General features: G+C 64.9%; 102 protein-coding genes, 4 tRNA genes and 1 pseudogene (1 of these 107 running past the window's edge). 71 read left to right on the top strand and 36 right to left on the bottom strand.

The window, feature by feature from the left end; all coding sequences use genetic code 11:
- The 19 genes and pseudogenes from NLI84_RS08330 to NLI84_RS08240 form a co-directional block, all read left to right on the top strand.
- Positions 1-641 carry the 3' portion of a GntR family transcriptional regulator gene (locus NLI84_RS08330; protein WP_255989537.1) on the top strand. It extends 91 nt beyond the left edge of the window, so 641 of the gene's 732 nt are visible here — the last part of the coding sequence; its start codon lies beyond the left edge, outside the window; the stop codon is at positions 639-641.
- A 283-nt stretch (positions 642-924) separates the two neighbouring features.
- Complete coding sequence (locus tag NLI84_RS08325; RefSeq protein WP_255989536.1) at positions 925-2655, top strand: fumarate reductase/succinate dehydrogenase flavoprotein subunit; 1731 nt, start codon at positions 925-927, stop codon at positions 2653-2655.
- Positions 2652-2900, top strand: coding sequence for a 4Fe-4S dicluster domain-containing protein (locus NLI84_RS08320; protein ID WP_148716087.1), 249 nt, complete (start codon positions 2652-2654; stop codon positions 2898-2900). Before NLI84_RS08325 ends, NLI84_RS08320 begins: the two co-directional genes overlap by 4 nt.
- A 196-nt stretch (positions 2901-3096) precedes the next feature.
- Positions 3097-4509 carry an ABC transporter substrate-binding protein gene (locus tag NLI84_RS08315; RefSeq protein ID WP_255989533.1) on the top strand — a complete coding sequence of 471 codons (1413 nt, stop codon included), beginning with the start codon at positions 3097-3099 and terminating at the stop codon, positions 4507-4509.
- 10 nt (positions 4510-4519) lie between these two features.
- The gene (locus NLI84_RS08310; RefSeq protein ID WP_255989532.1) at positions 4520-5305 is read left to right on the top strand and encodes an ABC transporter permease; all 786 of its coding nucleotides are present in this window, start codon (positions 4520-4522) and stop codon (positions 5303-5305) included.
- Positions 5302-6159: an ABC transporter ATP-binding protein gene (locus NLI84_RS08305; protein ID WP_255989531.1), complete on the top strand. Its 858-nt coding sequence runs from the start codon at positions 5302-5304 to the stop codon at positions 6157-6159. Before NLI84_RS08310 ends, NLI84_RS08305 begins: the two co-directional genes overlap by 4 nt.
- A gap of 11 nt (positions 6160-6170) precedes the next feature.
- The gene (locus NLI84_RS08300; RefSeq protein ID WP_255989530.1) at positions 6171-7139 is read left to right on the top strand and encodes a HEAT repeat domain-containing protein; all 969 of its coding nucleotides are present in this window, start codon (positions 6171-6173) and stop codon (positions 7137-7139) included.
- On the top strand, positions 7136-7432 hold the full coding sequence (locus tag NLI84_RS08295) for a gamma-butyrobetaine hydroxylase-like domain-containing protein (protein ID WP_255989529.1): 297 nt from the start codon (positions 7136-7138) through the stop codon (positions 7430-7432). The genes NLI84_RS08300 and NLI84_RS08295 overlap by 4 nt, the downstream gene beginning before the upstream one ends.
- A gap of 117 nt (positions 7433-7549) precedes the next feature.
- A complete protein-coding gene (gene tauA, locus NLI84_RS08290) occupies positions 7550-8536 on the top strand; it encodes a taurine ABC transporter substrate-binding protein (protein WP_255989527.1) in 987 nt (328 codons plus the stop codon).
- A 201-nt stretch (positions 8537-8737) separates the two neighbouring features.
- Entirely contained in the window at positions 8738-9526 is a 789-nt protein-coding gene (gene tauB, locus NLI84_RS08285) for a taurine ABC transporter ATP-binding subunit (RefSeq protein WP_255989526.1), read from the top strand.
- Positions 9523-10092: pseudogene (locus tag NLI84_RS19150) on the top strand (ABC transporter permease subunit); the annotation flags it as partial. The gene tauB and the pseudogene NLI84_RS19150, both read left to right, overlap by 4 nt.
- An 88-nt stretch (positions 10093-10180) precedes the next feature.
- Positions 10181-10366 (top strand): ABC transporter permease, encoded by a 186-nt coding sequence (locus NLI84_RS08275; protein WP_255989722.1) that lies wholly within the window; start codon positions 10181-10183, stop codon positions 10364-10366.
- Between the two features lie 18 nt (positions 10367-10384).
- On the top strand, positions 10385-11221 hold the full coding sequence (tauD, locus tag NLI84_RS08270; protein WP_255989525.1) for a taurine dioxygenase: 837 nt from the start codon (positions 10385-10387) through the stop codon (positions 11219-11221).
- Between the two features lie 18 nt (positions 11222-11239).
- Positions 11240-12802: an ABC transporter substrate-binding protein gene (locus NLI84_RS08265; RefSeq protein ID WP_255989524.1), complete on the top strand. Its 1563-nt coding sequence runs from the start codon at positions 11240-11242 to the stop codon at positions 12800-12802.
- 173 nt (positions 12803-12975) lie between these two features.
- Complete coding sequence (locus NLI84_RS08260; protein ID WP_255989523.1) at positions 12976-13290, top strand: chorismate mutase; 315 nt, start codon at positions 12976-12978, stop codon at positions 13288-13290.
- On the top strand, positions 13287-14261 hold the full coding sequence (locus NLI84_RS08255) for an ABC transporter permease (RefSeq protein WP_255989522.1): 975 nt from the start codon (positions 13287-13289) through the stop codon (positions 14259-14261). The genes NLI84_RS08260 and NLI84_RS08255 overlap by 4 nt, the downstream gene beginning before the upstream one ends.
- Positions 14258-15097, top strand: a complete 840-nt coding sequence (locus tag NLI84_RS08250) for an ABC transporter permease (RefSeq protein ID WP_255989520.1) — start codon at positions 14258-14260, stop codon at positions 15095-15097. Before NLI84_RS08255 ends, NLI84_RS08250 begins: the two co-directional genes overlap by 4 nt.
- A complete protein-coding gene (locus tag NLI84_RS08245; RefSeq protein WP_255989716.1) occupies positions 15097-16059 on the top strand; it encodes an ABC transporter ATP-binding protein in 963 nt (320 codons plus the stop codon). Before NLI84_RS08250 ends, NLI84_RS08245 begins: the two co-directional genes overlap by 1 nt.
- Entirely contained in the window at positions 16056-16820 is a 765-nt protein-coding gene (locus NLI84_RS08240) for an ATP-binding cassette domain-containing protein (protein ID WP_255989515.1), read from the top strand. Before NLI84_RS08245 ends, NLI84_RS08240 begins: the two co-directional genes overlap by 4 nt.
- 72 nt (positions 16821-16892) lie before the next feature.
- Here the strand turns inward: NLI84_RS08240 and NLI84_RS08235 are convergent, their stop codons facing one another.
- Positions 16893-18119 (bottom strand): SfnB family sulfur acquisition oxidoreductase, encoded by a 1227-nt coding sequence (locus NLI84_RS08235; protein ID WP_255989514.1) that lies wholly within the window; start codon positions 18117-18119, stop codon positions 16893-16895.
- A 174-nt stretch (positions 18120-18293) separates the two neighbouring features.
- The gene (locus tag NLI84_RS08230; RefSeq protein WP_255989512.1) at positions 18294-18446 is read right to left on the bottom strand and encodes a hypothetical protein; all 153 of its coding nucleotides are present in this window, start codon (positions 18444-18446) and stop codon (positions 18294-18296) included.
- 53 nt (positions 18447-18499) lie between these two features.
- Here NLI84_RS08230 and msuE point away from each other — a divergent pair, with 53 nt between their 5' ends.
- From msuE to NLI84_RS08190, 8 genes are all read left to right on the top strand, one after another.
- Positions 18500-19069: an FMN reductase gene (gene msuE / locus NLI84_RS08225; protein WP_255989510.1), complete on the top strand. Its 570-nt coding sequence runs from the start codon at positions 18500-18502 to the stop codon at positions 19067-19069.
- A gap of 31 nt (positions 19070-19100) precedes the next feature.
- Positions 19101-20189, top strand: a complete 1089-nt coding sequence (sfnG, locus tag NLI84_RS08220; protein ID WP_255989509.1) for a dimethylsulfone monooxygenase SfnG — start codon at positions 19101-19103, stop codon at positions 20187-20189.
- Between the two features lie 5 nt (positions 20190-20194).
- A complete protein-coding gene (locus tag NLI84_RS08215) occupies positions 20195-21340 on the top strand; it encodes an AMP-binding protein (protein ID WP_255989507.1) in 1146 nt (381 codons plus the stop codon).
- Positions 21341-21353: 13 nt separating this feature from the next.
- A complete protein-coding gene (locus NLI84_RS08210; RefSeq protein WP_255989506.1) occupies positions 21354-22133 on the top strand; it encodes an ABC transporter ATP-binding protein in 780 nt (259 codons plus the stop codon).
- A 184-nt stretch (positions 22134-22317) separates the two neighbouring features.
- Positions 22318-23199 carry a branched-chain amino acid ABC transporter permease gene (locus tag NLI84_RS08205; protein WP_255989504.1) on the top strand — a complete coding sequence of 294 codons (882 nt, stop codon included), beginning with the start codon at positions 22318-22320 and terminating at the stop codon, positions 23197-23199.
- 30 nt (positions 23200-23229) lie between these two features.
- On the top strand, positions 23230-24297 hold the full coding sequence (locus tag NLI84_RS08200; protein ID WP_255989503.1) for a branched-chain amino acid ABC transporter permease: 1068 nt from the start codon (positions 23230-23232) through the stop codon (positions 24295-24297).
- A gap of 81 nt (positions 24298-24378) precedes the next feature.
- Positions 24379-25701: an ABC transporter substrate-binding protein gene (locus tag NLI84_RS08195; protein ID WP_255989501.1), complete on the top strand. Its 1323-nt coding sequence runs from the start codon at positions 24379-24381 to the stop codon at positions 25699-25701.
- A gap of 116 nt (positions 25702-25817) precedes the next feature.
- Positions 25818-26564, top strand: coding sequence for an ABC transporter ATP-binding protein (locus NLI84_RS08190; protein ID WP_255989500.1), 747 nt, complete (start codon positions 25818-25820; stop codon positions 26562-26564).
- Between the two features lie 34 nt (positions 26565-26598).
- On the opposite strand, the gene ribB is transcribed toward NLI84_RS08190, so the two are convergent.
- From ribB to ssuD, 3 genes are read right to left on the bottom strand one after another with little or no spacing between them, the layout of a single operon-like run.
- Positions 26599-27249: a 3,4-dihydroxy-2-butanone-4-phosphate synthase gene (gene ribB / locus NLI84_RS08185; RefSeq protein WP_255989499.1), complete on the bottom strand. Its 651-nt coding sequence runs from the start codon at positions 27247-27249 to the stop codon at positions 26599-26601.
- A gap of 14 nt (positions 27250-27263) precedes the next feature.
- Positions 27264-28457, bottom strand: a complete 1194-nt coding sequence (locus tag NLI84_RS08180) for an acyl-CoA dehydrogenase family protein (RefSeq protein WP_255989498.1) — start codon at positions 28455-28457, stop codon at positions 27264-27266.
- The gene (gene ssuD / locus NLI84_RS08175; protein ID WP_255989496.1) at positions 28457-29602 is read right to left on the bottom strand and encodes an FMNH2-dependent alkanesulfonate monooxygenase; all 1146 of its coding nucleotides are present in this window, start codon (positions 29600-29602) and stop codon (positions 28457-28459) included. Before ssuD ends, NLI84_RS08180 begins: the two co-directional genes overlap by 1 nt.
- A 384-nt stretch (positions 29603-29986) precedes the next feature.
- Between ssuD and NLI84_RS08170 the strand changes: the two genes are divergently transcribed.
- From NLI84_RS08170 to NLI84_RS08125, 10 genes are all read left to right on the top strand, one after another.
- Positions 29987-31195 (top strand): acyl-CoA dehydrogenase family protein, encoded by a 1209-nt coding sequence (locus NLI84_RS08170; protein ID WP_255989493.1) that lies wholly within the window; start codon positions 29987-29989, stop codon positions 31193-31195.
- On the top strand, positions 31192-32277 hold the full coding sequence (locus NLI84_RS08165) for a sigma-54 interaction domain-containing protein (protein WP_255989492.1): 1086 nt from the start codon (positions 31192-31194) through the stop codon (positions 32275-32277). Before NLI84_RS08170 ends, NLI84_RS08165 begins: the two co-directional genes overlap by 4 nt.
- A gap of 132 nt (positions 32278-32409) precedes the next feature.
- Positions 32410-32892 (top strand): rhodanese-like domain-containing protein, encoded by a 483-nt coding sequence (locus tag NLI84_RS08160; RefSeq protein WP_255989490.1) that lies wholly within the window; start codon positions 32410-32412, stop codon positions 32890-32892.
- Positions 32893-32912: 20 nt separating this feature from the next.
- Complete coding sequence (gene epsC, locus NLI84_RS08155; RefSeq protein WP_255989488.1) at positions 32913-33851, top strand: serine O-acetyltransferase EpsC; 939 nt, start codon at positions 32913-32915, stop codon at positions 33849-33851.
- Positions 33848-34075, top strand: coding sequence for a helix-turn-helix domain-containing protein (locus tag NLI84_RS08150; RefSeq protein ID WP_255989487.1), 228 nt, complete (start codon positions 33848-33850; stop codon positions 34073-34075). The genes epsC and NLI84_RS08150 overlap by 4 nt, the downstream gene beginning before the upstream one ends.
- 234 nt (positions 34076-34309) lie before the next feature.
- Positions 34310-35236 carry a family 2A encapsulin nanocompartment shell protein gene (locus tag NLI84_RS08145; protein ID WP_255989486.1) on the top strand — a complete coding sequence of 309 codons (927 nt, stop codon included), beginning with the start codon at positions 34310-34312 and terminating at the stop codon, positions 35234-35236.
- Positions 35211-36980 carry a family 2A encapsulin nanocompartment cargo protein cysteine desulfurase gene (locus tag NLI84_RS08140; protein ID WP_255989484.1) on the top strand — a complete coding sequence of 590 codons (1770 nt, stop codon included), beginning with the start codon at positions 35211-35213 and terminating at the stop codon, positions 36978-36980. Before NLI84_RS08145 ends, NLI84_RS08140 begins: the two co-directional genes overlap by 26 nt.
- Before the next feature lie 184 nt (positions 36981-37164).
- Entirely contained in the window at positions 37165-38103 is a 939-nt protein-coding gene (locus NLI84_RS08135; protein WP_255989483.1) for a TauD/TfdA dioxygenase family protein, read from the top strand.
- Positions 38103-38807, top strand: a complete 705-nt coding sequence (locus NLI84_RS08130) for an HAD family hydrolase (RefSeq protein ID WP_255989482.1) — start codon at positions 38103-38105, stop codon at positions 38805-38807. The genes NLI84_RS08135 and NLI84_RS08130 overlap by 1 nt, the downstream gene beginning before the upstream one ends.
- Positions 38800-39561, top strand: a complete 762-nt coding sequence (locus tag NLI84_RS08125; RefSeq protein ID WP_255989481.1) for an SDR family NAD(P)-dependent oxidoreductase — start codon at positions 38800-38802, stop codon at positions 39559-39561. Before NLI84_RS08130 ends, NLI84_RS08125 begins: the two co-directional genes overlap by 8 nt.
- Positions 39562-39904: 343 nt before the next feature.
- Here NLI84_RS08125 and NLI84_RS08120 read toward each other — a convergent pair whose 3' ends face one another.
- Entirely contained in the window at positions 39905-40324 is a 420-nt protein-coding gene (locus tag NLI84_RS08120) for a hypothetical protein (protein WP_255989479.1), read from the bottom strand.
- Between the two features lie 135 nt (positions 40325-40459).
- Positions 40460-42055, bottom strand: a complete 1596-nt coding sequence (locus tag NLI84_RS08115; protein ID WP_255989478.1) for a hypothetical protein — start codon at positions 42053-42055, stop codon at positions 40460-40462.
- Positions 42056-42560: 505 nt separating this feature from the next.
- On the opposite strand from NLI84_RS08115, the gene NLI84_RS08110 reads away from it, so the two are divergent.
- The gene (locus tag NLI84_RS08110) at positions 42561-43106 is read left to right on the top strand and encodes a GNAT family N-acetyltransferase (RefSeq protein WP_255989476.1); all 546 of its coding nucleotides are present in this window, start codon (positions 42561-42563) and stop codon (positions 43104-43106) included.
- Positions 43103-43393 carry a dihydrofolate reductase gene (locus NLI84_RS08105; RefSeq protein WP_255989475.1) on the top strand — a complete coding sequence of 97 codons (291 nt, stop codon included), beginning with the start codon at positions 43103-43105 and terminating at the stop codon, positions 43391-43393. Before NLI84_RS08110 ends, NLI84_RS08105 begins: the two co-directional genes overlap by 4 nt.
- A 7-nt stretch (positions 43394-43400) precedes the next feature.
- Here NLI84_RS08105 and NLI84_RS08100 read toward each other — a convergent pair whose 3' ends face one another.
- The 11 genes from NLI84_RS08100 to NLI84_RS08050 all read right to left on the bottom strand — a co-directional run bounded on the left by NLI84_RS08100 (position 43401) and on the right by NLI84_RS08050 (position 59011).
- Positions 43401-44312 (bottom strand): DMT family transporter, encoded by a 912-nt coding sequence (locus NLI84_RS08100; RefSeq protein ID WP_255989474.1) that lies wholly within the window; start codon positions 44310-44312, stop codon positions 43401-43403.
- A gap of 109 nt (positions 44313-44421) precedes the next feature.
- On the bottom strand, positions 44422-45861 hold the full coding sequence (locus NLI84_RS08095; RefSeq protein ID WP_255989473.1) for an efflux transporter outer membrane subunit: 1440 nt from the start codon (positions 45859-45861) through the stop codon (positions 44422-44424).
- Positions 45861-47135: an efflux RND transporter periplasmic adaptor subunit gene (locus NLI84_RS08090; RefSeq protein ID WP_255989472.1), complete on the bottom strand. Its 1275-nt coding sequence runs from the start codon at positions 47133-47135 to the stop codon at positions 45861-45863. Before NLI84_RS08090 ends, NLI84_RS08095 begins: the two co-directional genes overlap by 1 nt.
- The gene (locus NLI84_RS08085; protein ID WP_255989471.1) at positions 47132-50308 is read right to left on the bottom strand and encodes an efflux RND transporter permease subunit; all 3177 of its coding nucleotides are present in this window, start codon (positions 50306-50308) and stop codon (positions 47132-47134) included. The genes NLI84_RS08090 and NLI84_RS08085 overlap by 4 nt, the downstream gene beginning before the upstream one ends.
- 258 nt (positions 50309-50566) lie before the next feature.
- Positions 50567-50887 (bottom strand): 4Fe-4S dicluster domain-containing protein, encoded by a 321-nt coding sequence (locus NLI84_RS08080; protein ID WP_255989470.1) that lies wholly within the window; start codon positions 50885-50887, stop codon positions 50567-50569.
- A complete protein-coding gene (locus NLI84_RS08075) occupies positions 50884-52503 on the bottom strand; it encodes an FAD-dependent oxidoreductase (protein WP_255989469.1) in 1620 nt (539 codons plus the stop codon). Before NLI84_RS08075 ends, NLI84_RS08080 begins: the two co-directional genes overlap by 4 nt.
- 32 nt (positions 52504-52535) lie before the next feature.
- Positions 52536-53336, bottom strand: a complete 801-nt coding sequence (locus NLI84_RS08070; protein WP_255989468.1) for a class I SAM-dependent methyltransferase — start codon at positions 53334-53336, stop codon at positions 52536-52538.
- Between the two features lie 355 nt (positions 53337-53691).
- A complete protein-coding gene (locus NLI84_RS08065) occupies positions 53692-55887 on the bottom strand; it encodes a putative bifunctional diguanylate cyclase/phosphodiesterase (RefSeq protein WP_255989466.1) in 2196 nt (731 codons plus the stop codon).
- A 156-nt stretch (positions 55888-56043) separates the two neighbouring features.
- Positions 56044-57855, bottom strand: a complete 1812-nt coding sequence (locus NLI84_RS08060) for a M61 family metallopeptidase (protein WP_255989465.1) — start codon at positions 57853-57855, stop codon at positions 56044-56046.
- A gap of 110 nt (positions 57856-57965) precedes the next feature.
- Positions 57966-58364 (bottom strand): RNA-binding S4 domain-containing protein, encoded by a 399-nt coding sequence (locus NLI84_RS08055; RefSeq protein WP_255989463.1) that lies wholly within the window; start codon positions 58362-58364, stop codon positions 57966-57968.
- Complete coding sequence (locus tag NLI84_RS08050) at positions 58361-59011, bottom strand: TetR/AcrR family transcriptional regulator (RefSeq protein ID WP_255989462.1); 651 nt, start codon at positions 59009-59011, stop codon at positions 58361-58363. The genes NLI84_RS08055 and NLI84_RS08050 overlap by 4 nt, the downstream gene beginning before the upstream one ends.
- 89 nt (positions 59012-59100) lie before the next feature.
- Between NLI84_RS08050 and NLI84_RS08045 the strand changes: the two genes are divergently transcribed.
- Complete coding sequence (locus tag NLI84_RS08045; protein ID WP_255989461.1) at positions 59101-59562, top strand: DUF2269 family protein; 462 nt, start codon at positions 59101-59103, stop codon at positions 59560-59562.
- Between the two features lie 67 nt (positions 59563-59629).
- Here NLI84_RS08045 and NLI84_RS08040 read toward each other — a convergent pair whose 3' ends face one another.
- Together NLI84_RS08040 and typA are read right to left on the bottom strand one after the other, a co-directional pair.
- Entirely contained in the window at positions 59630-61345 is a 1716-nt protein-coding gene (locus NLI84_RS08040; protein ID WP_255989460.1) for a polysaccharide lyase, read from the bottom strand.
- A gap of 206 nt (positions 61346-61551) precedes the next feature.
- A complete protein-coding gene (gene typA, locus NLI84_RS08035; protein WP_255989459.1) occupies positions 61552-63366 on the bottom strand; it encodes a translational GTPase TypA in 1815 nt (604 codons plus the stop codon).
- A gap of 180 nt (positions 63367-63546) precedes the next feature.
- Between typA and putA the strand changes: the two genes are divergently transcribed.
- The 7 genes from putA to queF all read left to right on the top strand — a co-directional run bounded on the left by putA (position 63547) and on the right by queF (position 72658).
- Positions 63547-67053: a bifunctional proline dehydrogenase/L-glutamate gamma-semialdehyde dehydrogenase PutA gene (putA, locus tag NLI84_RS08030; protein WP_255989458.1), complete on the top strand. Its 3507-nt coding sequence runs from the start codon at positions 63547-63549 to the stop codon at positions 67051-67053.
- 305 nt (positions 67054-67358) lie between these two features.
- The gene (locus NLI84_RS08025; RefSeq protein WP_255989457.1) at positions 67359-68288 is read left to right on the top strand and encodes a branched-chain amino acid ABC transporter permease; all 930 of its coding nucleotides are present in this window, start codon (positions 67359-67361) and stop codon (positions 68286-68288) included.
- A 50-nt stretch (positions 68289-68338) separates the two neighbouring features.
- The gene (locus tag NLI84_RS08020; RefSeq protein ID WP_255989456.1) at positions 68339-69436 is read left to right on the top strand and encodes an ABC transporter permease subunit; all 1098 of its coding nucleotides are present in this window, start codon (positions 68339-68341) and stop codon (positions 69434-69436) included.
- Positions 69433-70200, top strand: a complete 768-nt coding sequence (locus NLI84_RS08015; RefSeq protein WP_255989455.1) for an ABC transporter ATP-binding protein — start codon at positions 69433-69435, stop codon at positions 70198-70200. The genes NLI84_RS08020 and NLI84_RS08015 overlap by 4 nt, the downstream gene beginning before the upstream one ends.
- On the top strand, positions 70197-70913 hold the full coding sequence (locus NLI84_RS08010) for an ABC transporter ATP-binding protein (RefSeq protein ID WP_255989454.1): 717 nt from the start codon (positions 70197-70199) through the stop codon (positions 70911-70913). The genes NLI84_RS08015 and NLI84_RS08010 overlap by 4 nt, the downstream gene beginning before the upstream one ends.
- A 79-nt stretch (positions 70914-70992) precedes the next feature.
- On the top strand, positions 70993-71748 hold the full coding sequence (locus NLI84_RS08005; protein WP_255989453.1) for a YdcF family protein: 756 nt from the start codon (positions 70993-70995) through the stop codon (positions 71746-71748).
- An 82-nt stretch (positions 71749-71830) separates the two neighbouring features.
- Positions 71831-72658 (top strand): NADPH-dependent 7-cyano-7-deazaguanine reductase QueF, encoded by an 828-nt coding sequence (gene queF, locus NLI84_RS08000; protein WP_255989451.1) that lies wholly within the window; start codon positions 71831-71833, stop codon positions 72656-72658.
- A 150-nt stretch (positions 72659-72808) separates the two neighbouring features.
- Here the strand turns inward: queF and apbC are convergent, their stop codons facing one another.
- The 4 genes from apbC to NLI84_RS07980 form a co-directional block, all read right to left on the bottom strand.
- Positions 72809-73897, bottom strand: coding sequence for an iron-sulfur cluster carrier protein ApbC (gene apbC, locus NLI84_RS07995; RefSeq protein ID WP_255989450.1), 1089 nt, complete (start codon positions 73895-73897; stop codon positions 72809-72811).
- A gap of 135 nt (positions 73898-74032) precedes the next feature.
- On the bottom strand, positions 74033-74320 hold the full coding sequence (locus NLI84_RS07990; protein WP_255989445.1) for a PsiF family protein: 288 nt from the start codon (positions 74318-74320) through the stop codon (positions 74033-74035).
- A 109-nt stretch (positions 74321-74429) separates the two neighbouring features.
- Positions 74430-74699, bottom strand: coding sequence for a translation initiation factor IF-1 (infA, locus tag NLI84_RS07985; protein WP_255989444.1), 270 nt, complete (start codon positions 74697-74699; stop codon positions 74430-74432).
- A 213-nt stretch (positions 74700-74912) separates the two neighbouring features.
- Positions 74913-77147 carry a patatin-like phospholipase family protein gene (locus tag NLI84_RS07980; protein ID WP_255989442.1) on the bottom strand — a complete coding sequence of 745 codons (2235 nt, stop codon included), beginning with the start codon at positions 77145-77147 and terminating at the stop codon, positions 74913-74915.
- A gap of 117 nt (positions 77148-77264) precedes the next feature.
- Here NLI84_RS07980 and NLI84_RS07975 point away from each other — a divergent pair, with 117 nt between their 5' ends.
- From NLI84_RS07975 to NLI84_RS07945, 7 genes are all read left to right on the top strand, one after another.
- Positions 77265-77942, top strand: a complete 678-nt coding sequence (locus NLI84_RS07975; protein WP_255989441.1) for a glycerophosphodiester phosphodiesterase — start codon at positions 77265-77267, stop codon at positions 77940-77942.
- Positions 77943-77955: 13 nt separating this feature from the next.
- Entirely contained in the window at positions 77956-79269 is a 1314-nt protein-coding gene (locus NLI84_RS07970; RefSeq protein ID WP_255989440.1) for an anaerobic C4-dicarboxylate transporter family protein, read from the top strand.
- A gap of 325 nt (positions 79270-79594) precedes the next feature.
- Complete coding sequence (locus NLI84_RS07965; RefSeq protein ID WP_255989439.1) at positions 79595-81493, top strand: monovalent cation:proton antiporter-2 (CPA2) family protein; 1899 nt, start codon at positions 79595-79597, stop codon at positions 81491-81493.
- A gap of 61 nt (positions 81494-81554) precedes the next feature.
- A complete protein-coding gene (locus NLI84_RS07960; protein WP_255989438.1) occupies positions 81555-81938 on the top strand; it encodes a DUF6394 family protein in 384 nt (127 codons plus the stop codon).
- A gap of 15 nt (positions 81939-81953) precedes the next feature.
- Positions 81954-83678 (top strand): potassium channel family protein, encoded by a 1725-nt coding sequence (locus tag NLI84_RS07955; protein ID WP_255989437.1) that lies wholly within the window; start codon positions 81954-81956, stop codon positions 83676-83678.
- A gap of 178 nt (positions 83679-83856) precedes the next feature.
- On the top strand, positions 83857-84177 hold the full coding sequence (locus tag NLI84_RS07950; protein WP_255989436.1) for a DUF2917 domain-containing protein: 321 nt from the start codon (positions 83857-83859) through the stop codon (positions 84175-84177).
- 122 nt (positions 84178-84299) lie between these two features.
- A complete protein-coding gene (locus tag NLI84_RS07945; RefSeq protein WP_255989435.1) occupies positions 84300-84578 on the top strand; it encodes a hypothetical protein in 279 nt (92 codons plus the stop codon).
- Between the two features lie 18 nt (positions 84579-84596).
- Here NLI84_RS07945 and NLI84_RS07940 read toward each other — a convergent pair whose 3' ends face one another.
- From NLI84_RS07940 to pyrG, 4 genes are all read right to left on the bottom strand, one after another.
- Positions 84597-86069 (bottom strand): aminotransferase-like domain-containing protein, encoded by a 1473-nt coding sequence (locus NLI84_RS07940; protein WP_255989433.1) that lies wholly within the window; start codon positions 86067-86069, stop codon positions 84597-84599.
- Between the two features lie 128 nt (positions 86070-86197).
- Entirely contained in the window at positions 86198-86530 is a 333-nt protein-coding gene (gene ftsB, locus NLI84_RS07935) for a cell division protein FtsB (RefSeq protein ID WP_255989431.1), read from the bottom strand.
- 94 nt (positions 86531-86624) lie between these two features.
- A complete protein-coding gene (gene eno, locus NLI84_RS07930; RefSeq protein WP_255989430.1) occupies positions 86625-87920 on the bottom strand; it encodes a phosphopyruvate hydratase in 1296 nt (431 codons plus the stop codon).
- A 189-nt stretch (positions 87921-88109) separates the two neighbouring features.
- Positions 88110-89762 carry a CTP synthase gene (pyrG, locus tag NLI84_RS07925; protein WP_255989429.1) on the bottom strand — a complete coding sequence of 551 codons (1653 nt, stop codon included), beginning with the start codon at positions 89760-89762 and terminating at the stop codon, positions 88110-88112.
- Positions 89763-90178: 416 nt separating this feature from the next.
- On the opposite strand from pyrG, the gene NLI84_RS07920 reads away from it, so the two are divergent.
- From NLI84_RS07920 to NLI84_RS07890, 7 genes are all read left to right on the top strand, one after another.
- Positions 90179-90913 (top strand): beta-ketoacyl-ACP reductase, encoded by a 735-nt coding sequence (locus NLI84_RS07920; protein ID WP_255989428.1) that lies wholly within the window; start codon positions 90179-90181, stop codon positions 90911-90913.
- A 197-nt stretch (positions 90914-91110) separates the two neighbouring features.
- On the top strand, positions 91111-91608 hold the full coding sequence (locus NLI84_RS07915) for a DUF3302 domain-containing protein (protein WP_255989427.1): 498 nt from the start codon (positions 91111-91113) through the stop codon (positions 91606-91608).
- Between the two features lies 1 nt (position 91609).
- A complete protein-coding gene (locus NLI84_RS07910; protein WP_255989425.1) occupies positions 91610-92788 on the top strand; it encodes an HlyD family secretion protein in 1179 nt (392 codons plus the stop codon).
- Between the two features lie 13 nt (positions 92789-92801).
- Entirely contained in the window at positions 92802-94184 is a 1383-nt protein-coding gene (locus NLI84_RS07905; RefSeq protein WP_255989423.1) for a TolC family protein, read from the top strand.
- Between the two features lie 268 nt (positions 94185-94452).
- Positions 94453-95613, top strand: coding sequence for an efflux RND transporter periplasmic adaptor subunit (locus NLI84_RS07900; RefSeq protein WP_255989421.1), 1161 nt, complete (start codon positions 94453-94455; stop codon positions 95611-95613).
- A 12-nt stretch (positions 95614-95625) separates the two neighbouring features.
- A complete protein-coding gene (locus NLI84_RS07895) occupies positions 95626-98763 on the top strand; it encodes an efflux RND transporter permease subunit (protein ID WP_255989419.1) in 3138 nt (1045 codons plus the stop codon).
- Positions 98756-100162, top strand: a complete 1407-nt coding sequence (locus NLI84_RS07890; protein ID WP_255989417.1) for an efflux transporter outer membrane subunit — start codon at positions 98756-98758, stop codon at positions 100160-100162. Before NLI84_RS07895 ends, NLI84_RS07890 begins: the two co-directional genes overlap by 8 nt.
- Before the next feature lie 92 nt (positions 100163-100254).
- Here the strand turns inward: NLI84_RS07890 and NLI84_RS07885 are convergent, their stop codons facing one another.
- Positions 100255-102351 (bottom strand): diguanylate cyclase, encoded by a 2097-nt coding sequence (locus tag NLI84_RS07885; protein ID WP_255989416.1) that lies wholly within the window; start codon positions 102349-102351, stop codon positions 100255-100257.
- 74 nt (positions 102352-102425) lie between these two features.
- Between NLI84_RS07885 and NLI84_RS07880 the strand changes: the two genes are divergently transcribed.
- The 4 genes from NLI84_RS07880 to NLI84_RS07865 are packed head-to-tail and all read left to right on the top strand — an operon-like array spanning position 102426 to position 104947.
- Positions 102426-102704: a hypothetical protein gene (locus NLI84_RS07880; protein ID WP_255989415.1), complete on the top strand. Its 279-nt coding sequence runs from the start codon at positions 102426-102428 to the stop codon at positions 102702-102704.
- A 31-nt stretch (positions 102705-102735) separates the two neighbouring features.
- Positions 102736-103122, top strand: coding sequence for an ABC transporter substrate-binding protein (locus tag NLI84_RS07875; protein WP_255989414.1), 387 nt, complete (start codon positions 102736-102738; stop codon positions 103120-103122).
- A gap of 8 nt (positions 103123-103130) precedes the next feature.
- Entirely contained in the window at positions 103131-104165 is a 1035-nt protein-coding gene (locus NLI84_RS07870) for a FecCD family ABC transporter permease (protein WP_373316916.1), read from the top strand.
- Positions 104162-104947 (top strand): heme ABC transporter ATP-binding protein, encoded by a 786-nt coding sequence (locus tag NLI84_RS07865; RefSeq protein ID WP_255989412.1) that lies wholly within the window; start codon positions 104162-104164, stop codon positions 104945-104947. Before NLI84_RS07870 ends, NLI84_RS07865 begins: the two co-directional genes overlap by 4 nt.
- Here NLI84_RS07865 and NLI84_RS07860 read toward each other — a convergent pair.
- From NLI84_RS07860 to NLI84_RS07850, 3 genes are read right to left on the bottom strand one after another with little or no spacing between them, the layout of a single operon-like run.
- Positions 104936-105367, bottom strand: a complete 432-nt coding sequence (locus NLI84_RS07860) for a protein YgfX (RefSeq protein ID WP_255989411.1) — start codon at positions 105365-105367, stop codon at positions 104936-104938. The genes NLI84_RS07865 and NLI84_RS07860 overlap by 12 nt on opposite strands.
- Before the next feature lie 6 nt (positions 105368-105373).
- Positions 105374-106093, bottom strand: coding sequence for an SIMPL domain-containing protein (locus NLI84_RS07855; RefSeq protein WP_255989410.1), 720 nt, complete (start codon positions 106091-106093; stop codon positions 105374-105376).
- Between the two features lie 27 nt (positions 106094-106120).
- A complete protein-coding gene (locus NLI84_RS07850) occupies positions 106121-106480 on the bottom strand; it encodes a hypothetical protein (protein WP_255989409.1) in 360 nt (119 codons plus the stop codon).
- A gap of 113 nt (positions 106481-106593) precedes the next feature.
- Here NLI84_RS07850 and NLI84_RS07845 point away from each other — a divergent pair, with 113 nt between their 5' ends.
- On the top strand, positions 106594-106941 hold the full coding sequence (locus NLI84_RS07845; RefSeq protein ID WP_255989408.1) for a hypothetical protein: 348 nt from the start codon (positions 106594-106596) through the stop codon (positions 106939-106941).
- A gap of 49 nt (positions 106942-106990) precedes the next feature.
- Here NLI84_RS07845 and NLI84_RS07840 read toward each other — a convergent pair whose 3' ends face one another.
- Both NLI84_RS07840 and rnr read right to left on the bottom strand, forming a co-directional pair.
- Positions 106991-107626 (bottom strand): glutathione S-transferase family protein, encoded by a 636-nt coding sequence (locus tag NLI84_RS07840; RefSeq protein WP_255989406.1) that lies wholly within the window; start codon positions 107624-107626, stop codon positions 106991-106993.
- Positions 107623-110667 (bottom strand): ribonuclease R, encoded by a 3045-nt coding sequence (rnr, locus tag NLI84_RS07835; RefSeq protein ID WP_255989404.1) that lies wholly within the window; start codon positions 110665-110667, stop codon positions 107623-107625. Before rnr ends, NLI84_RS07840 begins: the two co-directional genes overlap by 4 nt.
- Positions 110668-110744: 77 nt before the next feature.
- Between rnr and NLI84_RS07830 the strand changes: the two genes are divergently transcribed.
- The 5 genes from NLI84_RS07830 (at position 110745) to NLI84_RS07810 (ending at position 112980) form a co-directional block, all read left to right on the top strand.
- Positions 110745-110831 (top strand) — tRNA-Leu (locus NLI84_RS07830).
- Between the two features lie 43 nt (positions 110832-110874).
- Positions 110875-110961 (top strand) — tRNA-Leu (locus NLI84_RS07825).
- Positions 110962-111004: 43 nt separating this feature from the next.
- Positions 111005-111091, top strand: a tRNA-Leu gene (locus NLI84_RS07820).
- 43 nt (positions 111092-111134) lie between these two features.
- A tRNA-Leu gene (locus NLI84_RS07815) sits at positions 111135-111221 on the top strand.
- A 133-nt stretch (positions 111222-111354) separates the two neighbouring features.
- Positions 111355-112980: a tetratricopeptide repeat-containing response regulator gene (locus NLI84_RS07810; RefSeq protein WP_255989403.1), complete on the top strand. Its 1626-nt coding sequence runs from the start codon at positions 111355-111357 to the stop codon at positions 112978-112980.
- Between the two features lie 27 nt (positions 112981-113007).
- On the opposite strand, the gene tcdA is transcribed toward NLI84_RS07810, so the two are convergent.
- A complete protein-coding gene (gene tcdA / locus NLI84_RS07805) occupies positions 113008-113781 on the bottom strand; it encodes a tRNA cyclic N6-threonylcarbamoyladenosine(37) synthase TcdA (protein WP_255989401.1) in 774 nt (257 codons plus the stop codon).
- Positions 113781-115097, bottom strand: a complete 1317-nt coding sequence (gene rimO, locus NLI84_RS07800) for a 30S ribosomal protein S12 methylthiotransferase RimO (protein ID WP_255989400.1) — start codon at positions 115095-115097, stop codon at positions 113781-113783. The genes tcdA and rimO overlap by 1 nt, the downstream gene beginning before the upstream one ends.
- Positions 115098-115343 lie beyond the last annotated feature (246 nt).

The following is a 115343-nucleotide window of genomic DNA, read 5'->3' as shown; positions in this document are numbered from 1 at the left end:
CACACGAGCGGCTACCGTCCGAAAGCGATCTGATGGCGCAGTACAGTGTCAGCCGCATCACTGTGCGGCAGGCGCTGGGCGAGCTCGAAAAGGAAGGCGTGCTGTTCAAGGTGCCCGGCAAGGGGGCATACGTTTCCAAGCCCAAGCCCTTCCAGCAGCTGGCCCGGCTGCAGGGCTTTGCCGAAGCGATGCGCCAGCATGGTCACGAGATCTACAACCGCCTGCTTGGCATCCGCGCGCTGGCGGCTAACGACACCGTTGCTGAACGGCTGCGCTTGGCCGTCGGCGCATCGGTCACCGAATTGCGGCGGGTGCGCCTGCTCAATCGCGAGCCGGTATCGCTCGACGTGACCTACGTGGCGCCCCATATCGGCGAGCGCCTGGCGCGCGAGGATCTCGCGACACGCGACGTATTCGGGATCCTGGAAAACGACTACGGCATCGCGCTGGGCCATGCCGATCTCGCCATCGATGCTCACTTGCCCAACCCGGAAATCGCCGGACTGCTGGAACTGCCTGCCGGCCAGCCGCTGTTGCGCATCGAACGCCTGACGCACGACCGCACCGGAGCGCCGATCGATTTCGAATACCTGTACTGCCGCTCCGACAACTTCCAGTTCAGGCTGCGGGTGGCGCGATGACACGCCCCGTCGATTCAGTCCCGCCACGGGCCGCAAGCCCCCGGCAAAGCCGGGTGCATTCGGAAAGTGGCGTGCCACTCCCCGCCCCCCTCTTGTTCCACCCCCACTCCCCCCGCACGCTCTGCGCTCCCGGCAAATCCGGTCGTCGCCGCCGCGAGGGAGCCTCGCCGTGCTCGTTTGCTGGCCGGACTGCCCATGCGCCTGTTCCGCGCCCGGCACACACACGTCCAGTTCGTCAGCTTGGCCGACGGGGCGAGGCCCGTTTTCTTCAAGGAAGCAAACCATGAACACAATCGAACGCGAGGTCGATGTCCTCGTCATCGGCGGCGGCACGGCCGGGCCGATGGCCGCGGTCAAGGCCAAGCAGGCTGGCCCCGATCTCAAGGTGCTGCTGCTGGAAAAGGCGCATGTGAAGCGCAGCGGCGCGATCTCCATGGGCATGGATGGCCTCAACAACGCCGTGGTGCCGGGCTTCGCCACGCCCGAGCAGTACGTACGCGAGATCACCGCCGCCAACGACGGCATCGTCAACCAGAAGACCATCCTTGCCTACGCAGAGAACAGCTACGCGATGATCGAGGAGCTCGATCGCTGGGGCGTGAAGTTCGAGAAGGACGAGACCGGCGACTACGCGATGCGCAAGGTGCATCACATGGGCACCTATGTGCTGCCGATGCCCGAAGGCCACGACATCAAGAAGGTACTGTACCGCCAGTTGAAGAAGAACCGCATCGAGATCACCAACCGCCTGGTGGCGACGCGGCTGATCGTCGGCGAGGACGGCCGCATCGCCGGCACCTTCGCCTTCGACTGCCGCACCGGTGATTTCCACGTGGTGCGCGCCAAATCGGTGGTGCTGGCGTGCGGCGCGGCCGGGCGGCTGGGCCTGCCTGCATCGGGTTATCTATTCGGCACCTACGAGAACCCGACCAACGCCGGCGACGGCTACAGCATGGCGTATCACGCCGGGGCGGAGCTGTCGGGCATCGAGTGCTTCCAGATCAATCCGCTGATCAAGGATTACAACGGACCGGCCTGCGCCTATGTCACCGGCCCGTTCGGCGGCTACACCACCAACAGCCGCGGCGAGCGCTTTATCGAGTGCGATTACTGGTCCGGCCAGATGATGCAGGAGTTCCACAACGAACTCTCCGGCGGCAACGGCCCGGTGTTCCTCAAGCTCGACCACCTGGCCGAGGAAACGATCAGCACCATCGAGACCATACTGCACACCAACGAGCGTCCCAGTCGTGGGCGCTTCCATGCCGGGCGCGGCACCGACTACCGCGAGCGCATGGTCGAGATGCATATCTCCGAAATCGGCCTGTGCAGCGGCCATTCGGCCTCGGGCGTGTGGGTGGATGAACACGCGGCCACCACCGTGCCAGGCCTCTATTCCGCTGGCGACATGGCGTGCGTGCCGCACAACTACATGCTGGGCGCCTTCGTCTATGGCCGCTTCGCCGGTGTATCGGCGGCACGGCACGCGCAGGTGCACAGCCACGCCGCCGTGGCCGCCAGCCAGATCGAAGCGGAGCGCCAGCGCGTGTGGGCACCGCTACTGCGCGAATCCGGTCTGCCGCCGGCGCAGGTGGAATACAAGCTGCGCCGCATGGTGAACGACTACCTGCAGCCACCCAAGGTCACCAAGAAGATGCAGCTGGGGCTGGAGCGCTTCGAGGCGATCCGCGAAGACCTCGACCTGCTGCACGCGCGCAATCCGCACGAGCTGATGCGGGCGATGGAGGTCCACGCGATCCGCGATTGCGCCGAGATGGCCGCGCGCGCCTCGCTCTACCGCACCGAAAGCCGCTGGGGGCTCTACCACGCCCGCGTCGACTACCCCGAGCGCAACGACGCCGATTGGCGCGTTCACGTGCAGTTACACAAGAACGCGGCCGGCGAGATGGCGTGCTTCAAGCGGCCACTGGAGCCCTATGTGATCGCGATGGATCAGGACGAACACGCCGCTTACCAGAAGCTGCGCATCCACAAGGAGGCCGTACCGGCATGAGTTTCCCCACCTTTTCCCTCGCCCAGCAGCGCACCAGCGTGCCGGTGCGCATCGACGATGAAAAGTGCATCGCCGACAAGGGCTGCACCGTGTGCGTCGACGTCTGCCCGCTCGATGTGCTCGCCATCGACCTGACCCGCGGCAAGGCCTATATGGCCTTCGACGAGTGCTGGTATTGCATGCCGTGCGAGAAGGATTGCCCGACCGGCGCAGTGCAGGTCGACATCCCCTACCTGCTGCGCTAGCGGCACCACGTGATCGCCCGATGACTTTGTCAGCACCGCTTGCCGTACCAGTTCGTACTGTCTGCGACCAAAGGAAGTCCGCTTTACCGCCGTTCAGGACGCTTCGCGCTTCGTGCCAGGACCACTTCGCTGGGCTTTGTTAACCGCTCTCAGCAGTCACTGCTTCACCCCATACAAAAACCACCTGGAGATACCTATGAAACTCACCCACCAACTCGGCGCACTCGCGCTGGCCCTGTTCACCGCTGGCCTCGCGCAAGCCGAAACCATCCGCGTCGCCATCGGCACGCAGGACACCACCATCAATTGCGCCACCGGCGGCGTGCTGATCCGCGAGTTGAAGCTCCTGGAGAAATACCTGCCGCGCGACGGCAAATACAAGGATGCGCAGTACGACATCCAGTGGAAGAACTTCACCTCGGGCGCACCGCTTACCAACGAGATGGTCGCCGACAAGCTCGACATCGGCTCGATGGCCGATTTCCCCGGCTCGCTCAATGGCGCCGCTTTTGACAAGGCCGGCAAGAAGAGCCTGTTCATCACCGTGCTGTCGGGCAGCACGCAGGGCAGCGGCAACGGCATCGTCGTGCCCAAGGAATCCTCTATCCAGTCGATCACCGAGCTGCGCGGCAAGACCATCTCGGTACCGTTCGCCTCCACCTCGCACGGCATGCTGCTGCGCGCGCTCAAAGCCAACGGCATCGATCCGGAGAAGGACGTCACCATCATCACCCAGGCGCCGGAAGTGGCCGGCCCCGCGCTGCAGGCGAACAAGATCGACGCCCACGCCGATTTTGTTCCGTTCGCCGAGCTGTTCCCGTACCGCGGCTTTGCTCGCAAGATCTTCGACGGCTCGCAAGCCAAGACACCGACCTTCCACGGTTCGCTGGTCAACGCCGAGTTCGCCAAGAAATACCCGGAAGTCGTCACCGCCTTCCTGCGCGCGGCGATCGAGGCCGACCGGCTGTTCGCCGCTGATCCCGAGAAATACAGCGACCTGATCGAGAAGACCACCGGTATCGAGGCCGAGGTGGCGTATTTGTTCCACGGCCCGCTCGGCCTGCAGACGCGCGATTTCAGCTGGAAGCCCGAGTACCGCCAGGCGCTAAAGACCTCGATCGAGACGTTGCGGTACCTCAAGCGCACCGATTCCGATCTGGATGTGGCGAGCTTCGTCGACGACCGCTACATCCGCGCCGCCTTCAAGCAGGCCGGGATCGACTACGAGGCGCAGCTCAAGGACTACGACAAGCTGCCGCTCAACGCCAAGGATGTGCTCACCGGCAAGCCGATCACCGATTTGCGCCGCCTGGGCCAGGTGTGGATCGAGGGTGAGCCCAAGGTGCGCCACTACGCCACGCTGGAATCGGCCGTGACAGACGCCAAGCGTATCGAGGCCGGCGGCAAGCGCATCCGCGTGATCTACGCGCAGGACTACGGTAGCGGGATCAAGCTTTTGGCACGCCAGGCCTGGTTCGCCCAGGACAGCAAGGGCCAGCTCGCCGCCTTCCTGCTCAAGGATGCCGCCGCCACCTGGGCCAAGGCGAACAACGCCAAGGTGGTCGATTACGCCAGCATCCAGCCGGCTGCCAAGCTGGCGACCAACTGAGACCAGGGCGATGCGCGCACTTCGTCTGAACCCTGCCGCCTGGGTGCTGCCCGCCGCATCGCTGCTCGCCAGCGTGCTGCTGTGGCACCTCTTGGCCACTTACAAGCCGCACCTGGGCCTCGTCACCTTCGCCAACGCACCGTCGCCACGCGAAGTCTGGGAGGCCGGGCAGGATCTGGTGCAATCGCCCAAGCTGCTGTTCCACCTGGGGCACAGCCTTTACCGGGTGTTCGCGGGTTTCGCCGCCGCAGCGATTGCCGGCATTGCGCTCGGCCTCGCCATCGGCCGCTTCGGCTGGGCGCGCGGCACGCTGCTGCCGCCCCTGGAGGTGCTGCGGCCGATCCCGGCGGTGGCGTGGATTCCACTGTCTGTCCTGCTGTTTCCGTCGTCCGAGGCGTCGATGATCTTCATCACCTTCGTCGGCGCGCTGTTTCCCATCCTGCTTGCCACCATCCACGGCGTGGAGGGGGTCGACGCGCGCCTCATCGCCTCGGCGCGCAGCCTGGGCGCGCGGCGCTGGCGCGTGTTCACCGAAGTGGTCGTGCCGGGCGCCGCGCCTGCCATCGTCACCGGCCTTGCCATCGGCATGGGTACCTGCTGGTTCTGCCTTGTCACCGCCGAGATGATCTCGGGGCAGTTCGGCATCGGCTACTACACCTGGGAGAGCTACACCTTGCAGAACTACGCCAACATCGTGGTCGGCATGCTGCTGATCGGCGTGCTGGGCATGGGCAGCAGCGCGCTGATCCGCGCGCTCGGCCGGCTGGCCATGCCCTGGCAGGGAGCAACGCGATGAATGCGCCACGTCCGCTCGCCACCACCGCCGGCCGCATTGCGCTCGACCAGGTATCGATCCGCGTCGGTCATGGCAACGATGCCTTCACCACCGTCGAGGACATCACGCTCAACATCGCGCCAGGCGAATTCGTCTGCCTGCTCGGCCCTTCTGGTTGCGGCAAGTCGACGCTGCTCGGCGCGCTGGCCGGCCACCTGACACCCGCCTCCGGCACGCTGCAAGTCGATGGCGCGAACGTCGCCGGACCGTCGCCCGAGCGCAGCCTGGTGTTCCAGCACCACACGCTGTTCCCGTGGCGCCGGGTGATCGACAACGTCGCCTTTGGCCTCAAGATGCGCGGCATCCAGCGGGCAGAGCGCCACACCGCCGCGCAGGAGCTGCTGGCGCTGGTTGGGCTCGCCGGCTTCGAGCAGCGCTATCCGTCGCAATTGTCCGGCGGCATGCAGCAGCGGGTGGAAATCGCCCGGGTGCTGATCGGCCAGCCGCGCGTGCTGCTGATGGACGAACCCTTCGGCGCGCTCGATGCGCTCACCCGGCTGAAGATGCAGCAACTGCTGCTCGACGTATGGGCACGCTTTCGCACCACCGTGGTGTTCGTCACCCACGATATCGACGAAGCGCTGTTCCTCGCCGATCGCATCCTGGTGATGAGCCCGCGCCCGGGCCGCATCGTCGAGGATCTGCGGCTGCCGTTCGAGCGCCCGCGCGATGCAGCACTGTCGACCAGTGCCGACTTCATCGCTCTCAAGCGCCATTGCCTGGCGCTGCTGCACCACGACACGCCCGTGCCGCCGCTGCCCCGGCTGACGCCGCTGGGTGGCCCGGACGTGCGCACGCTGCAATTTGCCATCTGACCGGACACACCATGACCGACACCTACACCGCCCTCTTGGGCGATTCCGACCTTGCCGCGCTGGCGCCACGCCTTGCCGCGGTCGACGCCGCCACCCGGCGCATCGCGCTGATCGAGCTTGCCGACGAGGGTGATCCGGCACACCTGCCGCTCTTGATCGCCGGCCTCACCGATGCCGATGCCCGCGTGCGCGCCGAAGCGGCGCAACTGCTGGCAGGCTGGGACGAGATCGACGTGGCGCAGGCACTCGCCGAGCGATTGATCGACGAGGATGCCGGCGTGCGCGACGCTGCGGCGCAGAGCCTCTCCGAGCTCAAGTCACCAGCCGCCGGCGCACCGCTGCTGGCGTGGGCGGAGCATGCCGATGCCTACGCCCGCGCCGCCGCGCTGCGGGCGCTGCGCGAGCTGCGACTGCCGGCCGCCCAAACGCCAGCACAGGCCTCGCTGTTTCATGACCATGCCGGCGTGCGACGCGAGGCGGTCGGCGTGCTTGGCTGGCTCAAGGTGACTGAGGCCTTGCCCGCGCTCGCCGAGCTGGCGCAGAGCGACGCCGATGCCGAAGTACGCCGCGCCGCCACCGGCGCACTCGGCTTTGCCGCCGACGCGCAGGTCGCACCCGCGCTGCTCGCTGCGCTGAACGATGCCGAATGGCAGGTGCGCGAGGAAGCGGCCAGCACGCTGGGCAAGCTGCGGCTGCCCAGTGCGGCAACAAAGCTGATCGCCACGCTGGAACACGATATCTGGCAGGTACGAATCAAGGCAGCGCGCGCGCTCGGCCTGATCGGCGACGCGGCCGCGCTGCCGGCGCTGATCGCGAGCCTGACGCACCCGGCCGGCAATCTGCGCAAGGAAGCCGCCATCGCGCTCGGCGAGATTGGCGACGCCACGGCGCAGGCCGCGCTCGATGTGGCCGCCGCCGATCCCGATCCGGAAGTGCGCAAGGCGGCGCGTCTGGCCATCAGCCGGCTGGCACAGCCATGACGCCGGTCGAGATCCTCCTCGCACCGCAGGCGCTGACGCTGGTCTGGCCCAACGGCAGCGCCACGCTTTCCGCCCAAGCGCTGCGCGCCGCCTGCCGCTGCGCCGACTGCCGCGCCGCCACGCTGCGCGGCCAGCCCATTTCCGTCCCTACCGAAACGGCGCTGGCTGGGCTGGAGCCGCTGGGGCATTACGCGTTGCAGCTGCGCTTTGCCGATGGCCACGAGCGCGGCATCTATCCCTGGGCCTATCTGCAGCAGCTCGCGGTTGCATCGGATGCTGCTGCATTTCGTTAAATTCAAATTAGTTATTTTGAAATCATTTAATATTCCTTTTTAACAAATTATCGACCGGTTAGATTTGCTCATCGATTCGCTGCCCAACGCAGTGGACCCCACCAGGAGAACAATACGATGAGCACCTTGCATACCCTCACGCGCTGGCTGCCGGCGCTGGCGCTGACCGCGGCCCTCACCGCCCAGGCCGACGAGGTCACCGTCGCCTACCAGACCGCGGTCGAGCCGGCCAAGGTCGCGCAGGCCGACGGCGCTTACGAGAAGGCCACTGCCAGCAAGATCAACTGGCGCAAGTTCGAAAGCGGCGCTGAAGTGATCACCGCCGTCGCATCGGGCGATGTGCAGATCGGCTACGTGGGCTCCAGCCCCTTGGCGGCGGCCGCCAGCCGCTCACTGCCCGTGCAGACCTTCCTCATCGCTGCGCAGATCGGCTCGGCCGAGGCGCTGGTGGTGCGCAACGGTTCCGGCATCAACAAGCCGGCCGACCTTGCCGGCAAGAAGATCGCCGTGCCCTTCGTTTCGACCACGCACTACAGCCTGCTCGCCGCACTCAAGCACTGGAAGATCGCGCCGTCCAAGGTGCAGATCATCAACTTACGCCCGTCCGAGATCGCCGCGGCCTGGCAGCGTGGCGACATCGATGCCGCCTACGTCTGGGATCCGGCCCTCGGCAAGGCCAAGGAAAACGGCAAGGTGCTGACGAGCTCGACCGACGTCGCCAAGTGGGGTGCGCCGACCTTCGATGCCTGGATCGTGCGCAAGGATTTCGCCGAGAAGAACCCTGCGTTCGTCGAGCAGTTCGCCCGTGTCACGCTCAAGGCCTATGCCGACTACGCGGCCAATCCCAAGGCCTTCGCCGGCAACGCCGGCAACGTGGAGAAAATCGCCCGCATCACCGGCTCCAAGCCCGAGGAAGTGGCGAGCCTGCTGGAAGGCAACCGCTACCCGGTGGCGGCCGAGCAGACCAAGCTGCTCGCCAAGTCGACCGAGCAGGCGCTGGCCCATACCTCGGCCTTCCTCAAGGAGCAGGGCAAGGTCGACGCGGTACACCCGAGCTACGCCGAATACGTGAGCAGCCGCTACGCCAAGGCCGCACTGAAGTAAGCGTTACCAACAAAACCCTGCTGGCGGCGTTGCACTCACTGGTCGTACATCTCGTACTGCCTGCGACCGAAGGAAGTCCGATTTATCGCATTTCAGGACGTTTCGCGCGCCTTGCCAGCACCGTTGCACTGGGTTTTGTTGGCAACGCACAGACGGAAGCTCATTTACGTCTGCCTACTCACACCCCCGACGGAGCCTGCCATGTCCTCGCTGATCGTCGATCGCGTATCGGTGCACTACGCCGGTGCAGCCACCGCGGCGCTGTCCGACGTGTCGCTGACCGTCGGAGCGGAAAACCTGGTCGTTGCGCTGGGCCCATCCGGCTGCGGCAAGACCACGCTGCTCAACCTGATCGCGGGATTCCTTGCGCCCAGCCGCGGCCAGATCACGCTCGATGGCAAGCCCGTGACGGGGCCTGGCGCCGAGCGCGGCGTGGTGTTTCAGGACGACGCGCTGCTGCCCTGGCTCAATGTGCAGGACAACGTGGCGTTCGGGCTGCGGCTGCAGGGCGTTGCGCCGCGCGAACGCGAGGTGCGGGCGCGCCAGGTACTGCAGCAGGTCGATCTGGCCCAGCACACCGAGCGCCGCATCTGGCAACTCTCTGGCGGCATGCGCCAACGGGTGGGCCTCGCACGCGCGCTGGCCGCCGATCCGCAGCTTTTGTTGATGGACGAACCGTTCGGCGCGCTCGATGCCTTTATCCGCGAACAGATGCAGGCGCTGCTGCTGCGCATCTGGCGCGAAACCGGCAAGCGCGTATTCCTGATCACGCACGACATCGAGGAAGCGGTGTTCCTCGCCACCGAGCTGGTGCTGATGTCGCCCGAGCCCGGGCGCATCGTCGAGCGGCTGTCGCTCGATTTCGGCCGCCGCCACGCGGCGGGCGAGCCGGTGCGCAGCGTGAAATCCGATCCCGAGTTCATCGCCGTGCGCGAACACGTGCTCGCGCGCATTTTCGATCGCCACAGCCTGGAGGGCGCCCCCGCATGAACGCCGCCGAACTCGCCCTGGGCGAACATGAATTCCCGGTCGCGGAACACCCGCAACCAGTAGCACCCAAGCGCAGCGGCACGTTGCGCATCAGCCTCGTCACGCTCGCCGTGGTGCTGGCGCTGTGGTGGGCCGCCGCCGCGTCCGGCCTCGTTGCCCCGCTGTTCCTGCCGCCGCCGCAGGCGGTGCTGGCCAAGCTATGGTTGACCGCCACGCAAGGCTATATGGATGCCACGCTGTGGCAGCACCTGGGTGCCAGCGCCTTTCGCATCGTCAGCGCGCTGATCGCCGCCGTGCTGTTTGCCGTGCCGGTCGGCATCGCCATCGGGCTGTCGCGCACCGCGCGCGGCGTGTTCGATCCGCTGATCGAGTTCTACCGCCCCATACCGCCGCTCGCCTACCTACCGCTGATCGTGATCTGGTTCGGCATCGGTGAGCTCTCCAAGGTGCTACTGATTTATCTGGCCATCTTCGCGCCGATTGCCATCGCCACCGCGAGCGGCGTGCGCGGTGTCCATGAGGCCCGCCTGCGCGCCGCGCAATCGCTGGGCGCCAACCGCTGGCAGCTGATCCGGCATGTGATCCTGCCGTCCGCCCTGCCTGACATCCTCACCGGCGTGCGCATTTGGTCTCGGCACCGGTTGGTCCACGCTGGTGGCCGCCGAGCTCGTCGCTGCCACCCGCGGCCTGGGCTTCATGGTGCAATCAGCCGCGCAGTTCCTCGTCACCGACGTGGTAGTGCTCGGCATCATCGTGATCGCGGTGATCGCCTTTGCGCTGGAGCTGGGACTGCGCGCGCTGCAGCGCCGGCTTACCCCCTGGCATGGCCAGACCCACTGATTGCGCAGGAACGCCCCCATGTCCGTACTCGAGATCACTCCGCTCAGCCCCGCCATCGGCGCCGTCGTCGACGGCGTGCAGCTCTCCGAGCCGCTGTCGGGCGCCAATCGCGACGCGCTGACCGAGGCGCTGCTGCGCCACCAGGTGCTGTTCTTTCGCAACCAGCCGGTGACGCCGACGCAGCAACGCGATTTCGCTCGCCAGTTCGGTGATCTGCATATCCACCCGATCTACCCCAACGTGCCGGAAACGCCGCAGATTCTGGTGCTGGATACCCACGCCGACAACCTGCCGGACAACGATAACTGGCATACCGATGTCACCTTCATCACCACGCCGCCGCTCGGCGCCGTACTCGCCGCGAAAACGCTGCCACCCACCGGCGGCGACACGCTCTGGGCCAGCGGCACCGCCGCATTCGATGCCCTCTCGCCCCGGCTGCAGGCGCTGCTCGAGGGCCTGACGGCCACGCACGATTTCGCCAAATCCTTTCCCGCCAGCCGCCACGCGATTTCGCAAGAGAGCCGCGCGCAATGGGAAGCGACGCGCGCCAAACACCCGCAGCTGTCGCACCCGGTGATCCGCACCCACCCGGTGACCGGACGCAAGGCGTTGTTCGTCAACGAAGGCTTCACGCTGCGCATCAACGAACTGCCGCCGCGCGAATCGGAGGCGCTGCTCGCCTTCCTCTACGCCCATGTCGCCCGCCCCGAATTCACCGTGCGTTGGCGCTGGCAGGTGAACGACGTGGCGTTCTGGGACAACCGCGTCACCCAACACTATGCCGTCGCCGATTACCTGCCCGAACGCCGCGTGATGCACCGCGCGACCATCCTGGGCGACACCCCTTTCTGACCCTGCCCGAGCCCACCCATGCCCTTGCTACGCCGCACCCTTATTGCTCTCAGCCTCGCCTTCGTCAGCACTCTTTCGGCCCATGCGGCCGACCTGCGCATCGGCCTCGCTGCCGACGTCTCCTCGCTCGATCCGCACTTCGTCAACATCGCACCCAATATCGCGCTGTCCTCCCACCTGTTCGAGGCGCTGACGAGCGTGGACCCCAACGGCAAGCTGCAGCCCGGCCTTGCCGTGAGCTGGAAGGCGATCGATCCGACCACTTGGGAATTCAAGCTGCGCCGTGGCGTGAAATTCCACGATGGCAACGAGCTGACGGCCGATGACGTGGTGTTCTCGCTCGATCGGCCCGCCACGCTGACCAACAGCCCCGGGCCCTTCACCAGCTACACCAAGCCCATCGTCGCCAAGGAAGCGGTCGATCGCTACACGGTGCGGCTCAAGACCGCCTCGCCCTACGGCCCGTTGCCGCTCGATCTCAACTCCATCTTCATCGTCTCGAAAAAGGCGGTGCAGAACGCGACAGCGGATGACTTCAACACCGGCAAGGCCATCGTGGGCACCGGTCCATTCAAGTTTGGAGGCTTCAAGCGCGGCGAAGCCATCGAGCTCGTGAAGAACCCACAGTACTGGGGCGAGAAGCCGGTCTGGGACAAGGTCACCTTCCGCATCCTCACGAGCGATGCGCCGCGCCTGGCTGCGCTTTTGGCCGGCGATGTCGATGCCATCGAGAACATCCCCACCGCCGATATCGCGCGGTTGAAGGCCAACCCCAAGTTCACGCTGGCGCAGCGCGCATCGTGGCGCACGCTGTTCTGGCATCTGGATCAGGCGCGCGATATCACCCCCTATGTGACCGACAAGGCGGGCAAGCCGCTGGCGAAGAATCCGCTCAAGGACGTGCGTGTGCGCCAGGCGTTGTCCAAAGCGATCAACCGCGATGCCTTGGTCGAGCGCACGCTCGAAGGCCTCGCAACGCCGGCGGCCAATATCGTCTCGCCGGGCATCTTGGGCCACGCCGAGAAGCTCAAGCCCGAAGCGTACGACCCGGAGGGCGCAAAGAAGCTGCTGGCCGCCGCGGGCTATCCGGACGGTTTCCGGCTGACGCTGCATGGCCCCAACAACCGCTACATCAACGACGAACAGGTGGTGCAGACGGTGGCACAGCTGCTGACCCGCGTTGGCATCGACGCCAAGGTGGAGACGCTGCCACTGTCGGCCTACTTCGGCAAGGCGCGCGCCGGCGAATACAGCGTGGCGCTGCTCGGCTGGGGCTCGCTGGCCGGTGATTTCGCGCTGCGCTCGCTCGTCGGCACCGTCAACCCGGATACCGGCTGGGGCAGCTGGAACTGGGGCAAATACAGCAACGCCAAGGTCGACCAGCTGGTCGCCGCTTCGCTCGCCGCCACCGAACCCGCGCAGCGCGAGCAGCTGGCCGAGGAGGCCGCGACGGTGGCGCTGAAGGATTACGCGGTGATCCCGCTTTATCACCAGTACGCCAGCTGGGCGGTGAAAAAGGGCATCCGCTACACGCCACGCATCGACGAGTTCACCTTCGCCTGGCAATTCAAGCCGGAGTAAGCCCAAGCGCGCGGATACGGCAGGTTATAGCGAGCAGGACGGCGCTGTCTGCGCGCAACACCTCGCCGTAATCGCGCCAGCATGTCCGACTCAAGGCGCAGCTGAATTCAACTGCGCCAACCATGCATGCGCGGCGCAAGTCGCCATGCAGAACGCCACCGGATTGACGAGCAATGAGCCATCCAGAACGATCGACCGAGCTTCGCCTTATGGCGCTGCGCGACCGTATCGACACACTCGATGCCCAGCTGATCGACCTGCTGGCTCGCCGCTTTGCGGTCACCCGCGAGGTGGGCGCGCTCAAGCTGCGCGAGCAGCTCCCCCCCATCGACCCGGCCCGCGAGGCCACGCAGACACTGCGGATACGCAATCTGGCGCTCTTGCATGGCATCGCCCCCGCGCTGGCCGAACAGGTGTTCAGGCTGGTGGTCGACGCCGTGGTCGAAGAGCACCGCAGTCTGCGGCAGGACGCAGAGGCCGGTTCTTGATCGCCCTGGTCCTGCGCCGCCTGCTGCAAAGCGCCTTGGTGTTGCTGGTAATGTCGCTGTTGGTGTTCGTCGCCGTCTACGCCATCGGCGACCCGATTGCGTTGCTGGTCGATCCACAAGCCGACCAGCACGACGTTGCGCGCGTGCGCGCCAGCCTGGGTCTGGATGCACCGTGGTGGGCGCAGTATGGGTATTTTCTCGTCGCCGCCGGCCGGGGCGATCTGGGGCAGTCCTTCATCCATGGCGAGCCGGCGATCCGGCTGGTGTTGGAGCGTATGCCCGCGACGCTGGAACTGGCCAGTGCCGCGCTACTGATTGCGCTCTTCGCCGGCGTGCCACTGGGGCTATGGGCGGGGCTGCGCCCGAATAGCATCTCAGCGCGGCTGGTCAACGGTCTCTCCTTGCTGGGCTTTTCGCTGCCGACGTTCTGGGTCGGCATGATGCTGATCATGCTGTTCGCCGTGGGCCTGGGATGGCTGCCCACCGGCGGGCGCGGGCCAACCGAGCCGGTCTTCGGGGTTCCGCTGTCGATCACCGGGATAGCGGGCTGGCGCCACCTGCTGTTGCCCGCGGCCACGCTGGCGCTGTTCAAGTGGTCCTTGCTGCTGCGGCTGACCGCGGGCGCAACGCGCGAGGCCATGCGGCAGGATTACGTGCGTTTTGCCCGCGCGCGTGGTCTATCGCCGGCCCGTATCGTCGGCGTGCATGTGCTCAAGAACATCCTGATCCCCATCGTCACGGTCTCCGGGCTGGAGTTCGGCTCGCTGATCGCCTTCGCTGTCGTGACAGAAACCGTGTTCGCCTGGCCCGGCATGGGCAAGCTGCTGATCGATTCCATCGCCGTGCTCGACCGGCCGGTGGTGGTGGCCTACCTCCTGATCACCGTGGCGCTGTTCGTCGCCATCAACCTGGTGGTCGACCTGCTCTACGCGCTGCTCGACCCACGCGTGCGCTTCGGAAGCACGGCATGAGCCGTAGCGGCTACGCGGCGCTGATCGCGCTGACGCTACTGGTCGGTGCCGCCCTCTTCGCTCCGTGGCTCGCGCCGCAGAACCCCTACGATCTTGCGGCGCTCGACGTGTTCGACGCGCGCCTGCCGCCGGGCAGCCCCGCCTACGCGGGCCAAATGCACTACTGGCTGGGGACGGACGCCCAGGGGCGCGACATGCTGTCGGCCATGCTCTACGGCCTGCGCATCAGCCTGGTGGTGGGCTTTGCCAGCACCGTCCTCGCGCTGCTGATCGGCATCGTGTTCGGCCTCATCGCCGCCTGGCGTGGTGGCTGGGTCGACGCGCTGGTGATGCGCATCGTCGACGTGCAACTGTCCTTCCCTGCCATCCTGCTGGCGCTGGTGTTGCTGGCCGTCACCGGGCCGGGCCTTGCGAAGATCGTGCTGGCGCTGGTCGCGGCGCAGTGGGCCTACTACGCCCGGGCGACGCGCGGCGTGGCGCTGGTCGAGCGCAACAAGGACTACATCGCCGCCGCCCGCCTGTTGCGACTGCCATCGTGGCGCGTGCTGGCCCATCACCTGCTACCCAACTGCCTGCCAACGCTCTTGGTGGTGGCCGCGCTGCAGCTGGCCGCCGCCATTTCGCTGGAGGCCACGCTGTCTTTTCTCGGCATCGGCCTGCCGGTGACCGAACCCTCGCTGGGGCTGTTGATCGCGAATGGCTTCCAGTACCTGCTGTCCGGCCGCTACTGGATCAGCGTGTTTCCCGGCGTGCTGCTGGTGCTGTTGCTGGTGAGTTGCAATGTGCTGGCCGACGCGCTACGCCGGCTGGCCGATCCGCGCGAGGCGGCACGGTGATGGTCCTGGCGGTCGACCATCTTTCGCTGCGCATTCCCGGCGCGCAGCGCACCGTCTATGCGGTCGACGACGTGAGCTTCGCCATCGCACCGGGCGAGGTGGTGGCGCTGGTCGGCGAATCGGGCTCGGGCAAGACGCTGACGGCGCTGGCGCTGGCCGGGCTCAACGAGGCCGCCGTGCAACGGGTGGGCGGCAGCATACGGTTGCAGGGCGAGGAGCTCACCGATCTGTCCGAGCGCGCCTTGCGCCGGCTGCGCGGCGCGGCGCTGTCCGTGGTATTCCAGGACCCGATGGCAACGCTGAACCCGGTGCTGACCGTCGGCACGCAACTTTCGGAAACCGTGCTGGCGCATCGCCGCGTAGGCCGGCAGGAGGCGCGGCGGCGGGCGGTGTCAGCGCTCCAGGCGGTCGGCCTGCCGGAGCCGGAACTGCGGCTGCGCGCCTACCCGCACCAGCTCTCGGGCGGCATGCGCCAGCGCGTGGCTATCGCCGCGGCGCTGATCAACGAACCCGCGCTGTTGATTGCCGACGAGGCCACCACCGCGCTCGACGCGACGCTACAGGCGCAGATCCTGGCGCTGGTGCGCGCCCACGGGCACGCGCACGGCACGGCGGTGCTGTGGGTGACCCACGATCTGGCGGTTGCCGCCGGTTTTGCCGATCGCGTGCTGGTGATGTACGGCGGGCAGTTGATCGAAACCGGTCCGGCCGATCGGGTGCTGCGACAGCCTGCGCACCCCTACACCGCGGCGCTGCTCGCTGCCATTCCATCACGCGCCGAGCCGGGCAGCGAACTTGCCACACTGCCCGGCCAGCCGCCGGACCTGGCGCCGCCCCCACCTGGCTGCCGCTTCCGGGAGCGTTGCCCGATCGCGCGTGCCGAGTGCGCAGCCGGGCCTGCGTTACATGCGCTGGGCGCAGAAAGGCAGGTGCGTTGCTTCTTTCCGCTGGTGACGTCATGAGCCCGCCGCTTTTCGCCGTTGATGAGCTGGGCTGCGATTTCACGCTGCCTGGCGGCCTGTCATGGCGGCGGCAATATGTCACCGCGCTTGATGCCGTCACGTTGTCGATCGCGGCAGGTGAAGCCTTGGGCGTGGTGGGGGAATCGGGCAGCGGCAAATCGACGCTGGCGCGCATCGCCACGGGCCTCTTGCCGGCCAGTCGCGGCACGCGCAGCTGGCTGGGTGCAGCCATGCCGCCCGGCCCGCATGCAGGCATCCAGATGGTGTTCCAGGATGCGGGCAGCGCGCTCAACCCACGGCTGCGCATCGGCAAGCAGATCGCCGAGGCACCGCTGCTGCATGGTCTCATCGATGGCAGGCCCGACGATTTCATCGCCGGAGAGCTCGAACGCGTCGGTCTCGCCGCCGAGTTTGCCCACCGCTACCCGCACCAGCTCTCGGGCGGTCAGCGCGCGCGCGTCGGCATCGCCCGCGCGCTCGCCTTGCGCCCGCAACTCTTGGTGTGCGACGAAGCGAGTGCGGCGCTCGACGTGGTGGTGCAGGCGCAGGTGCTGAACCTGCTGCAAAGCCTGCGGCGCGAGCTGGGCCTCGCACTGCTGTTCATCAGCCATGACCTCGGCGTGGTACGCCATGTGTGCGATCGCGTCGCGGTGATGCAGGCAGGCCAGGTGGTCGAGATTGAGCGTGCTGAAACGCTGTTCCAATCCCCCGCGCATCCCTACACCCGCAAGCTGCTGTCTGCGGTTCCCACACTGGGGTAGTTCGGATCGCGGTGAGCCTGCAGCGCGCAACCTTCAGGTCGCTTTGCCGCAGGCTCAACGGCGATGAGCGCTTTACAACCAGGGGTGGCGCGGCGGGAACACGCCGTTGAGGTGGTAATTGCCCACATGGTGGTACTTCCAGCGCACCGGGTCGTGCAGAGTGTGGGTACGCGCATTGCGCCAGTGGCGATCGAGGTTGAACTGCTGCAGCGTCGAGCGCGTGCCGGCGAGTTCGAACAACTTGCTGCCGGCGAGCACGGCGGTCTCGGTGCTCAGCACCTTGGCCTCGGCAACGGCGATCGACGCGGCGGCCACATTGGCCTCGGTCGGCTCGGCCTGCGCGAGGTCAATCGCTTCGCCCGCGCGGCGCAGCAGCGCATCGGTGGCATGCACGCGTATGGTCAGATCGCCAATTTCGCGGATGATCAGCGGGTCTTCGTAGCCGTGCTCGACCTCGCTATCGATCCACGGGCGGGTGTGCTGGCGCACGAAGGCGATCGTGTCGTTCAGCGCGGCGTGGGCGATGCCGGCATCGACCGCGGCCTGGATGATCTGTGCGATCGGGCCCATCACCGTCGGCCTGTCGAACGCCAGATGATGCGGCAGCACGTATTCGCTCGGCACGAAGATGTTCTCCAGCAGCGTGGTGCCGCTCGCGGTGGTGCGCTGGCCGAAGCTCGACCAGTCGTCGATCACCGTCAGGCCCTTGCTGCCCTTCTCCACGAAAGCGACCACCGTGTCGTCGTGCTCGTTCTTGGCAACGACCGGCACCCAGTCGGCGAGCAACGCGCCGCTGGAATAGAACTTCTTGCCCGATAGCACATAGCCGCCCTCGGTCGGCGTCAAGCGCGTCTGCACGTCGTTCACACTGCGGGTGCCGATCTCGGAAAACGCGTTGCCAAAGCGCACGCCATCGAGCACCAGCTTGAAGAAGTGCTGCTTCTGCCAGTCGCTGCCATCGAGCCGCAGCCCCTCGACCATATAGAGATGGTTCTGCGGGATCTGGCCGATGCTGGGGTCGGCCTCGGAGACAATCTTCACCACCTCGGCGAGCGTCACGTTCGAGACAAAGGCGCCGCCATACTCGCGGGGCACGGTGATGCCCCACAAGCCGCTTTGCGAGTAACGATCGAGCTCCGCGCGCGGCAGGCGGCGCTCGGCGTCGCGCTGGGCTGCTTCCTGGCGGAACTCCGCCGCCAGCTCGCGTGCAATGGCGATCGCCTCGGTGTCATTACGGATCACATGGGCTGCAGGCCGGGAAGTGGTGGCTGGCGCGCTGGCGTGGGCAAGCTCAGACATGAATGGTGCTCCTCTGGGAAGAATGCCGCAGCAAAGGTTGCGGTCTGCCCAGATAAATGCACACTTCATGCCACTGCCTCATCCAATTGATTCTAAAGAAAAAAACAAAATCATATCCCGGCGTGATGCGTGCGATTCGCAGCGCGTTGCTGCAGCGATGCTGCTCTATCAGCACTACTTGCCGCCGTCTCTCATCGCCATGCCCGGATTGCCATAAATTGCTGCCTGAGCAGCAACCCAGCAGCACGCTGCAGCGGGTGCAACATCCGCCCCCGCACCAAAAAACAATTTAACTATTTGATTAATATGTAAAAACATGATTGGCACGGTTAGTGCTCATAGATTGCCAGCAACTATCGGCATCCCGCCAAGAGGACACTATGAGCAAGAAACTGAACGTGGTCGCCGTGACCGGCAGCCTGCAACGCCCCTCACGCACGCTGGCCCTCACCGAGGCCATCCTGGCCCAGCTGGCCGAACGCATCGCGGTGGACATCAAACTGATCGAGCTTGGCGAGATCGGCCCGTCGCTCGCTGGCGCCTTGCGGCGCGACCAGTTGCCGGTGAGCGTGGCCGAGGACATCCGCGCCATCGAAACGGCCGATCTCCTGGTGGTGGCGACCCCCGTCTATCGCGCTTCCTACACCGGCCTCTTCAAGCATCTGTTCGACTTCGTCCACCACGAAGCACTGACCAATGTGCCGGTACTGCTCGCCGCCACCGGCGGGAGCGATCGACACGCCCTCGTCATCGACCACCAGCTGCGCCCGCTGTTCTCGTTCTTCCAGGCGCTGACGCTGCCGATCGGCGTTTATGGCGCCGAGCGCGACTTCAGCGACTACCGCGTGCATGACGCGGCCTTAGAGGCGCGCATCGCCCTGGCGGTGGAACGCGCGCTACCCCTGCTTTCCCATCGCGATGCGGCAGTTTCCGCCGCTGTCGCAGCCTGATCCCCAGCCTTCCACACACAGGAATCACCCCATGAGCCAGATCAAGTTCGCCTACTGGGTACCCAACGTCAGCGGCGGCCTCGTCGTCAGCAAGATCGAGCAGCGCACCGGCTGGGATATCGACTACAACCGCAAGCTCGCGCAACTGGCCGAAGCCAACGGCTTTGACTATGCGCTGAGCCAGATTCGCTTCACCGCCGGCTACGGCGCCGAGTTCCAGCACGAGCCCGTGGCGTTCTCGCACGCGCTGCTCGCCGCCACCACCACGCTCAAGGTGATCGCCGCCCTCTTGCCCGGCCCGTGGAACCCGGCCGTTGCCGCCAAGCAGATCGCCACCATCGACCAGCTCAGCGGCGGCCGCGTTGCGGTCAATATCGTTTCGGGCTGGTTCAAGGGCGAATTCCAGGCCATTGGCGAGCCGTGGCTTGAGCACGACGAGCGCTATCGCCGCTCGGAGGAATTCATCCGCGCGCTCAAGGGCATCTGGACCAGCGACAACTTCAGCTTCCGCGGCGACTTCTATCGCTTCACCGATTACACGCTCAAGCCCAAGCCGCTGCAGCAGCCGCACCCGGAAATCTTCCAGGGTGGCAGCTCGCGCGCCGCGCGCGACATGGCTGCACGCGTTTCCGACTGGTATTTCACCAACGGCAATACCGTCGAGGGCATCAAGGCGCAGATCGACGACATCCGCGCCAAAGCTGCAGCCAACAACCACAAGGTGAAGATCGGCGTGAACGCCTTCGTCATCGCTCGCGAAACCGAAGAGGAAGCGCGCGCGGTGCTGGCCGAGATCATCGAAAAGGCCGATCCGGAAGCCGTGAACGCCTTTGGCGACGCTGTAAAGCAGGCCGGCAAGGCCAGCCCCGAGGGCGAAGGCAACTGGGCCAAGTCCACTTTCGAGGATCTCGTGCAGTACAACGACGGCTTCAAGACCAATCTGATCGGCACGCCGCGTCAGATCGCCGAGCGCATCGTCGCACTGAAGGCGGTGGGCGTGGACCTGATCCTCACGGGCTTCCTGCACTACCACGAGGAAGTGGTCTACTTCGGCCAGAAGGTGCTGCCGCTGGTGCGCGAGCTGGAAGCGCAGCAGGTGGCGGAAGCCGTGGCGGCCTGACCCGCATGCGCCATACCGCCCCCACCACCCTGCCAGAGCAATTGCTCGTCCAGACGCGGCAACGCGGTGGCGAGATCGCCCTGCGCCACAAGCGGCTCGGCATCTGGCAGGCCCGCCGCTGGCGCGAACTGGCCGATGAAACGGCCCGCTTGGCGGGGGCGCTTGCCGCGGCCGGTTTCGGCGCAGGTGACGCGCTGGTGCTGCTGACGCAGCCGCGCCCGGAAGCGCTGCTGCTGTCGCTGGCCGCGCAATGGCTGGGCGGTGTGGCGGTGCCGCTGGACCCGGACCTGCCGGATGCCGCGCTGCAAGCGCTGCTGCAGCAACTCTCGCCGCACTACCTGTTCGTCGAGGACGAGGCGCAGTGGCGGCGAGTGGCCAGCGACGGCCAGCGGCTGGCCATCTACGGCGATGCACGGGGCCTCAATGGCATCGCGGGCTGGACCGCGTACACGGCACTCGGGGGCGGCCCCGCCCCGGCCGAACCACAGGCGCGCCCGACACAGCCGGCCTTTGCCTTCTACCGGGTGCAGGCGGATAGCGCCATCGAGCGCCAAGCCATCAGCCATGCCGAGCTATTGCAGGAAGGCCTGCGCCTCGTCAGCGCGGAAGGATTGACCCAGCATGAGGAAGCGCTGGCGGCCCGCGCGTTCGCCGCAGGCGGCCAGGCGCGCTACCTGCTCGCGCCCTGGTTACTGGCGGGGTTCCGCCTCAATTTCCCGGAAAGCACCGCCACGCGTGATCAGGATCGGCACGAGCTCGGCCCGACCTTGGTCGCCAGTACCCGCGAAACCTGGGGGCGGCTCGCCGATCAGGTGCAGCAGCGCCTGCCCCTGCCCGGCTCGCTGCGCCGCTGGCTGGTCGATGCCGCACTTGCGCCACCGCGCAGCTGGCATGGCCGGCTCTGGCACGGCATAGCCGGGCATTGGCTGGTACGCCGGCCGCTGCGTGACGTGCTGGGCCTCACCCGCACGCGGGTGCCGCTGCTGGTGGGCGAACCGCTGACAGAGCCGGCTGCCCGCCTGCTGGCGCAACTCGGCGTGGCGGTACGCGGCTGGCCGGACCCGGCGCAATGGCAGAGTGCAACGGACCCGGCAGTTCATGTCACCGGCTGGCAGGCGCCGGATTTCGGCGCGCTGCCGCAGCCCGGTTGAGAGATCAAACAAGATGACCGAGATTTCATCCCCACTGCTGCGCCTGGAAGGCATTTCGCTCTCGTTCAAGGGCGTGAAGGCGATCAGCGACATCAGCTTCGATGTGGCGCGTGGCCGCATCACCGCACTGATCGGCCCCAACGGTGCCGGCAAGAGCTCGCTGCTCAACGTGATCAACGGCGTGTATCGCCCGCAGGCCGGGCGCATCGTGTTCGACGGCGAAGTGCGCCAGCGCATGAACCCGCATCGCGCGGCGGTGCGCGGCATTGCCCGCACCTTCCAGAACATCGCCCTGTTCAAGGGCATGAGCGTGCTCGACAACGTGCTGACCGGCCGCAACCTCAAGCGCCGCAGCAGCTGGCTGGAGCAGGCGCTGCGCATCGGCCGCGCCCCAGCCGAGGACGATGCACAGCGTCGGCGCGCCGAAGAGGTGATCGCCTTCCTGCACCTGCAGCCATGGCGCCATACGCTGGTGAGTAAGCTGCCCTATGGCCTGCAAAAGCGCGTCGAACTGGCACGGGCCTTGGCGGCCGAGCCCAAGCTGCTGCTGCTCGACGAGCCCATGGCCGGGATGAACGCCGAGGAGAAACGCGAAATGAGCCGCTTCATTGCCGACGTCAACCGCGAGTTCGATACCACCGTGGTGCTGATCGAGCACGACATCGGCGTGGTGATGAATCTGTCCGATCACGTGGTGGTGCTCGACTACGGCCGCAAGATCGGCGACGGCCCGCCTGACGAGGTACGCCGCAACCCCGAGGTGATAGCCGCCTACCTCGGCACGCGCCACTAAGAGCCACTAACAAAACCCTCCTGGCTGCGTCGCGCTCACTTGCCGTACTGCTTGTACTGCCTGCGTTTCGCACTTCTTGCCAGGACCGCTTCGCTGGGTTTTGTTAGCGGCTCCAACTTAGCCGGTTTCACCCACACCGACCGCGTAACGCGGCCGGCAGGGCCCGGCTTGCCAGGAGCAACGCATGGATTTCTTTTTCGAAGTACTGACCGGCGGCCTGTTGGCCGGCGTGATGTACTCGCTTATCGCAATCGGCTTCGTGCTGATCTACAAGGCATCGGGCGTGTTCAATTTCGCCCAGGGCGCGATGGTGCTGTTCGCAGCGCTCACCTTCGTCAGCCTGGTCGAGCGCGGCGTGCCGTTCTGGGGCGCTTTCGCGTTGACGCTGGCCGCCATAGTGGCGCTGGCGCTCTTGATCGAGCGCGCAGTGCTGCGCCCGCTGGTGAATCGCTCGCCGATCACCCTCTTTATGGCCACGCTGGGCCTCTCCTACGTGATCGAAGGCGCGGCGCAGGCGCTGTGGGGTGCGCAGGTGCATGGGCTGGATCTCGGCATCGCCGACGAGCCGCTGGAGTTGGGCGGCATGCTGCTGTCGCAGTTCGACCTCTTTGCCGCCGGCACCGCCGCGCTGCTGGTGGCCCTGCTTTCTTTCTTGTTCAACCGCACCCGGCTCGGCCTGTCGCTGCGTGCCGTAGCCGACGATGCGCTCGGCGCGCTCGCCATCGGCATCCGCCTGCCGCGTATCTGGGCCGTGGTCTGGGCGGTGGCCGGTTTCGTCGGCCTGGTCGCGGGCCTGTTGTGGGGCGCCCGGCTGGGCGTGCAGTTCTCGCTGTCGCTGGTGGTGCTCAAAGCCTTGCCGGTGCTGATCATCGGCGGCTTCACTTCCATGACTGGCGCCATCGTCGGCGGGCTCATCGTCGGCGCCGGCGAAAAACTGGCCGAGGTCTATCTCGGGCCACTGGTGGGCGGCGGTATCGAGAACTGGTTCCCCTACGCGCTGGCACTGCTGTTCCTGCTGGTGCGCCCTGCCGGCCTCTTTGGCGAGCGCGCCATAGAACGGGTTTGACCCAACCAGACCAAGACATCGGAGCCAACCATGTTCTACACCGAAGCCGGCCAGTTCAGCAGCCACTACCGCACCGATCGCCGCCTGTTCCGTTTGCGGCAGGATCGTTATTCCCTCTACGCGCTGCTGCTGTTCGCGTTTGCCGTCGTCCCCTTCATCGGTTCGGACTACTGGCTGAACGCCATCCTCACCCCCTTCCTGGTGCTGTCGCTCGCCGGATTGGGGCTCAACCTGCTCACCGGCTACGCCGGGCAGCTCTCGCTGGGTTCGGCCGCCTTCATGGCCGTCGGCGCCTTCGCCACCTACAACCTGGAGCTGCGTGTGCCGGGCCTGCCGCTGCTCGGCAGCATCGTGCTCGGCGGCGTGTTCGCCGCGGCCGCCTCGGTGCTGTTCGGCCTGCCCAGCCTGCGCATCAAGGGTTTCTACCTGCTGGTGTCGACGCTGGCCGCGCAGTTCTTCGTGCAGTGGCTGTTCACCAAGGTGGGCTGGTTCTCCAACGACAACGCCTCCGGCGTGATCACTGCGCCACCGCTGGTGATTGCTGGCCACGATCTCTCCAACCCTGCCGGACGCTACCTGCTGACGCTGGGCTTCGTTGTCGCGCTCACGCTGCTGGCGCGCAACGTGGTGAAGAGCGAGCTCGGTCGCAACTGGATGGCCGTACGCGACATGGATACCGCTGCCGCCGTGATCGGCATCCCCCTGGCGCGCACCAAGCTGCTGGCGTTTGCCCTGAGCGGCTTCATCCTCGGCGTCGCGGGGGCGCTGTGGGCGTTCACTTATCTGGGCACCGTGGAGCCGCATGGGTTCGATCTCAGCCGCTCGTTCCAGGTGCTGTTCATCATCATCATCGGTGGCCTTGGCAGCATCGCCGGCAACTTTCTTGGCGCGGCCTTCATCGTGCTGCTGCCCATAGCCCTGTCTCTGGCCTCGGGCTTCATGCCCGCCGGCGTGATCGACGCGGGGCAGCTGGAGAACCTGCAGAAGATCGTGTTTGGCCTCCTCATCATCGGTTTTCTGATCAAGGAGCCCGAAGGCCTCGCCCGGCTCTGGCAACAGCTGCGAGAGCGGGCCCGCGTCTGGCCTTTGCGTTACTGAATGCGGTTACCCAACCCGAACCATTTCCCCCCAAGCATCAGCCGCGCCACAGCGGCAACCTCAACCACAGGGAGTATCACCATGAAGCAAACAACCTTCCGCCGCCTTGCGGCACTACTCGCCGCGGGCCTTCTGGCCAGCGGTGCCCACGCTGCCAACGAGCAGTATTTTCCGCTGCAAAGCTACCGCGTCGGCCCCTATGCCGCCGGCGGTACCGGCTTTTTCGGCGGTTTCATCGACTATCTGCAATACATCAACGCCAAGGGCGGGGTGAATGGCGTGAAGCTCACCTGGAGTGAGTGCGAGACCGAATACGTGGTCGAGAAAGGCGTCGAGTGCTATGAGCGGCTGAAGAAAGGCCTGAACGGCGCGCCATCGGCCGCCACCAACCCGCTGTCGGTGGGCATTGCCTACGCCACGCTCGATCGCTCCACCTCCGACAAGCTGCCGCTGATCACCATCAACCACGGCCGCACCGATTCCACCGACGGCAGCGTCTTCCCCTACGCATTCCCGCTGCAGCTCAACCCGCATTCCGAAGTCTCGGCGATCGTGAACTACATCGGCCAGAAATCGGGGGGCCTGGACAAGCTCAAGGGCAAGAAGATCGTCACGCTGTATCACGGCTCGCCCTACGGCAAGGAAACCAACCCGATCCTGGAACTCTTGGCCAAGAAATACGGTTTCGAGCTCACGCTGATCGAAGTGCCGCATCCGGGCAACGAGCAGCAATCGCAGTGGCTCAACATCCGCCGCAGCAAGCCCGATTGGGTGATTTTGCGCGGCTGGGGCGTGATGAACCCTGTGGCGCTCAAGACCGCCAAGAAGACTGGCTTCCCGGTCGATCACATCATCGGCAACATCTGGAGCAATTCCGAGGATGACGCCGCCCCCGCCGGCGACGCCGCCAAGGGCTACATCTCGATCACCACGCACCCGTCGGGCACGCAGTTCCCGGTGCTGCAGGACATCAAAAAGACGGTGGTCGACGCCGGCAAGGGCAACCTCGCCGATCCCAAGCGCTTTGGCAACGTCTACTACAACCTCGGCGTGGTCAACGGCATCCTCAACGTCGAGGCGGTGCGCCTGGCGCAGCAGAAGTTCGGCAAGAAGCCGCTCACCGGCGAGCAAGTGCGCTGGGGCTTCGAGCATCTGAACCTCGACGACAAGCGCCTGAAGGAGCTCGGCGCCTACGGCCTGGTGCAACCGCTGAAGCTCTCTTGCGCCGATCACGAAGGCGGCGGCGCGGTGCGTTTCCAGCAATGGGACGGCACCAAGTGGAACGTGGTCTCGGATTGGGTGCAGGCCGATCGCAAGCTGCTGCGCCCTATCATCGAGGAATCGTCGCACAAGTACGCCAAGGAGAAGGGCATCACCCCGCGCGATTGCAGCAAGGAGAGCTGAGCATCGGCTGATCGTTCTTTCCGGCAGCAAGGCGCCGGAAAAGATCGAAATCAAATGCTTGAGTTGTCCACGGCGGGTCGCGACACGGCCCGCCTTTTTCACCCCTGGAGCAAGACATGCCCCTGCTCGAACTGGAACAGATCGAAGTCATCTACGAGAACGTGATCCTCGCCGTGCGCGGCGTGTCGCTCTCGGTGGAGCAAGGCCAAATCGTGGCGCTGCTCGGTGCCAACGGCGCCGGCAAGAGCACCACGCTCAAGGCCATCTCTGGCCTGGTGCGCGCTGAGCGCGGCGAGGTGGTACGCGGCCGGGTGCGCCTCGCCGGCGAGGACATCACCGGTGCCGATCCGGCTAGGCTCGCCGCCGCTGGCCTCGTGCAGGTGCTCGAAGGCCGTCATTGTTTCGGCCACCTCACGGTCGAGGACAATCTGAGGACTGGCGCCTTCCTGCGGCGGCCGTCGCGTGGCGAGCTCTCGGCCGATCTCGAGCGCATCTATCAGCACTTTCCGCGGCTCAATACGCGCCGGCGCAGTCTGGCGGGCTACACCTCGGGCGGCGAGCAGCAGATGATCGCCATCGGCCGCGCGCTGATGGCCAAGCCGCGCCTGGTGCTGCTGGACGAACCATCGATGGGGTTGGCGCCGCAGATCGTCGAGGAAATCTTCGAGATCGTGCACGCGCTCAACCGCGACGAGGGCGTGAGCTTTCTGCTCGCCGAGCAAAACGCTGCCGTCGCGCTGCGCTATGCCGACTACGGCTACGTGCTGGAAAACGGCGTGATCGCGGCGCACGACAGCGCTGAGGCACTGGCCGCACATCAGGATCTGCACGCCTTCTACCTCGGCAGCGCCCAGGCCGCATAAAAAAACCGGGCGGCCTTTCGGCCGCCCGTTCCCATCAGGCCGCGGCCTGCAATACCCCTGTGTCTGACGCCTGCAATCGCAGCCGGTACGCCACGAGCGCCGCGATGCTGACGATGGGCAGGCCATGCCGCTTCGCGAAGCGGAACAGCGCCGGCCGGCGCGTCATGCTGCCGTCTTCATCGACAATCTCGCAGAGCACGCCGGCGGACGCACGCCCGGCCAACAGCGCCAGATCGAGCGCCGCCTCGGTGTGACCGCGACGCCGCACCACGCCGCCTTCGCGGTAACGCAGCGGGAACACATGGCCGGGGCGGGCGAAATCATCGGCGCCGATGCGAGGGTCGGCCAGCGCGCGCAGCGTGGCCGCCCGGTCGGCCGCGCTGATACCGGTGCTGGTGCCGTGGCGGTAATCGACGCTGACAGTGAACGCCGTACCGTGCGATTCGCTGTTCTCCACCACCATCAGCGGCAGGCGCAGCGCATCCAGCCGCTCGGGCGGCAAGGCCACGCACACCACGCCGCTGCTATGGCGCACCAGAAAGGCCATCTGCGCGGTGGTGATCGCATCGGCGGCGATGATGAGATCGCCCTCGTTCTCGCGATCGGTATCGTCGACCACCACCACGAAGCCGCCTGCGGCGATGGCGGCAATGGCGGTGTCGATGTCATCGAAACGCTCGTTCATGTCGGCCGCTCCGGTCATGAGTAGAACGACGGCTTAGGGTGGCGGGCATTGAGCCGCCAGTCGCCAAGCTCGCGCAGTTTGTAGTCAATGGGATCGTGCAGCGTGTGCACGCGCAGGTTGCGCCAGTAGCGATCGAAACGCAGCGCGGCGGTGGTGGCGCGCGCGCCGCACACTTCGAACATGCGGCTGGTGAGATCGAGACCCACGCGCCCGGCCGCCACCTTGGCCGTGGCTACCGCAACCGCCACTTCGCCACGCTCGGCCTCGGTGAGTGCCACATCGCGCGCCCAAGCGGCGTCGAACAGCGTGGCAGCGCGGTCGGTCAAGAGGCGCGCGCCTTCGAGGCCGACGTGGAATTCGCCGTAGTGCGCGAGGATGTAGAGATCCTCGCTCGCCGATTCGGCCGGCGAGGTATACCAACGCCGGGTCTGGGTGCGGGTGTAGTGCGTCGCCTCGGCGATGGCGCCTTCGGCCAGCCCCAGGTAGAGGTTGGCCAGCACCAGTTGCGCCAGCAGCGGACGCAGGCTGGCGAACGGTGTGGAGAGCGGGCCGGGATCGGACAGGATTTCGGCCTCCTCGACGCGCACCCCCTCGAAAGCAACGCTGCCGCTGTCAGTCTGGCGCTGGCCCATGTTGTCCCAATCCTGGAACACGGTGATGCCGCCGCGGCTGGTGGGCACGGCCGCGATCACCAGCTTGTCGGCACCGGGCTGGATGGCCGAGGCAATCAGCATGTCCGAATCGAGCGCGCCGGAGCAAAAGCTCTTGCGGCCGTTGAATTCGCGCCAGCCATCGTGCGGCGTGCTGACGGTGCGCTCGTCCAGTGGGTTGAGCGCATTGCCCCAGAACCAGCGCTGCCGCACAGTGGCCTCGAACCACGGTTGCCACTGCGCAGGCCGGCCGAACAAGCGGGTGGTGGCCAGCAGCAGGTGGTGGAAGGCGAACAAATGGGCGACCGAGCTATCGACCCGCGCGATCTCGCGGGCCACCGCCAGCGTCTCCTGCCAGCTGGCGCCATCGCCACCGTATGCTTCGGGCACCGACATCGCCAAGAGGCCGCTGGCGCGCAACAGATCGCGCTCGGCCTTGGGGCTGCCGCCGTCGCGATCACGCTGGGCGGCGGTGCGGGCAAAGCTGTCGCACAGCTCGCGCACGGTCAGCGCGCGGCGTTGCGCAGCATCGGGAACAGTAATCGGGGATACGGGCATCAAGCGGGCTCCTTCGCAACAACGGGCAGGATGTCGTTGGCGATCATTTCGCCGAACGGCCCCGTGAGGTTGGTCTGGCCGGCGACCTCGCGGTGCGCGATGGGCAACAGCGGGAACAGCAGTTCGGCCACCCGGTAGGCTTCTTCCAGGTGCGGGTAGCCCGAGAAGATGAAGGTCTCGATGCCGAGCTCGGCATATTCCTGCATCCGCGCCGCCACCTCCTCGGGGCTGCCGACGAGGGCGGTGCCCGCGCCGCCGCGCACCAGGCCGACGCCGGCCCACAGGTTGGGCGAGATTTCCAGCGCATCGCGCGAGCCGCCATGCAGCGCGGCCATGCGTTGCTGCCCCACCGAATCGAAGCGGGCAAAGGCCTGCTGCGCAGCGGCGATGGTGTCGTCGGTCACGTACTGGATCAGTTCCTCGGCGGCGCGCCAGGCCTCGGCACTCGTCTCGCGCACGATCACATGCAGCCGGATGCCGAATTTCACGGTGCGGCCAAGCTCAGCAGCGCGCTCGCGTACCGCGGCGATCTTCTGCGCCACGGCGGCCGGCGGCTCGCCCCAGGTGAGGTAGACATCGACCTGCTCGGCGGCCAGTTCCACGGCCGCGTCGGACGAGCCACCGAACCACAAGGGCGGGTATGGCCGCTGCACCGGCGGATACAGCGCCTTGGCGTTCTCGACGCGCAGGTGCTTGCCGCTGAAGTTCACCGTCTCGCCGGCGGCCACGCCGCGCCAGATGCGCAGGAATTCCTCCGTCACCTCGTAGCGCTCGGCATGGCTCAAAAAGCTGCCGTCGCCGTGCTGCTCGTCCGGGTCACCGCCGGTCACCACGTTGAGCAGCAGCCGCCCGCCGGAGAGCCGATCGAGCGTGGCCGCCATCCGTGCCGATACCGTCGGCGAGATGATGCCGGGGCGGATGGCGACCAGGAACTTGAGGCGCTCGGTCTGCGCGGCAAGCGACGAAGCCACCACCCAAGCATCCTCGCAGGACCGGCCGGTGGGTATCAGCACGCCCTCGAAGCCGAGTTCGTCCGCGGCCTGCGCCACTTGCCGCAGGTAAGCGTGATTGACCACGCGCGCACCCTGGCTCGTGCCGAGATAGCGGCTATCGCCGTGCGTGGGAAGAAACCAGAACAACTGCATGAAACACTCCTGAAGCGGGAATCAGGCGGCTATCCAGAGCAGGGAGCGTGCCAAGCCCGGCAGAACGGGCATTTGCAGGTAGCGGGACCGTGGCGCAGCTTCCAGCGTGCTGATACACCAGCAATCGCCTGCCGTTTCTGCTTCTCCAGCAGCAGACTTGGCCTGACTTGCGCTGCAATGCACTGGCCGCGCTGCGCGCCCAGCCCGCGCTCACTACGCGCAATGCGCGTATATCCACACATTCATTGGCTTATTGCTGATTTTTCACCAATTTCAGGCGCGCCAATGCTGCAACTGCCGCGGATTTCCTGACTACGCGGCATTGGCACGAAGCGTGCTCAAGCAGGTAGGTGCTGCCTGCGCAGCAATCATCGAGAAAACCCTTTGAACAGCCCGCACCTGCCGCCGTCCTACCTGCTCGATCCCGAGCGCACCCAGTCCGCCGAGGACATCGCCCGCCACTTGGCACTGGCCTTCGCCGCGACGGCGGCCGAGCGCGACCATCGTGGCGGTACGCCCAAGGCGGAGCGCGATGCGCTGCGCGCCAGCGGCCTGCTGCGCCTGGTCATTCCCAGCGAATTCGGCGGCGGTGGCAGCGATTGGCCAACCGTGATGCGTACGGTGCGCATCTTGGCGACCAGCGACAGCTCGGTGGCGCATGTCTATGCCTTTCACCACCTGATGCTGGCCACGGTGCGGCTGTTTTCCCGCCCCGAGCAGTGGCAGCCCTGGTATGAGCACACCGCCGCGCACGACTGGTTCTGGGGCAATGCGCTCAATCCGCTGGACGAGCGCACCATCGCGCGCCGCTTCAGTGGCTGGCGCGAGTTTTCCGGGCGCAAGAGCTTTTGCTCCGGCGCGCTCGACTCCGAGATGCTGATCGCCTCCGCGCTCGACCAGGAAACGCGCCAGTTGCTGGTCGCCGCCGTGCCGACGCTGCGCAGCGGCATTTCAGTGCATTCGGACTGGGACAACATTGGCCAGCGCCAGACCGACAGCGGAAGCGTCGATTTCGAGCGGGTGCGGGTGGAAGAACATGAAATCCTGGCCGACCCCGGCCCCCTGTCGACGCCGTTTTCCTGCCTGCGCCCACTGCTGGCGCAACTGATCCTGGCCAACATCTACCTCGGCATCGCCGAGGGCGCCTATGGCGACGCGCGGCACTACACGTTGAATGAGGCGCGTGCCTGGCACCGCGCCCAGGTCGATCAGCTGTGGCAGGACCCCTATGTGCTCAACCACTACGGCGAATTCTGGGCGGGTCTGGAAGGCGTGCGCTGCCTGATCGAGCGAGCGGCGGAGCACTTCGACGCCGCCTGGCAGCAAGACGAGGCGCTGAACGAGGCGGGCCGCGGCGAGGTGGCACTGGCCATTGCGGCGGCCAAGGTGGCCGCCACGCGCGTCGGCCTCGATGTGACCAGCCGCATGTTCGAGGTGACCGGTGCCCGCTCCACCCATGCCGGCCTGCGGCTCGATCGCCACTGGCGCAATTTGCGCACCCATACCCTGCACGACCCGGTCGACTACAAGCTGCGCGAACTGGGCGAATGGGCCTTGCTGCAACACTATCCGACACCGAGCTTCTACTCATGAATGCACGCTACCGCGACCACGACGGCGACGACGCGCCGCTGATCACCCTGCCGAACTCGCAGGCGCTGGCCACTTCGATCCGCGCCACCGCCCAGGTGTTCGACGATCCCAAATCGGTGGCGCTCTTGGGCCGGATCCGGCAGGTGGCGCCCAGCGAAGCCAATGTGCTGATCATCGGCGAGACCGGCACCGGCAAGGAGCTGATCGCCCGCCACGTGCACGCGCTCAGTCACCGCTCGAACGGGCCCTTCGTGGCAGTGAACTGCGGTGCGTTTTCCGAATCGCTGGTGGAAAGCGAACTGTTCGGCCACGAGAAAGGTGCTTTCACCGGCGCATTCTCGGCCAAGGCCGGCTGGTTCGAGGCGGCCAGCGGCGGCACGTTGTTTCTGGACGAGATCGGCGATCTGCCGATGAGCATCCAGGTGAAGCTGTTGCGCGTGCTGCAGGAGCGCGAAGTGGTGCGGCTGGGATCGCGCAAGGCGGTGCCGATCGATGTGCGCGTGATCGCCGCGACCAACGTGCGGCTGGAGGAAGCCGTGGCCGCCGGGCATTTCCGCGAGGATCTCTTTTACCGGCTGCGCGTGGTGAACCTGGAGCTCGCCGCGCTGCGCGAGAGGCCGGGCGACATCCTGCCGCTGGCGCGCTACTTCGTCGACGAATACCGGCGGCGCCTGGGTTACGGCAAGGTCAGCATCGCGGCCGATGCCGAGCACAAGCTGTTGCAACACCCGTGGCCTGGCAATATCCGCGAGCTGGAAAACGCCGTGCATCACGGCCTCCTGGTCTGCCGCAACCAGGTGCTGCGCAGCGACGATCTGCATTTGTCATCACTGCAGTTGCGACGCCCCAATGCCGCGCACAGTGCCCCGCTCGACGCGACTGCGCAGCTGGAGCAGGCGCTACTCGCGCTCTTTGAGGAAGATCGTGAGGCGCTGTTTGAACAGATCGAGGAAATGGTGATGCGCACCGCCTACCAACATTGCCACCGCAATCAGGTGCAGGCAGCCAAGCTGCTCGGCATCAGCCGCAATATCCTGCGGGCACGTCTGATCAAAAACGGCGAGATCGATGCCTTGCGCTGATAGCCTGGCCGCCATAGCAACAAAAAATTATTAAGACATAAATTCAAATTATTTTTTGAAATATAAACGACCCCATATAGTGGCCGCACGACCTCGTCGCCCCCCAAGACGAAACGCATAGGAAGTGCCGCCATGCCCCACACACTCCAGGACGTCGAGACCACGACGCCAGAACCCTCAGCACTACTCGAATCATCGCGCGCCGACGCGCGCGCCAACAATCTGGGCTACGCCGGCGGCATCAAGCCCGCTGATGCCTGGGCGCTGTTTTCCGCCGGTGCCGCCAAGCTGATCGATGTGCGCACCAGCGAAGAGCGCAAGTTCGTCGGCCATGTACCGGGCAGCGGCCACGTGGCGTGGCAGATCGGCGCAGCGCTGCAGCCCAATCCGCGCTTCACGCTGGAGCTGGGCAAGTTCGCCCGCAAGACCGACACCATTTTGCTGCTGTGCCGCAGCGGCAAGCGCTCGGCCGCCGCCGCCGAGGCGGCCAGCCGCGCCGGCTACACCAATGTGTTCAACGTGCTCGATGGCTTCGAAGGCGATCTCGACGCCGGGCAGCAGCGTGGCGCATCCAACGGCTGGCGCCATGCCGGCCTGCCCTGGGTGCAGGACTGACCCTACTCCGGAAATCGCACATGACCTTCACCCCTCCCATCCGCAGTGACCAGGACTGGTCCTGGGATCTGGACCAGGTGGTCACCGAGCTGCACGACGCACGCCGCCGCTGGCGGGCCAAGCATCAGCGCAGCTCCGCCTCGGGCGAGCGCGAATTCCCCTCGCGCGATGCTTTGCGCATCATCGTGCGCGACCTGTGCGGCGTGCTGTTCCCGATGCGACTGGGGCCGGTGGAGTTGCGCCAGCAGGACGAGGATTACTACGTCGGCTACACGCTGAACCAGTCGCTGAACGCGCTGCTCAAGCAGCTGCAGCTGGAACTGGGCCTGGTGCGTCCGCGCAACGCCGCAAGCGGCATCGCCGCCCAGGCGCAGGACATCGCCGGCCGCTTCGCCGCGGCCCTGCCCGCTCTGCGCGCGCTGATCGACACCGATATCGAAGCGGCCTACCGGGGCGACCCGGCCGCGCGCAGCGTCGACGAGGTGCTGCTGTGCTATCCGGGCGTGCACGCCATCATCCTGCACCGGCTTGCCCACGAGCTTTACCGGCTCGACGCGCCGCTGCTCGCGCGCATCATTGCCGAGATCGCGCATACCGAGACCGGCGTCGACATCCACCCGGGCGCGCAGATTGGCAGCGATTTCTTCATCGATCACGGCACCGGCGTGGTGATCGGCGAGACCGCCATCATTGGCCAGCGCGTGCGGCTCTACCAGGCGGTGACCCTTGGCGCCAAGCGCTTCGACTATGGCGATGATGGTTCGCTGCAGAAAGGCAACGCCCGCCATCCCATCGTCGAGGACGATGTGGTGATCTATGCCGGCGCCACCATCCTGGGTCGCATCACCATCGGCCAGGGCTCGGTCATCGGCGGCAATGTGTGGCTGACCCGCAGCGTGCAGGCCGGCAGCCATATCACCCAGGCCAACGCCGATACCCGCAGCGGAGTGCCCGCATGAATGCCGCCGCTCCGGTGCTCGGCCGCCAGTTCGGCCAGGTGATCCGCCGCTGGCGGCGCCAGCACCGTTGGTCGCAGGAGGCACTGGCCGAACGCGCCGATCTCAACCGCTCCTACTTGGGCGAAATCGAGCGTGGCGACGCCATGCCCTCGCTCGACACCGCGGCCAAGCTGGCCCGCGCACTCGGGGTCAAGCTCTCCGTGCTGATCGCGTTCTGCGAATAAACGCCGCCGCGGGCGACGCTAGTCTTCCTGTCTCGCAAGATCACGCGCTCCCCCTGTGCAGCTTCCGCCTGCGGCGGAGTCTTACGTCTAAAACAAAAAACAAACAGTTTGTCAGACTATTGAAATAAAAATTAGCCCACTTTGATGGCTATAGCATGTTGTGCCGTCATCCAGCTTTTTGGATATTTGCTTATAACTTTTCAGCTTTATTCCAACCACCCGCAGGAACCCACCATGACCGACCAAGACGTGCAACTGGCCCTGGGCGACAACGCCGCCCGCCAGTTAGCCAACGCCACCAAAACCGTAGCCCAGCTGTCGACGATTTCCCCACGCTGGCTGGTCCATCTACTGCAATGGCTGCCGGTCGAGGCCGGCATCTACCGGCTGAACCGGGTGAAGAACCCTACCGACGTGCGCGTCGGCTGCTCCCAGCGTGATGAGGCCGAACTGCCGCGCACCTTCGTCGATTACGACGAGGCGCCGCGCGAGCTGTTCCTGAACGCCGTCACCACCGTGCTCGATGTGCACACGCGCGTCTCGGATCTGTATTCCAGCCCGCACGACCAGATCAAGGAACAGCTGCGCCTGACGATCGAAACGATTAAGGAGCGCCAGGAATCCGAGCTGATCAACAACCCGGAATACGGTCTTCTGGCCAATGTGGCCGAATCGCAGCGCATTTCCACGCTGACGGGTGCACCGACGCCTGACGACATGGACGACCTGCTCACCCGCGTGTGGAAGGAACCGGGCTTCTTCCTCGCCCACCCGCTCGCCATTGCCGCCTTCGGCCGCGAGTGCACCCGCCGTGGCGTGCCGCCGCCCACCGTCAGCCTGTTCGGCGCGCAGTTCCTCACCTGGCGCGGCATTCCGCTGGTGCCGTCGGACAAGTTGCCCATCGTCGACGGCAAAACCAAGATCCTGCTGCTGCGCACCGGCGAGAAGCGCCAGGGCGTGGTCGGCCTGTTCCAGCCTGGCCTTGCCGGCGAACAGAGCCCCGGCCTGTCGGTGCGCTTCATGGGCATCAACCGCAATGCCATCGCGTCCTATCTGATTTCGCTGTATTGCTCGCTGGCCGTGCTCACCGACGATGCCCTGGCCGTGCTCGATGACGTGGAGATTGGCAAGTACCATGACTACCCAGACACCTACAAGTAATCTGCTGCTGCCCGCAGGGGCTGCGGCCGGCTTGCCGGGTGAAGGGGAGTTGTCCCGGCTGGCGAGCGAGCTGTTCGCGCTACTGCCGGGCCAGTCTGCGGCCACGCCAGCGCCGCAACGCGCCGCGCCGACGCTGGAACCGGCCAGTGCCAGCGCTCCAGTCGATGCCGGTCGTGCCGGCCAGCAAACGCTGGCCGTGCCGCAGGCGGCGGCCGCGCATCAGCCTGCGGTCGGTGGCGGCGCCCTGCCCGGCGCGCCGAGCACGCCGTATTACTTCCTCGGCGAAGCCGGCAGCGATCCGCTCGATGGCCTCGCCGCCCAGGCGCTGGGTGGCGATGCGCTGCGCGGCGGGCCGAACGGTCTGCCCGGCAACGACGCGCTGGCTGCGCTGGTGCTGGATATCGACTTCGGCCGACCCAGCACCACGCATGCACAGTTCGCACCGGCAGGCAGCTACTACTTCCTGACCCCCGATGGCTTGCAACGCGGCAGCGATGCCACCGCCCACCCGCAAGCGACACGGCCACCGTTCGATGTGAACGCGGTGCGGCGCGACTTTCCCATCCTGGCCGAGCGGGTCAATGGCAAGCCCTTGATCTGGCTGGACAATGCGGCAACCACGCAGAAGCCGCGCGCGGTGATCGAGCGCCTCTCAGAGTTCTACGAGCACGAGAACTCCAATATCCACCGTGCGGCACACGAGCTGGCCGCCCGTGCCACCGATGCCTACGAGGATGCACGGCAGACGGTTGCCCGCTTCATCGGCGCCCGCTCGCCCGAGGAGATCATCTTCGTGCGCGGCGCCACCGAGGCGATCAACCTGGTGGCGCAGACCTTCGGCAAGCAGCAGATCGGTGCCGGCGACGAGATCATCGTCTCGCACCTGGAACACCACGCCAACATCGTGCCCTGGCAACAGCTAGCGGCCGAGAAAGGCGCGAAGATCCGCGTGATTCCGGTCGACGACGACGGCCAGTTGCGGCTGGATGAATACCAGAAGCTCCTGAGCAGCCGTACCAAGCTCGTCGCGGTGACGCATGTGTCGAACGCGCTGGGCACGGTGACGCCGATCCAAGAGATCATCCAGCTTGCCCACGCGGCAGGCGCCAGGGTGCTGATCGATGGCGCGCAATCGGTGTCGCACCTGCGGGTGAACGTGGCCGCGCTCGATGCCGACTTCTTCGTGTTCTCCGGCCACAAGGTGTTCGCGCCGACCGGCATCGGCGTGGTCTACGGCAAGGCCGAGCTGCTGGAGACGCTGCCACCCTGGCAAGGCGGCGGCAACATGATCGCCGACGTCACGTTCGAGAAGACGGTGTTCCAGCCGGCCCCCATGCGTTTCGAGGCCGGCACCGGCAACATCGCCGACGCGGTGGGGTTGGGCGCTGCGCTCAAGTATGTGGAGCGGCTGGGGCTCGACAACATCGCAGCCTACGAGCACGGCCTGCTCGAATACGCCACAACGGGCCTCAAGACCATACCCGGCCTGCGGCTGATCGGCACGGCGCGCGAGAAGACCAGTGTGCTCTCCTTCGTGTTGCCGGGTTACCGCACCGAGGAAGTCGGCCATGCGCTGAACGAGGAAGGCATCGCCGTACGCTCCGGCCACCATTGCGCGCAGCCCATCCTGCGCCGCTTCGGGCTGGAAGCCACCGTGCGGCCGTCGCTGGCGTTCTACAACACCTGCACCGAGATCGACACGCTGGTGAACGTAGTAAGCCGCTTGGCGCACGCACGGCGCTGATCGTTTTTTGCACGCACTTGAGGCCGGCCCTGCGCCGGCCTTTTTCTTGTCGCCAAAAGCAGCAGGCTGCACAACGGACTGCTGCTTTCGGCGCACTTGATGGCGCGCACACCAGCAATATCGCGGCTTGCCGGCTGGAACGAAGCTTGCTCAAAGCACAGTTCCAATTCGCCAGCCCGCCGCCATGCCCCTCCTGCAACGCAACCGCCTCGCCCTGCGCCCGCTCACCCCGGTGATCGGCGCCGAAGTCAGCGGCTTCGACCTGCGCCAGCCGCTCGATGCCGATACCGTCGCCGAACTTCAGGCCGCGATCAATCGCTGGAAAGTGCTGTTCTTTCGCGACCAGCCCATCAGCGACGAAGACCAATTGCGCCTGGGCCGCTACTTCGGCGCGTTGACGCCGGCCCACCCCATCGCCGATGGCCTCGAGGCCCATCCGGAGATCTGGGAGCGTCATGCCAGCGAGTACAAGAAGCACCGGCCGGACCTTGGCATCCCCACCAGCAAGCCGCCGCGCGACTACAAGGGTTGGCACATCGACATCACCTTCGTCGCCAACCCCAACAGCTATTCCATCCTGCGCGGCATCGAGATTCCCGCCTACGGCGGCGACACGTTGTGGAGCAATCTGGTTGCCGCCTACGACGGGCTCTCGCCACGCATCCAGTCGCTGATCGACGGCCTGCAGGCGGTACATCGCACCGGCAGCTACGACGCTGGCAGCGGCCCGCGCGTACGGCGCGATGGCAAACCGGCCGGCCCCTTCGCCGCGCTGCACCCGCTGGTGCGCGTCCATCCCCACACCGGCGAGAAGGTGCTGTTCGTCAACCCGGGCACCACCAGCCACATTGTTGGCCTGCGCGAGCGTGAAAGCCAGGTGCTGCTCGATCTGCTCGCCGAGGAAGTCACCCGGCCCGAATATCAGGTGCGCTTCCACTGGAGTCCGCATGCGCTGGTGATCTGGGACAACCAGGCCACCGCGCACGCCGGCCCCATCGACTATGCCCACTTCGACGCGCCGCGCACCGTGCGCCGCATCACCGTGGCGGGCGAGTTGCCGGTGGGCCCGGATGGATTTCGCTCGCAGCCGCTGGAAGGCGAACTCTTTGGCGTGATCAGCTGATGCCCATCGCCGCCGTCGTTTTCGATCTTGACGACACCTTGCACGACAAGTCGGCCACGCTGCGCCTGTTCGCGCTGCAGCAGTACGACCGCTATACGCTGCGCCAGCATGGCGTGAACGAGCGCGACTGGCTGGCACGCTACGTGGCGTTGCATACAGAGCTGCTGCCCAAGCCCGCGGTATTCCTTGCGCTGGGCCAGGGCTTCGGCCTGCCGCCCGAGCTCGTCGACGCGCTCGCCACCGATTTCGATCGCCGCCTCGGCCTTCATGCCGTGCCGTTTCCCGGCGCACGCGAGCTCGTTCACGAGGCCAGGGCCGCCGGCGCGCTGACAGCGCTCTTGAGCAACGGCCGCGATGCCTTCCAGCGCAGCAAGCTCGCCGGTCTCGGCTTGGTATGTGCCTTCGATGTGATCTTGACCTCGGGCGCCGCCGGCATCAAGAAGCCCGCCACGACGCTGTTCGAGACCTTGTTCTGCCAGCTGGCCGCCTTGCGCCCGGGCCTGCGCCCGGCCGAAGTGGCGATGGTGGGCGACAGCCTGGCGCACGACATCCTGCCGGCGCGCGCTCTGGGCTGGACCACGCTGTGGAAATCGCCGCACACCGACCCCCATGCCGATTTCAGCAGCCCGCAGCTGCTGCAGATCCGCCATCACCTGATTGCCCTGATCCGCACCACCACCCCACAGGAGTACCGCTATGGCTGACTATCAACTGCAAGGCAAACGCGCCATCGTCACTGGCGGCAGCCGCGGCATAGGCCGCGTGATTGCCCGCACGCTGGCGCAGGAAGGCGTCGACGTGGTGATCTCCGCGCGCGGCCGCGAGGCGCTGGAACGCACCGCCCAGGAGCTCGCCGCCGAGACCGGCCGCCGCATCGTTCCTATCGTGGCCGATACCACCAGCAAGGCCGAGGTCGACGCGCTGGTGGCGCGCACCGTCGAAGCACTCGGTGGCGTCGATATCCTCGTCAATGCCGCTGCCCTGCCCGGCGGCATCTCCACCGCCACCGGCGTCGCTGAAATCGTCGATGACGATGTGCTGCTCGATATCGACGTGAAGGTGGTCGGCTACCTGCGCACCGCGCGCGCGGTGGCGCCGCTGCTGGTCGAACAAGGCTGGGGCCGCATCATCAACGTGGGCGGCCTTGCCATCTACAAGACCGGCCGGCCGGTCGCCACGCTGCGCAACGTGGGCGTGGCCGCCATCACCAAGAACTTGGCGGACGAGCTCGGACCCAAGGGCGTCAACGTCGTCGCCGTGCACCCAGGTGCCACCCGCACCGAGCGCACCACCGCGGAAACCGAAGCATTTGGCGCCAAAAACAGCAGCCTGGGCCGGATCGTCGACGCCAGCGAAGTCGCAGCGGTGATCGCCTTCCTCGCTTCGCCGTTATCGGTCGCCATCAACGGCGATGCCATCCCGGTGGGCGGCGGCTTGCCTGGTGCCATCCATTACTGAAAGCCCACACCGTGGGAAGGGCAAGGAGCCGCCTTGGCTGACGTACTCGGCGGCTGCCTGTGTGGCGCCATCCGCTACCGCATTGCAGGGCCATAATGCCCTGCCAACGACTGCCATCGTGCCGACCGGGCGCCGGGTGATGGGTGATGGGCAGTGCATTCAACATCGGCGTGCGTGTGGAGGCCGGCAACTTAGTGTTGGGTGCCTGACAGCAGTGTCGCCAGGCGTCGCCATTGCGCAGCAGTGAGTGCGTATCGGGTAGGAATTCGCGCAATCCGGCATGCGAGGATTGCCCTCGGTGGCGGCTGAATTCAACATCAGATGGCGCCCGGCACGGACTCCGTCATAGTCGCATGATCGTCAACAGTCCACGCTCGAACGAACCATACCGTACGTGGAAAAAGTAATTGGCTCTCGGGCTAAACAGGAAAAAAATGAGGGCGAATAGAAAAACCATGCCCGGAAGCAGGATTGCCTTGATCGGCGATATCGCCAGGCCTATCAGCAATCCGATGATGCTTGCGATGACGCAAAGCTGTCTTGCCCAGTTGCGCCCTTTAAGCATGGCAACGCCCGAAACCATCATGAGCAACAAGCTTGCCGCAGTGATGGCGTACTGTACGGGCATCGGCATTGGGCTTCTTCGCATTTGCTCGATCAGTGCGGGGTCATTCATCGCCAATACGGTCGATGCTGCCAATATCGCTCCAAACGTGATGAGCGCCCAAGCAATGATGGTCACGGATAACGGTCGCCTATTCATTTCCATACTCCTGTCCAGGGGAACTGGCTGGCAAGAAGATCATCGCACTGTGCACAGCGTGTGCGATGCGCTTCTCACCAGCCTGTTAGAACCGTCTATCAATTCCGCACCCGCCCATCGGCGTTAGCGGCACGCCTAGTTGAAATAAACCGACAGCGGCCCGGCCCACAGGCTCGGCACGTCTTCAACCTTGGTGCCCGGCATCGGGTATGCCTGATACATGCGGGATTCACCGTTGTCCGTTCCCACGGTGGGAAACAACAGGTGCTGCGAATAATCCAGCTTCATCAATTCGACCGTGCCATTCGATTGCACGGTATAGCTTTGCCCCGCCGCCACGGTGATCGGGCTACCCAGCGTGCATTTACGGAACCCATAGCCCGGTGGCGTGATGCAGCTCGACTGCGCGCCGGTGGAGGTATTACGCAGCGTCAGCATGCCCACATTGGTGCCCGAGGCCGTAAAGCCGCCCACCTCGGTGAAGGTTCGCGCGTAGCGCGCGTTGGAAAAGGTTGCGGTACAACCCACACAATCAACGCTGTAGGCGTAATACGGCTGTCCGGCGAGGCGCGTGCCATTGCTCAAGCGGTAGCCGTATTGCGGCATCCGTGTTGCCGGGTGGGCCTGATCGTGGTCGTTCATATACGAGCGGTATTGGCCGTTGTTGGAGCCGTATTGCCAGGTATTGCCGTTGTCGGTGGACCAGGCCACATGCTCGCGCGGGTCGAGCGACAGCAGCGCGCCCGGCGCATTGGCGTTCAATTCGTTGCGTGCGTGCGGGCCCGCGAGGCTGGTGTCGGCCAACGGCATGTTGAATGAGAAGAAATTGGTAGCAGGGCTCGCGTGTGCGTTGCTCACGATCAAGCCATACATGGTGCCCGCTTGCAGCGTGGCTGGCGTGTTGACCCACACCAGCACCGGTTTTGCGCCGTTCACTTCACTCTTGGCCTGGTTGAAACGGGTGCAAGCATTGATGGTTTCGCTGGCTATCGTTGCACCGGGCAGGCCCGTTGCGGCATTGATCTGAACCAGGCTGGCTCGCAATTGGCCACCATCGCCGTCGCCATAGCCAGCAGCAGCCGGATCGTCGCAATCCGCGCCGCGTAATTTAAAGCCGAAGTAGAAGCGGTCGATGCTGATGGTGCTTGCCGGCACAAAGCGCAACAACGCTCGATACCCGGCGGCTTTCATGGGCGAATCGTTGACGTTTTCAATGCCAATTGGAATCGCCGCAGCTCGGCCACCGCTTACTGGCACTGCCGTTGGGGTGAGAATCGGTACCGGGGTCGCCGTCGGCTTCGGCGTTGGAACCGGGGTTACCGTCGGCTTGGGCGTCGGTACTGGTGTTATCGTCGGTTTGGGAGTCGGAAGCGGGGTCACCGTTGGCTTCGGTGTTGGAACGGGAATCGATGTGGGCTTGGGAGTGGGAACGGGTGCTCCGGTGGGCTTCGGCGTTGGTGTTGGCGTCGCGGCACCACACACATCGCCAGCCATCCAGGGTTGACCACTACCCGCACCACCATGGTTACTGGCTGGGTTTTGGCTCCGTGTCCAATATGCGGCGGTGTAATTGCGGCCGCCATAACTCGCGCTGTCGCCGCCCCAATAGACCTTGTTGTCATCCCACGCCGGCTTGCAGGCTACGGCCGCCGCGTTTGCGGGGGCATGGCTGATTGCCATGATTGCTGCAGCCAGAGCGATCATTCCGCCGCTTTGCTTGAGTTTGTTCATCACATCTCTCCGTCCATGATTTAATTGGCTTTCTAATCAAGAAAGCGCTTTCAGTTGTGTTGGCGATCATAGGCTTGCTGCTTCGTCGCGATAAAGCGGCGCCGACTATAGCGCAAGATCTGATGCCAAACGGTCGCATGTATTTGCGAAACGAGCCCGGCGATCGTGTTGAACCCGCTCAATGCTGTTCGAACTGATTCCCCCCGTGGCCTGTATTTGTCGACTGCTATCGCTGCGCACAAGCGGAGTAAATACTCCCCGTATCGGCGCGGAGCGCCTCGCACAGGCTACGCGCCGGATCGCTTGCCCCACGCCCTGCCTTGACGCTATCGGGAGGCCATCGCGTAGCGTTGACTGCCTACCAGCTGTTGCGCTTTGCGCACAACAGCGCAAATACCTCTCGGATTTGACCACCGCCACCCGCAACGGGCCCGCTGTCATCGCGGTGCAGCGCGTGGCATGCGTCTTGCTCGATGCCCATCTTCATCAGAGCGGAATGTCACGCATGGGTAACGCCGTGGAAGGCAAAGCCGGGGCCATACGCTATCGCGAGGCCTGTGCCGAGGATGGGACAGCCATCGGCCTGCTGCATACCCAGTGCTGGCTGGGCTACTCGCCAGATAGGGAATTGGCCAATACCATCGTTTCCGAGCGGCTGGCCATCTGGCGACAACGCTGCACCCGGCACGATCCAGCGATGCGCCTGCTGCTGGCAGAGTCAGGGGACGAGCTCGTCGGCTTTGCCTGCGCACTGGCCCGGCGCGATCCAGAGTTCGGCAGCCTGCTCGACAACCTGCATGTGGCCAAGGCCTGGCAGATGCAAGGTATAGGCAGCGCCTTGCTACGCGAGGTCGTCACTTGGTCGGCTGAGCTGACACCATACGACGGACTCTACCTGTGGCTGCTGCCGATCAACCGCGCCGCACAAACGTTCTACCTGCGACGGGGCGCCCGCGAGTTGCAAGCTGCAGATGCACTCGCAGCCGGGCATACGTCGATGTTACGTTATGGCTGGCGCCGGCCAGCCTCGCTGCTTGTCAAGGATTGTTGAGGGCGCCACAGCTCGACATCATTCTCGTCGCGGTCATGGGGGCCGCTTCCCGGCAGGGCGACACGCTGTACGGCGGCGGCAGCGCCGAGATTTATGCCCCGGCCTTGCCCTTGGCTAGCCAGTTGGTGCTGACCGAAATTCAGCGGGACTTCATCGGCGATGCCTGCTTCCCTGCGATCGATCCGGTGCAGTTCACCTGCTTGCAGCGCGAGGATGTGACGGCCAGCATTCCCTACCACCTAGCTCGCTATCAACGCATCGCCCCGGTATCTGGTGAACAAGACTGAACGGCACTCAGGCCCGCGCCCAGATCCGCAGCCTGAACGCGCCGCGCCATTGCGCCAACACGATGCCGACCAGCATCAGTGCAATGCCGCCCACCTGGTGCCAGCCCAGACGCTCGCCAAGGATGGGCAGGGCGAACAGCGCACTGAACACCACGCCGCAGGCGGAAAACACGGCCGCCTCGTAGGAGCGCAGCGTGCGCAGCAAGTGCTGGTACACGCTCTGGCCGAAGGCGATGCCCACCACCGCGTAAAGTGCGATCACCAGCAGGTGCTCGCGCTCGAGCGCGGGCAGGCCATTGCTCGTCCACGCGCCGTGCACGATCACCGGCAGCCCGCCCAGCCACAGCGTAAGCAGGGTCAGCTGAGCCGCCGGCACGCGCTCGCCAACGCGCAAGGCAAGCTTGCGCACCAGGATGTTGTTCAACGCCAAAAGCACGATGCCGATCACCAGCAGGCTCGCGCCGTAGAGTTCACCCGGTGGCGGCGCGCTGCGAAAGAACACGCTGACCCCGGCCAGTGCCACCAGCGCACCGACCAATTGCCACAGCGACGGGTGCTCGCGCAGCAGCAATACCGACAACACCATGGTGGCGATGCCGACGAAGTTCACCAGATAAGCATGCGTGGTGGCCGGCAGGTAATAGAGGCCGATCAGGAACAACAGACGCCAACCCAGAAAGGTGTTGATGCCGATGGCGGCCACATAGGCCCAGCTGCGGGCATCGAGTTGGGAGACGCGCAGCGTACCCGCGCGTACAAGCTGGTAGAGCGTAAGCGCAGCCAGGGCCACCGCCAGTTGCAACCAGTAGAAGGTGTGGGCCGGCACCGCGCGCAGCACGCCCTTGCTCAGCACCACCATCAGCGAGCCGGACAGGATGAGCAGCAACAGCTGCAGGATGGCGACGAGGCGCGGCGGCATGGCGGGTTCCGGCAAAAGGCGTCATGACAGCAAGGGCCATGCCAGCGCCCAAGCCGCGTCCCGCCATCCGCTTGCCGTGCCGCGCTGTTTGAATCTGCGCAACGGCCGTTCAATTTGCTGCGTTTTCAGCAGCCGGCTGCCAGCCGCCGCCCAGCGCACGGATCAGCTGCACGGTGCTCACCAGCTGCTGGCCATGCAGTTGCGCCAACTGGCGCCGGTTGTTGAGCACGGCCTGGCTTGCCGTCACCACTTCCAGGTAGGACGCCACGCCCCCACGGTAGCGGTCGGTGGCGATCGCCAGCGTGCGCTCGGCGCTCACCGTCGCGGCGCCGGCGTGCTGCCGGGCCTGGTCGTAGGCAACGAGCGAGGCGGCGCTATCTTCAACTTCTTGCATCGCGCGCAGCACGGTCAGCCGGTACAGCGCGCTCGCCCCTTGGTGCTGGGCCTGGGCGGCGTCGACCCGCGCCGCGTTGCGGCCACCATCGACCACCGAGTACGCGAGACCGGCCCCCAGCGACCACAACACGCTGGGTGCCGAAACCAGTGACGACAGCTCGCTGCTGTCCCAGCCGCCGATGGCGCTGAGGCGCAGGCTGGGAAAGCGCGCGGCGCTCGCCACACCGATCAGCGCATTCGCGGCGGCCACCTGCCGTTCGGCCGCTGCGATATCGGGGCGACGCTGCAACAGCGTGGCCGGCACGCCCAGCGGCAAGGTCGGCACGGCAACCGGGCCATCGAGCGACAATGGCCGCGGCGGCGGCTGAAATAGCGGTGCGGGCGTGCCGATTAGCGTGGCGAGCGCGTGTTCCAGCAGCTTGCGCTGGCGCTCGGCGAGGTCGAACTGGGTGAGCGTGGCTTCGCGCTGCGCCTGTTGCTGCGCCAGTTCCAGCCCGGATGCCGTGCCCTCCTCGTAACGCGCCTGGAGCACATCGACCGCCCGTTGCTGGAAGGCCAGCCCCTGGCGCAGCACGTCGAGCTCGGCATCGAGCGCGCGCAGGCTGAACCAGCTGCCGGCCACCTCGGCGGTCACCAGCAGTCGCACGTTTTCCGCATCGGCCTCGGCCTGGCCGCGATTGGCGTTGGCCGCCTCGATCTCGCGCGCCACGCGGCCGAACAGGTCGACTTCGTAGCCAACAGCGGCAAGCAGCGAAAAATCGTTCTGCACGGTGGAGGTGGACTGGCTGTCGTAACTGCTGCCTGGTCGGTTGGCGGAGGTCTTCTGCCGCACGCCGCGGGCGTTCAGGTCCAGCGTCGGCCAGCGACCAGCCTCTGCTGCGCGTACGCCAGCACGGGCCTGGGCCAAGCGCGCAGCGGCAAGCTGCAGGTTCTGGTTGGCGTCGAGCGCCTGCCGCTGCAGCGCGTTGAGTTCCGTATCGCCGAACACGGTCCACCACTCGCCCTTGGGCTGGGCATCCGCCGGCTCGCCCTGCTGCCACGGCAGGCTGGCCTGCCAGGCTGGCACCTCGGCCAGTTGCGGGCGCACGTAGTCCGGGCCGGCGGCGCAGCCGGCCAAGGCCAGCGCCGCAACCAGCGGGATAACCCACCGCATCACGAGCGCGCCTCCTTGCCGGGCTTGCTGCCAGCCTTGCCAGCCTTGTCGCCCTTGCCCCCTTTTTCGCCATCACGCGCCGGTGGCACCCAGGCCACGGTGCGTACCTTGTCGCCGGCCTGCAGCGCATCGGGTGGATTCACCACCACCTGCTCGCCGCGTTGCAGGCCGCCCTGCACCTCGGCCGCCTTGCCGAAATCTCGCCCCAGTCGCACCGATCTGTCCTCGATGCGGCCATCGCGGCCTACCACGGCCACGCTCACGCCATCCGCGCCGAAGCGCAGCGTATTGATCGGCAGCACCTGCGGTTTTCTGGCGCCGTCGAGTTCCAGCTTCACTTCGGCGTAGGCGCCAGGCAGCAGCTTGCCCTGCGGGTTGGGCACGGCCACTTCGACCAGCATGCCGCGGCTGCCTGGATCGATGGCGCCGGCGCTGCGCACCACCTTGGCAACGTAGGGCTTGCCCGGCCAATCCGGCGCCTGCACGGTGACCGCTTGGCCAATCTCGATGGCCGGCGCCAGCGCTTGTGGCACCGATACCTGGATGCGCAGCGGGTCGGTCTGCGCCAGCGCGAATAGCTCGCGCCCGGTGCCGGCGGCGACCAGCGTGCCGACGTCCACATTGCGGCGGACCACGATGCCATCGAACGGCGCGCGCAGCTCGCGGAATGATCGCAGCCGCTCCAGCCTGGCCACGTTGGCATCGGCTGCGGCCAGATCGGCCCGTGCCTGGCGCAGCGCGGTGCTGCGCTCGTCCAGTTCCTGCTGCGATACGGCATCGCGCTCACGCAGGCCCTGCCAGCGCGCGAGCGACGATACTGCCAGCAGCAGCCGGGCATTGATCTGCTCGCGCGCCGCCCGCACCTGGCCCAGCTCCTGGTCAAGCTCGGGCGTGTCGATCTCGGCCAGCAGATCGCCCGCCTCTACGCGTTCGCCCAAGTCCTTGTGCCAGGCCTTGAGATAGCCGTTGGTGCGGGCATGGATCACCGCCTCGTCGCGGCCGCGCAGCGTGCCGGCCAGCGTCAGCGTGCGCTGCGCCTCGCCCGGCTTCAGCGTGGTCACCTGCACCGTGCGTTCGGCAGCGCTGCGGGTAGTAGCGGCCAGCCGGTCGGCCGATTGCTCGTTGCTGATGGCGCGGGCCACGCCGCCGCCGAGCAGCAGCGCCAGCAGCAGCAAGGCCAGCTTGCGGGCGCGCCGCACGGTGTGCGAGGCATGGTGGGCGGTATCGAGCGCGGGGCGCGTGGTGTCGTTCATCTTGGATTCATCCGGGTTCATGCGCCCAAGGGGTGGGCGGAGAGGGGCAGAGTTGCGTCGGCGTGGCGGGCGCGGGCCTGCAGGCGGCGGTGCACGCCAGCGAACACCAGCGGCACGAAGAGCAGCGTGGACGCGGTGGCGAACAGCAGGCCGCCGATCACCGCACGGCCCAGCGGCGCGTTCTGCTCACCGCCTTCACCCAGGCCGATGGCCATGGGCAGCATGCCGACGATCATGGCGCAGGCCGTCATCAGCACCGGGCGCAAACGGGTGGTGCCGGCTTCCAGCGCGGCATGCACCGGTGGCACGCCGGCCGCCAGCCTCTCGCGAGCGAACGACACCAGCAGGATGGCGTTGGCCGTGGCGACCCCCACCGTCATGATCGCGCCGGTCAGCGCCGGAACCGACAGCGGCGTGCCGGTAAGGAACAGCATCCAGGCGATGCCGGCGAGCGCTGCAGGCAAGGCGGTGATGATGATCAGCGGGTCAATCCACGACTGGAAATTCACCACGATCAACAGGTAGACCAGCACGATGGCAACGGCCAGCCCCAGCAGCAGGCCGCGATACGATGTCTGCATGGTGCTGACCTGGCCGCGCACCTTGAGCTCGGTGCCCTTGGGCAGGTCGGCCCGCACCGCGTCCAGTAGCGGTTCGATATCGGCGTAGACGGCCGCGAGGTCCCTGCCCTGCACACCCACGAACAGGTCGATCACCGGCGTGAAGTCGTAGCGCGACAGCACCGAGTGCTGCGCGTTTGGCGCCAGCGTGGCGAGGTTGCCCAGCAGCTGCTGCGTATCGCCGCTGCCGATCGGCAGCTGCATCAGCCCCGAGATCGAATCGAGCTCGTGCTGGCGCTGCTGCACCGCCACGCTGTAGGTGCTGCCGTTCTGCGGGTTCAGCCAGTAAGTGGGCGCCGTCTGAAAGCTGGACGACAGAGGGATCATGATGTTCTGCGCCACATCGCGCATGGAAAGGCCGGCGTGCTGCAGCCGGGTGCGATCGACCTCCAGCGCCAGCACCGGGCGGTTGATGCGCTGGTAGATCACCGCGTCGACCGCGCCCGGTACCTGGCGCACCTGGCCCAGCAGCTTGCTGGCGATGGCATGGTTCTCTGCGATCTTGTTGCCGATCAGCTGGATGTTGATCGGCGCCGGCAGGCCGAAATTGAGCGTCTGGCTCACCATGTCCGCCGGCTGGAAATAGAACTCCACATCGGGAAAACGGCGCGGCAGCTCGGCGCGCAGCGCGGCCATGTAATCGGCGGTGCCGCGGCTTTTATCCGGCACCAGCGAAATCAGGATTTCGGCGTCGGACGCATCGATGGTGCCGGAGTTGTTGTAGACGGTGTTGATCGGCGTATATGGCCCGCCGATGTTGTCGAGCACGGTCTTGATCTCGGCGGGCGGAATCTGGCGGCGGATCTCGCGCTCGATACGATCGATCAGCGGCGGCATCTCCTCCAGCCGGGTGCCGGCCGGTGCGCGCACGTGCAACCGCAACTGGCCGGCATCGACCACCGGGAAGAAATCACGGCCCAGCGCCAGGTAAAGAGCGGACGAGAGCAGACAAAAGCCCAGCAGTACCGCTCCGACGCTGCGCCTATGGTGCAGCACGGCGGCGAGCACTGTGGCGTAGCCCCCGCGCAGCCGCTCGAAGGCCGCGTCGAACCCCTGGTGGATGCGCCGCCAGCGCCCCGGCTCGGTGGCGACGCGATCATGCCGCGCCAGCAACAGCGCCAGCGTCGGCACCAGCGTGCGCGACAGCACCCACGAAGCCAGCATGGCGAACACCACCGCGAGGGCAAGCGGCACGAACAGGAAGCGCGCCACGCCGCTCAGGAAGAACATCGGCACGAACACGATGCAGATGCACAGCGTGGCGACAAAGGTCGGCGTGGCGATCTCGGCCGCGCCATCGCGGATCGCGCTGAACGCATCCTTGCCCAGGTGCTGGTGGCGCTCGATGTTCTCGATGGTGACGGTGGCGTCGTCCACCAGGATGCCGACGGCCAGCGCCAGCCCGCCCAGCGTCATCAGGTTGATGGTCTGGCCAGCAACATGCAGCAGCGCCAGCGACGACAAAATGGACAACGGGATCGACAGCGCGATGATGACGGTGCTGCGCCAATTGCCGAGGAACAGCAAAATCATCAGCGCGGTGAGCGCCGCCGCGATCAGCGCCTCGATCACCACCGAGCGCACGGCCGCCTTCACGAACAGCGACTGGTCGAACAGCGTGGTGAGCTTGAGATCGTCCGGCAGCGACTTGGCCGCCTCCGGCAACACCTTGAGCGCGTTCTCGACGATATCGAGCGTCGAGGCGCCGCCGTTCTTCAGCAGCGTGACCAGCACGCCGCGCTCGCCATCCTGGCGCACGATATTGGTCGGTGGGCCGTAGCCGTCGCGTACCTGTGCCACATCGCGCACATAGGTGGTGGCGCCGTTCACCGTGCGGATGGGAATGTCGCCGATCTGGGCGATGGTGCGCGGCGAGCCGTTCAGCGCCACGTTGTACTCGGTCTCGGCGATCTTTACCGTGCCGGTAGGCAGGATCAGGTTCTGCGCGCCGATGGCGTTGACCACATCGACCGGGCTCAGCCCGCGCGCCTTGAGCGCGCTAGTATCGAGGTCGACCGCGATCAGCCGCGACTTGCCACCATAAGGTGCCGGCACCGCCACGCCAGGGATGGTGATGAGCTTGGGCCGCAGCGTGGTGAACGCCAGATCGGACAACTCGGTGTCGGACAGCGTATTGCTGCCCAGGCCTACCTGCAGGATGGGCAGGCTGGACGCGGTGTACTTGATGACGATGGGCGGCGTGATGCCGGCCGGCAACGAGCGCATCGACCAGTTGGTGCTGGCAACGATCTGCGTCAACGCGGTGGCGATGTCGGTGCCCGGCTGGAAGAACACCTTGGTCATGCCGATGCCGCCGAGCGACTGCGATTCGACATGCTCGATGTTGTTCACGGTGTTGCTGAGGTTGCGCTCGACCGGCGCAACGATGCGGGTCGACATCTCCTGCGCCGACAGCCCGTTGTACGACCAGACGATGCTGACCACCGGGATATCGACCTCGGGAAAGATGTCGGTCGGCGTGTTGCGCAGCACGTAGGGCGTGGCGAGCAGGATCAATAGCGCCGCGACGATGAAGGTGTACGGTCGTCGCAGCGCGATATTGACGATCCACATGGATGGCGTTCCCTGAGCGGCGTCGCGGGTACTTGGCCCGGACGGTTGTAAAGGTGCAAATAGTCGGCTCGCCTTGAGCAATAGCCATGCCATGCCGCTAACACCCTGCCCGCCTTGCATCCGCCCGCCTTGCTGGCGCGCGCGCAGCAGCATGCGGGCCATGCTGCGCAGATTTCATCACCCCACGATTCGCCACCACATGAATACGGCCCGCCGAAGCGGGCCGTGTGGCGAAAGCTGCAAACAGGTTCTGGCGGCTCAACCACCGCGCAGCAGCCGAAAGCTCTGGTCCGGCGCGGCGCGCGCGCCGGGGCTCCAGCCGATGGCGCGGCGGTAACTGCCCAGCAGCGCATCGCGCTCCAGCTCGTGCTCGCTCACGTTGACCGTCCGTTCGGCAAACGGCGCCACATAGAGCGCATCGACCGGGCAGTACGCCTCGCACATGAAGCAGGTCTGGCAATCGTGCTGGCGCGCGATTACCGGGTTGTCGCCGGGCACGGCGTCGAACACGTTGGTGGGGCACACCTGCACGCACAGGTCGCAGTTGATGCAGCGCTCGGCGCTGACAAGCTCGATCATGCCGCCACCTCCGCCGGCTGTGCTGCTTGATGCCATGGTGCGCGATGGCTGCGCGTCCACACCTGGTCGAGCCCACCGCTGTGGATGTAGTGCTGCTGCGCCGGATCCTGCGCCGCGTGGTCCAGCCGCTTGTGCATGCCGCGCGTCTCGGTGCGCGCCAGCGCGCTGCGGTACATCCAGCGCGCGGTAGCCAGCATGGCCGCAGCCTCGCGCTCGTGCTGGCGCGTGGCGGGATCGAGCGCGGGTGCGCTCTGGCGCAACGTTCGCCAGTAACCGTCCAGCTGGGTCAGCGAATGCGTGAGCCCCGCGCCGCTGCGGAACAGGTTCTTGGAATACGGCTGTACCTCGTGCTGTACGGCGCGCGTGAGCTCCCGAGCATCGAGCACCCGCCCGCCTGACTGGGTAGCGCCGCCCGCGGCGATGGCGGAGCGTGCATGCGCGCCGGCGCCCTCGCCCAGCGCAAACCGGGCCGCCGCTTCGCCGGCCCAGTAGCCGGACGAGGTGGCCCAGGCGGCATTGTGGCTGCCACCGCCGGTGAAGCCGCCGCAGATCAACTCGCGCGTGGCCGCGTCGCCCGCCGCGTAGAGCCCGCGCACGGTGGTGGCGCAACCGGCATCGACCAGCCGCAGCCCGCCGGTGCCGCGCACCGTGCCTTCCAGCCGCAGCGTCACCGGGAACTGCTGGGTGAAGGGATCGATGCCGACGCGGTCGAACGACAGAAAGAAGTTGGGCTGGGCGCTACGCGCATAACGGCGGTCGTCGTCGTTCGCCAGATCGAGCAAGGCATAGACCTGGGTGCCAGCCTCCAGATGGCGGGCGATGATGCTGCGGCCATGTTTGGAGCCGGCGCCATCGATCACGCTCCCGTCCTCGTAGCGGAAGGTAGCCCAGCGATAGAAGGCGGACTTGGTCACCGACGAGAACGCCGGCGACAAACCGTAGGCGTTGGAAAACTCCATGCCCGACAGTTCGGCGCCGCTCTCGGCCGCCAGCAGGTAACCGTCGCCGGTAAGCACGTTGCAGCCGAGCGCATTGGAGAGAAAGGCGCAGCCGCCGGTAGCCAGCACCACCGCGCCGGCGCGTACCTGCCAGGCTGCATCGCCCTGGCGGCTGACGCCTTCGGCACCGACCACGGCGCCTTCGTCGCCCAGCAACAGCTGCAACGCCGGGCTCTGGTCGAGGATCTTCACCCCCGCCTGCTTCACCACCTTGCGCATCAGCTTCATGTATTCCGGCCCCTGCAGCGAAGTGCGGCGCTGGCGGCCCGCCTCGTCGACCGGGAACGGGTAGCCCCACTGCGCCACCTGCTCCAGGTTGGCATAGGTCTGGTCGAGCACGCGCTCACCCCAGCCGCGATCGGCGAGATGACCACCTAGCACTTCGCGGCTGGCGAGCGCCGCCTCGCGCGCCTCGGCTTCCGGCGGCACATACCAGACACCGGTGCCCGATGGCGCCGTGGCACCCGAGGTGCCGACATAGCCCTTGTCCGCCAGCACCACGCGGGCGCCGGACTGAGCGGCTCGCCAGGCCGCCCAGCAACCGGCCGGGCCACCACCTATCACCAACACATCGGTCTGCAGGGTGCGCACATCCGCGCGCGCTGCGCTTGTCGTCATGGGGTTCTCCTTGGCTTGGATGGGCGGACCGATCAGGCCCGCAGGGCAATCGCGAACAAACGGGCGCCTTCCTGGGCGATGCTGCTGCCCTGGCGCTGCTCATCGAGCGCAACGCGTATCTGGTCGCGGGCACGGATACGCAGCGGCTCCGGCAAGTGGCCGAGGAAGTTGCCGAAGGAACTCGCCTGGGCGAAGGCGATGGCGGCCTCCGCATCGGCGTGGACCTGTTCGTTGGGCTGGATATCGATGCGCGCGGCGGCAAAGCCGGCCGCGGCCAGCAACGCACTCAGTTCCGCCGCGCAGATACGCTGGGCCGCACCCCGCAACGGGTAGGCCGCATATTCGGGCCGTGCCAGCACTTCTTCGCGGATGCGCTGCAGCACACCCGGATGCTCACGCGAGCCGGTGGCAATGCCGATGCGCCCACCGGGGCGCAGCACGCGATGGATCTGCGCCAGTGCCGCCGGTTTGTCGTCCAGCCAGTGGAACACCGCATTGAGGTAGACCACATCGAACGACGCGGGCTCGAAGGCATCAAGCACGTAGGCATTGCCGACGGCGAACGTGAGGTTGGGCCGGCTGCGCCGCTGCGCGATTTCGATGCGCGTGGCCAGTGGGTCGATGGCGATCACCGCGCCAGTGGGCCCGACGGTATCCGCGGCACGCGTAGCCAGGAGCCCCGTGCCACAACCGATATCGAGCAACTGCTCGCCAGGGCGCAGGCGCAGGCTGGCCAGCAATTCCAGCCCGGCCTTGAACTGCCGCTCCCGGCTGATGGCTTCGTAATGCCGAGCAAGCTCGGGGGTATCGAGCGCAAGACTGGGGCCGGACATCGCGCCTCCGCGTGGCGGTTGAGTGATGTCCTGCTGTGAGCACAAGCCGTGCCATTGCTCGCCAAGCGGCGCCAGGCCTCGAATCCAGCCTAAAGCCCGACCTCACTGCATTGAAAGTGTGCTGGGCTCGCAACAGCTCACGCGACAGGCTGCTCCATAAGCGACAGCTGGATCAGGGGGGCGGCTAAGTACGGCGACCCGGCGCAGCGGCTCTACGCAAGAAGCGCGAAGCATCCCGACAGGCAGTAAACCGGGCGCGCCTCGGTCGCCCTGAAAGGCGGTAGCCCGGACTCCCTTCGGTCGCACGCAGTGCCAGGCGTACGGCCAGTGGGCACGAGCTGGCCCAAGGATTGGGTCAGCGGCGTTCGTTGTCGCTAGACGCCTGCGCCGTGGTGGGTAGTGGTGCCGGACCGACATCGATCATCGACATGTCCGGCGGGGTGTAGGGCAGCAGCGGACTGCCCAAATACCAGGGGCTGAACACTTCGGCGGCCATGGGCTTGGCGATCAAATAGCCCTGGGCCTCATCGCAGCCCATTACCGCTAGTGCCTGCCAGGCCGATTCGGTCTCAACGCCCTCGGCCACCACCTGCAGGCCCAGGATATGGCCCAGCTCGATGATGGAGCGGACTATGGACACGTTCTCGAACTTGGAATCGAGCGCCTGCACGAAGGTACGATCGATCTTCAGTTCGTGTACCGGCATCTGCGCAAGGTAAGCGAACGAGGAATAGCCAGTGCCAAAGTCGTCGATCGACAACCGCACGCCCAGGTTGCGCAGTCGCGCCAGATTGGCGAGCAGTTCACGCGGACGGTTCATCACGCCGGTTTCGGTGATCTCCAGGCACAAGCGGGATGGATCGGCCCGATGTCGTTCGATCGCAGCTTCGACATAATCGACGAAGGCGGCGTCCTCGGCATCGCTGACACCGATGTTCACCGATATGACCAGCTCGATCTCCAGCGATCGCCAAAACACGCTGCGCGCCAGTACGTCATCGATCACCCACTGCGTGATCATGCGCAGGCGGCCGGTCTGCTCGGCAAAGGGAATGAAATCGCCCGGCGGTATCCAGCCGCGCTCCGGATGCTGCCAGCGCACCAGTGCCTCGGCGCTCTCGATTTCGCCATCCTTCATCCGTACCTTGGGCTGGTAACAGACAACGAACTGGTTCTCCGCGACCGCGTTGCGCAGGTCCGACAGCAAGGTGAGCTGGGTCTGGCGATTCTGCTCGAAGCCCGGATCGTAGAGCACGTGGCTCTGATGCAGTCGTTTGGCGGCATACATCGCCACCTCGGCGTGGCGCAGCAACAGATCGCCGTTGTCGCCGTGCTCGGGAAAGAGCGCGACGCCCATGCTGGCGCCAAGCTCCAGCCTTTGCCCTGCCACCACCACGGGTTGAGCCAGCAAGGCCTCGATGCGCGACAGCTGCACCGGCAACCGCTCTATCGCGGTGTCGGGGAACAGGATGGCGTATTCGTCGCCGGACAGGCGCGCGCACAATTCGCCTTCGCTGCCCAGCGCGCTCGCCAAGCGCTTGCCCAGGGCGGCGATGGCGGCGTCGCCGACCTGATAACCCAGAAAATCGTTGATGTACTTGAACTGATCGAGATCGAACAGGACGACGGCAAAGTGCTCAGGCTGTAGCGCCAGATGCGCCTCGATCGCCTCGATCAGCCTGGGCCGGTTGGCAAGGCCGGTGAGCGGATCGACGAAAGCCAGGCGTAGCATCTCGCGCTCACGCTCGGCGACGGCACCGGTCATGGTATTGAAACTTCGGGCGAGCTGGCCCAACTCGTCACCGCTCTTCCACGCCACGCGGGCGCTGTAATCACCGGCTTCGATGCGGCGCACCCCCGACACCAGCGCCTCGACCGGGCGCGACAGCTGCCAGGTGAGGAGCAGCGACAACAGGAAACCGATGGCGAAGATCGAAAGGCCGATGCCGAGCGATTGCCGCAGCGCCAGCTCCAGCTGCTGCCTGATCTCGCCCATCGTGACGTCGGCGCCAATCAGATACGGCCGGCCATCGCTGGTGACCGCCGGTACGAACAGTGAGCGGAAGTGGCCATAGCGATCGACGTACTCCACATAGCGCGGCTTGCCCTCGGCCAGAATCTGCCTCAGTGCAACATTGGGGCCGCGATATTCGGAGAAGAACTTGCCGTAGTAGCCGCGATGCACTTCGTCCGGGCTGGCGCTGTCCATCAGGTAGACGATGCGCTCGCCCACCGGCATGAACATATAGAGGTAACGCAGCCCCACCGTACGGCTGTAGCGGTCAAAATCGGCCACCCAGCGTCGGTATTCCAGTGGATTGATGTCGCCGGGTTCGCGGGCGCGGTCCAGGTAGTCCCGCGGCAGCATCATGGGGGCGGCAGCCACGGCGGCGGCCAGACGCTTGTCCACTTCTTGACGAACAGCGTCAGACTTTAAGGCGTAGATATAGTAGCTATAGGCGCAGGTCGCAGCCAGATTGATCAATACGAACACGGCAAGAATCTTGCCCCGTATCGTATTTGCAAAGCCCCAGCCCCATTTCACGGCCATTCGCCCCCCTCTCTCGCTCCGATCAACGCCGGATTGCTCGATCCATGTAATCTAGACAATCACGTATGCACGGTCCAGCATGGATTCCGCGGAGTCAGATTTACCGTACATCAGATGGCAATGCGCCCCTTGCAGCACATAGACCCCCTCGATGCCTTACGACGGCTCCAACCAGCGCTGCCGCTGTGTTTTCGCCGAAGTAGTGGTCGCAGCAGCCGGCCGCAGCCCCCATGTATCGGCGACGGACGGATGGATTTTCAAGTTGCGGGAAAACAACTCATCGCGACGAAAAGCATGTACGGTGACCACGCTGCCTGCCGGCCACGCCGCCAGCACGGTATCCAGATTGCCGCTGGAGAGCCGTAGCCCATCGAGCGCGACGAGCACGTCCCCTGCGGCAAAGCCTGCCGCCTGCACTGCGCCACCGTCGAACACATGAGTGAGCTTCACGCCGCCCGCCTCTGGCGCCACGCGCGCGCCGAGTGCGTTGCCCGGCGCCGTCACGTCCTTCCAGCCACCCTTGTCGCCGCCACCCGCAATCGGCCGCAGCTGGCTCTCGATGCCAAAGGCCGACAACAACTCGGCCAGCGGCAGATCGTCGGTCGAGCGCAGTGCGCGATCGAAAAAGGTGGTCAGATCAAAACCGGCCACCTCGCTGGCGATACGCTCCCACGCCATCTCGGGCACACCCGCGCCGTGCGGATAGAAATCGCGGCCATAGCGCTGCCACAGCGCGCGCATCACGTCGTCGAGGCTACGCGCGCCCTCGCTGCGCTGCCGTATCGTCAGATCGAGGCACAGCGCGGCGAGCGCGCCCTTGGTGTAGTAGCTGACGATGGCGTTGGGGCTGTTCTCGTCCTGCCGGTAGTACTTCACCCAGGCATCGAGGCTGGCCTCTTCCAGGTTCTGCTTCAGCCGCCCAGCGCCACGCTGCACCTGGCTCATGGTCTGCGCCAAGAGGTCGAGGTATTCCTGTTGCGAGATCAGCCCGGTACGCACCAGCGTGAGGTCGTCGTAATAGGAGGTGATGCCCTCGAACGCCCACAGCAGCCGCGTGTAGTTTTCCTGGGTCAGGTCGTACGGCGCATAGGCAGCGGGCTTGATGCGCTTGACGTTCCAGCTGTGGAAATACTCGTGGCTGCACAGGCCCAGATACTGGCGATAGCCGGCCTTCATGCCAGTCTCGTGCGTCAGCGGCAGGTCGTCGCGGCTGGCGATCAGTGCGGTCGAGGCACGGTGTTCCAGCCCGCCGTAGCCATCGCCGACCACGGCGGTCAGGAACAGATAGCGCTCGAACGGTGCCGGCTCGCCAAACAGGCGGATCTGGTATTCGCAGATCTGCTTCAGGTCGCGCTTGAGCCGCTTCAGATCGGCACGCTGGCGACCGGCGAGCACGAAGTCGTGCGGCACGCCGCAAGCCTTGAAGCTCACGCGGGTGAAGGCACCGAGCTCGACCGGATGATCGATCAGCTCGTCGTAGTTGGTGGCGCGGTAGCCGCCGAAACCCCAGGCCTTGGCATCAAGACGCTCCAGCGTCGTCGCCACTTCCCAGTCACGGTAAGCCTTGCCCGCCGGCGCGACGAGCTCGACGCCGACCGGCTGGTCTTCCTGCCCGGCCACCGCCAGGAACACGCTGGTGCCGTTGAAGAAACCGCGCTGCTCGTCAAGATACGCACCACGCACCGACAGATCGAACGCATAGACGCGGTAGCGCACCGTCACGGCCTTCCGGGTTGCTGCCAGCTGCCAGCGATGCTTGTCGAGCTTGGTCACCGCCAGCGCCTTGCCCCCGGCTTCGGCCGAGATCGCGACGATGTTGCGCGCGAACTCGCGCACCAGATAGCTGCCGGGGATCCACACCGGCAGCCACAGCACCTGCCCCTCCGGATCGGGCTTGGCGATGCTGAGTTCGATATCGAAATAGTGGGCGGCGAGGTCGGCGGGTTGGATGCGATAGTGCAGTTTCATGAAATATCCGCAGTGGGTGCAATTGCAGCGCAATTCATCGTGCGAGTTTTATGGAGCGGTCAAGCAGGCCTTGGCGGATTGTCGCTCAATGCCCACGCTCCCACGCCGCATCAATCGCCAGACTGCCGATCGAAGCGGTTCAGCTCGCGTCGCCATTTCTTGGTGGGCCGGCCCTTCACCTGCGGGTGATCGAACTGCGGCGCCAGCTCGCGCTCCAGTGCCACCACTTCGCGTCGGGCTGCGCTCTCATCCGTTTCACGGTAGAGCAGGCGAGCGAGCTCGGCCGGGCCGCGCCGATCGGACAAGGCCAGCACTTCGATCTCGAACAGGCCGTGCGTGACCTGGATACGCAAGCGGTCACCCTGCTTCACAGTGCGGGCAGGTTTGGCACGATCGCCATTGAGGTGAACGTGGCCGCCATCGATCGCGGCGGTGGCGAGCGAGCGGGTCTTGAAGAAGCGGGCGGCCCATAGCCATTTGTCGAGGCGGACCTTGTTGTCGTCGCTCATGGTTCTCTCGCGGCAGGATGGCCCGATGGTACACCGTCCCGCCCGGCCTCAGGCAGGACGGCTCCACGCTGCCAGCTCCCGGCCAGGTGGGCCAGCATGCGTTCGGTATGCGCCTCCCAGCTGGTGTCGGCCGGCAATTGCAGCTGCTGGTTAATCAGCAGATCGGCAATACCGTGCACGGCGGCCCAGGCCAGCGCCGCATCCGGATCGCCCGCTGTCAGCGGCGCGGGCCGGCCGGTCACCGCGGCCACCGCATCGGCGAGGCATGCCCAGGCCCGCAGCCCTTCCCGCTGCAGCGCAGGATCATCCCGCCGCAAGGTGCCTGAGCTGAACATCAGCTGGTAACGCGCCGGGAGCAGCAGCGCATACCTCACGTAGGCCACGCCTTGGTGCTGCAGCACCTGCGCCGCATCGCTGCCCGCCGGAACCGCCGACAGTGCGTCGGCCAACCCCGCGAACGCACGCGCGGCATAGGCGGTCAAGAGGCCGGCGACATCGCCATAGTGATGGGCCGGCGCCGTATGCGAAACCCCGGCACGGCGCGCGCACTCGCGCAGGCTGAAGCCGGCCAGGCCCTTCTCGGCCAGCAACTCGCCCGCAGCATCAAGCAGTGCGCCAGCCAAGGCGCCGTGGTGATAGCTGGACATGCACGCTCCGGTTCTGGAATCGATGCCATCTTGACACTGCCAAGTTTTATCGTAAACTTGACACCGTCAAGATCAAATTGGAGTCCACCATGCATTTCGTGAAAACCCTGCATCTCTTCGGAGTCTGTCTGTTTCTCGGCAACGTGATCGTCAGCGCCCTATGGAAGGTGATGGCCGATCGCAGCGGCAACGTCGCGGTGATCCGCTACGCGACCCGCCTCGTCAACGTCACCGACCTTGCCTTCACCGCCGTCGGCGCCACCCTGCTCGCCATCACCGGTCACCTGATGGCCGCGGACTTCGGCGGCGTGCACGTCTGGCCGTGGATCTGGCAAGCCTATGCACTGTTTGCCGCATCCGGCCTGATCTGGCTCGCCGTGCTGCTACCGATCCAGATCGCCCAGGCGCGGCTGCTGCGCGACCTCGCCTCCGACGCACCGGTGCCACCGCGCTACTGGCCCTTGGCCCGCTGGTGGTCGGCGGCAGGCACCCTGGCGACCGTGCTGCTGCTGCCGGCGTTGTGGTTGATGGTAGATAAGGGCGGGCTCTGAGCGAGACGCAAGCAAACAGCCCCGGCAAACCGGGGCTGCGCCCTACTTCAGGATGCCCTTCGACCGCTCACAGCCAGGGCGCGGCCAGTTCCAGCCACTTCTCGCCGTTGTCGAGCTTGGGCGAGTACACGCCGACGTGCGCTTCGGCCAGGTTGGACGCCAAGGGATCGATATTGGCCGCCACGTAGTAACGCGCCTTGAAGTAGCGGTAGCGGCCATTGTCGATGCGATAAACGTAACTGCCTTCGGCGTAGCTCTTGCCGGCCTCCCATTGCGCATAGCCCGCGAGCGGATTGCTGAAGGACGGCGCGGGCTTTCGCGTATCGACCAGTGCCAGCGGCGAGCCGGTCGAGACACGGACGTTGTCGAAATAGGCGTACTGGTCGCTGGCTGGCGCCCAATCGGTGGTCGAGCCACCGAAGAAGGTATGGAACACAAGCGCGTCGATCCCCACCGCAGCACCTTCGCGCCACTTCATGCCGTTGAGCGCCAGCGTGGGCTCGCCATCGAGCCAGGCCTTGATCCAGCCATTGGCCTGGCCAGCGTCGTTCAGCTGCACTTCCTGGGTGAGCGTGTACCAGCGCCCCGCCTCGAACCGCTTGGCGTAGCTGAAGTAGTCACCGCAGCGTTCCAGCTTGCCGGGGAAATACAGGTACTGGAATGCAAGGCCGTTCTCGCGCCACATGCTGCGCGTGGTAAAGCCATCGAAGGTGCCGTTGTCGATGCAGCCGGTAGGCGTGTCAGCGCCCCCTAGCCCCGGCAGCTTGCCGCCCTTGACCCAGTTGAAGGCGTTGTCGAAGCGCAGCTTGTACTGCAGGAACAGGTGATTCTGTCCGGCGGGCAGCGGCACATCGAACACCGACGCGGAATTGCCGCCGATCTCACCGCCCTTGTAGGTGACGCGCAGCACTTTGTTGGCGCCGTTGTCCGGATCAGCCACCACGCTGAGCCGGCCGGCCGAAACCCCGGACGAGCCGGACGGGCTGGTGCTCCAGTCGGACTGGAACTGGCTAGCGGTATACACACCCACCGCGTGGCCGTCGAAGCGGACATCGAGCAGCGCACTGCCGGGCAATGGGGTCGGCCCGGGCGTCGGCGTGACGATCGGTGCCGGCGTCACCGTCGGCACCGGCGTTGCGGTCGGGGTGACCACGGGAACCGGAGTGGCCGTTGGGGTCGCAGTCGGTGCCAAGGTCGGCGTCGCGGTGGTCGGCGTCACGGTCGGCGTGACGCCGCCAGCGCAGGCCCCGAGCTCCTTCCACACGCCCCACTGACCGCTGAGCGCGGGGTTGTCGCCCTGCGTCCACCATTTGGCTTCGTAGTTGCGACCCGCCTGAGTCACGCGCTGGCCAGTGGTATACGCGATCGTGCTCGCCCAGGCGGGATAGCAGGCTGAAGCCACCCGGGTCGGCGTTACCACAGGCGACGGTGTCGCAGTGGGCTGCGCCGTCGGTGTGCTCACCGGAACCGGCGTCGCGGTCGGCACCGGGGTATGGGTCGGCTTGGGCGTCGGCGTGGCCGGTACCGCCGTGGGTACCGGCGTTGCGCCACAACTGCCCCCGGCTTGCCACAGGGTCGGCGTGGACGCCGGATTCCAGTTGGTGCCGACATAAGCGGTATGCGTGGAGCGCGCGCTGTAGTTGTTGCCGGCGTAGCTGACCACGTCGCCCGCGGTATAGGTATTGCCTTCTGCCCAGTTGCCGCGGCAGGCGGCCTCGGCATTAAAGGCAAGCACAAGCAACGCGCTGCCGGATAGCATGCGCGACAGGGTGATGCGACTCATATTCCATCCTCCGGTGGCCGGCTTAGGCCGGCTCGATCCTGAATGGCCGAAGTGGTATTTAAGTCAAAACCACTCTCAGGCCAGCTTTGTAAGCCGGAGACTGAGACATCGCATCGGCAGCGTCAAGCTCGGCCCCCATACCCGCTATCTGGATGCAACAAAAAGCCCCTGTCGAAACAGGGGCTTGTGCAGAACAGATGACTCGATCAGCCTTCGGTCTTGGCAGCGCGGCGGCGTTCGTGTTCCTGCAGGTGACGCTTGCGGATGCGGATCGACTGCGGGGTGATTTCCACCAGTTCGTCGTCGTCGATGAACTCCACGGCCGATTCCAGCGACAGCTTGATCGGCGTAGTCAGGCGCACGGCCTCGTCGGTGCCAGAAGCACGCACGTTGGTCAGCTGCTTGCCCTTGATCGGGTTCACCACCAGATCGTTGTCTCGGCTGTGAATGCCGATGATCATGCCTTCGTACAGCTTGTCGCCCGGCGACACGAACATGCGGCCGCGGTCTTCCAGCTTCCACAGCGCGTAGGCGACGGCTTCGCCGTTGTCCTGCGAGATCAGCACGCCATTGTGACGGCCCGGCATGTCCGCCTTGGTCGGTGCGTAGTCGTCGAACACGTGGCTCATCAGGCCGGTGCCACGGGTCATGGTCATGAAGTCGGACTGGAAGCCGATCAGGCCACGCGCCGGAATGTGGTATTCCAGACGGGTACGGCCCTGGCCGTCCGATTCCATATTGGTCAGCTCGCCACGGCGGCGACCGATTTCTTCCATGATGCCGCCCTGGTGTTCGTCTTCCAGGTCAATGGTCAGGTTTTCATACGGTTCGCACTTCTGGCCGTCGATATCCTTGTACACGACGCGCGGCTTGGCCACGGCCATTTCAAAGCCTTCACGACGCATGCTTTCCAGCAGAATCGTCAAATGCAGTTCGCCACGGCCCGATACACGGAAGATATCGGCATCGGCCGTATCCTCGACGCGCAGCGCGACGTTGGTCAGCAATTCCTTGGTCAAGCGATCGCGGATCTGGCGGCTGGTGACGAACTTGCCTTCGGTGCCGGCCAGCGGCGAAGTGTTAACCATGAAGTCCATGTTCAGCGTCGGCTCGTCCACGCCGAGCACCGGCAGACCAACCGGGTTTTCCTTGTCACAGATGGTGACACCGATACCGATATCGTCCAGACCCGAAATGATGATGATGTCGCCGGCTTCGGCGCCATCGACCGGCACGCGATCCAGACCCTGGAAACCCAGCACCTGGTTGATGCGGCCGGTGGCCACCTGGTCGTCGTGGTTCATCACCACCACTTGCTGGCCCGGCTTGATGCGACCGTTGAGCACCTTGCCAACGCCGAGGCGACCGGTATAGGTGGAGTAATCGAGCGCAGCCAGTTGCAGCTGCAGCGGCGCGTCAGCATCGCCCGGAGGGGACGGCACGTGCTTGAGCACGGTTTCGAACAGCGGACGCATGTTGTCCGATGTCTCGTCCAGTTCCAGCTTGGCAAAGCCGTTCAGGCCCGAGGCGTAAATGATGGGGAAGTCGAGTTGTTCGTCGGTGGCGCCGAGGCGATCGAACAGGTCGAAGGTCTGGTCCAGCACCCAGTCCGGACGTGCGCCCGGACGATCCACCTTGTTGATCACGACGATGGGGCGCAGACCCAGCGCCAGCGCCTTCTTGGTGACGAAGCGCGTCTGCGGCATCGGGCCTTCCACTGCGTCGACCAGCAGCAGCACGCCGTCGACCATGCCCAGCACGCGCTCGACTTCGCCGCCGAAGTCAGCGTGGCCCGGGGTGTCGACGATATTGATATGGGTGCCTTCGTAATCGATGGCGGTGTTCTTGGCCAGAATCGTGATGCCGCGCTCTTTTTCGAGGTCGTTGCTGTCCATCACGCGCTCGTCAACCTGCTGGTTGTCGCGGAAGGTGCCGGATTGACGCAGCAATTGGTCAACGAGGGTGGTCTTGCCATGATCGACGTGGGCGATGATGGCGATATTGCGTAGGGCGCGGGACATGGATGCGGGCCGGGATGGAGACGAAACCGGCGATTATAGCACGTTGGCAAGACAAGCAGCACCGTGCAGCGGGTAGGCTCGCCTTGCCCGCTTTTGCGGTAATACCACACCCTGGACACGGCAATTCGCGCGCGCGAGAACCGCCTTCTAAGTTGAAAGCTGATTCCCGATTGCGCCACCATGACCCTTTCAGCCTTCGACCCATCCGATACGCAAGACCTCGCCGAGATCCATGCCACGCGCTTCATCGGCGAGGCGGGCGCGGTGCGCGCCTTGCTGCCGCTGGCCAGACTCACGCCAGAGGAGCAGACCTACGTCGAAGGTCAGGGTGAGTTCCTGCTCGATACACTGCGTGATGGCCGGCGCGAAGGCGGCGGGGCCGATGCGCTGTTCACGGCCTTTCCGCTGGCCAGTCCCTCCGGATTGGCACTGTTGACGCTGGCCGAGGCGCTGCTGCGCATCCCCGACATCGCCACCGCCGATGCACTGATACGCGATCAACTGCACGCGGCCGACTGGCTGGATGGCGAAGCGAGTCCATCGTTCTTCATCAACCTTGCAAGGCGCGGTCTCGATACCGCCGAACACTGGAGCGAGACCCGCAATGGCCGAGGCATCGTCCGTTTTGCGTTGCGCCAGGCGATGCGCAAGCTGGGGATGCACTTCGTCATCGGCGAGACCATGGAGTCCGCACTCGCCAACCGCGTCGACGGCTTTTGTCACTCCTTCGACATGCTGGGCGAGGCCGCCCTCGCGGCGGAGGATGCCGAACGCTACGCCGAGGCCTATGCCCACGCCATCAACGCACTGTCCGTGCAAGGGGCTCGCAATGGTGCGCTCAGCGCCAACGCGCTCTCGGTCAAGCTTTCCGCGCTGCACCCACGTTTCGAGCATAGGCAGCATGCCAGGATAAAGACCGAGCTCTACCCTCGCCTGCTGGCGCTGGCGAGAATGGCGCGCGATGCCAACCTGGCGCTGACGATCGATGCCGAAGAGGTGGACCGGCTGCCGCTGACCCTCACCTTGTTCGGTCGTCTGCTACAGGAACCCGACCTTGCCGGCTGGGATGGGCTGGGCATCGCAGTGCAGGCCTATCAGAAATGCGCGCTCGCGCAAATCGACTGGCTGATCGCTGCCGCGACGCGCGCCGAGCGCAAGATCGCCGTGCGCCTGGTCAAGGGCGCTTACTGGGATGGCGAGATCAAGCGTGCGCAGCTCGAAGCCTGGCCCGATTACCCGGTGTATACCCGCAAGGCACACAGCGATGCGAGCTTTCTCGCCTGCGCCCGCCGCATGCTGCGGGCCGAGGACGTGCTCTACCCGGCCTTTGCCACGCACAATGTGTTCAGCGCCCTGGCGGTGCATGCAATGGCCGGCGGGCGTGAGTTCGAATATCAGTGCCTTTACGGCATGGGCGAGCCGCTCTATCGCCTGCTCAACGGCCACGGCATCAACCGGCCCTGCCGCCTGTACGCCCCGGTCGGCGCCCATGCAGCGCTGCTGCCCTACCTGGTACGGCGGCTGCTGGAAAATGGCGCCAATCAGTCGTTTGTCCACCAGTTGCTCGCCAGCGAGGAATCGACGCCGGCGCTGCGCGATCCGGTCTTGGCCAGCCTGCGCGATCCTTCGGCCGGTCTGCCGCCCCCCGCGGAACGCCCACACGCGCAGCCAGTCGCGCCTGGGATCAACTGGAGTGACAGCCCCAGCCTCACGCGGCTGGCCGCCGCGCTGCAGGCCGAGTCGGCGCCGATGGCGGCGGCCCCCTTGTTGGCGCACCCCGCGCCAGAGGGCAAGGCCATGCGCCACTTGCACAACCCGGCAAGGCTGGACGAAATCGTCGGCAGCGTCGTCGACGCTAACCTTGCCGATGTCGAGCAGGCGCTGCAACAGGCACAAGCCTATGCGCCGTGCTGGGCTGCGACGCCCTTGGGCGAGCGCATCGCGGCACTGCGCCGCGCCGCCGACCTGCTGACGCAGCAGCAAGCGGCGCTGATCGCCTTGCTGGTGCGCGAAGCCGGCAAGACTCTGCCCGCCGCGCTGAACGAAGTGCGCGAAGCCATTGATTTCTGCCGCTATTACGCCGCCCAGGCGCAAGTGAACTGGCCGGCCAGCGCCCCTGCCCCGCTGGGCGTGGTGGCCGCGATCAGCCCGTGGAATTTCCCGCTGGCCATTTTCATGGGCCAGATCGCCGCCGCGCTCGTCACCGGCAATGTGGTGATTGCGAAACCAGCCGAACACACCCCACTGATCGCTCACGCCGCCACCCGACTGCTACACGAGGCCGGAGTGGCACGCAGCGCGCTGCAGCTGCTGCCTGGCGGGCCGGACATCGGTGCCGCACTGGTCAGCGACGCCAGGCTCCAGGGGGTGTTGTTCACCGGCTCGTTGCCCACGGCCCAAGCCATCCATCGTGCGCTGGCGGCCAGCGGCGGCGAGCGGCCACTGGTGGCGGAAACGGGCGGGGTGAACGCGATGGTGATCGACAGCTCCGCCCTGATCGAGCAGGTGGTACAAGACGCCCTGGCCTCCGCTTTCGACTGCTCGGGTCAGCGCTGTTCGGCACTGCGCGTACTGTGCGTCCCGCATGCCATCGCGCCGCGCCTCCTACCCTTGCTGCAGGCGGCCATGGTCGAATTGACCCTGGGGGATCCACTGCAGCTCGCCACCGATATCGGCCCGGTGATCAGTAGCGACGCCGCCCAGCGCATCCAGCACGCGCTTCAGTCCTTTCGCGATCAGCGCTTGCCGGTGTTCAGCAGCGCTCGGCTACCGGAAGCCGGCCATTATGTCGCGCCAACCCTGGTCGAGATCGACCGGCTCGATCGGCTGCCTGGCGAAATATTCGGGCCCGTGCTGGCGGTGTTGCGCTACGACCCAGCCGATCTGGGCAGGCTGCTCGCCGAGCTGGATGGCCTGGGCTACGGACTGACGCTGGGCATTGCCAGCCGCTGCCCCAGTTTCATCGAGACAGTGCGCAATGGCATGCGCGTCGGCAATGTCTTTGTGAACCGCAATCAGATCGGCGCCGTGGTCGGCCACCAGCCTTTCGGCGGCGAGCGCTTGTCGGGCACGGGACCCAAGGCCGGCGGTCCGTGGTTGCTGTGGCGGCTGGTGCGCGATGCCGACCCTTGCCACTCGCTCCCGAGTTCCGGCCATAGACCCGAGCCCGCGCTGCTGGCGCTGACCGCCACGCTGGCACTGCCAGTGCAAGGCCGGCTCGGCGCCGTCATCGAGGCACTGTTCGACCACAGCCCGCTGGCCACGCGCTGCGCGCTGCCGGCTGCGGTGGGTGAAGCCAACACGCTGCGTTATCGCCCGCGCGGACGGGTAGCCTGCCTCGCGGACGACAGCATTGCATTGCTGCCACAGCTTGCCGCCTGTCTCGCCACCGGCAATCAGGCCATACTACCGCGCCAGGTGGTACCCGCTGCCTGGATAGAGCCCTTTGCCGGCCTTATCACCGTGCTGGACGACCCGCTAGTGCAAGCTTGCGATACGGTGTTGTGGGATGGCGCGGGCCATGATCCGTCGCTACGGCTCGCCGCAAGCGAGGGGGCGGTGCGGCAGGCAATCCGGCCACTCCCGGACGGGAGTTACCCGCTATACCGCCTGATGCACGAAGTGGTGACCACGGTGAATACCGCCGCCGCCGGGGGCGACGCCGAACTACTGGGCCGCAAGGCCTGAAATAGCACGCCGCCCACGCAGGCTGCCGCTGGATCGGCCTGGAATTCGGTCTAACCTGTAAGGGAAAGCAGCAGTATCGATGCAAATCCGGCACGCTGTAAGGTTCGCCCGGCAACTGTTACGGTAGTATTCACGCCCAACTGCATACAAGGCCAGCGTGGCCCGCCGTCAGGCGAGCCGCGCCTAACCACGCCGGCCCCGCCACAAGCGGCAAAGCGCAGCACCATCACGGATCGTGAGGTGCCGGTGAAGGAATCGAAATCAAGCCAATGCACATGCGGCGGCACCACACCCAGGGATAGATGGTGGACATCTTTATTCAACAACTGCTGAACGGGCTGATTGTGGGCAGCATCTATGCGCTGATCGCACTCGGTTACACCATGGTGTACGGCATCATGCAGCTGATCAATTTCGCCCACGGCGAAATCGTGATGATCGGCGCGATGGTGACCATCACCTGCATCAATGTATTGCTCGACGCCGGCGTGCAATTACCCGGACCGCTGCTGCTCCTGGCTGGTCTCGCCATGGCGATCCCGGTTTCCATGCTGCTCGGCTTCACCATCGAGCGGGTTGCGTACCGGCCGCTGCGGCGTGCGCCCCGGCTCGCGCCTTTGATCACCGCGATTGGCGTTTCCATCGTGCTGCAGCAGGCGGCCATGCTGATCTGGGGCCGTAACTACCGCCCTTTCCCCAGCATCCTGCCCACGGAAGTGCATGACTTCTTCGGTGCCGCGATCACCGACCTGCAGATCGCCATCATCATCCTGGCCTTCGTGCTGATGGGTGGCCTCTTTTTCCTGATCGAGAAGACCCGCCTCGGCCGCGCCATGCGCGCCACCTCGCAGAACCCGGATGTCGCCGGGCTGATGGGGGTGAACATCAACACGGTGATCTCGATGACCTTCGTCATCGGCTCTGCCCTCGGTGCCGTCGCCGGCGTGATGGTCGCCGCCAACTACGACCAGGCCCATGCCTATATGGGCTTCATGATCGGCCTCAAGGCCTTCACCGCCGCGGTGCTGGGTGGCATCGGCAACCTGTGGGGCGCGGTGATCGGCGGCATCCTGCTCGGCATCATCGAGAGCCTGGGCGCGGGTTACCTGGGCGATCTCACCGGCGGTTTCCTCGGCAGCCACTACAAGGACATCTTCGCCTTCGTCGTACTGATTGCCGTACTGATTTTCCGCCCCAGCGGCCTGATGGGTGAACGCGTCGCCGAACGGGCTTGAAGGCCCTGCGATAGCGAAAACTGGAGCACTGAATTATGAATTTTGCGTTCATGAAAACGCGCCATGGCAAGGCCATCACCTATGCCGTACTCGCGGTCATCCTGGCCTTGCTGCCCTGGATGCTCACGGGTGGCTTCGAGAACGGCAAGTCGTGGGTACGCGCGGTCGATTTCGCGCTGCTTTACATCATGCTTGCGCTCGGCCTCAACATCGTGGTCGGTTATGCTGGCCTATTGGATCTTGGCTACATCGCGTTCTATGCGGTCGGCGCCTATGTCTATGCGCTGCTCAATTCGCCGCACCTCGCCGCAATACTGCCGGCGTGGCTGATAGGCCCCAACTTCATCGTGATGCTGGTCGTCGCCGCGGTGTTCGCCGGTATGTTTGGCGTGATGCTGGGCACGCCGGTACTCAAGCTGCGCGGCGACTACCTCGCCATCGTGACGCTAGGCTTTGGCGAGATCATCCGCATCTTCCTGAACAACCTCGATCGCCCGGTGAACATCACCAATGGGCCGCAGGGCATCAACAACATCGACAAGGTGCATTTTCTTGACATCGATTTCGGCCGACCCATGGAGTGGCTGGGGCTCACTTTCGACATGGTGCACCTCTACTACTACCTGATCCTGGCGTTCTGCATCTTCATCATCTTCGTCACCCTGCGGCTGCAGCATTCGCGCATCGGCCGCGCCTGGGTGGCGCTACGCGAAGACGAGATCGCCGCCAACGCCATGGGCATCAACATCCGCAATGTGAAGTTGCTGGCTTTTGCCATGGGCGCCTCGTTCGGCGGTGTATCGGGGGCATTGTTCGCCAGCTTCCAGGGCTTCGTTTCGCCCGAATCGTTCGTGCTGATGGAATCGATCATGGTGCTGTGCATGGTGGTGCTGGGTGGCATGGGCCATATCCCCGGCGTGATCCTGGGCGCCATCATCGTGTCGATCACGCCAGAAATCCTGCGCGACGTGATCAATCCGCTGCAGGAAGGCATTTTCGGCCGCCGTGTGGTCGATCCGGAAAACCTGCGCATGCTGATCTTTGGCCTGGCGATGATCATCATCATGCTGCTGCGCCCCGAAGGGCTGTGGCCGTCCAAGCGCCGCGCCCGCGAATTCCATGAACACGACGAGGAGGCCCAGGCATGAGCGCGCTTCTCGAAATCCGCGGCATCCACAAGCGTTTCGGCGGCCTGCATGCGCTGAACGATGTCAGCCTCTCGATCAACGCCGGCGAGATCTACGGCCTGATCGGCCCCAATGGCGCCGGCAAGACCACGCTGTTCAACGTGCTGACCGGGCTCTATCAACCGGATGAAGGCGCGTTCACCTTCAACGGGAAGGACTTGTTCCGCAAGAAGCCTTATGTGGTGGTCGAATCGGGCATCGCCCGTACCTTCCAGAACATCCGGCTGTTCGCCAACATGACAGCGCTGGAAAACGTGATGGTCGGCCAACATGTGCGCACCCGCACTGGCGTGATCGGCGCCGTTCTGCGCCACCCCAAGGCCCGCGCCGAGGAAGCCGGCATCAAGGTACGCGCGCAGGAACTGCTCGACTACGTTGGCATCGGCCGCCGTCACGACGAGCTGGCGCGCAACCTCTCCTACGGCGACCAGCGCCGGCTGGAGATCGCCCGCGCGCTTGCCACCAAGCCAACGCTCTTGGCGCTGGACGAGCCCGCCGCCGGCATGAACCCCTCCGAAACCGAGGGCTTGAAGAAGCTGATGGAAAAGGTGCGCGCCGACGGCGTGACCATCCTGCTGATCGAGCATGACGTGAAGCTGATGATGGGCTTGTGCGACCGCATCGCCGTGCTCGATTACGGCAAGAAGATCGCCGAGGGTGTGCCCGAAGCCGTGAAGAACGATCCACGCGTGATCGAAGCGTACCTGGGAGTAGCGCCGCAATGACCGACGCTCTACTGAAAGTCGAAGACCTGAAGGTCGCCTATGGCGGCATCCACGCCGTCAAGGGTATCAATCTGGAAGTCAAGCAGGGCGAGCTCGTCGCGCTGATCGGCGCCAATGGCGCGGGCAAGAGCACTACGCTCAAGACCCTGGTCGGCATGGTCAAGCCTACCGCTGGCAGCATCACGTTCAACGGCGAGAACACCGCCAGGCTCGCACCCTACCACTATGTCGATCGCGGCTTGGTGCTGGTGCCCGAAGGCCGCGGCGTGTTTCCACGGCTGACGGTGGAAGAGAACCTGCAGATGGGCGCGCACACGCGCAATGACAAAGGCGCCATCGCCAGCGACATGGCGCGCGTCTACGATCTGTTCCCGCGCCTGAAGGAGCGTCGGCTGCAGCTGGCTGGCACGCTGTCGGGCGGCGAGCAGCAGATGGTGGCCATCGGCCGCGCCATCATGAGCCGCCCCAAGCTGCTGCTGTTGGACGAGCCGTCGATGGGTCTCGCGCCCATCATCGTGCAGAAGATCTTCGAGATCATCCGCATGATCGCCGCCGAGGGCGTGACCATGCTGCTGGTCGAGCAGAACGCCAAGCTGGCGTTGGAAACCGCCGACCGTGGCTACGTGATGGAAAGCGGCAAGATCACGCTGGCCGACGACGCCAAGGTGTTGCTGGCCAATGAGGCGATCCAGAAGGCGTATCTGGGCGAGTGAGTGCGCCCGAGCTTGACCAGTACCCGCAACGGGCCGCACTCTGCGGCCCGTTGTCCATTCCAGCCCTGAGAGCACGCCCGTGGTCGATCCCGTCGTCGTCATCAAGAACGCCATCGCTGCGCTGATGCTGCCACCAGGCAGCCTGCTGTTGCTGCTGGCCGTCGGCCTGCTGCTCTGGCGCAATCGCCCTCGGCTGGCTCGCGGCCTCGTCACCGTAGCGACACTGCTGCTGTACCTGCTAGCGACGCCAGGCATCGCGTACACGCTGCTGCGGCAATTGGAACCGGAGCCGATCACGCCGGCAGCGCTCGACTCCGTTGCCGCCATCGTCGTGCTCGGCGGCGGCAAGCGGATGCCGGCGCCCGATGCGGGCCTTGGCGAAGCGATGAACAACGCCACGCTGACCCGCGTGCACTATGGCGCCCGACTGGCTCGCAGCAGCGGCAAGCCGCTGTTGGTGACCGGTGGCAAGCCCAAGGGCGGCGTGGCCGAGGCGCAGCTGATGGCCGACGCACTGCGCAGCGACTACGACATCGCGCCGCGCTGGGTGGAAAGTGCATCGCGCAATACCGAGGAAAACGCCGAGTTCAGTGCCCGGCTGTTACCAGCCAGTCAGCGCCGCATCGCCCTCGTCACCCAGGCCTGGCACATGCCGCGCGCCGAGCGCATCTTCACGCAGGCTGACTTCACCGTGATCCCCGCGGCCACTGACTACGCCTCGCAGGAGCAATCAGCCGTGCTGCGCTGGCTGCCCGATGCCGAGGCACTGGCCCGCAGCGACCGCGCGCTGCACGAGCTGCTGGGCGTGCTGTGGTATCGGCTGCGCGGGCGCTGAGCCTCGGTTCAATTGCATCGCTGCGGTATCATGGCGTTTTGCGCGAAGCGGCTCGGTGTCGCTTCGAGGAACAGGAATCCCCATGAGCACCGCGCAGCAATCCCCACTCGGCAAGGCCGTGCAATACCAGGCCGAGTACGACGCCAGCCTGCTGTTTCCGATCCCGCGCCAGGGCAAGCGCGACGAGATCGGCGTGACCGGCACCCTGCCCTTCATGGGGGCCGACATCTGGAACGGCTACGAGCTTTCCTGGCTCAATCCGCGCGGCAAGCCGCAGGTCGCGATTGCCGTGTTCGAGTTTCCGGCCGACAGCACCAACATCGTCGAATCCAAGTCGTTCAAGCTGTATCTCAACAGCTTTAACCAGACCCGGCTCGCCAATGCCGACGCCGTCGCCACACTGCTGCGCGACGACCTGTCACAGGCCGTCGGCGCCCCGGTGCGGGTGCAGCTGATCGAGCCCGATGATTTCACCGGCCAGCGCCTGATGGAGCTCGAAGGCTATTGCATCGACAACCTCGACATCGAGGTCGACCAGTACCAGCCTGCGCCGCAACTGCTACGCTGCGACGACGCCGACGCGCCGGTGAACGAGGTGCTCACCTCCAACCTGCTCAAGTCCAATTGCCTCGTCACCGGCCAGCCGGACTGGGCCAGCATGCAGATCCGCTATCTTGGCCAGCCGATCAACCGCGAATCGCTGCTGCGCTACCTGATCTCGTTCCGCCAGCACAACGAGTTCCATGAGCAATGCGTCGAGCGCATCTTCATGGACCTGATGCGCGCCTGCAAGCCGATGAAGCTGGCCGTCTACGCGCGCTACACCCGGCGCGGCGGCCTCGACATCAACCCCTACCGCAGCAATTTCAGCGGCCCGCCACCGGCCAACCTGCGCGGCGCGCGGCAGTAAACCCGCCGCAAAACGAAAAAGCCCGGACGCGATCCGGGCTTTTTCATGGGGCACTGCATCGGCTACAGCTTGTGCACGAACACCCAGCCGATCAGTCACCGGCGCGCCGATCGTCGCGATGGCACGAAACACCGGCAGCCGGGCCAGTGCTCAGGTATTGCTGATGACGATCTTGGGAAACTTGCTCGAATAGTCCTGTGCCTTGGCGGCGATCCGCGCACCCACCTTCTGCGCGATACCGCGATACAACTGCGCCACTTGGCCGTCCGGCTCGGCGATGACCGAGGGGTGGCCGGCATCGGCATTCAGACGAATCGACAAATCGAGCGGCAATTGGCCCAGCAGCTCGGTGCCGTAGTCGGCACTCATGCGCGCCGCGCCGCCCTCGCCAAAAATGGGCTCGGCGTGGCCGCAATTGCTGCAGATATGCACACTCATGTTCTCGACGATGCCCAGAATGGGCACGCCGACCTTCTCGAACATCTTGAGGCCCTTGCGCGCGTCCAAGAGGGCAATATCCTGCGGCGTAGTAACGATGACCGCCCCCGTGACCGGCACCTTCTGGCTCAATGTGAGCTGAATGTCGCCGGTGCCAGGCGGCAGGTCGACCAGCAGGTAGTCGAGTTCGCCCCAGAGGGTGTCGTTCAAGAGCTGCATCAAGGCCTGCGTGACCATGGGGCCGCGCCACACCATCGGCTGTTCGGGATCGATCAGGAAGCCGATCGACATCGTCTTGATGCCGTGATTCTCGATCGGCTCGATATGCTTGTTGTCGGGCGAGACCGGCTGGCGCCCTTCCACGCCGAGCATGGTCGGCTGCGACGGGCCGTAAATATCGGCGTCCAGCAGACCCACCTTCGCGCCCTCCGCCGCCAGCGCCAACGCGAGGTTGGCAGCCGTGGTCGATTTGCCGACCCCGCCCTTGCCCGAGGCCACGGCAACGATGTTCTTCACACCGGCAAGCAAGGGCAGGCCACGCTGCGCAGAATGCGCGACGATATGGCTGGAGACGTGCACCTCGGCCCCCGACACCCCTGCCACCGCGCGCAAGGCCGCTTCGGCCTCGGCCGCAATGGCGGCGTGGCGGCTGGCAGCCGGATAACCCAGCACGATCTCGGCACGCGCCACGCCGTTCTCGAGCGCCAACCCACGCACGCACTTGGCGGATACATAGTCGATGCCCGTCAACGGGTCGATCAGTCGGGCAAGCGCGGCTTGCAGGTCGGAGAGGTCGGACATGATGGTATTCCAGCAAGAACGAATGGAGGTTGAAGCGACGGTATCGCCCAAGAGATGCGGACAAGGATGCTGCGCTGCAAGCCCGGCTATGAAAAAGCGCGGCCTCAGCCGCGCTTGTCTGGCGCCCGCGAGCGCTTACTTCTTCTTGAGACAGTCGCTCATGAACGCCTTGCGCTCGTCGCCCTTCAGCTTCTTGGCGCCGGCTTCCTTGTTGCAGTAGCCCATCTTGTCCTGCTGCTTGGTCGGCTTGGCGTCGGCCTTGAGGCAAGTGCTCATGAACGCCTTGCGCTCGTCACCCTTCAGGCTCTTGGCGCTGGCTTCCTTGTTGCAGGAGCCCATTTTTTCCTGTTGCGCGGTGGCGGCATGAACCGACTGCGCACACATCAGGCCGGTAGCGAGCAACAATGCGGACATCAGCTTCATCGGGGGCACTCCCATACGTTTAAGGTGCCGTCATCATAACGGCAGCCCCCGCAACAGGCGATGGCCACATGCTGGCGCTGTGGCAAAGAACACGCGTCCCGAATGGGACTCAGCGACGGCCTTGGTAAGACGAGCCGCCGGGTGGGGAGGACGGACGTTCATCTTTGTGACGGAAGCTGACCCGGCCCTTGGTCAGGTCATAGGGCGACATCTCGACCGTCACGCGATCGCCGGCCAGCACGCGGATGCGGTGCTTGCGCATCTTGCCCGACGCGTAGGCGTTGATCTCGATGCCGTTGGTCAGCGCCACACGAAAGCGCGAATCGGGCAGCAGCTCGATCACGACGCCTTCCATTTCAACCATATCTTCTTTTGCCATGACACATCTCCGGTGTTGGGCAGTCCGGATGCAATGCCACGGCCTGAGGGGCCTGTGACAGGACGACTCGGGAGGTAGGATGACAACCGCGCTTGGCGGGTACACCATCAAGGCACGCCCCAACGCTCGGTAGCACGGGGGATCGGAGGACTGCATTGGGATAGACCTCTACTATACAGGTCATCCCCCTTTCTCGCAGCGAAATCTGCACCCTCAGAACGGATTGCCCAGCGTCACGTAGTAGCGCGTCTTCTCATTGTCACCATAGGCCACGGCCAGATAGAGCGGACCGAGGTAGGTATCGATGCCGAGATAGCCAACCATGGAGGAATGCCAGCCATCGTCGAGAAAATCGTCGAACACCCGTCCGACTTCGAGCGCCGCACCCAGGTAGGTACCCTTGCCCGATTCAGAAAAAATCGGCACCGGCCGGTATAAAGCCAGTCGGCCATAGAAAAACTCGTCGCCTTGCAGCTCCTGGTATCCATAGCTCGACAGATTGAGAAAGCCGCCCATCCAGCGCACGTCCGACAACGGCGGATCCCCACCGCGCGCGAGCTGGCTGCGCATCGCGACATGGCCACTGTTGCCCCCCCAGCCAAAGCCGTGGGTCAGATCCAGCCCGTAGCGACCGTAGCGCTCGAAGTCCTTCGGAAATTGCGACTCTTCGACACGGCCGTCGAACGCTTCATAGCCGTACAGGTGGACCAGGGTGCCCAGGCTCGGGAAGTTGAGGTTGTCGAGCTGGTCATAGTAAAGATTGAAACGTACGCCCCAGTCCCACTGCTTCACGCTGCGCGGCAATAGATCCACGGCGATGCCACCGACGTCGACGGTCGGGCTACCCACTTCCAGAATGCCGCGATAGCGACTGATCGAAGGGCCGACGCGAACTTCACCGTAGCGCGCCCATGAGGAGCCGAAGTCCAGCCCCGCGCGCGAGCCCTCCAGCTTGTACTCGGCAAACTGTCGGCCATCGAACCACAGCTTGAGCGGGCTCGATTCGGCAAGCACATAGGGCGCGACAAAGGCATAGCCGTCGATCTGCAGCGGCTGATAGAACTCGCCGGCAATGACCGAGCGATCGCCGATGCTGACCAAGCCATCGAACTCGCCACCCAGGCTGTTCATCCAGGTGCGGCGGTAGCGCGCCGTCAGCGCGTAGGGGTTGGAGCGATCGAAGTCGGTACCCAGTGCCAAACCGAAGTTCAGATAATTGGGCCCCCAGTCCTTCTCGACCGGGGTGATCGTCATGCGCTGGCCCGAACCATGATCGAGCAGTTCATAGTCGAGCTGGGTGAAATCACCGCGTGCGTAAACCTGCTGCAATCGCTGATTGAAATCGTCCTGGTCCAGCGGCGCGCCAGTCTTCACCGCGAGTGCGCCGCGCATCACCTCCGGGTTCACCTTCTTGAGCTCGGCCACCTGCACCTCGAGGATGGGCTTGGGCTGCAGGCGCCTAGCGGTGCGCGCGGTCTGCCATTCCTGGTAGCGCTCGGCGGGCAAGGCATAGCGTTGCAACTGCGACAGCGCCTTGTGCGCGGCCTTCTCGCCCAGTGCCATCAGCTCCTTGTTCTTGTCGAACGACGAACTCGACAGATCGGTCAGCTCGGGCGTGATCAATACATCCAGCGACGTAAGGCTGCCCAGTTGTGGCCGCTGGTTCTGCAGGATCATCAAGCGCGTGTACTGGTCGGCCACGCCAAAAATATCGCCCAGTGCCTCGCGCTTGAGCGGTGGAGAGGCAACATCGATCGCGATCACCACGTCGGCGCACAGCTCGCGTGCCACATCCACGCCCAGGTTGCGGGTCAGGCCACCATCGGCCAAAAGCTTTCCATCGCGCGTCACCGGCGGGAACACGCTCGGTACCGCCATGCTGGCCAACATGGCCGAGACGATATCGCCGTCCTTCATCACCACCATCTCGCCCTGCTCCAGATCGGTGGCGATTGCGCGGAACGGGATGGACAACTGATCGAAATCGGCCGCGGTGCCGCCGTAAGTCATGTGGCGCAGGAACAGCTCGACCTTCTGGGTATTGATCGCGGACTTGGGGAAGGAGATCTTGCCGTCGTCGGACACCCCGATATCGACCGGCAGCAACGCCAGCTGGTCCACCTGCTTCTGGCGGAAGGAGTTGAGCTGGCGCGGCAGGCGCGAACTCAAGAGGTCATCCCAGTTCGCCTGCTGCACCTGTTCGGCCAGCTCTTCCGGGCTGCGGCCCGAGGCGTAGCTGCCTGCCACCAAGGCGCCCATGCTGGTACCGACGATGCAATCGATCGGCACGCGCGCTTCTTCCAGCACCTTGAGCACGCCCACATGCGCCAACCCACGCGCGCCGCCGCCACCGAGCACCAACCCGATCCGGGGCCGCCCTTGCTGGGCCGCTTGCGTCAAGCCCGAGCAGGCCAGCATGCAGGCCAGGATCGCAATACCTTGTTTCACTCGCTTCTCCCTGAGCGATGTGGCTGAGTCTAGAATGGGTCTGTTGGGCAGTCCCGCGGGATTCGTCCACCAGTTGTCAGCAGCCATTTATTTTCAGGATGGAGTGTAGCCGATTCCATGCAACTGATAGCCCACCGCGGGCTTGCCCGCAGCGCGCCGGAAAATTCGCTGGCCGCCTTCGCCGATGCCCTGTCCTGCGGCTTCCACGGCATAGAGACCGATGTCCGGCTCAGCGCCGACGGCGAAGCGGTGCTGTTTCATAGCCGTACCGTCGGCGCCGGCATACCGGTTGCCGCGCTCAGCCGGGCCGAACTCTCCCACCTTGCCGGCTACCTGGTACCGACGTTGACCGAAGCGCTCGATGCCTTTCCCGATGCGTTCTGGAACATCGAGATCAAGACCCCCGCCGCCGCGCCCGTGATCCAGGCTGAGCTCGGCGCGCGTAGCGCGCGTCAGCGCCCGCTGCTGACTTCGTTGCGCCATGAGGTGATCGTCGCTGCCGCACAGGCGACGCAGCCGCTGGATTACGGCTTTATCGTCTGGCATCGGCCGGTGGCGCTCAACAGCCTGCTGTATGCCGCCATGCCGTATTCGCATCTGCGTACCCTCGTCTGGTTCTATGAATCGCTCGATCTCGCGCTGCTGCAACAGGCCAACGCCCTGGGCTTTCGCAACTATGTATTCGGTGCCCAGACGGACCATGAGCACCGCTTGTGCGAGGAATTCGCATTGCACGGGCTGATCACCGATCACCCGGAATACGTCGGTCTGACCGTCGCGCCGCCGCTGCAATGAGTGCCGGCCGCACATGATCGCCCTCGAATTCCTGGTCGTCCTCTCAGCCATCCTGATCGGCGCCCGCCTGGGCGGTATCGGGCTTGGCGTGATGGGCGGCCTGGGCCTGGCGGTGCTCACCTTCGGTTTCGGCCTGAAACCCACCACCGCGCCGATAGACGTGATGCTGATGATCGTCGCAGTGATCACTGCCGCCGCCTGCCTGCAGGTGGCTAGCGGCATGGACTGGCTGGTGCGGCAGGCCGAGCACCTGCTGCGACGCAACCCGCGCCAGATCACTTGGTATGCGCCGCTCGTCACCTACGGCTTCACGCTGTGCGCCGGCACCGGCCACGTCGCCTACGCGGTGTTGCCGGTGATTGCCGAAGTATCGCGTGAGGCCGGCGTGCGACCGGAACGGCCCCTGTCGATCGCTGTGATTGCGTCGCAGGCCGCCATCACCGCCAGCCCGATCTCCGCCGCCACCGTAGCACTGCTCTCGCTGTTGGCCGGCGATGGCGTGCAGCTGTTCGATATCCTGATGGTGGCCATTCCCGCCACGCTATGCGGGGTGATGGCGGGTGCGGCCGTGGCAAGCCGGCTGGGGCCCGAACTCGATGCGGATCCGGTCTATCAGGCACGGCTCGCGGCTGGGGAAGTGGCGCCACCGCATCGCACCGACGTGCCTGAGTCACCTGCGCATGCCCGGCATGCCGTGGCGATCTTCCTGCTCGCGGCCGGCGCCGTGGTACTGCTTGGCTCTTTTCCCGCCTTGCGCCCCAGCTGGCAACTGGCGGGGCAGACACAGACGCTGGACATGGCCAGCGCCATCGAGATGGTGATGCTGTCGGCGGCAGCGCTAATCCTGCTAGTTTGCCGCGTGCCCGCCGAACAGGTGGTGAAAGGCAGCGTGTTTCGCGCCGGTGCAGCCGCCGTGATCGGCATCTTCGGTGTGGCGTGGATGGGCGACACCTTCATCCAGGCCAATATGGCGTTCTTTTCGGGCGAAATCCGCGCCACCGTGACTGCGGCACCCTGGCTGTTCGCGGTGGCGCTGTTCGTGATGTCCATCCTGCTTTACTCGCAGGCCGCCACCATCCGTGCCCTGATGCCGCTCGGCATTGCGCTCGGGCTGCCTGCCCCGGCACTGATCGCCATGTTCCCGGCGGTAAACGGCTACTTCTTCATCCCCAACTACCCGACCGTGATCGCCGCGATCAATTTCGACGCCACCGGCAGCACGCGCATCGGCCGCTGGTTGCTCAACCACAGCTTCATGCTGCCGGGCCTGACCTGCAGCGTCGTGTCAGTGGGCGCGGGCTTTGCCCTCGCCCAACTGCTGCTGTGATGCCAGTGGCCACCACCCGGCCGGCGCGGTGATCCGGTGAGCTTTGCCTCGACCAGCGGGCTGATTTCGCCGGCCGATTGCGCCTAGCCAGCGCGGGATTGCGCACCTCGGCGTTGACTACGGCCAAGCACCCGCTTCGATGGCAGCACTTTGCAAGCTGCCCATGGGTCTGCGCAACGATGCAATCAAGCCCGCAGGACTCACCGCTATACTGGGCGACTTAGAAGCGCTGCGTGCGCTTAAGAGCACTGGAACACGCTGCGCCTTGCCGTGGGGCGAGCACTATCGCGGCGACTAAGGCGGCTGGAGGCAGCGTTGCAGACTCATGAGCGAATCGCCGTGCGAGCCGGAACAGAACTGGCACGCTTTCACTGATGCAGGCCCGGCGTTCTATCGCGCCAAGCCCAGCAGCCATAACCGGGTCACCCTGACCCACCACACACCCGACAAGATGACCCTGACCAGCCAGATTGCCGTTTTCCTGTGCGCCACCGTGGTGATGGTGCCCCTATTCCACCGTGCGGGCCTGGGCGCCATCCTCGGCTACCTGGCCGCCGGCGTGCTGATCGGTCCCTGGGGCCTGGAGCTCGTCACCCAGATCGACCGGATCCTGCACTTCGCCGAGCTCGGGGTGGTACTGCTGCTGTTCGTGATCGGGCTGGAACTGCAGCCGTCGCGGTTATGGGTATTGCGCCGTGCGGTATTTGGCCTGGGCGGCGCGCAAATGCTGCTGACCGCGGCGGCGATCGCGCTGGTGCTCAAGTTGATAGGCGTGGCGTGGATTGCGGCCATCATCGCCGGGCTGGGCCTCGCGCTGTCGTCGACCGCCTTCGTGTTGCAGATGCTGGCCGAAAAGCATCAGCTGACCACTCGCCACGGCCGCGATGCCTTCGCCATCCTGCTGTTCCAGGATCTGGCGGTGATCCCGCTCCTGGTGCTGGTACCGCTACTCTCCAACGGCGAACTACCCAGTTGGCACGATCTCGGGATGGCGCTGGGCGCCGTGGCGCTGGTCGTCGTGGGCGGCCACTGGCTGCTGCGCCCCGCCTTGCGCCTCGTGGCCAAGGCCGGCAGCCAGGAAGTGTTCGCCGCCGCCGCGCTGTTGATCGTGCTCGGCACCGCGCTGTTGATGGAAGACGTCGGCCTGTCGATGTCGCTCGGCGCCTTCCTTGCCGGTGTGCTGCTCGCCGATTCCGAGTATCGCCATGAATTGGAAGCGACACTGGAACCGTTCAAGGGATTGCTGCTCGGCCTCTTTTTCATCGCGGTGGGCATGTCGGCCAACCTGGGGCTGTTCCGCCAGATTCCGCTGGTACTGGTATGCGGCGTGGCCGGGCTGATGACGATCAAGTTCCTGGTGCTGTATGGCCTGGGCCGGGTGACCAAGGCGGGCGACTATACGGCGCGCCATCTGGGCGTGGCACTGGCACAGGGAGGCGAGTTCGCCTTCGTGCTGTTCGGTCTTGCCACTGCCAGCGGCGCCATGCAGCGCGGCCTCGCCGACACGCTGGTGCTGGTGGTCACGCTCTCCATGGCAGCAACCCCGCTGATCGCCAAAGTGCACGAGCGCTGGATCTCGCCCTGGCTCGCCCGCGCGCCCAAGCGTGAGTTCGATACCATAGAGACGGAGCACGGCAGCCGGGTGATCATCGCGGGCTTCGGGCGCTTCGGCCAGATCGTCGCGCGCCTGTTGCGGGTGAAGAAGATTCCGTTTACCGCGCTGGAAGCCAGCCCCGACCAGGTGGATTTCGTGCGGCGCTTCGGCAACCAGGTGTATTACGGTGATGCCTCGCGCATCGATCTCTTGCGCGCCGCGCACACCGATGAGGCCGAGCTCTTCATTCTCGCCATCGACGACATCGAAGCGTCGGTGCGTACCGCCGAAACGGTACGCCACCATTATCCCAAGCTGCCCGTATACGCCCGTGCCCGCAATCGCGCCCACGCCTACCGCCTGATGGATCTGGGCGTCACGGTGATCGAGCGTGAGACCTTCCACTCCAGCCTGGCGCTGGCACGCCGTGCGCTGATCGCCCTTGGCATTCCGGCCGAACGTGCCGACCGGGCGGTCGCCACCTTTCGCGACTACGACGAGAAGCTGGTGCTGCGCCAGCACGCTGCCTATCACGACGAATCGCAGCTGATCCAGACCACGCGCGAGGCCATGCTCGAGCTGGAAAACCTGTTCGAAGCCGACACGCGCGAAGTCGAACAGGAATCATGATCGCCGCAAACCCGCGCCCGCGCCTCTACAATCCAATCACCCTTCTGTTTGCGACCTTGCCATGAACCTGGAAAAAGTGATTTTTGGCTTCTTTATCGTGCTGGCGTTCACGCTGAACTTCGGCTTCTTCGTCGGCGAGATCGACGTGCCGCACCAGCACGATGTGTTCGAGCTGTTCGCCGCCATCGTCGTCAACCTGATCGCCACCGTGCTCAAGTTCGGCGATCGCACCCAGGTAGGTGCCGTGCATCTGGCCACCAGCCTCGTCGCCGATCTGCAGCTGATCGCCGCCGCCTTCGTCTGGGGTTATAGCGTCTACGTCGCGGGCCTGGGCACCAGCCCCGGCGTGATGTCGAGCGTGGTGTCGCTATCGGGTGGTGCGCTGGCAGCCAACCTGGTGTCGGTGGTGCTGTTGATCGGCGAAACCCTGTCGCTGCGCCGCTGAGCGGGGTCGTCGGCAATGCCCAACGTCGTGTTCCTGGTGCTGCGGCGCATGCGCGCGCCGCTGATCACGCTGATCCTGATCTACGCGATCTCCGTGTTCGGCCTCGTCGTCATTCCGGGCGTAGACAATCATGGCCAGCCCTACCGCATGGATTTCTTCCATGCGTTCTACTTCGTCAGCTACACCGCGACCACCATCGGCTTTGGCGAAGTGCCGTTTGCCTTCACCTATACCCAGCGCATGTGGGTGGTGGTGTGCATCTACCTGTCGGTGATCGGCTGGGCCTATGCCATTGGCACCACGTTTTCCATCCTGCAGGACAAGAGCTTTCAGCAGGCGGTGCAACTGGCACGCTTCGCCAGCCGGGTGCGGCGCATCAGCGAGCCATTCTTCCTGATTTGCGGCTACGGCCAGACCGCGCGCCTGCTGTGCAAGGTGCTGGACGACCAGCGGATGCGCTTCGTGGTGCTGGAGCTACGCGAGGACCGCGTGCATGACGTGACTTTCGCCGACTACCGCTTCGACGTGCCCGCCTACGCCGGCGACGCGGCGAACCCGCAATTGCTGACCGTGGCCGGCATCACTCATCCGCGCTGCCACGGCGTGCTCGCCATCACCGGCAACGAGGAAGCCAACCTCGCCGTCACCATCTCGGCCCACGTGCTGCGGCCCGAGCTGTTGTCGGTGGGGCGCGCCAAGACCCGCGCGGTGGCGGAGAACATGGCCTCGTTTGGCACCAACCGTGTCATCAATATGTTCGATGCCGTCGGTGCCCAATTCCGCCGCGCGCTGCATGCACCACACACCAGCCGGCTGTGGGATACGCTGTCCGATTTCCCCGGCGAGCCGTTGCCACCGCTGGTGAAGCCGCCGCGCGGCCATTGGGTGATCGTCGGCTTCGGTCGCTTCGGGCATGCGGTGAAGGAGGCGCTCGACTGTGAAGGCGCGACGGTAATGGTAATCGACCTGGAAGACCAGACTGAGCTGCCACCGGAACAGTATGTGCAAGCGCTGGGGGTCGACGCCGCCTCGCTCAGGGCTGCAGGCATCGAGCGTGCGGTCGGCATCGTCGCCTGCCACGATCATGACGCGCATAACCTATCCGCCATTGCCACCGCGCGCGCGATCAAGCCCGAGCTCTTCGTCGTCGCCCGGCAGAATCTGTCCAACAACGGCATTCTGTTCGAGTCGTTCAAGCCCGATGTCACCGTGGTGCGTAGCGAAGTGATGTCGCACGAATGCCTGCGCACGCTGACGACGCCGACACTGGCACGCTTCCTCGGTCAGATCCAGTCGCGCAGCGAAGTCTGGTCGCAAGCGCTGATGCGCGAAATCGAGGGCCTGTGCGAAGTGCATGTTCCAGCCACCTGGGTGGTGACGCTAACGGCGAAGAACGCCGGCGCCGTGTACGCCCTGCTCGCCCGCCCGCAACCCAGGCTGGAGCTGCGCCACCTGATGACCAACCCACAGGACCACACGCGGCGCTTGCGCGCGCTGCCGCTGATGCTCAATCGCGCCGGCCGTGACATCCTGTTGCCGCCGCCGGAAACCCCGCTTGCCTTTGGCGACGTGATCCTGTTCGCCGGCACATCGCGCGCGCGCGGCGCGCAGGACATCGTCCTCAGCCAATACCCGTTGCTCGACTATGTGCGTACCGGCCGTGATCAACCCAACAGCTGGCTGTTCCGGCGGCTGGCCGCATGGCGCGCAGCGCGGCATCCGGTAGAGGACGAGGGTTAAGCAAGGCTGCATCGCCAAGTTCCGGTCTTGATCGACACCAAACTGTATCCCCCAGGCATAACAGTACAGTTTCAACACAGCCCACACTGTCGGCGAAACTGTCATGGTGTTCTGCGTCTGCAACCCCCGCCGCCTGCCCGATACGATGGAGCCTCAATCTTGCCCTTTGGAGGTCGCCATGAAGAACGTCAGCATGCAATGCGCCGGGCTCGTCGCCGGGTTCGATTGCCGGGCCGGCATGGAACTGAGCTGCCAGCAGGGCCTGCTCTGGGTGACCGATGGCGAAGGCGATCTGCTGCTCCGCGGCGGCGAGCGCCTGAGGCTTTCCGGACGGCAGCGGGTCGTGATCCAGGCCTTGCAGCCCAGCCAGTTCCGCCTGACCTCGCCGGTGAGCGCCTGGCTGGACGCCCTGCTTTGCCAGTTGCTGGTAGGTGGGCGGCGGCTACGCCGCCAGCTCGGGCACAAATATGATGTACGGTTGACCGGCCAGCAAACTTGACACCCCGCACCCAGTCACACCTGCAGGAGCCTTACAGTTGGATGGAGCAAGTACGCACGCGGTAAGGCTTAGGCTGCTCGGGCGCGCGGCGCGTACCTGTCTCCCGGAGGAGGGCCACCACCATGCGCCGCCCCCCACGCTGGATTGCCTCGCTGGTCCTGGCTGTGCCGGCCACGCTGCACGCCTATCTGATCGACGACCTCGTCAACCTAAAAACCCTGATCGAGGGCCGCTGCGGCCCGCGCTTTCACGTGATCTGGGTGGATGACAGCGGCGTGACGCCGCCCTGCCTGCTCAGCTATTCGTTCGGCTGCGAGGAGATCCAGACCGTCGACGTCGCCGCCTGCGCCCTGTTGCCGCGACAGCCGGATATGATGCAGAGCGCCACCACGCCCAGCTGAGTCCCCAGCTGACGGCATTCAATCCGGAGCAAGGGCCAGCCGCTGCTGCGCCAGTTCGCCCAGGCGGCGAATGGCCGCCTCGTGCCGTGTGGTCCAGGTTTCTACGCAGCAGATGCGCATGCAGTTGCGATAGCTGCGACTGGGGCTGAACAGCTCGCCCGGTGTGAAATTGATGCCCTCGGCCATAGAATCGCGCAACAGCTCGCGAGAGTCGATCTGAGGCGGCAGTTCCACCCACAGCACATAGCCGCCCTGCGGCACGTTGAGCCGGGTATCGGCCGGGAAATAGCGCTGGATCGCTTCGACCGCGGCAGTCACCTGCTCGGCGACGATGCGGCGCAAGCGGCGCAGGTGGTGATCATAGCCACCGTTGTCGAGGAAGCGCGCAATGGTCTGCTGCAGCGCCAGCGGCGTCGAATAGGTGTTGATGAACTTCAGCCGCTCGATCTCGCGCTGCCAGCGCCCCGCCACGACCCAGCCGATGCGCATGCCGGGCGCCAGCGCCTTGGTGAACGACGAGCACAGCATCACGTTGCCGCCGCCTTGCTCCACCGGTGGATCGAACGCCTTGGCCGGGCGCGGGCGATCGCCGCGATGGAAGAATTCGCCGTAGAGATCGTCCTCGATCAGCGGGATGTGGCGCTCGGCCAGAAGCTCGACCAAGCGCTGCTTGTTCTCGTCCGGCATCAGGCAACCGAGCGGGTTGGAGAAATTGGGCAACAGCAGACAGGCCTGCACCTGGCCATCGCGCGTGGCAAGCTCCAGCGCCTCGATCGAGATGCCGGTCTGCGGATGGGTGGGAATTTCCAGCGCCTTGAGCTGGAAGCTCTCCAGCATCTGCAGCAGCCCGAAGTACGCCGGCGACTCGATGGCAACCACGTCGCCCGGCTTGGTCACCGCGCGCAGGCACAGGTTGATCGCCTCCAGGCAGCCGTGCGTGATCAACACCTCGTCCGATTCGAACTGTCCGCCCCAGGCCAGCGCGCGCCGCGCGATATGGCGGCGCAACTCCGGGTCGCCCACCGGCTTGCCGTAGTCAGACAGCATGCGCGGGCTGTGCCGCGTCACCTGCGACAGCAGCCGCTGCAGCTGCTGGTTGGGATAGAACTCGGGGCTGAGGATGGCAAGGCCAAAGTCGACGCGGATGGGCTTGAGTTCGCTCGCCTGGTAGGGCCACAGCACCGGTGGCGTCACCACTTCCAGCGGCTCGCGCGGCGGCTGGGTCAGCCCTGGCGTGCGCAGCACCGGCAGCCTGGCCACATAGAAGCCGCTCTGCGGGCGTGCCTCGATCAGGCCGCGATCCTCCAGTGAGCGGTAGGCTTCCATCACGGTGGACAGGCTGACGTGCCGTTGCGCCGAGAGCTTGCGGATCGACGGTAGCTTCTCTCCCGCCTTGAGCACGCCGCTGGCAATGGCCTGCGCGAGTTCATCGGCGAGCTGGGCGTAGAGCGTGTCGCTCTTACGCTGCAGGGGGGAGCTCACATCGTTCATGGCGCGGCCTCGTCATGGTGCGGGTTCGCACCACTATATCGCATCGCCGCGACAACACAACAGTTACAGCAATCCGGGTAAAATCGGCCGGGTTTGCAGTACAGTTTGCCGCGGGCGCGGCGAGTCGATCAGCGTGCTGAAGCGGCAGTGGCGGCCGGAACCGGCGCGGGCTTGGCGGCCACCGGCTTGGAGCGATCGAGGATCTGGAAGAACACCTCGTCCTTGCGGATCATGCCAAGCTCGTTGCGCGCACGCTCCTCGATGGCATCGGTACCGGTCTTGAGATCCTGGACTTCGGCGGCGAGCGCGGCATTGCGCTCGCGCAGCTTGTCATTTTCGGCGTGGCGCTCGGCCAGCTGCTGGTCGAGTTGCCAGACACGCAACCAACTGCCCTTGCCGATCCAGAGCGGCCATTGCAAGAGGGCGATCAGTAGCGCGAGAAGGATGGCGAGTGTGCGCATTGCAGCCAGGGTAAAAGGAAACCGGGGCGAGCGCCCCGGTTGCCGATGTTACTACAGGCTTGCCGTATCACCTAGGTGGCAAGCCTGACCCAGATTACTTCTTGATCTGGTAGAACGCGTTGATGCCCGGATAGTAGGCAGCATCGCCCAGTTCTTCCTCGATGCGCAGGATCTGGTTGTACTTGGCGATACGGTCCGAGCGCGACAGCGAACCGGTCTTGATCTGCATGCAGTTGGTCGCGACAGCCAGATCGGCAATGGTGGCATCTTCGGTTTCGCCCGAGCGATGGCTCATCACCGAGGTGTAACGATTGCGCTTGGCCAGATCGACGGCGGCCAACGTTTCGGTCAGCGAGCCGATCTGGTTGACCTTGATCAGGATCGAGTTGCAGATGCCCTTGTCGATGCCTTCGGCCAGGATCTTGGCGTTGGTCACGAACAGATCATCGCCCACCAGCTGTACACGGCTGCCAATGCGGTCGGTCAGTACCTTCCAACCCGCCCAGTCGCGTTCGCCCATGCCGTCCTCGATCGAGATGATCGGGAACTTGTTCACCAGGCCTTCCAGGTAGTCGACCATTTCGTTCGACGTGAAGGTGCGACCACCGCCCTTCTTGAAGGTATAGGTACCGCTATCCTTGTTGAAGTACTCGGATGCAGCGCAATCGAGGGCGATGTAGAAGTCGGAACCGGCCTTGTAGCCGGCTTTCTCGATCGCGGCCAGGATCAGCTCGATGGCTTCTTCCGGGCCGGCCACATCGGGTGCGAAACCACCTTCGTCACCGACCTGGGTCGGCAGGTGTTTATCGTGCAGGATCTTCTTCAGGTTGTGGAACACTTCGGCGCCATAGCGCAGTGCCTCACGGAAGGTCGGTGCACCGGCCGGAACGATCATGATTTCCTGGAAATCCAGGCTATTGGAAGCGTGTTCGCCACCGTTGATCACGTTCATCATCGGCACCGGCAGGCTCATCGGGCCCGAACCGCCGATATAGCGATACAGCGGCAGGCCGGCCTCCTCGGCAGCAGCCTTGGCCACGGCCATAGACACGGCGAGGATGGCGTTGGCGCCGAGCTTGCTCTTGTCGTCGGTACCGTCGAGGTCGAGCATGGTCTTGTCGATGAAGGCCTGCTCGGCAGCATCGAGGCCGATGATGGCTTCGACGATCTCGGTATTGATGTTCTCGACGGCCTTGAGCACGCCCTTGCCGAGGTAACGGCTCTTGTCGCAGTCACGCAGTTCCAGCGCTTCGCGCTCGCCGGTAGATGCGCCGGACGGCACGGCCGCACGGCCCATTACGCCGGATTCCAGCAACACGTCGGCTTCGACGGTCGGGTTGCCGCGCGAATCCAGGATTTCGCGGGCGACTACATCAACGATTGCGCTCATTGCCTTACCTCTATGGTTGATTATTGAACGGCAAACCACCAGACCTTGGCGCCTGCTCACGCGAAAGCGGTGTGTCCGAATCGCGCGCGCCGACGGGGCGGCGGCCTTCAGCCTAGCGGCCGAACATTACAGCGGGTAGTGAAATAGTCTAAACGGCACAAGGCGTTACCACCTTGTGCCGCCGCAAACTCAGCAGCTCAGCCCTACTCGTCCGTGCTCCTTGGCATAGGCAATGGCCGCTTCGATGTACGACTTGAACAGCGGATGGCCATCGCGCGGAGTCGACGTGAACTCCGGGTGGAACTGGCAGGCGAAGAACCAGCGATGCTGCGGCAGCTCGACGGTCTCGACCAGTTGCTCGGCGCCTGCCGACTTGCCGCTGATGGTGAGCCCGGCCTCGACCAGACGCGGCAGATAGTGATTGTTCACTTCGTAGCGATGACGATGGCGTTCGGTGATCGATTCCATGCCGTAGATCTTCGCCGCAAGGCTACCCGGCAGCAGATTGCACTGTTGCGCCCCCAGGCGCATGGTGCCGCCCAGGTTGGAGTTCTCGTCACGCTTCTCAATCTTGCCGTCGTGGTTCACCCACTCGTCGATCAGCGCCACCACCGGGTATTCGGTTTCGAGATCGAACTCGGTGGAGTTGGCGCCCTTGAGCCCAGCCACGTCGCGCGCGTATTCGATCAGCGCGATCTGCATGCCGAGACAGATGCCGAGGTAGGGAATATTGTGCTCGCGAGCGAATTTCACCGCGCGGATCTTGCCTTCCACGCCTCGCTTGCCAAAGCCACCAGGCACCAGGATCGCATCCATGCCCTCGATGCTGGCATTGCCTTCGGTTTCCAGCACCTCGGAATCGATATAGTGGATGTTCACTTCGCTGCCGGTATGGATGCCGGCGTGCTTCAGTGACTCGATCAGCGATTTGTACGATTCGGTCAGGTCGACGTACTTGCCGACCATGGCGATATTCACCGTCTGGGTCGGGTTCTCGATCGCGTCGACGATCTTGTCCCACATCGCCAGATTGGCCGGCGGCAGATCAAGCTGCAATTGCCGGGTGATGATCTGGTCGATGCCCTGTTCACAGAGCACGCGCGGAATCTTGTAGATGCTGTCCATGTCCGGGCAGGAAACCACCGCTTTTTCCGCGACATTGGTGAACAGCGCGATCTTGCGGCGCTCATCGTCCGGCACCATGCGGTCGGCGCGACAGATCAGCACGTCAGGCTGAATACCGATTTCGCGCAGTTCCTTCACGCTGTGCTGGGTCGGCTTGGTCTTGATCTCGCCGGCGGCCGCGATATAGGGCACGTAGGACAGATGAACGAAGCAGGTGTTCTCGCGACCGAGCGTCACGCCCATCTGGCGGATCGCTTCGAGGAAAGGCAGCGATTCGATGTCGCCGACGGTGCCGCCCACTTCGATCACGGCCACTTCGGCGTCGCTGGAACCCAGGCCAATGAAATGCCGGATCTCGTCGGTAATGTGCGGGATCACCTGCACCGTCTTGCCAAGGTAATCGCCGCGGCGTTCCTTCTTGATCACCGATTCGTAGATCTGGCCGGTGGTGAAGTTGTTGGCCTTCTTCATCTTGGAATGAATGAAGCGCTCGTAGTGCCCCAGGTCGAGGTCGGTTTCGGCACCGTCCTCAGTGACGAACACCTCACCGTGCTGCATGGGGCTCATGGTTCCCGGATCCACGTTGATGTACGGGTCCAGTTTCATCATGGTGACTTTGAGGCCGCGGGATTCGAGGATTGCGGCGAGAGACGCGGCAGCGATGCCTTTGCCAAGCGAAGACACCACACCACCGGTAACGAAGATGAACTTGGTCATGACTGCGTAGGGGAGTGTGAATTGCGCATTTTACCCGATGCCCCCTTCCCCCTCAATTCTGGACAAGACCGGCAGAATCTGCGCCAGGCCGATTTTCGGCCGCGACGGCCATGCCCGACAGGTTAGACAGCCCATCCGGGCACCAGCCACCCGTTCTGCCAGACGGTGACATGCAAGGGCGTGAGGCCGTGCTGCAAATTGTCGCCGCTTTTCATGGGGATAGCCTGTTTTCACTTTTGCGACTTTCCGGCTGCGGCTACACCTTAAGTAGGTGAAAGCCCGGATTGACGCGCAGTGTTGCAGATTTGCTGCGGCGCAACATGAGGTCATTTACCATCCACAACACATATATGTAAGATTCGCGCCGAACATGACGCGACGCACTTTAGCGTGACCACACAAAGAGGAAAGCAAACATGTCCAAGATTGCACTCGTTACCGGCGGCATGGGCGGCATCGGAACCGCCATTTGCAAGCAGTTGGCCGATGGCGGCTTCCGGGTCGTTACCACCTATTCGCGCCCGGGCAAGCAATCACAATGGCTGGCCGATGCCAAGGAAGCGGGCTACGCCTTCCACGCCTATGAATGCGACGTCACCGATTTCGACGCCTGCGTGACGTTGAAGAACCGCATAGAAGCCGAACTCGGCCCGGTCGATGTGCTGGTGAACAACGCCGGCATCACCCGCGACGCCAGCTTCAAGAAGCTGGACAAGACCAGCTGGGATGCGGTGATCAGCACCAATCTCGACTCACTGTTCAATGTCAGCAAGCAGTTCGTCGATGGCATGACCGAGCGGGGCTGGGGCCGCGTGATCAACATTTCGTCGATCAATGGCCAGAAGGGCCAGTTCGGCCAGACCAACTACTCGGCCGCCAAGGCCGGCATGCATGGCTTCACCATGGCGCTGGCGCAGGAAGTGGCAAAGAAAGGTGTGACCGTGAACACCATCAGCCCGGGTTATATCGCCACAGACATGGTGATGGCGGTGCCGGATGAGGTGCGCGCCAAGATCGTCTCCGGCATTCCGGTCGGGCGGCTCGGCAAGCCAGAAGAAATCGCCGGCCTCGTCACCTATCTTGCCTCCGAGCTGGCGGGTTTTGTGACCGGTGCCAACCTCGCCATCAACGGCGGCCAGCATATGTGCTGATCTAATTTGGCCTGTGAAATCAAAGCGGCACGCAAATGCGTGCCGCTTATTTTTTTGCCCGCACTATTATTCTTCATACAGGATTTCATGCGGCCCGATTACCATCGGGCTGCGCTTCACGCACACGCTTTTCCCAGCGTGAAACACGGATTATCTGGCACTGATTGTGGCGGTACCGATCCAGGAGGGCAGTCTGAATGGCACGCTTGAGGTTTGCTGGCGGTTGCATACCGCTGACCTTGTCGATGACAGCGCAGGCATCGCTGTTCCAGGGCGAAGCGCTCGACACGGCAGCCAATGTGCTGTCGTGGATCGTGCTGATCGTGCTGCCCATCGCCGGTATCGCCATTTTCTGGATGTTGCACATCCTGCCCGAGAAAATCGCGCACAAGCGCCACCACCCGCAGAAGGACGCGATCCAGACGCTGTGCATGCTGTCGCTGTTCTTCGGTGGCCTGTTGTGGCCGCTGGCCTGGCTATGGGCCTATACCAAGCCGGTGCTCTACAAGATGGCCTACGGCATCGACAAGGTGATCGAGGAGCACGACAAGAAAATCGTCCAGGACGAAGCGCACCTGGCCCAGCTAGACCAGCAAGTCGGCCACGACGAGCAATTGCTGCATACGCTGCGTAGCGAGATCGACACGCTGCGTGCCGAGCTTGCCACCGTTCGCAACCAGAAGGATCAGGCCTGATATGGACGCACTGCTGCTCGGCATCTATGCCTTTTTCGTCTGGCTGATTTTCTTCAAGTTCAAGTGGCTGCCGTGGAACAAGGTGTCCATGGTCATCGTCTTCACCATCCCGGTGGTGGCGCTCACCATTCTTATCCTCACGCTGAACATCGTCGCGCCATCCTCCAGTGACGTACGGGTCATGAACAAGGTGCTGCAGGTGGTGCCGCAGGTGCGCGGGCGGGTGATCGAGGTCGCGGCCGAGGGCAACCGCAGCTACAAGAAGGGCGATATTCTGCTGCGTATCGACCCGACCCCCTACCAGTACGCAGTCAAGCAACTCCAGGCCAAACTCAAGGCCGACGAGGCCGCACTGTCCGACGCCGAAGCCTCGTCGCGGCAATTGAACGAAACGGCGCGTGCTGCCGCCGGGCAGGTTGCGGTGGTCCTCGCCCGACTGGACCTTGCCCGCAAGCGCCTGGCCGAGCACGAGGAGCTGGTCGCCGCCGGTGCGGGCGACAAGTTTGCACTGGAAGACGCTCGGGCCCGCGTGCGCGAACTCGAAGGCGAGCTCATCACCGCCCAGGCTACCGAGAACGAGGTCAAGCAGAAGCTATCGGCCAAGAGTCAGGGCGAATTTGCCGCCATCGCCAATGCACGTGCCAAGCGGGCGGAAACCGAAACCCAGCTGGAAAATGCCCAGTGGGAACTCGACCAGACCATATACCGCGCACCGTCCAATGGTCGCGTGGTCAACCTGCAGATCCGCGTCGGCACCATGCTGGTCCCGATGCCGTTTGCACCCGCATTCAGCTTTGTCGAGGACGAACAGGAGCTGATCGCCTTCTACCAGCAGAACGAACTCTACAATGTCGCCAACGGCAACGAGGCCGAAGTGGCGCTGCTGACCCATCCGGGCGAGATCATCAAGGCGCGCGTCGATTCCATCGTCTGGGCGCAATCACAAGGCCAGGTGCAGCAGGGAGGCATGCTGCCCAACACCGGCCCCGTCGGTACGCCGCCCAACCGCTTCGCGGTCAAGCTCAAGCTCGAAGGCAAATACAAGAACCTGGTTTTGCCGGCCGGTGCGCTGGGTGCCGGTGCGATCTACACCGAGCACGGCCAGATGGTGCATATTCTGCGCAAGGTATTCCTGCGCGTAAGCACCAAGCTCAACTATCTGGTCCTGAAGCTCCACTGAGGGGAAACGGCACATGACCCCTCATTGGAAAACCATACCGCTCGCCTTACTGCTTGCGGCTCTCGCCGGCTGCGCCTTGCAGCACGCGCCCGATAGCGAGGCCTTGCGCAGCGAGCAGCTGCAAATGCTACCCCGAGACCTTGCTTGGCGCACCACGGCGCAGGACGGCATCGTCGCGGACGACTGGCTGGCGCAGTTCCATGACGCCACGCTGCAGGCGCTCGCGGCCGAAGCCGTGGCAAACAACCGGGATCTGCGGCTCGCCGCCGCCCGCGTCGAGGAAACACGCGCGCAGATGGCCATCAACGGCGGTGAACTCTACCCGTCCGTCGGGGTGCGTGGCCTCGGCGGCAACAGCGAAACGCAGGTATTGTCGCTGGCGGCCAGCTGGGAGCTCGACCTCTGGGGTCGGGTGCGCTCGCAGGCCCGCGCCGCCGAGTCGCAGTACGCCGCCAGCCAGGCCGATTACCTGTGGGCGCGCGAGGTGGTCGTCGCGACGACGGCGCGCGCCTGGTTCGCACTACTGCAATACCGGCAACTGGTGGAACAACAGCAGGCCCTCGTCACCGCGCAGCAGCGCCTGCTCGGCATTGCTCGCCAGCGCATCACCACCGGCATTGCGCCGGCCACCGAGGAGCAGGAAAACCAGGTCGCATTGCGCCAGCGCCAGGACGAGCTGCGTCAGCTGCAGCTGGCCGAGCGCCAGGCCGCGCAAACGCTAGAGATCCTGCTCGGCCGCTACCCGGCGGGTGAGCTCGCCGCGGCGGGCCAGTTGCCCGCCTTGCCGCCAACGCCGCCAACAGGCCTGCCGGCCGAACTGCTGGAACGGCGCCCCGACCTGATCGCGGCCGAACGCCGGGTCGCCGCCGCGTTCGACCTCAAGCAGTCGGCCCAGGCGGCTCGCCTGCCGCGAATCTCGATCGGCGCGGCCGTCACCTGGGTGGACAGCGATCTCTTCCTGCTCAATAGCGCGGAGAGCCCGGTGAAAGGCCTGAGTGGCAGCTTCCTCGCGCCGCTATTCACCGGCGGCCAGTTGCAGGGCCAGGTCGACTTCTACGATGCCCGGCAAAAGCAGACCGCCATCGCTTACGGTACTCAGGCGCTCGCTGCGCTCAAGGAGGTCGAAGGCAGCTTGCTCGCCGAAGCCGCGTTCCGCGATCGCGCCACACTGCTCGACGCCCGCCTCGCCGAACAGCAGACGCTGCTGCGCCGCGAGGAAGTGCGGGTGAAGGTGGGCTCACGCGATCCCCGTAGCGTGCTCAACCGGCAGCAGTCGCTCGCGATGACCCGTATGGAGCAGCTGCAACTGCAAACCGCCCGGCTCAATCAACGCATTACGCTGCTACTCGCCTTGGGCGGTAGCTGGGAGCCAGCGTCGCCGGCCGTTGCGCAATAGCGCTACCACTGTCCCGCCATCTGCAGTGGCCGACCTGAAGTGCGCAAACCTGCAGCTGAATCGGCCTTCTTTGCGCGCGTCCATGTTTGGGGCGATTCAAGCCGGGGCACGCCGATATCGCGACAACATTGGCACAAGATGAGGGATTTTACGGGGGGAAAGGCTGTCGTTTCTCACCTATAAACGATGGGCGAAACTCAACGTCGAAGCGTCGGACTCGCATTGCCTGCCAAGTCCGGTCCTCGTGTTATTGGGAGCCTCTATCGAAATGCCGCATCCTCTCTCGCGCCTATCGGTCCTACTCGCCAGCCTGATTCCCGTGCTGTTCGCTGCCTGTGGCAAATCGCAGGAAGCCAAGCACCTGCCCCCTCCCCCGGTTTCCGTCATCACCATAGCGCCCGCCGATGTCCCCTCGGTGTACGAGGCGGTTGGCCAGACCGCGGGCTACCGCGAGATCGAGGTGCGCGCGCGGGTGGAAGGCATCCTGCTCAAGCGCACCTACACCGAAGGCAAGCCGGTAAAGGAAGGACAGTTGCTGTTCCAGATCGATCCGGCGCCTTATCGCGCAGCACTCGATCAGGCGCGTGGGGTACAGGCGCAGTCCAGGGCCCAGCTGGAAAAAGCGCGCCTGGACAAAGAACGGATCATTCCGCTCTACAAGGAAAACGCGGTATCCAAGAAGGATTACGACGACGCCTTCGCGGCCTTTGATACGGCCACCGCCAACCTGGACTCGGCCAATGCCAAGCTGCAGGAAGCGCAGATCAATCTGGACTACACCAACGTGGTCGCGCCCATCGCGGGCATGGCAAGCAAAATCAATGTGTCCGAAGGCAGCCTGGTCGCGCCGACCGCCAATGGCGGGCTGTTGACCACCATCGCGCAGCTCGACCCGCTCTACGCCAACTTCTCCTTCTCCGAAGCCGACCAGCTCGGGCTGCAACGCGCGGAAAAAGAAGGGCGGGTGATCATGCCCAAGAGCCGCAATTTCGAAGTCGAGCTGCAGCTGGCCGATGGTTCGCTCTATGCCACGCGCGGCCACGTCGACTTTGCCGACAGCAAGGTCGACCCCGCCACCGGCACCATCCGCGCCCGCGCCATCGTGCCCAACCCCGACGGGCTGCTGCTGCCCGGCCAGTTCGTCCGGGTACGTATCCATGGCGTCACGATGAAGGGCGCCATCTTGGTACCGCAGCGCTCGGTGGTCCAGCAGCAGGCCGACAAGGTGGTGCTCACCGTCAACAGCAAGAACGTGGTCGAACCCCGCCCGGTCGAGCTCGGCGCCACGCATGGCAACAGCTATGTGGTGACCCGGGGCCTGAAGGCGGGCGATCGGGTGATCGTCGACGGCGTGCTGAAAGCCAAGCCCGGCTCGCCGGTGAGCATCGCCCCCGCCCAGTCCGCCGCCAGCGCACCGGCCACGCGCTAAGGAGCGCCGTTCATGTTCTCCCAGTTCTTCATCGAACGGCCGATTTTCGCCAGCGTCATTTCCATCATCATCACGCTGGCGGGGCTCGCGGCGATGAGCTCATTGCCGATCGAACAGTACCCGCAGATCGTGCCCCCGGTGGTCTCGGTCACCGCCAACTACCCCGGCGCATCGCCGCAGGTGATTGCCGAGACAGTGGCCGCGCCGATCGAACAGCAGGTGAACGGCGTCGAGAACATGCTGTACATGCAATCCTCGGCCGCATCCAACGGCTCGATGACGCTGAATGTCTATTTCGCCATCGGCACCGATCCCGATCTTGCCACCATCAACACCAACAACCGGGTACAGGCGGCGCTGGCGCAGCTGCCGGACGAGGTGAAGCGCCAGGGCGTGACGGTGAAGAAGAAATCCACCGCCATCCTGGGCTTCGTTACGCTCGACGCTGCGGACGGGCGTTACGACGCGCTCTATCTTTCCAATTACGCCCAGCTCAATGTCGTCGACGAGTTGAAGCGCATCGGCGGCATCGGCGATGTGTCCATCATCGGCGCCGGCGACTACGCCATGCGCGTCTGGCTGCGCCCGGACAAACTGGCCGAATTGTCGATGACGCCATCGGACATCACCTCCGCCATCCAGGAGCAGAACAAGCAGTTCACCGCCGGCAAGGTGGGCGCGGAGCCCACTTCGCACCCGTTGGAATTCACCTACACCGCCACCGCCCGCGGCCGGCTGGAAGACGTCACCGAGTTCGAGAACATCATCATCCGCTCCAACGCCGACGGCTCGCAGACCAAGCTCAAGGACGTGGCGCGCATCGAGTTGGGTTCGGCGAGCTACGATGTGGTCTCCAAGCGCAATGGCCAGCCCACCGTCGGCATCGGGCTCTACCTGCAGCCGGGCGCCAACGCGATCGGCGTGCTCGATGCCGTGAACGCCAAGATGAAGGAGCTGGAGCCACGCTTTCCGCCCGGCATGCAGTACAACATTCCGTACGACACGACCAAGTTCGTGAAGATCTCGATCGAGGAAGTGGTGCATACCCTGGTCGAGGCCATCATCCTGGTGTTCCTGGTGGTGTTCATCTTCCTGCAGAACTTCCGCGCCACGCTGATTCCCTGCATCGCGGTCCCGGTCTCCTTGATCGGCACCTTCGCCGGCATGGCCCTGCTAGGTTTCTCGATCAACCTGCTAACGCTGTTCGGCATGGTGCTCGCCATCGGTATCGTCGTGGACGATGCCATCGTGGTACTGGAAAACGTCGAGCGCATCATGACCACCGAGAAGTGCAGCCCCAAACAGGCGGCGATCAAGGCGATGGAGGAAGTCTCCGGCCCGGTGATCGCCATCGTGCTGGTACTGTGCTCGGTGTTCCTGCCCGTCGCCTTCATGGGCGGCATGACCGGGGTGATGTACAAGCAATTCGCCGTGACCATCGCCGTGTCGGTCACCATCTCCGGCCTCGTGGCGCTCACGCTCACGCCGGCGCTGTGCGCGCTGATCCTCAAGCCCGGCCATCACCAGCCGCACAAGGTGTTCGTCTGGTTCAACAACGGGTTCGATCGTTTCACCGGCGGCTATGTCCGCGGCGTGTCGTTCCTGAACCGCCGGGTGGCGGTGGCCTTCGCCGTGTTCGGCGTGCTGGTACTCGCCTTGCTGCTGTTGTTCAAGACCGTGCCGGGCGGCTTGGTCCCCGACGAGGACCAGGGCTATTTGATGGTGGTGCCGGTGATGCCCGATGCCGCCTCGCTCAAGCGCACCCAGGCGGTGACCGGCCAGCTTGATGCGTTCCTGACCAAGGAAGCGGACGTTGCACAGGTGCTGAGCTTTGCCGGGTTCGATCTGCTGTCGAGCACCTATCGCTCCAACGCCGCGGCGGTGTTCGTCACGCTCAAGGATTGGGACGAGCGCCAGGGCGAAGGCCAGGATTCATTCTCGCTGGCGAAGAAGATCATGGCCGCGGGCTTTGCGATCAAGGAATCGCTGGTGCTGGCGTTCAACCCACCTGCGATCACCGGCATGTCGACTACTGGCGGGCTGGAAGCGTATCTGCAAAGCCGCGCCAGCACCGACCCCAAGCAGATCGAGGCGGCCACCCAGGCCTATCTCGCCGCCGCGCAGAAACGGCCGGAGTTTTCCAGCGTCACCACCACCTATAGGGCGTCGGTGCCGCAGATGTTCTTCGATCTGGATCGCGAGAAGGCCAAGACGCTGGGCGTGCCGGTCGACCAAGTGTTCAACGCGCTGTCGGCCACCTTCGGTTCGCTCTACGTGAACGACTTCAACAAATTCGGCCGCACCTACAAAGTGCAACTGCAATCGGAAGCCGATTTCCGTTCGCGCCCCGAGGACATCCGCAACGTGTTCGTGCGCTCCTCTACCGGCGCGATGATTCCGCTCGATTCGCTGGTACGGGTGGAGCGGGTGACCGGCCCCGAGCTCGTCGAGCGCTTCAATGTGTTCTCGGCAGCCAAGGTGATGCTGCAGCCAGCGCCCGGCTACTCGACCGGCCAGGCGATCGCCGCAGCTGAAGCCGCGGCGGCCGAAACGCTGAGCAACGACTACTCGCTCGCCTGGACCGGCAGTGGCTACCAGGAGAAGGCGGCCAGCGGCTCGTCGGCGCAGGCCTTCATTTTCGGCATCATCATGGTGTTCCTGATCCTCGCCGCGCAGTACGAGCGCTGGACGCTGCCGCTCGCGGTGATCACAGCCGTGCCGTTTGCCCTGTTTGGCGCGCTGCTGGCGGTGTGGCTCACCGGGCTCAACAACGACGTGTATTTCCAGATCGGCCTTGTCACGCTGATCGGGCTCGCGGCCAAGAACGCCATCCTGATCGTCGAATTCGCCGTCGAGAAATACAGGGAGGGCATGAGCCTGATGGACGCCGCGCTCGAAGCATCCCGATTGCGCTTTAGGCCCATCGTGATGACCTCGCTCGCCTTCATCCTGGGTTGCGTGCCACTCGTGACCTCGAGCGGTGCCGGCGCGGCCAGCCGTCATTCCATCGGCACCGGCGTGATTGGCGGCATGCTGGCCGCCACCTTGATCGCGACCTTCTTCGTGCCTTTGTTCTTCCGGCTGATCATGAAACCTGCCGAGAAACAACGCGACCAGCAAGCCCGGGCGGCGGAGGCGAGCCATGATTAAGCCCCAGCCCTTCGCCCTGACCGCGCTCGCGGCAGCACTCCTTGCCGGTTGTGGCTTTACACCCGATCGCACGCCACCGCCGCAGGAGCTGCCCACGACGGTGGCCGTGATACCGGAATTCGACGCCCTCTGGTGGAAGCAGTACGGCTCAGAGGAACTCGATACCCTGGTCGAATCCGCACGCACCCATAACGCCGAGATCCAGACCGCGATTGCCCGCATCGAGGAAGCGCGCGCACTGCTGGGCATCGCCTCGGCGGAACAGTTGCCGCGGCTCGATCTTGGCGCCAGCGGCAGCCGCCAGAGGGCATCGCGCAACGGCCCGCAAGCGGGGCTGGGCACCTACGAGGATTACCAGTTCGCCGCCAGTGCCAGTTGGGAGATCGATCTGTGGGGACGCGTGCGCAACCAGCGCGAAGCGGCGTTCGAGCAGTTGCGTGCCACACAATTCGAACGGGAATCGGTGCTGCTGGCCGTCACCGCCAGCACGGTAGAGGCCTATTTCAACCTGCGGGCGCTCGACGCCCAGGTCGACGTCGCCCAGCAGACGCTGGCCACCCGCGAGGAGTCGTACAACTTGCGGGTGAAGCGCTTCAAGGGCGGAATGACCTCCGAGCTCGACGTGCGCCAGGCCGAGGCTGAGCTGATGGACGCACGTGCTGCGCTCCCGGCGTTGCAGGCGTCGCAAACGTCGGCGCAGAACGCCTTGCTTATCCTGACTGGCTCCAGTGCCCGCAGCGTGTTCGAGGACACGGCGCCGCGTGGCGTCGCCATCGACCTGATCGTTCCCGACGCCGTCACGGTGCCACCCGGTCTGCCCTCCGACCTGTTGCTGCGCCGCTCCGACATCCAGACCGCCGAAGCCCAGCTACGCGCTACCCGAGCACAGATCCAGGTGGCGCGCGCCGCCTGGTTCCCGCGCATCACCCTCACCGGACTTTTCGGGGTGCAGAGCCTCGAGTTTTCCAATCTGTTCGACGGCCCATCGAAGGCCTGGTCTTATGCCGGTAACCTAGCCATGCCGCTGTTCGACAACGGCCTGACCGCAGCCCAGGTCGATGAGGCGCGCGCACGTGACAAGCAGGCTGCCATCACCTACGAGCAGACCGTGCGCCGCGCGTTCGGCGATGTGCGGGTTGCGCTCGACAGCGTACAACGCAGCCGGGAGCGTGCGGCGGCCTTGCAACAGCAGACGACCGCACTGGTGCGCCAGGTCAAGCTGGCACGGCTGCGCTACGACAATGGCTACTCGGATTTTCTGGAAGTGCTCGACGCCGAGCGCAGCGAGTTCGAAGCCCGACTCAACCTGATCAATGCGCAACGCGATGCGCTGCTGTCCCAGCTGACGCTGATCAAGGCATTGGGTGGGGGCTGGCGCGCCGAGCCCACTGCCGGTTAGGGAAGGCGCGCTTTAACAGAGAGCGAGACGCACGGTGCGTTCGTTTTGACGGGAAGCTGCAGCGCTGAGGTTGCCGCCTTCGGACAGTCGGCTCAGTGGACCACGCGGTTCCGGCCTGCCGCCTTGGCGCGATAGAGCGCAGCATCGGCGCGGCTGATGGTCAGCTCGATATGCTCGCCCGGATAGTGACCGGCCAGCCCGAGCGAAATGGTCACCCGGAAATCCGCACCGATCTGCGCAAAGACCAACGCCTCGGTCGCAGTCCGCAAACGTTCGGCCGTAACGCGTGCCCCCTCCAGGTCGGTGCCGGCCAGCAGCAGCAGGAACTCCTCGCCACCATAGCGGCCCACGCAATCGGTTTCGCGGATCACTTCGCGCGCCGTCTGCGCGACGATGCGCAGGACCTCGTCCCCCGCCTGGTGGCCATGGCGATCGTTTACGTCCTTGAAGTAATCGATATCGATCAGGCAAACGCAGAACGGATGGCTGTCGCGCTCGCTGCGCGCCTCTTCCTGCCGCAACCGCTCGACGATGTGCCGGCGGTTGTAGATGCCGGTGAGTTCGTCGATCGTCGCCATCACCCGGATGGTCTCGTTCAGCGCCAGGAGCTCGTCGTTGCGTTTTTCCAGTGCCGCCGTGCGATCGCGCACCCGCGCCTCCAGCGCTTCGTTGGCCTGGATCAGCTCGGTGTTGAGCGCACCGATCTGTTGCTGGAATAGCCGCCGCTCGGAACTGGCCACCGCGCGGGTGGCGATGTCGGCCAATTGCTGCCCCTTCATCACCTCATCGGGCGTCCAGTTGCGCTGTGGCCCGGCCACTTCCAGCAACAGGATGCCGCGTGCCTGCCCCGAAACGCGGATGGCAAAGGCCAGTATTGAGCGGATGCCGTGGCTACGCAGATAGCTATGCGCCAGCTCCCATGAGTACGGATGGTGTTCGGCATCGTGCGCGATCAGGGGCTTGGGGTCGCTTTCCAGCCAGTCGAAGAATGCTGGGCACACTTCGCGCGCAATCGCGGCCTCCCTTCCTTCCCGCTTGCTCTTCAGCCCCAGGCTCGCGCAGCGCAGCTGATGCACCTCGCTATCGAGCAACCAGACCGAGGCCCGTTCCACCTCAAGGATGCGGCAGCTCTCGCTGGTGATCAGGGTAAAGGCCTGCTCCGGAGTGCCCTCCTCGATCAGAACGTCGTTCGACAGTTCGACCAGCATGCGATTGGCACTGGGGCGCAGGCCGGCCTTGTCCTCCAGTTCCTTGTTGCGCTCCGGCACCGACGCGGCCATCAGGTTGCGCTCGCCGTGGTGCGCGAGCTTGAGTTCGGTCAGCGCCGTCGCCACGTCGCCCATGGCCTCGGCGTAACGCGCGGCGGCAAAGTGCTGCTGGTGCAGCATATGGGAAAAGCTGTCAGCAGCGGCAATCACCTGGGCCCGGCGCACCGTCTGCAGCGCAGCCGCATGCTGGCCGCGCCGTGCCAGCACCTCGGCCTGACAGGCGAGGATGTTGGCCTCGCCCCAACGATAATCGACGTCCCGCGCGTGTCCGAGCGCCGCATCGAGAAAGGCCATCGCGTGATCGAGTTGCCCGGACTCAAGCTGGATCTGCCCCAGGCGAAAACTGACCTCGGCCGCATAATCCGAATACTGGTGCATCAGGCATAGATCGAGCGTGGGGATAAAGACCTCGGCGGCCTCTTCACGACGTTGCAGCGACATCAGGTCGACGCCGAGGTTGATCTTGACCTTGGTCTCCAGATAGGGATCTCCCACTTCGTCGACGCGGCCCAGCGCCTCCAGATGCAGCGCCACGGCCGATTCGAAATCGCCGAGCGCGTAGTAAATCTGCCCCAGCCCCACCTTGGCCGAGATCCAGGTCTTGACCTCGCGCCCGCTCTGTTCGGACACCTCGGCGCAATGTGCCCAGTACTGGATCGCCTGCCGGTATTGGCCCTCGGTGTAGTAGCCGCGTGCGATCTGCTCCAGCAAGCGCGCCTCACCGGCGAACAGGTGGGCGGACTGGGCCGCCTGCAGCGCATCGAACAGCGCATTGCGCGCTTCGATGGCACGCCCCAGGTGATCCATGATCAAGCCATAGCGTTCAGCCGCCAGCACATGCGCCAAGGGCTCGCGCATCTGCCATGCAGCGGCAAAGACGCGTTCGCACAGACGCAAGGCTTCCTGTGGCTGTGCGTGCATGGTCGCTTCTATCTTGCTCAGCTCATCTTGCAGCTGTGATGCGATCCCGGCTTCCAAATCTGGCGTCCTCCCCATTGCGCACCAATATCACGCAGCCCTTCGCACCGCAATCGCGCCTCGCTTTGCGTCGTCATCGTACAACATGGATCAAGCCTTATTGTAATTACAAACAAAAAAAGAATTTAAGGTATGCATGCATTCTCACCAAACCGATCATGCAACGTGGCAAACCATTTTTCATCAATGGCTTGCAACTCCGCTTTGCAGCTGATCCAACTGCTGTTCGCCAACTTGGCCATTCCATGCACAAGCAAAAAATGCCAATTTCATATTGCTTTTCTTACTTTGATTGACATTGGTCAAGCAGGTGAACGATGGCGTCAAGTGGGCAGCAATAGACCGCGCAGGCTGATTGTCACCAGCCGGGCCAGCCACCCGCTTGATGGCGCCGGCAGCGGCAGTGCGGCCGACGCGACCATACGCTTCGCCGGCGGGGTAAATGTGCTCGCCAAGCAGCAAGGCTACAAGCCGCTCGCGGGCGAAGCCGCCGCGGCACAGGCACCGGACGTCATCGTCACCCCGCGCATGAGCATGGGCCAGTTCGGTAGCGTGGGGAAGCTGCTTGCCATGCCCGGCAGCGCCGCGACGCCGGCTGCACGCAACAAGCGCGTGGTGGTGATGGATGACCTGCTGCTCGGCTTCGGCCCACGTCTGCCTGAGGTGTTGGCCAAGCTCATGACCGGCTTCGGCGGCAAGACGGTGGGGGGATAAGTGTTAGCATGAGCGCCGTGACCACCCCGACAATTTCCCTCCCTCCCGGCCCGCGCTGGACAGCGCCCCGGCTGTGCGCCGTGCTCGCGCTGTTGCTGGTGGCGACGCTGCTCGCCGCCGCCGCCAGCGGCGCGGTCAACATCCCTTTGTCCGCACTGCCCGGCCTGCTGCTCGGGGTGCCCGACACACCCGATGGCGCAATGTGGCACAGCGTGCTGTGGCAGGTTCGCCTGCCTCGGGTGCTATTCGCCGTGCTGGTCGGCGGCGGGTTGGCCTTGGCCGGCGCGGCGATGCAGGCCTTGTTCCGCAACCCGCTCGCCGAACCAGGCCTCGTCGGCATTTCGGCCGGCGGCGCGCTCGGCGCTGTGGCCGCCATCGTGCTCGGTGGCGCCAACTTCACGCTGATGGCGCCGGCCGCCTTCGTCGGCAGCCTGCTTGCCACGCTCATCGCCTACCGGCTGGGGCGCATCGGCCACGGCATGGACAGCATCCTGCTCGCCGGAGTGGCGATCAACGCGATCTGCTGGGCCATAATTGGCCTGTTCACTTATCTAGCCAACGATGCGCAGCTGCGCACGCTGACGTTCTGGAACCTTGGCAGTCTCGCCGGTGCCACCTGGCCGCTGTTGGCCTTCCTCGGACCATGGACCGTGCTCATCTGCGCGCTGCTGTTGCGCGACTGGCGCGCGATGAACGCGCTGCTGCTAGGCGAGCGTGAGGCACACCATCTCGGCTTTGCACTGAAACCGCTGCGTCGCCGCCTGATCGTGCTGACCGCGCTGCTGGTCGGCCCGCTGGTCGCGGCAACCGGCACCATCGGCTTCGTCGGCCTAGTCGTGCCGCACCTGGTCCGGCTGGTGCTCGGCGCCGACCACCGCGGCCTGTTGCCAACCGCCATCCTCGCCGGTGCCTTGGCGCTGGCGCTGGCCGACTGGCTGGCACGCACCGTCGTCATTCCGTCCGAGTTGCCCATCGGCGTCGTCACCAGCCTGATCGGCGGGCCCTTCTTCCTGTGGCTGCTCACCCGTGGCGGTGCACGATGATCACCGCCCGCCATCTCGGCTGCCGCCGCGGCCAGCGCACGGTGCTGACCGATGTCTCGCTCGAACTCGCTGCCGGCGAAGTGCTCGGTGTGCTCGGTGCCAACGGCGCCGGCAAGTCGTCCCTGCTCGGCGTACTGGCCGGTGATCTCGCCGCGAGCCACGGCGAAGTGCTGATTGCCGGCCGGCCGCTGGCCGAACTCGATAGCGCCGCCCTCGCCCGCCACCGCGCCGTGCTGCCGCAATCGCCGACCCTGAGCTTCGATTTGTCGGTGACCGAGGTGGTCAGCATGGGCACCTACCCCTATCCCGAGCTCGCGCCAAGCGATGTCGACGCGCTGGTCGAGCGCGCCTTGCTGCTCGCCGATGGCCTGCACTTCGTTGGCCGCCGCTATCTGCAGTTGTCGGGCGGCGAGCAGCAGCGGGTGCAGTTCGCCCGCGTAGTCGTCCAGGTGCTGGCCGGCAAGCCCGCCGGCAGTGGGCACTGCCTGTTGCTCGACGAGCCGACGGCCAGCCTCGATCCACGCCATCAGCAGTCGCTGCTGGCTGCGGCGCACGATCTGGCGCGCCAGGAGCAACTGGCGGTGCTGTGCGTGCTGCACGATGTGAATCTGGCCGCTCGCTGGTGTGATCGGCTGCTGCTGCTCGCCAGCGGCGAGACCGTGGCCTACGGCGCGCCGGCCGAGGTGCTGACGCCCGACACGCTGCAGCAGGTTTATCAGATTCCGGCGGCCGTCGTGCCACATCCACACGATGCAGGCCGGCCGCTGGTGTTATTCGACTGAGGCGGATTCAGCCGGCGCCGGACGTTGCCAGCGCAGCCAGATACGCAACCGGCGCAGGCTGTCGGCATCGGCCGAATCCGGCCATAGCGTCAGCGCGCCACGCTGACCGGATTCGTTGCGATAGCGCAGTACGACCAAGCTGGCGGTGACCAAGGAGCCGGGCAAGACGTCGATTAGCACCGCGCCGCTGCCGCTATCCAGCCACAGCGTACCGTCACCGGGAGCGCTCAAGGTTCCGGCCATGGGCGGCTGCCGCCATGTACTCGACGCCGAAATGGCAATGGCCACGAGGCTGCCGACGCACCACCACAGGGGCAGGCTGAACGCCACCAGCGCGGCGCAACCATGGATCGCCACCAGCCAGAAACGACCGCGCCGCGAGGGGCCGAACCGGCATTCCACTCGCGGCGCGCTGTGCATGGCCGTTTACTCGACCTGGATCGAGCCGGACACCGTCACGCTGAGCTTGCTGTCGCCCCCTTCCAGCGGCGCCGGTGCTGCGCCGGCATCGGCAGCCTCCATCCGCATCATGGCGGCCTTGGGCATCGGCGGCGGCACGAAGGCCTGGGTATTCACGTTGACGTTCACCGTGCGCCAGGTCTTGGCGGCCATGCTACGGCTGATCAGATCAGCGCGCTGGCGGAAGGCCTTGAGGCTTTCCTCGATCAGCTCGTTTTCCAGCTTGTCGCGGGTTTCGTCGGATACGCCATAGTGCACGCTGGCCAGTTGCAGCGCGAGGCCGCCTTCCAGCGGCTGCTGCAGCTGTCCCAAAAGCTTGGACAGCGTTTCGAAATCGCGGCTGGACAGGCGCAGCTCGCCGCGGCCACGCCAGCCATCCTGCTTGTTGGTCTTGCTGCTGTACACCGGATAGGTGCTGTAGCCCGTGCCTTCGGACTTGACGAGCCCTTGCTGCTTGACGAGCTTGAGCGCGGCCGCGAGCGTGCGGTTCACCTTGCCGGCCAGACGCGAGGGGTCGCTATCGTTCACTTCGACGAACAGCGTGGCGTAGGCCAGATCGTTGTCCACCGCGCGCTGGGCGCCCGCTTCGAGGTTCACCACGTTGTAGTTCAACGGCTCGGCCTGGGCCGAGACGGCGGCAAGGCCGACCATCAATGCAGACAGCGCGTGGGTACAGAAACGGGACATGGCAACTCCTTATGGACGCCGCGGCGCTCAGTGGTAGCCGCGATCGGATGGGGTGTTATGGATGTCCTCGGAAACGCTGTCCATCACGCCTAAATGAATCTCGACGTCGAACCACTCCCAGAACAGCTTGAGGTTGCGCTTCTTCGGCCACAGCGCTTCGTCCTCCACCCACGAGGCAAGTTCCATCTCGAACAGTTTTTCGGCCACATCATCGATGTAGGAAATCCCATCTTCGGGCTCGCTCGCCTCCGGGACCAGGATGACCGTACAGTCGCTGCGAATATCGTCGAGCGAGAGCTCGATGTCGTTGCCCGGCAAGGCATTCAGCCAGTCCAGAAAGGCCTGTTTCGGACGGATCAGTGCGGCCGATCGATCAACGATAAACATTTGTTTGATTCTCCCCTGTAAGATGCAGCGCCACACCCACCTATATGTGCCTGTGCCGCCATTTTTGCGGTGCAATATTTCAATGCGAGCTTAGCACGCCGGTCCCTTTCTCCATGAACGTTTTCACCCCCCCTACAAACAGCAGCGACCTGCGCAAGATCGCCGCCTGGCGCGTCGCTATCCTGCAGGACGACGGCAGTCAGCCGGTGTATGGCCGCACGCTGGAAGTGAGTACGGGCTCGATCGTGCACACCACCGAGCAGTCACTGCATGCCGGTACCCGCGCCCAGGTCTATCTGGAGTTGCCGACCGATGGGGGGCAACCGCGGCTTTACGCCGACTTCAAGGGTCAGCTCTTGGCCTGCACCTTGATGCAGGGCGGCCGTTTTCGCATGCAGTGGCGAGTGCAGGAAATTGCGGACAATCACCGCCAGGCGATCGACCGCGCGCTGAATCGCTGAAGCGGAGGCCTTGTCCTGCCCCGCCTCGGGCTTCCCAGCGTCTCGCTGGCTACCTCGCGGCCAGCGCTTGCCTGGCCTCGTCGACCACCGCACTCACCGAAGATCTGGCCAGTGCCCGCTGGTACCACGCCACAAGATTCGGGTAGCGCGCCGCGGCGTTCCACTGTGCGCCCAACATGCCGGCCAGCGCATTGGCGTGCATCCAGGACAATATCCACGCGCAATCGGCCAGCGTGAATCCGTCGCCCACCAGCCACGGCGCCTTCGCCTGGGCTTCCAGGAGGTCCAGCGCTGCCAGCACAGCCTGCCAGTCCGCCGCGAACTCCGTATTGTCCCGGCCGCTGGCGAGGCCCATGAAGATGCGCAAGATCTGCGGTGCCGCATACAGGTCATGCAGATTGCACAGCCAGCGCACCTGAGCCCGCTCCGCAGGCGAGGGCGGCATCAGTGCGGGTTGCGGATAGCGCTCCTCCAGATATTCATTGATCACCTGGGACTCCCCCAGGCCGATGTCACCATCGACCAGGAAGGGAATGCGCCCCAGCGGATTGATCGCCAGATACTCCGGCTTGTCCATCCATCCGCCGGGAACCGGTCTGCTCTGATAGGGCAAACCTTTTTCCTTGAGCACGATCTTGACCTTGGCGCAGTAGTGCGAGAACGGCACCTGGATCAACTCGATCACGTCGGTTCCTTGCGGCGGCGACTCCGGCGCGGCGCGGCAGCGGTCGCAGAATCGCTGGCTGGCGTCGGCGCTGGCTCGACCTTGGGCGCGAACAAAGCCGCCACTTGCCTCGTCCGGCCCCGCGGGGCCGCCGGTGCGGGCGCATCCTGCCTGGGCGGCTCTGCCGCGTGGGCAGGGCCCGCCGCAACCTTGCCCGACCCCGTTATTGCGGCCTTGGGCGACGCCCGCCCGGTCTGCCCGGCCTGTCGCTGGGCCGGCTTGGCAGCCTTGGCCTGATTGCGGTTGGCTGTGTTCGAGGTCTCGCCGACCCCGGTTTGAGCGCCTTTAGCAACCGGCTCGGCTGCGCGAGGGGGCTCTGAAGTCGGGCGCGACCCGGCCTCGGGCTTGCCACTGGCCGCATCCTTGCCCGCAGATACCCCGGCAGCTGCAATTGACGGCGGGTTCTGGCGCGGCGCCGGCTGGATGCCGGCCGGCTTCGGCGCCGGTCTAGCACTTTGAGAAGGCGCGATTGCAGGCTTTGCACCGATCGGTGCTTGGACTGCTGAACGCGTCGGGACCTGGGCTGCCGCGCGCGGCCCCTTCTGGCCGGCCGGCTCGGTGGCAACAGCCTGGGCGGGCGCTGGAGGCTGGCCTTGCGCCAGGTCCGCAACCGGCGCCGGGAGTGCTGGTTCAGCCTTGGGCGTTTGGGGAGCCAAGGCGGCTTTGTGCGTCGAGTGCTTGCCGCTGCGACTGCGAGTCCGTGGTTCTGCGGCCTGCTCCTCGCGTCGGCGTTGCCGGCCGCCCTGGCGGCCCTGCTCCAGCTTGGTCGCCGGCTGCGGCGTGAGTGGTGCCAGTACGAAATCGATCTTGCTGGTTTCCAGATCGACCCGGGCTACCCTGACCCGGATACGGTCGGTCAGCCGATAGACTTGGCCGGTGCGTTCGCCCTTGAGCTCGCGGCGGCGCTCGTCGTAATGGAAGTAATCGCTGCCGAGTTCAGACACATGCACCAGGCCCTCGACATACAGGTCGTCGAGCAGCACGAACATGCCAAAGCTCGTCACCGCGGCGATGCTGCCCTCGAACACCTCGCCCACCTTGTCCTGCATGTAGTAGCACTTGAGGAAGTTGAGCACGTCGCGACTGGCGTCGTCGGCGCGGCGCTCGGTCATCGAACACTGCGTACCCAGCGCATTCCATTTCTGCGAGGGCTTGTACTTCTTGCCGGCCAGCACCGCCTTGATCGCACGATGGACCAGCAGGTCCGGATAGCGGCGGATCGGTGAAGTGAAATGGGTGTAGGCCTCGTAGCCCAGGCCAAAGTGGCCCTGGTTTTCCGGCGTATACACCGCCTGCGACAGGCTGCGCAGCAACATGGTCTGCAGTAGCTCGGCGTCGGGTCGGGTCTTGATCTGCTGCAGCAGCTGCGCGTAGTCCTCGGCGCTCGGGTCCTCGCCCCCGCCCAGCGTCAAAGCGCAGGTGCGCAGGTATTCGCGCAGCACTTCCAGCTTCTCGGGATTGGGCCCCTCATGCACGCGATAGAGCGCCGAATGCTTGTGCGCCAGCAGGAATTCTGCTGTGCAGACATTGGCCGCAAGCATGCATTCCTCGATCAGCTTGTGCGCGTCGTTGCGATGCACTGGCACGATTTCGCGGATCTTGCCCTGCTCGTTAAAGCGGATCTCGGTTTCCACCGTCTCGAAATCGATGGCGCCACGCTTGGCGCGCGCCGCGGCAAAGGCTTGGTACAGCGCGTAGAGCTCGTGTACCTGCGGCAGCACCTTCTTGAATTGCTTGGCGGTCGGCCCCTTGGGGTGCTGGATCATGTCCCAGGCCTGGGTATAGGTGAGCCGTGCCTTGGAATGCATCACCGCCGGATAGAAGCGGTATTTCTTGATCGCGCCCTTGGGGCCGACTTCCATGTCGCACACCATGCACAGCCGGGCCACGTCCGGGTTAAGCGAGCAAATGCCGTTGGAGAGCTGCTCGGGCAGCATCGGGATCACCCGGCGCGGGAAGTACACCGAATTGCCGCGCTCGCGCGATGTTTCATCGAGCGCATCGTCCGGCTGCACATAGTGGCTGACATCGGCGATGGCAACGACCAGACGCCATCCCTTGCCCTTCTTCTCGGCGTACACCGCGTCATCGAAATCGCGGGCGGTTTCGCCATCGATGGTGACGAGCGCCAGATCGCGCAGATCCTCACGCTTCACCCCCATCACCGGCTTGAGATCAGACTTCTTGACCTTGTCCGGCGTCCTCGCTCCTTGAGCTTCGGCCGCTTCGGAGAACACGTGCGGCAGATTGTGCTTGCGCAGCGCAATCTCGATTTCCATGCCCGGATCGTCGTAGTGACCGAGGATCTCGACCACCCGGCCCACCGGCTGGTTATGGCGCTCCGGCTGCTGGATCAGCTCGACGACGACGATCTGGCCCGGTTTGGCATGACCCGTTTCCTTGGGCGGCACCAGGATTTCCTGGCTGATGCGCTTGTCCTCGGCGGTGACCACGTGCACGCCGTGCTCCAGGCGGAAACGGCCGACCAACGAAGTGTTGGCGCGCGACAGGACTTCGGCGATCGTGCCCTCGCGGCGGCCACGGCGATCAACGCCGGACTGGCGCACCAGCGCGCGATCACCGTGCAGCACCTTGGACATCTCCCGAGGGCCAAGGTAGAGGTCATCGCCGCCATCGTCGGGAACCAGGAAGCCGAAGCCATCCGGATGACCGGAGACGCGACCTGCGATCAGATCGACCTTGTCCGGCAGGCACAGCGCGCCCTTGCGGTTGATCATCAATTGGCCTTCACGCGCCATGGCGGCGAGGCGACGCTCGAAAAACGGGCGCTCGTCGGCGGTGATATCGAGGCGTACCGCAAACTCCTCGACCGGCAGGGGCGCGCCCTCGGCTTCGATCAGTTGCAGCAGGTATTCGCGGGAAGGCAGGGGGGATTCGTAGCGCTCGGCTTCGCGAGCAAGATGGGGGTCGAGCGCGCGTAGCGTCGACGTTTTGTTTTGTTTTGTAGATGTTGAGGTTTCTTTCGTTTTCTTTCTTGACATTGTTTTCCTGTTTCCAGATAATCCGGCTTCTTCGTTGCGCTGCGCCAGAAACGATAGATTCTAGCGCATGCACGTGAGCCCAGGTGGCGGAATTGGTAGACGCACTAGGTTCAGGTCCTAGCGCCTTCACGGGCGTGGAAGTTCGAGTCTTCTCCTGGGCACCAAACCACGCGCACCGCATCGAAGAATCGTGCTGGATACAGCATAGCCCAGGTGGCGGAATTGGTAGACGCACTAGGTTCAGGTCCTAGCGCCTTCACGGGCGTGGAAGTTCGAGTCTTCTCCTGGGCACCAAACCACGCGCACCGCATCGAAGAATCGTGCTGGATACAGCATAGCCCAGGTGGCGGAATTGGTAGACGCACTAGGTTCAGGTCCTAGCGCCTTCCCGGGCGTGGAAGTTCGAGTCTTCTCCGGGGCACCAAACCACGCGCACCGCATCGAAGAAGCGTGCTGGATACAGCCTAGCCCCGGTGGCGGAAGGGGTAGACGCACTAGGTTCAGGTCCGAGCGCCTTCACGGGCGTGGAAGTTCGAGTCTTCTCCTGGGCACCAATTCGTAGACAGCCCTGATCGCAAGATCAGGGCTGTTTTCATTTTGGCGACACTGGTGACAAATTCCATGCAGAATGCGGGCGCGCGGCCGATATTGTCTGGTGAACGCCCCACCCTGCCCCACGGATGATCGATGGCCGAATCCCTGACCCAAGCGAGCGTGCTCGTTGCCGATGATGCGCAAACAGTGCGCCAGTCGGTACGGCTGACCCTGGGCCAGATCGGCATTACACGGGTCGATCTGGCGAGCTCCGTGGGTGAAACCCGCCGCCGCCTGAAGAACGCCGAGTACGACGTGGTCCTGTGCGATTACCACTTCGGCGAAGGCATGAATGGGCAGGAGTTGCTCGAAGAGCTGCGCCGTACTGGCGAGCTGCCACTGACAACGGTGTGGTTCATGATCACCGCCGAGGCCAGCTACGAAAAGGTGGTGGCCGTCGCCGAAGTCGGGCCGGACGACTACCTGATCAAGCCCTTCAGCGGCGCCAGGCTTTCAGACCGGCTGCTGCTGGCCTGGGATAAAAAACAGATGCTGCGCCCGCTCTACGAGAAGATCGGTTATGGCGATACCGCTGGCGCCATTGCCATGGCTCAGGAACTGCTGAATACGACGTCGGCCCAGGCCTATCAGGCTGACCTGCAGCGGCTGCTATCAACGCTGCTGCTGGAAGACGGCCAGCTCGATGCCGCGCGCAAGGTGTTCGAGGAAATCCTGCAAAAGCGCGTCGTACCGTGGGCCAAACTGGGGCTGGCACGTGTCCATAACCGGCAGAGTCGCAAAGACGAAGCCGAAGCCATACTCAAGAGCGCGATCAGCGATCATGGCCAGTATGTCGATGCCTACGAGGAACTGGCCGCGCTCTATATGGCCGACGGCCGCCTCGAAGAAGCCATGTCGATCTACGAGCAATGCCTGTCCATCGCCCCCAACAATATTTCACGCCTGCAAAAGGCCGGCAACCTCGCCAGCATGCTGGGCCAGCCCGCCAAGGCACGCGCCCTGCTCGAACGTGCGGTCACGCAAGGCGGCAATTCATCGGCACTGGCGCCCGAGACGGTGCTGCAGCTGGCGCTCGCTGCCAAGCGCGATGGGGCGCACGCGGACGCGGATCGCTATCTGCGCATGCTGAACGAGCTCGCCAAGCGCAAGGAGAGTTTTGCCGCCGAAGTGGTCGGCACGCTGGCCGCTTCGCTGTATTCGGGCAAGGTTTCGGATCTGGATGCCCTGGAGACCTTGGGCAAGGACGCGGAATTTACGCTCGAATTGGCGGTGAGCGCGATCATGACTGCCGATTTCATCTGCCCGCCCAGCTCGGCCAGCGAACAGGCCAACCCAGCCGCGGCCCCATACCGTTGGCTCCAGCCATTGGGCGAGCGCTTTATCACCAGCAAGTACATCTCGGGCTTGCTGGAAGGCGCGGCCGGCCAGCGCCATGCCTGGGCAGCCTATCTGCAGAAGCTGGGAAGCGATATCGCGGAAATCAACAAGCAGGGCGTGCAGCTGATGCTGGCCGAACGCCACGCCGAGGCGGTCGAGCGCTTGGTCCAATTGGCCCAGCGCACGCACAACCACAGGTTGATGCTATCTGCCGCCCATGCCATCGTGCGGTATTTGAAAACCGGCTCGGTCCCTACGCGCGAACGCAACCAGTTGCTGGGTGTAGGCAACGATTTCCTGGCTCGACTGTATGGCACGATAGAAGCTGGTGTGCTCTACAACCTGCAACAGGATCTGGATCACTTCGCGTCGACGCGCTAAAGCGCGGCCGCTTCGACCCTGCGCGACTTACGGTGCCAGCTTGCGCAGCACGCGTGAGGCAGCGGCAAAGCCAAAGCTGCCGGTCACCGCCACGCTGGCGCCAAATCCACCTTCGCAATCCATGCGCGTTGCCGCGTCACCGCTAGGTTTCTGGCCGCACACCGAGCCATCGGGCTGCGGATAGACCAGTTGCTCGGTCGAATACACGCAATCGATGCCGAACTTCTTGTCGCCCTTCGGGAAACCGAACTCGCGCCGCAATAGCGAACGCACCTTGGACGCCAGCGGGTCCTGCGTGGTGCGGGTCAGATCGTCGATACGAATCTGCGTCGGATCAGTCTGACCACCAGCCCCGCCCGTTGTCACCAGCTTTAGTTTGTGCCGACGGCACCACGCAATGATCTGCGCCTTGATCCGAACCGAATCGATGGCATCGATTACGTAGTCGTATCCACGCCCCAGGTACGCCTCGAGGCTCTCTTCGACGACGAAATCCTCGATGGCATGCACCTTGCACTCGGGGTTGATCGCATGGATACGCTCGGCCAGCACATTGACCTTGGCCCGGCCGTAATGACCATCCAATGCCGGCAACTGGCGATTGGTATTGGAGACGCAAATGTCGTCGAGATCGATCAGCGTGATTTCTCCCACCCCTGATCGCGCCAGCGCCTCCGCCGCCCACGAGCCGACGCCGCCAACGCCGATCACGCAGACATGCGCGCCGCGAAACCGCGCCAGCGCATCGCGGCCATACAGGCGGGCGATGCCGCCGAAGCGGCGCTCGTACGAGGTATCCATCAGACTTGTTCGGCCCAGAGATCGTGCTCGTCGGCATCGGTAATCCGCACCGTGACGAAGTCGCCCGGCTGCACGCCTGGAGCCGGCTCAAAATACACCAGGCCGTCGATTTCCGGCGCATCGGCCTGGGTGCGCGCAACAGCGCCGTCTTCGTCGATCTCGTCGACCAGCACCGTACAGGTGCGGCCGATCTTGGCCTGCAGCCTTGCCGCGGAAATGGCGGCCTGCTTTTCCATGAAACGACGCTTGCGCTCTTCGGCCACATCGGCCGGCACCGGGTCCGGCAGATCGTTGGCGGTGGCGCCATCGACCGGCGAGTAGGTAAAACAGCCGACGCGGTCGAGCTGGGCTTCGTCGAGGAAGGCCAGCAGCTCCTCGAAATCCGCCTCGGTTTCGCCCGGGAAGCCGACGATAAAGGTCGAGCGGATGGTCAGATCCGGACAGATTTCCCGCCACTTCTTGATGCGCTCGAGCACATTGGCGCTGTTGGCCGGTCGCTTCATCAACTTGAGCACGCGCTGGCTGGCATGCTGGAACGGAATGTCGAGGTAAGGCACGATCTTGCCCTCGGCCATCAACGGGATCACCTCGTCGACATGGGGGTACGGGTACACATAGTGCAGCCGCGCCCAGATACCGAGTTTGCCGAGCTCTTCACACAGCTCGGTCATTCGTGTCTTTACCGGCCGGCCATTGTGAAAACCGGTCTTGTATTTCACATCCACCCCGTAGGCACTGGTGTCCTGCGAAATGATCAAGAGCTCCTTCACGCCCGACTTGGCTAGGTTTTCGGCCTCTTTCAGCACGTCGTGGATCGGCCGGCTGACCAGATCACCACGCATCGACGGGATGATGCAGAAGGTGCAGCGGTGATTGCAGCCCTCAGAAATCTTCAGATATGCATAGTGTTTGGGCGTGAGCTTGATGCCGGCAGGCGGCACCAGATCAATGAAGGGATCGTGCGGCTTGGGCAAATGCTGGTGCACATGATTCATCACTTCGTCGCGCGCATGCGCGCCGGTGACGGCCAGCACCTTGGGATGCACCTCGCGTATAAGGTTGCCCTCCTGCTTGCTGCCGAGGCACCCTGTGACGATCACCTTGCCATTCTCGGCGAGCGCCTCGCCGATCGCGTCGAGCGATTCCTGCACTGCCGAATCGATAAAGCCACAGGTATTCACGACCACAAGATCAGCATCGTCGTACGACGGCGAAATCTCGTAGCCTTCGGCGCGCAGCTGGGTAATGATTTGCTCGCTGTCGACGAGGGCTTTGGGACAGCCCAGGGAAACGAAACCGACACGGGGGGTGGACATCTACGCACTCCAACATAAACACCGCCCCGGCATGTACGCACGAGCTCAGGCGGCAAAACAGCGCGGGCATGCCGCCATGGCATGCCCGCTGGACTGGATGCGATTTTAATTCAAAGAGTTAGCAGTGGGTAGTAGGCAAAACAAGCCAGTGGGCCACCAACACGATTCGTTACGAAGCCGAACGATTTAGTGATGATCGATCCAAAGCAAAACCCCCAGCCTTTCGGTCTGGGGGTTCTGGCATGG

Origin of the sequence: Chitinolyticbacter albus, from assembly GCF_024437655.1 — a bacterium.
GTDB lineage: Bacteria > Pseudomonadota > Gammaproteobacteria > Burkholderiales > Chitinibacteraceae > Chitinolyticbacter > Chitinolyticbacter albus.
The sequence above is the reverse complement of the archived record's forward strand: the minus strand, read 5'-3'. Positions and strand labels throughout refer to the sequence as shown.

Bases quoted from the DNA above. Each gene is read 5' to 3' on its own strand.
- NLI84_RS08180 (WP_255989498.1), bottom strand. From the start codon at position 28,457: ATGCCCGTATCCCCGATTACTGTTCCCGATGCTGCGCAACGCCGCGCG.
- sfnG (WP_255989509.1), top strand. From the start codon at position 19,101: ATGAGCCAGATCAAGTTCGCCTACTGGGTACCCAACGTCAGCGGCGGC.
- NLI84_RS08050 (WP_255989462.1), bottom strand. From the start codon at position 59,011: ATGTCCAGCTATCACCACGGCGCCTTGGCTGGCGCACTGCTTGATGCT.
- rimO (WP_255989400.1), bottom strand. From the start codon at position 115,097: ATGTCCACCCCCCGTGTCGGTTTCGTTTCCCTGGGCTGTCCCAAAGCC.
- NLI84_RS07860 (WP_255989411.1), bottom strand. From the start codon at position 105,367: ATGCACAGCGCGCCGCGAGTGGAATGCCGGTTCGGCCCCTCGCGGCGC.
- NLI84_RS08235 (WP_255989514.1), bottom strand. From the start codon at position 18,119: ATGTCTGAGCTTGCCCACGCCAGCGCGCCAGCCACCACTTCCCGGCCT.
- NLI84_RS08295 (WP_255989529.1), top strand. From the start codon at position 7,136: ATGACGCCGGTCGAGATCCTCCTCGCACCGCAGGCGCTGACGCTGGTC.
- NLI84_RS07895 (WP_255989419.1), top strand. From the start codon at position 95,626: ATGTTCTCCCAGTTCTTCATCGAACGGCCGATTTTCGCCAGCGTCATT.
- NLI84_RS07915 (WP_255989427.1), top strand. From the start codon at position 91,111: ATGGCACGCTTGAGGTTTGCTGGCGGTTGCATACCGCTGACCTTGTCG.
- tcdA (WP_255989401.1), bottom strand. From the start codon at position 113,781: ATGGATACCTCGTACGAGCGCCGCTTCGGCGGCATCGCCCGCCTGTAT.
- msuE (WP_255989510.1), top strand. From the start codon at position 18,500: ATGAGCAAGAAACTGAACGTGGTCGCCGTGACCGGCAGCCTGCAACGC.
- NLI84_RS08320 (WP_148716087.1), top strand. From the start codon at position 2,652: ATGAGTTTCCCCACCTTTTCCCTCGCCCAGCAGCGCACCAGCGTGCCG.
- pyrG (WP_255989429.1), bottom strand. From the start codon at position 89,762: ATGACCAAGTTCATCTTCGTTACCGGTGGTGTGGTGTCTTCGCTTGGC.
- ribB (WP_255989499.1), bottom strand. From the start codon at position 27,249: ATGAACGAGCGTTTCGATGACATCGACACCGCCATTGCCGCCATCGCC.
- NLI84_RS08010 (WP_255989454.1), top strand. From the start codon at position 70,197: ATGACCGACGCTCTACTGAAAGTCGAAGACCTGAAGGTCGCCTATGGC.
- NLI84_RS08100 (WP_255989474.1), bottom strand. From the start codon at position 44,312: ATGCCGCCGCGCCTCGTCGCCATCCTGCAGCTGTTGCTGCTCATCCTG.
- NLI84_RS08145 (WP_255989486.1), top strand. From the start codon at position 34,310: ATGACCGACCAAGACGTGCAACTGGCCCTGGGCGACAACGCCGCCCGC.
- NLI84_RS08205 (WP_255989504.1), top strand. From the start codon at position 22,318: ATGGATTTCTTTTTCGAAGTACTGACCGGCGGCCTGTTGGCCGGCGTG.
- NLI84_RS07900 (WP_255989421.1), top strand. From the start codon at position 94,453: ATGCCGCATCCTCTCTCGCGCCTATCGGTCCTACTCGCCAGCCTGATT.
- epsC (WP_255989488.1), top strand. From the start codon at position 32,913: ATGACCTTCACCCCTCCCATCCGCAGTGACCAGGACTGGTCCTGGGAT.
- NLI84_RS07945 (WP_255989435.1), top strand. From the start codon at position 84,300: ATGCGCCGCCCCCCACGCTGGATTGCCTCGCTGGTCCTGGCTGTGCCG.
- NLI84_RS07950 (WP_255989436.1), top strand. From the start codon at position 83,857: ATGAAGAACGTCAGCATGCAATGCGCCGGGCTCGTCGCCGGGTTCGAT.
- NLI84_RS08210 (WP_255989506.1), top strand. From the start codon at position 21,354: ATGACCGAGATTTCATCCCCACTGCTGCGCCTGGAAGGCATTTCGCTC.
- NLI84_RS07850 (WP_255989409.1), bottom strand. From the start codon at position 106,480: ATGTTTATCGTTGATCGATCGGCCGCACTGATCCGTCCGAAACAGGCC.
- NLI84_RS08110 (WP_255989476.1), top strand. From the start codon at position 42,561: ATGGGTAACGCCGTGGAAGGCAAAGCCGGGGCCATACGCTATCGCGAG.
- infA (WP_255989444.1), bottom strand. From the start codon at position 74,699: ATGGCAAAAGAAGATATGGTTGAAATGGAAGGCGTCGTGATCGAGCTG.
- NLI84_RS08055 (WP_255989463.1), bottom strand. From the start codon at position 58,364: ATGAGCGACGACAACAAGGTCCGCCTCGACAAATGGCTATGGGCCGCC.
- NLI84_RS08310 (WP_255989532.1), top strand. From the start codon at position 4,520: ATGCGCGCACTTCGTCTGAACCCTGCCGCCTGGGTGCTGCCCGCCGCA.
- NLI84_RS07975 (WP_255989441.1), top strand. From the start codon at position 77,265: ATGCAACTGATAGCCCACCGCGGGCTTGCCCGCAGCGCGCCGGAAAAT.
- NLI84_RS07870 (WP_373316916.1), top strand. From the start codon at position 103,131: ATGAGCGCCGTGACCACCCCGACAATTTCCCTCCCTCCCGGCCCGCGC.
- typA (WP_255989459.1), bottom strand. From the start codon at position 63,366: ATGTCCCGCGCCCTACGCAATATCGCCATCATCGCCCACGTCGATCAT.
- NLI84_RS08215 (WP_255989507.1), top strand. From the start codon at position 20,195: ATGCGCCATACCGCCCCCACCACCCTGCCAGAGCAATTGCTCGTCCAG.
- NLI84_RS08160 (WP_255989490.1), top strand. From the start codon at position 32,410: ATGCCCCACACACTCCAGGACGTCGAGACCACGACGCCAGAACCCTCA.
- NLI84_RS07955 (WP_255989437.1), top strand. From the start codon at position 81,954: ATGCCCAACGTCGTGTTCCTGGTGCTGCGGCGCATGCGCGCGCCGCTG.
- eno (WP_255989430.1), bottom strand. From the start codon at position 87,920: ATGAGCGCAATCGTTGATGTAGTCGCCCGCGAAATCCTGGATTCGCGC.
- NLI84_RS08150 (WP_255989487.1), top strand. From the start codon at position 33,848: ATGAATGCCGCCGCTCCGGTGCTCGGCCGCCAGTTCGGCCAGGTGATC.
- NLI84_RS07940 (WP_255989433.1), bottom strand. From the start codon at position 86,069: ATGAACGATGTGAGCTCCCCCCTGCAGCGTAAGAGCGACACGCTCTAC.
- NLI84_RS08045 (WP_255989461.1), top strand. From the start codon at position 59,101: ATGCATTTCGTGAAAACCCTGCATCTCTTCGGAGTCTGTCTGTTTCTC.
- putA (WP_255989458.1), top strand. From the start codon at position 63,547: ATGACCCTTTCAGCCTTCGACCCATCCGATACGCAAGACCTCGCCGAG.
- NLI84_RS08165 (WP_255989492.1), top strand. From the start codon at position 31,192: ATGAATGCACGCTACCGCGACCACGACGGCGACGACGCGCCGCTGATC.
- NLI84_RS08085 (WP_255989471.1), bottom strand. From the start codon at position 50,308: ATGTGGATCGTCAATATCGCGCTGCGACGACCGTACACCTTCATCGTC.
- NLI84_RS08125 (WP_255989481.1), top strand. From the start codon at position 38,800: ATGGCTGACTATCAACTGCAAGGCAAACGCGCCATCGTCACTGGCGGC.
- NLI84_RS08075 (WP_255989469.1), bottom strand. From the start codon at position 52,503: ATGACGACAAGCGCAGCGCGCGCGGATGTGCGCACCCTGCAGACCGAT.
- NLI84_RS07920 (WP_255989428.1), top strand. From the start codon at position 90,179: ATGTCCAAGATTGCACTCGTTACCGGCGGCATGGGCGGCATCGGAACC.
- NLI84_RS07990 (WP_255989445.1), bottom strand. From the start codon at position 74,320: ATGAAGCTGATGTCCGCATTGTTGCTCGCTACCGGCCTGATGTGTGCG.
- NLI84_RS07855 (WP_255989410.1), bottom strand. From the start codon at position 106,093: ATGTCCCGTTTCTGTACCCACGCGCTGTCTGCATTGATGGTCGGCCTT.
- queF (WP_255989451.1), top strand. From the start codon at position 71,831: ATGAGCACCGCGCAGCAATCCCCACTCGGCAAGGCCGTGCAATACCAG.
- NLI84_RS08250 (WP_255989520.1), top strand. From the start codon at position 14,258: ATGAGCCGTAGCGGCTACGCGGCGCTGATCGCGCTGACGCTACTGGTC.
- NLI84_RS08240 (WP_255989515.1), top strand. From the start codon at position 16,056: ATGAGCCCGCCGCTTTTCGCCGTTGATGAGCTGGGCTGCGATTTCACG.
- apbC (WP_255989450.1), bottom strand. From the start codon at position 73,897: ATGTCCGACCTCTCCGACCTGCAAGCCGCGCTTGCCCGACTGATCGAC.
- NLI84_RS07845 (WP_255989408.1), top strand. From the start codon at position 106,594: ATGAACGTTTTCACCCCCCCTACAAACAGCAGCGACCTGCGCAAGATC.
- NLI84_RS08015 (WP_255989455.1), top strand. From the start codon at position 69,433: ATGAGCGCGCTTCTCGAAATCCGCGGCATCCACAAGCGTTTCGGCGGC.
- NLI84_RS07905 (WP_255989423.1), top strand. From the start codon at position 92,802: ATGACCCCTCATTGGAAAACCATACCGCTCGCCTTACTGCTTGCGGCT.
- NLI84_RS08245 (WP_255989716.1), top strand. From the start codon at position 15,097: ATGGTCCTGGCGGTCGACCATCTTTCGCTGCGCATTCCCGGCGCGCAG.
- NLI84_RS08190 (WP_255989500.1), top strand. From the start codon at position 25,818: ATGCCCCTGCTCGAACTGGAACAGATCGAAGTCATCTACGAGAACGTG.
- NLI84_RS08090 (WP_255989472.1), bottom strand. From the start codon at position 47,135: ATGAACCCGGATGAATCCAAGATGAACGACACCACGCGCCCCGCGCTC.
- NLI84_RS08070 (WP_255989468.1), bottom strand. From the start codon at position 53,336: ATGTCCGGCCCCAGTCTTGCGCTCGATACCCCCGAGCTTGCTCGGCAT.
- tauD (WP_255989525.1), top strand. From the start codon at position 10,385: ATGTCCGTACTCGAGATCACTCCGCTCAGCCCCGCCATCGGCGCCGTC.
- NLI84_RS08260 (WP_255989523.1), top strand. From the start codon at position 12,976: ATGAGCCATCCAGAACGATCGACCGAGCTTCGCCTTATGGCGCTGCGC.
- rnr (WP_255989404.1), bottom strand. From the start codon at position 110,667: ATGTCAAGAAAGAAAACGAAAGAAACCTCAACATCTACAAAACAAAAC.
- NLI84_RS08020 (WP_255989456.1), top strand. From the start codon at position 68,339: ATGAAAACGCGCCATGGCAAGGCCATCACCTATGCCGTACTCGCGGTC.
- NLI84_RS08060 (WP_255989465.1), bottom strand. From the start codon at position 57,855: ATGAAACTGCACTATCGCATCCAACCCGCCGACCTCGCCGCCCACTAT.
- NLI84_RS08305 (WP_255989531.1), top strand. From the start codon at position 5,302: ATGAATGCGCCACGTCCGCTCGCCACCACCGCCGGCCGCATTGCGCTC.
- NLI84_RS07970 (WP_255989440.1), top strand. From the start codon at position 77,956: ATGATCGCCCTCGAATTCCTGGTCGTCCTCTCAGCCATCCTGATCGGC.
- NLI84_RS08140 (WP_255989484.1), top strand. From the start codon at position 35,211: ATGACTACCCAGACACCTACAAGTAATCTGCTGCTGCCCGCAGGGGCT.
- NLI84_RS08200 (WP_255989503.1), top strand. From the start codon at position 23,230: ATGTTCTACACCGAAGCCGGCCAGTTCAGCAGCCACTACCGCACCGAT.
- NLI84_RS07960 (WP_255989438.1), top strand. From the start codon at position 81,555: ATGAACCTGGAAAAAGTGATTTTTGGCTTCTTTATCGTGCTGGCGTTC.
- NLI84_RS08115 (WP_255989478.1), bottom strand. From the start codon at position 42,055: ATGAACAAACTCAAGCAAAGCGGCGGAATGATCGCTCTGGCTGCAGCA.
- NLI84_RS08135 (WP_255989483.1), top strand. From the start codon at position 37,165: ATGCCCCTCCTGCAACGCAACCGCCTCGCCCTGCGCCCGCTCACCCCG.
- NLI84_RS07885 (WP_255989416.1), bottom strand. From the start codon at position 102,351: ATGCACGCACAGCCACAGGAAGCCTTGCGTCTGTGCGAACGCGTCTTT.
- ssuD (WP_255989496.1), bottom strand. From the start codon at position 29,602: ATGCAGTTGTTCTGGTTTCTTCCCACGCACGGCGATAGCCGCTATCTC.
- NLI84_RS08065 (WP_255989466.1), bottom strand. From the start codon at position 55,887: ATGGCCGTGAAATGGGGCTGGGGCTTTGCAAATACGATACGGGGCAAG.
- NLI84_RS07910 (WP_255989425.1), top strand. From the start codon at position 91,610: ATGGACGCACTGCTGCTCGGCATCTATGCCTTTTTCGTCTGGCTGATT.
- NLI84_RS08265 (WP_255989524.1), top strand. From the start codon at position 11,240: ATGCCCTTGCTACGCCGCACCCTTATTGCTCTCAGCCTCGCCTTCGTC.
- NLI84_RS07890 (WP_255989417.1), top strand. From the start codon at position 98,756: ATGATTAAGCCCCAGCCCTTCGCCCTGACCGCGCTCGCGGCAGCACTC.
- NLI84_RS08195 (WP_255989501.1), top strand. From the start codon at position 24,379: ATGAAGCAAACAACCTTCCGCCGCCTTGCGGCACTACTCGCCGCGGGC.
- NLI84_RS08130 (WP_255989482.1), top strand. From the start codon at position 38,103: ATGCCCATCGCCGCCGTCGTTTTCGATCTTGACGACACCTTGCACGAC.
- NLI84_RS08300 (WP_255989530.1), top strand. From the start codon at position 6,171: ATGACCGACACCTACACCGCCCTCTTGGGCGATTCCGACCTTGCCGCG.
- NLI84_RS08080 (WP_255989470.1), bottom strand. From the start codon at position 50,887: ATGATCGAGCTTGTCAGCGCCGAGCGCTGCATCAACTGCGACCTGTGC.
- tauB (WP_255989526.1), top strand. From the start codon at position 8,738: ATGTCCTCGCTGATCGTCGATCGCGTATCGGTGCACTACGCCGGTGCA.
- NLI84_RS08095 (WP_255989473.1), bottom strand. From the start codon at position 45,861: ATGCGGTGGGTTATCCCGCTGGTTGCGGCGCTGGCCTTGGCCGGCTGC.
- tauA (WP_255989527.1), top strand. From the start codon at position 7,550: ATGAGCACCTTGCATACCCTCACGCGCTGGCTGCCGGCGCTGGCGCTG.
- NLI84_RS08315 (WP_255989533.1), top strand. From the start codon at position 3,097: ATGAAACTCACCCACCAACTCGGCGCACTCGCGCTGGCCCTGTTCACC.
- NLI84_RS07810 (WP_255989403.1), top strand. From the start codon at position 111,355: ATGGCCGAATCCCTGACCCAAGCGAGCGTGCTCGTTGCCGATGATGCG.
- NLI84_RS08325 (WP_255989536.1), top strand. From the start codon at position 925: ATGAACACAATCGAACGCGAGGTCGATGTCCTCGTCATCGGCGGCGGC.
- NLI84_RS07865 (WP_255989412.1), top strand. From the start codon at position 104,162: ATGATCACCGCCCGCCATCTCGGCTGCCGCCGCGGCCAGCGCACGGTG.
- NLI84_RS08120 (WP_255989479.1), bottom strand. From the start codon at position 40,324: ATGAATAGGCGACCGTTATCCGTGACCATCATTGCTTGGGCGCTCATC.
- NLI84_RS08040 (WP_255989460.1), bottom strand. From the start codon at position 61,345: ATGAGTCGCATCACCCTGTCGCGCATGCTATCCGGCAGCGCGTTGCTT.
- NLI84_RS07965 (WP_255989439.1), top strand. From the start codon at position 79,595: ATGAGCGAATCGCCGTGCGAGCCGGAACAGAACTGGCACGCTTTCACT.
- ftsB (WP_255989431.1), bottom strand. From the start codon at position 86,530: ATGCGCACACTCGCCATCCTTCTCGCGCTACTGATCGCCCTCTTGCAA.